Consider the following 115,343-nt stretch of genomic DNA (forward strand, 5'->3'; position numbering starts at 1 on the left):
GGCTCACCTTGGCCACTCCGGCCAGCAGGGCGAGGACGTGGGTGCCCGGTTCGCCCTGGCGCAGCAGGGTGGCGCCGATCGGGTGGCGGCGCTCGAACGCGTCCTCCAGCATGTCCGTCCAGACCGCGTGGCCCATGAGGTGGCGCAGGGTCCGGCCGGGCCGGTCCGGTGGGCGGCTGCCGTGATCTGTCATGCGGTGACCCTAGGGTCACCGCGCCCGGCACGCAGGGGAATCCGGGCCCCGGGGCCGGGTTCGGCAGGCCCGGCGGTGCGGCCTCGTCCGGGTGGTTGCCATGTGTCGGGTTGACCGGGTTGGCCGCCGTAGCACGAACTCCTCGGGAGGTGGCTGGACTTGGCGAGGAAACCCTTCACATGAGCGAATCCGGAGCGGGTCGGCGGCGCGCGGGCGCCGGGGCGAGAAGCCTGGTGGATGGGCGCTGGCCGGTCCGGTTGCGACTGGCGTGCGAGATGTCGGGGTTGTCCGGCACGTTGCCACAAGTCGGTTGCGGGACGGTATTTTTGACTTTGGGTCAGGATGTCCTGAACTTGGCTATGCTGCACCACCAAGCCACCGGAGCCGGTCACCGCCCGTCCCCCGTACTGTTCCGATCGTCTGAGGATGCTGAATGCTTCGAGCTGGATCGTCACCCGCCAGACGGCGCCGCGCGCCACTGCTCGGCTGGCTGCTGCCGACGGCCGTGATGGCCTCGGCCGTGGCGGTCGCCGCGGTGGTGGTGTCCGCCGGGGCCAGGGCCGGGGTGCTGTGGTGCGGGGCGACGGGCACCGTGCTGGTGGCCGTGGTGGCCGCCGAGTCGGCCCGCCGGGGGCGGGTGCTGAGTGAGTCACGCGACCGGCACTCCCGGCAGCTGGAGGAGTTGCAGCGCCGCCTGGCCGGCCAGGAGGACGAGCTGGACCGGCTCGGCCGGGGCGAGCTGGGCAGGATCGTCGCCGGGGCCCGGTACGGGTACTCGTTCGACGTCCTGACCCGCCCGCTGGAGACCGGCGACGCGCCAGTCTCGCCGCGCTTCCGCCGCTCCCTGGTGAACCTCGCCGAGGGCGTCGCCAAAGCCGTCGACGACGAGGCCAGCCGGCGCGACTCGGCCGAGCGCGCCTTCGTCAACATCGCCCGCCGGGTGCAGGCCATCATCCACCGGCAGGCCAAGGACCTGCGGGAGATGGAGGACCGGCACGGCAACGACCCCGCCGTCTTCGACGACCTGCTGCGCCTGGACCACGGCAACGCGCTGACCGGCCGGCTGGCCGACAGCATCGCCGTGCTGTCCGGCGCCCGCCCCGGCCGCCAGTGGACCCGTCCGATCGCGCTCTACAGCGTGCTGCGCGGCGGCATGTCCCGGATCCTGGAGTACCAGCGGGTGGACCTCCACCCGGTGGCGCAGATCTCGGTCACGGGACCGGCCGTCGAGCCCCTGATCCACGCCGTCTCCGAACTGCTCGACAACGCCACCCGCTACTCCCCGCCGCACACCCACGTGCACCTGAGCGCCTCCGAGGTGCAGAGCGGCATGGCGATCGAGATCGAGGACGGCGGCCTCGGCCTGACCGACGAGGCCAGGCTCCGCGCCGAGCGGGCGATGCGCGAGGCGATGGTCTCCAAGGACTTCGACGACCTCACCGAGTCACCCCGGCTGGGCTTCGCCATCGTCGGCCGGCTCTGCCAGGCGTACGGCTTCCAGGTCTCGCTGCGCCGCTCCGCGTACGGCGGCGTGCGGGCGGTGCTGGTCGTGCCGCAGGAGCTGCTCACCACCGCGCCGCCGACCGGGCGTGCGCACGGCATCGGCGCCTTCTCCGGCCCGCGACCGCTTCCGCCGAACCCGCCGCGGCACGCGGCCCCCGGCCGCCCCTGGGGCGCCCGGACGACCTCGGCGGGCGTCGGGCCCTCGTACGGCTCGACCAACCCGTGGGGGCCCTCCGTCTCGGCCTCCGGGGACGATGAGGTGATCGTGACCGAGTGGACGCCCAACGGCCTGCCGCAGCGCCGGCGGAGCCGCCCTTCGGTGCCCAGGGGCGGGTTCGCCGCCAGGCCCGCGGGGCCGCCGGCCCAGGCGCCGCGCCATGCCTCCGCCCCGGCCCCGACTCCGGTCCCCGCCAAGGAACCGAAGCAGCCGGGCCTGTGGCTGGAGGCGTTCATGGACGGCATCAAGGGCACCGGCCCCGCACCGTCCGGGCGCACCCCGGACGCCGGGCGCGGCACCGACGGCGGGCAGACCGGTGCCGGACAGCCAGGCCCCGGACAGCCTGGCCCCGGACAGCCGGATGCCGGGCACATCAGCGCCGCACAGACCACTGAAGAGACGGCAGGGAAAGGCGAGCAGTGATTCCGCACCGCAGCAACATGGACTGGATCCTCAACGACCTCGCGCACAGCGTCCCGTGCGTACGCCACATCATCGTGCTGTCCGCCGACGGCCTGCGGATCGCCCAGTACGGCACCGACCCGGACACCGCCGACCGCCTCGCCGCCGCCTGCGCCGGGCTGCAGAGCCTGGCCGGCGCGATCGGGCACGAGTTCCCGCACGGCGACGGCTCGATGCGGCTGGTGGTGATCGAGGTGGACGGCGGCTACTTCTACCTGATGGCGGCCGGTGACCGGGCCTACCTCGCGGTCCTCGCCGACGAGGGCGTGGACGCCGGGCTGGTGAGCCACCAGATGCGCGACCTGGTCGCGAGGATCGGCGAGCACCTGTCCACGCCGCCGCGCAACCCCGAGGTGGTCGCGTGAACCGGCGCCCGGCACGGCCCGCCGCCACGGGCTTCGGCGGCGGGGCGGGCACATGAACGAGCACAGCGGGACGGGTACATGAACGAGCACAGAGAGGCGGTGGCATGACGGCCGAGCAGGGCGGCTGGGAGGGCCCCGAGCCCGACCGGCTGTACGTGATCACCCGGGGCCGCAGCAGCCCCGCGGGGCCGGGGGTCTTCGACCTGGTCACCCTGATCGTCTCCCGCGCGGAGCCGACCCTCGCCCACCAGCCGGAGCACGCCGCCATCCTGCGGCTGTGCCGCTCCCCGCTCTCGGTCGCGGAGGTCTCCGCCTACCTGGAGCTGCCCGCCAGCGTGGTCACCGTCCTGCTGGCGGACCTGCTCGACGACGGGCTGATCGAGGCCCGCTCCGCCGCCGTGCCCGCGGCGGAACTCCCCGACCGTGCCCTGTTGGAGGCGGTGATCCATGGACTTCAGCGGCTCTGACACGGTGGCCGGTCCGGCCGGCGCGGACCTGCTGCCCGACACCGTCACCACCGCCGTCAAGGTGGTGATCGTCGGCGGCTTCGGCGTCGGCAAGACGACGCTGGTCAGCGCGGTCAGCGAGATCCGTCCGCTGACCACCGAGGAGACCATGACCCAGGCCGGCGTCGGCGTGGACGACCCGACCGGCGTCGAGCAGAAGACCTCCACCACCGTGGCCATGGACTTCGGCCGGATCAGCATCAGCGACCGGCTCGTCCTGTACGTCTTCGGCACCCCCGGCCAGGAGCGGTTCTGGTTCCTCTGGAACGGCCTGTTCGAGGGCGCCCTGGGCGCGGTGGTGCTGGTGGACACCCGCCGGCTGGAGGTCAGCTTCGAGGTGATCGGGCGGCTGGAGGAGCGCGGCGTGCCCTTCGTGGTGGCCGTCAACAGCTTCCCGGAGTCGCCCTCCGTCCCGCTCGACGAGCTGCGGAACGCGCTGGACCTGCCGGCCGAGGTGCCGATCGTCGCCTGCGACGCGCGCAGCCGGGAGTCCAGCCGGGACACCCTGATGACCCTGATGCACTACCTGTACGAGCTGGCCGCCCCGCGCACCGGCTGATCCGACGGCCCGTCCGTCCGACGCCCGTGCCAGACCCCCGCGACCGACCCCCGCGACCGACCCCCGCGACCGGAGACTCCGTGACCACCCCCTTCCCCGAACCCTTCGTCCCCACGTACACCGCTGCCGCCCCGCCGCCCGGGTGTCCGGCCCACGCGGGCGGCGTCGGCCCGACCGGCCCCGGCGGCCTGCGCCGGCTGTACGGCCCCGAGGCCGAGACCGACCCGGCCGGCCTGTACGAGAAGCTGCGCGCCGAGCACGGCGAGGTGGCCCCGGTGCTGCTGCACGGCGACCACCGGGCCTGGCTGGTGCTCGGCCACGGCGCCAACATCACCGTGATGCGCACCCCCTCGCTGTTCTCCCGGGACTCCCGGCTGTGGAGCGCCTTCCGCAACGCCGAGGTGCCGGCGGACTCCCCGCTGCTGCCGGTGGTCGCCTGGCAGCCGATCTGCGTGTTCGCGGACGGCGAGGAGCACCGCCGGCTGCGCGGGGCGCTGCTGGACGGCCTGAACGGCTTCGACCGGCGCGGCATCCGCCGCCACGTCCGCCGCTTCACCACCGACCTCGTCCAGGTGGTCGGGCCGACCGGCGAGGCCGAGCTGATCTCCCAGTTCGCCGAGCACCTGCCGATGCTGGTGATGACCAAGCTGCTCGGCATGCCCGACGAGTACGGTCCGCAGCTGGTGACCGCCGCCCGGGACCTGATGAAGGGCACCGAGACGGCGATCGCCAGCAACGAGTACGTGGTCGCCGGTCTGCGCCGGACCATCGCCATCCGGCGCGACAGCCCCGGGGACGACCTGACCAGCCGGCTCCTGGCGCACCCCGCCGGGCTGACCGAGGACGAGGTGATGGAGCACCTGCGGGTGGTGCTGCTGGCGGCGAACGAGACGACCGTCAACCTGATCGCCGACTCGCTGAAGATGGTGCTGACCGACCCGCGCTTCCGCGCCCACCTCTCCGGCGGGCAGATGACCCTGGGCGAGGCGCTGGACCAGGTGCTCTGGGACTCCCCGCCGATGTCCCTGGTGGCGGGCCGCTGGGCGACCGCCGACACCGAGCTGGGCGGTCAGCTGATCCAGGCCGGGGACCTGCTGCTGCTCGGGCTCGCGGCGGGCAACGTCGACCCGGTGGTCCGGCCCGACCTGGCCGCCCCGCTGTACGGCAACCGCTCCCACCTGTCCTTCGGCGCCGGGCCGCACGAGTGCCCGGGCCAGGACATCGGGCGGCACGTCGCCGAGGCCGGGATCGACATCCTGCTGACCCTGCTGCCCGACGTGCGGCTCGCGGTGCCGGAGGAGGAGCTGAGCTGGAGCTCGGCCTGGATCTCCCGGCACCTGACGGCACTGCCGGTGGAGTTCACCGCCCGCGACATCGAGCCCGACCCGGTCTCGGTGGCCGAGGCGGAGCGGGCGGCGAACGAGGCCGCGGAGCGGGAGTCCGGGGCCCCGGCCGTCCCGGCGACCCGGAGCGCCGAGGCCGGCGGAACGCCGGAGCCGGTCGCCCCGGCCGTCCCGGCGCAGCGCCGCGGTTGGTGGGACGTGCTCACGGGCCTGTTCCGGCGCTGACGGGGGCCACCCCGACAGCGATCGGACCCGTCAGCCCCGCCCGTCGGTCCGGCTTCGGTACAGCGTGAAGGTGTCCACCGGGCTGAGGTCGCCGTGCGGACCGTCGAAGGTGTAGTAGGTGACCCGCATGGTGGTGGTGCCGCCGCGCCGGTCGCCGGGGTCGACGTCGAAGGCGGCGAACCCGTGGGTGTGGGTGCGGTCCTGGTGGGCGGCCCACGGCGCTTCCTCGGTGAGCCAGACCGACTCCCGGTACGGCGCCGGCGGACGCGGCGAGTCCTCCAGGGCGACCACCACCCGGCCCCTGGGCTCGGGGAACAGGTCGTCCTGGGTGGTGGCGGCGTTGCCCCCGGTGCCGATGACCATGTGGACGGTGCCGCGCCCGGTGTCGATCAGGTCGGTCCTGGTGTCGACCGGCACCGGGGTGCGGGTGTCGTTGGGCAGGGTGCCGCGGACGGCGTGCGAGCGCTCGTAGTAGTGCTCGTGGCCGCAGACCACCAGGTCGACCCCGTAGGCGTCGAACAGCGGCCCCCAGGCCTCGCGGACCCCGAGGTCGCCGCCGGCGCCGTGCCGCGAGCTGGACATCATCGGGTGGTGCATGCACACCACGATCCAGTCGATCGACCTGTTGCCCCGTGCTGCCCGCAACTCCCGCTCCAGCCAGCGCTGTTGGGCGCCCCCGGAGTAGCCGCGCAGGTAGCTGTCGCCGGAGTCCTGGACGGCCACGTCGTCGTTGGCCAGGCTGACGAAGCGCACCGAGCCGACCGTGAAGGCGTACCACATGCCCCTGGTCTCCTCGTCGGCGGAGGCCGTGGGGTCGGGCAGCGAGAAGTAGGTCTGGTAGCCGAGGGCGCCGATCGGCCCGTTGCCGCCCTCGTTCTCGCCGTTGCCCGCGCAGGGCATCCAGGGGCGCAGCCGGGCCGAGCGGCTGTTGTTGATGAACCAGTCGGCCCAGGTGGCGGTGCGGCCCTGGCCGTGCCGGCCGCTGTAGGAGGCGTAGCAGAGGTCGCCGTTGACCAGGTTGAACAGCGGGCCGACGCGTTCCACGGCGGCGACGATGTCGGCGGAGTGCGCGGTGCCGACCTGGCTGCTGGTGAACACCGGGTACTTGCCGAGCGGCGAGGGCACGCCGTCCGGGAAGACCACCCGGCGGCGGAGGTTGGGGGTGGCCTGGTCGCCGAAGCTGGTGAAGGTGAAGGGTGCCCGGCCGCGCGGGGCGGTGGTGAAGCCGCCCGTCTCGGGGTTGGCGCCGTCGTGGCCGGCGCTGTAGAGGTACGTGGTGCCGGGGCGCAGGCCGGTGAGGCGGGCGTGGTGGACGTACACCTCGGCCTGGTCGACGGCGTCCCGGTAGGTGCGGGTCTCGGCGTCGACGGAGCGGCCGAGGCCGCCGTCCGGCGAGCCGTAGCGGACCCGCGGGCGGCGTACGGACTGCGGGGTGAGCCAGGAGACGGTCATCTCGGTGGCGGGGTCGGTGCCGAACTGGAGGTGGAGCCCGGTCACGCTGGGCGCCCCGGTGCGGTGCGGGGTGCTCAGCAGCAGCGGGCCGGCGGGCGCACCGCCGTCCGGCGCGTCCTCGGCGGGCCGGGCGGCGGCGTTCGGTGCGGCCCCGGCGCCGGCCGCCACCAGGGCGGCGCCGGCCACCGAGGTGCCCCTGAGGAGGGATCTGCGCGGGATCGTCATGGTGTTCAGGCCTTGCGGCCGACTCCGCCGTACGCCGAGACCTTGTGTTCCGTCACGGCCGCGTCGGCGTCCGGGTGCCAGTGGTTGACCGGGACCACGCCCGGCTCGTCCAGTTCCAGCCCGGCGAAGAAGCGTTCGACGCGTTCGCGCGTGCGGAAGTGCAGGGTGATCCCGGCCTCCGCGTAGCGGCGGGTGGCCTTGTCCATGCGCTCCGGCGCGATGTCGGCGGTCCCGGCGGTGAGGGCCAGGAAGCTGCCGGCGGGCAGGGCGTCGAGGATCTTGCGGACGGGCGGGTGCGCGGCCTCGTCGGAGAGGAAGTGGACGATGTTGATCAGGGTCAGCGCGACCGGCTGGGAGAGGTCCAGGGTGGCGGCCACCCCCGGGTCGGCGAGGAACCGCTCGGGTTCCTGGAGGTCGCCGTGGACGTAGGCGGTGCGGCCCTCGGTGGTGCTGGTGAGCAGCGCGCGCGAGTGGGCGAGCACGATCGGGTCGTTGTCGACGTAGACGACGCGGCAGGCCGGGTCGACGGCCTGGGCGATCTCGTGCAGGTTGGGCGCGGTGGGGATGCCGGTGCCGATGTCCAGGAACTGGCGGACGCCGTGCACTTCGGCGAGCCGGCGGACCATCCGGTGCATCACCGCGCGGGCGGCGGTGGTGTCGGCGCGCGCGCCGGGCAGGTCGGCCATCACGCGGTCGCCGACCTCGCGGTCGGCGGGGAAGTTGGTCTTCCCGCCGAGCAGGTAGTCGTAGACCCGGGCGGAGTGCGCCCTGTCGATGCGCAGGTCCACCTGCGGCGGTGTCTCGAAGCCGGGCTCGGTCAGCCAGCTGTCCGACACGAACGTGTCCTGTGCGTCGGTGTCCTCCGTGCTGCGGTGCGGTGCGTTGGTGTCCGGTGTGTCCGTACCCGATGCGCTGGTGTCCACGCTCGCCCTCCCCGATCGGCGTTGTGTTGACCACTCAACCACATGGGATGACTGTCCGTCAGGCGGTTCCAGGCGTCCGCTGAACCGTGCGTTCCGTATCCAGGACCGCCGCGGCGAAGGACGGCACCCGCATCGCCGTCAGCAGCCCGAGGGCCGGGCCCGCCGCGCAGACGGTGACGTACCAGGGGATCACACCCAGCCAGTGCCGGTCCGACAGCCACTCGGCGAGCAGCGGGAAGGTTCCGCCGAACGCGGCGATGGTGGCCGCGTTGACCACGCCGAGGCCGACCGCCCGCACTTCGGTGGGGAACAGCAGCCCGGTGAAGACGTTGAGCGTGCCGAGCACCGTGGCCACCAGCATCCCCAGCAGCACGGCGACGATCTGGAACGGCAGCCAGCCCTGGCGCAGTCCGGCGAGCAGCACGCCGACCAGCGGGATCGGCAGGGCGAACCCGATCCGGGCGACCGGCAGCAGGCCGTAGCGGTCGGCGGCGGCGCCGGTGAGCAGCATGGTGGCCAGGACCGCGCCGAGCACCACGGTCATGAAGGAGGCCGCCTCCTCCTTGTCGATCACGTGGTAGGCGGCGGCGTACTGCGGCAGGTAGACCAGCGCGAAGTAGTAACCGACCGTCCCGCCCAGGGTGTTGAGGAAGACGGTGAGCACCGCCCAGCGGTGTTCGCGCAGCACCCGCAGGAACGGCGGGCGGGCGGTGTGCCGGGCGCGCTCGCGGGCGCGGTGGAACTCCGCGCTCTCCGGAGCCCGTCGCCGCACCCAGACGGCGGCCAGCCCGAGCAGCGCGGCGACCACGAAGCCCCAGCGCCAACCGCCGTTCTCCAGGCCGGACTTGCCGATGGTGTGGATCAGCAGGGTGAGCACCCCGAAGGAGAGCAGCGAGCCGAGGATGATGCCGCCGTAGGAGACCGAGCTGAACGCGAAGCGGTGCCGGGGCGGGGCGGTCTCGGTGACGTACGCGGCGACGCTCGGTGCCTCTCCGCCGAAGGCGAGCCCCTGCACCACCCGCGCGAGCACGGCCAGCACCGCCGCCCAGGCCCCGATGGCCTGCTGCCCCGGCACCGCGGCGATGCCCAGGCTCGCGACGGCGATCACCGCCATGCCGAGGCTCAGCGCGAAGCGCCGCCCCCTGGTGTCGCTGAGCCGCCCGATCAGGTAGGAGCCGACCGGCCGGGCGACGAAGCCCACCGCGAAGGTGACGTACGCGCCGAGCACGCCGCTGACGCCGTGCTTGCCGTGGCCGAAGAGGTCGGCCGCGAAGTAGGGCGCCAGGACGGCGTAGATGTTCCAGTCGAAGGACTCGACCACCGATCCGACCGTCGCCGCGGCCAACTCCCGCCGCCGCCCGCCCGCTTGCGCTTCGTCGCGGACCGGAGCGGCCGCGCTGCGATCTGTCATGACCTCAGCATGGCACCGTCCGGACCCGGACGGAATCACGCCCGGCCGCCGGGTGATCGGCGTCGTCAGGGCCGCTCCACAGAGGCTTCTGAGAATCCCATGTGACTGATGTGACAGTCAGGTGATATTTGTGTGCCGTGCATTCCATGATCACACGTACCCCGCGGCGCGTCCTGCCCGCCGCCGTCGCAGCCCTCGCCACCGCCGCCCTGCTGGCCGGCTGCACCAGCGGGAGCGGCACCACAGCCGCGCCCGCGACCACCACGACCGCCGCTGCCCCGGCACCGAGCGCCACCCCGACCCCGACGCCGACGGTCAAGCCCACCGGCGCCAACGACCCCGCGCTCAAGGCCTTCTACGGCCAGCAGCTCACCTGGGGCCCCTGCAAGAAGGACCCGGAGAACGAGGAGGACACCTCGGCACTCCAGTGCGCCACGCTCAAGGTGCCGCTCGACTACACCGCCCCGGCCACCGCCACCCTGGACGTCGCCGTGGTCCGCAACGCGGCCACCAAGCCCGACCAGAAGATCGGCTCGCTGCTGCTCAACCCCGGCGGCCCGGGCGGCTCCGGAGTCGAGATGGTCGCCTACGACCCCAAGCGCTTCGACGGACCGCTGCACGACCGCTACGACATCGTCGGCTTCGACCCGCGCGGCACCGCCGGAACCAGCCCGCTCAACTGCCTGGACGACCAGGCCCGGGACGGCTGGCTGAACACCGACCAGGCCGGCGCCGACCACGGCAAGCAGCTGGCCGACGCCTGCCAGGCCAAGTACGCCCAGATCCTGCCGTTCGTCAGCACCCGCAACAGCGCCCGGGACATGGACGTGCTGCGCGCCGTCCTCGGCGACCAGAAGCTCAGCTACCTCGGCCTGTCCTACGGCACCTACCTCGGCTCGCTCTACGCCGAGGAGTTCCCGGACAAGGTCGGCCGGGTCGTCCTGGACGGCGCCACCTCGGCCTCCACCTCGCTGGTCCAGCACAACATCGAGCAGCAGGCCGGCTTCGAGCGGGCCCTGAAGGCCTTCGCCGCGGACTGCGTCACCAAGGCCGCCTGCTCGCTCGGCAAGGACCCCGAGCAGGCGACGCAGAAGCTCGCCACGTTCCTCGACGGGCTCAAGGACAAGCCGCTGAAGACGGAGAGCGGCCGCGCCCTGACCTCCAGCATCGCCTGGACGGGCGTCATCAGCCGGCTCTACGGCGGCGAGAAGGCCTGGGAGGGTCTGCGCAACTCCATCGGCTGGGCGATGGTGCGCGGCAAGGGCGACTACCTGCTCGACCTCGCCGACGCCTACAACGGCCGCGACAAGGACGGCCACTACCGGCCCTCGGCGGACGCCTACACCGCCATCCACTGCGCCGACGGCGCCACCGACGCACCGGCCGGCGAGCAGTTGCAGGCCGCGCTGACCGACCTCGCCGCCAAGGCCCCGCTGATCAGCAAGCACGACCCGCAGTCCGCGCTGTTCGACCCGGACTGCCGGATCTGGCCGTTCCGCGCCACCGAGAAGCCGCACGTGATCAAGTCCGCCGCCGCCAACCCGATCGTGGTCGTCGGCACCACCGGCGACCCGGCCACCCCGTACGCCTGGGCCGAGAAGCTGACCGCCGAGCTCGGCAACGCCGTGCTGCTCAGCCGCGACGGCGAGGGCCACACCGGGTACGGCGCGAGCAAGTGCGTCCGCGCCTCGGTGGACACCTTCCTGCTGGACGGCACCGTCCCGGCCGCGGGCATCCACTGCCCGACGGACTGACCCCGGAGCGACCCGGACCGAAACGGAAGGCGGCGCCGGACCCTCGGGTCCGGCGCCGCCGCCGTTTCCCGGAGGTCCCGCTCAGTGCCCGGGGTGGTGGACGAAGCGGTAGGTGTCGCGGTCGAGTTCGGTGACCTGGACGCCGATCACGGCCGGCTCGGCCAGCCGGTCGCGCAGCGCCGCGAGCACCCGGTCGGTCAGTGCGGCGCGCTGCGCGGTGCTGCGGCCGGCCAGGATCTTCACCTCGACCAGCACCGCGGTCTCCCCGCTCGTCCCGTCCCCGACGTGGTGCAGATCGGCGGGGCGGAAGAGGGTCTTGCAGTCCGTGACCGGAGTGTCGATCACCTCGGTCATCGCCCGGTGGAGTTCGGCGGCCAGGCCCGCCCGGTCGAAGTCGAGTGCGGCCGAGTGGTCGACCAGGATCTGCGGCACGGGAACCTCCGGGCGTCGGTGACGGACGCCCCGACGCTACCGGAGCCGTCCGGGACCCCGGCGCGGGGTGCGGCGCCGGGGCCCCGGACGGGATGGGACCGGTGGAACGGGTGGAACGGAGGCCGGGTCGTCAGCAGCCGAAGTCGATCCTGCGGAAGGTCACGTAGTGGTCGGCGGTGTAGTAGTCCTCGTGGTACTGCGTGCCGGTGACGATGCGACGGGCGCCGCGGGTCGGCGAGCCCGGGGTGACCACGGTGTACTCGTGGTAGTAGCCGGTCGACCGCGAGGGCAGCACTCCCTCCCGGTTCTGGAAGACGATGCCGTCCTGGCTGTACGGGAACGGACCGCCGGAGGCGATCAGGTCGAGGGTGGTGTCGGCCTGGGAGGGCAGGACGGACAGGCACACCGAGCCGACCGCGGCGTGCGCCTCGGTGGCGACGGCGATCGGCGCGAGGGTGACCAGGGCGACGGTGGCGGTGGCGGCGACGCGAGTCTTCCATGCGCGTAGAGTTCGGGTCATGACAAACAGGATGGCGACCGCCCCGCGCCATCGGAAGCCCCGTTCCAAGTCTTCATCTCCGGTCAACACGACGTACCTTCCGGTGACGTGACCCGGTCAGCGGCCCGGCCGGACTCAGCCCCGCGACAGCACCAGCGACTGCACCGACGGGAGCTTGCGCCAGTCGCTGGACACGATGCTCGCGTGCGCCTTCGCCAACTGCTCGGTGCGGGCCCGCGCCTGGTCGGCGGTCGGGTCGGTGCCGCTGATCTCCGGGGCGACCAGGTGCGAGTCCGTCATCACCAGCAGGTAGTGGGCGTTGTCGTACCACGCGGTGTCGATGGTCCTGACGTAGGTGGAGGCGTCACCGTCGAAGACCGCGAACCAGGGCCGGATCGAGGTGTCCGCACCGGTGTACTGGCCGCGCGGGTCGCCGGTGGCGGCGCCGAGCACGGACGGGAACACCTGGGCCTGGCCGATCCGGCCGGCCGCCGCCAGGCCCCGCAGGTGCCGGCCCTGCTCGACGTCGGTGTGCAGGGTGTCGAAGGGGTTGCCCAGCTCGACGGTGCCCGGGATCGCGTACAGCAGCACCCGGCCGGCCAGCGCCGAGCGGCTCGGCCAGTTGCCGGCCCGCACCGCCTCGTCGAGGCTCGGGTACGAGCCGCCGCCGGGCTTGGCCAGCAGGTCGGCCGGGCGCAGCACGGCGGAGCCCAGGTGGGCGGCGATCAGCGTGTCCAGCTGGTCGGGGCCCATCCCGGTGTTGGCCGAGTAGCCGGGCTTGAGCTCCAGCTTGATCACCAGCGGGCCGGCGCCCGGGTGCGCGGCGAGCCAGACCCGGACGTCGTCCAGGCAGCTCTCCAGGTTCTGGTCGGTGCCGCCCGCGTACAGCTGCGCGGGGGTGCTCGCGGCGGTGCAGTTGTTGGAGTTGCCGAACGGGTTGGAGTGGCTGACCTGCCACTGCTTGGTCACGATGTTCGGCCAGAGGTCCAGCTCGATCATCCCGGTGCCGGTGTCCAGCCCCTGGGCGAGGTACGGGAAGGCGGCCGGGTCGTAGGTGTTGTGCAGGCCGACGGTGGTCGCGGAGCCGAACGGCAGGTCGCCCGGTCCGCCGGTGGTGGCGTCGGCCGGTGCGGTCGGGATCAGCGCGGCCGCGGCGGCGATCAGGCCGGCGGCCAGGAATCCGGTCAGGGTGCGGCGTACGGTCATCGGAACGGTCCCCCCAAGTCGTGGGATGCCGGCCGCCCTGCTCCCGGGCAGCCTGACGAAGCATCGCCCGCCCGGGCGTGCTCAGGATGAAGAAGGCACGACAATAGCGTGACGGCTGCACCGCTTCTCCCCGGCTCCCCTCCCCTTCCTCCACCTGACCCCCACTCGCCCCGGCCGCCACGCCCACGACGGTGACGGAACGTCGGGACACCACCGCCCCGGGTTAGCGTGACCCGGATGCGAGGGCGGCCGGTCCGCGACCGGGACGACACCCCGCCCCCGAGGCACCGAACGGCGGAGGAAGCCGATGTCCCTGGTCCGGGTCCACAACTTCTCGATCTCCCTGGACGGCTACGGCACCGGCGAGGGGCAGAGCCTCGACGCGCCGTTCGGCCACGCCGGCCACCGGCTGCACGACTGGTTCTTCGGCACCCGGACGTTCCGGCGGATGAGCGGCAAGGAGGGCGGCGGGACCGGCGTGGACGACGCGATGGCCCGCACCTGGGCCGACGGCATCGGCGCGGAGATCATGGGCCGCAACAAGTTCGGCCCGCAGCGCGGCCCCTGGCAGGACGAGGACTGGCGCGGCTGGTGGGGACCGAACCCGCCGTTCCACACCCCGGTCTTCGTGCTCACCCACCACCCGCGGCCCTCGCTGGAGATGGACGGCGGGACGGTCTTCCACTTCCTCGACGCCTCCCCCGAGGAGGCGCTGCGCCGGGCCAGGGAGGCGGCCGGCGGTCTGGACGTGCGGATCGGCGGCGGCCCGAGCACCGTCCGGGCCTTCCTGGCGGCCGATCTGATCGACCACCTGCACGTGGTCGTGGTGCCGTTGCTGCTCGGGCGGGGGGAGCGGCTCTGGGACGGGCTCGAAGGGCTGGAACAACGATTCCGCACCGAGGCGGTGGCCGGCCCGAGCGGCGTCACCCACCTGACCTTCACCCGGCCGTAGCGGGCGGCCCCCACCCGCACGAGCACGGCGGCGGGGGCCCCCCCCCCCCCGGGGGGGCGCCCCCCCCCCGCCCCCCCCCCCCCCCGCCCCCCCGGGGGGGGGGCGCGGGGGCGGGGGGGGGCGGGGGCGGGGGGGCCGGGGGGGCCCCGCGCGGGGGCGGCGGGGGGGGCCCCCCCCCCCCCCGCGCCGGGGGGGGCCCCCCCCCCCCCGGGGGGGCGCCCCCCGCCGCTGCGCCACGACCTGATCAGGACCGCCGGGTCGGAGCCGCCTGATCAGGGCTGCCCGATCAGCGCGTCGCCGGGATCAGACCCGGTCGGCCGCGATCAGCACGTACTGGAAGGAGCCGTCCTTGTAGGACTCGATGAACGCCTCCTCGATGCCGGTCACCAGCGAGGTCGTGTTCCGCAGCTCCCAGTAGGGCAGGGTGTCCGGGGTCAGGTCGATGACGGCCTGCGGCACCAGGCGGTTGTCGGCCATCGCCCGCAGGTACTCGCGGCGGGAGTGGATGTTGCACTCGAAGTGGGCGTTGATCTGCGAGACCCACTTCGACGGCTGGCCGTACCGCGGGTTCCAGCAGCCGGTGATGGTCACGTACCGGCCGCCGACGCTCAGCACCCGGGAGTGCTCGGCCATCAGGTCGTGCAGGTCGACGTACATGCTGGACTCGTTGTTCCAGGAGCCCGCGACCGTACCGGTCTCGACGGGCATGTTCAGCATGTTGGCGACCCGGGAGCGGACGAAGTCCCCGATGCCCAGCTCGGCGGCGCGCTTGTTGCCGAAGTCGGCCTGCTGGGTGGAGAGGGTCATGCCCTCGACCCGGCAGCCGAAGCGCTGGTGGGCCATCACCATCGAGCCGCCACGGCCGCAGCCGGCGTCGACCAGGGTGTGGTCGGCGCGGATGTCGCCGAGGTGGTCGAGCAGCACGTCGGCCTGGGCGGACTCCAGGCGGTGCAGCTCGGAGATCACCTTCTTCTCGCGCTCGCTGTCGGCCGGGTCGCCGATCGCGGCCTGGTCGATCGCACCGATGCCGTAGTGGTGGTGGTAGAGGCCGTCGACGTCACCCAGGCGAAGGTTGACCGGACGGGCCTCGTGGTCCCAGTAGCGTGCGATGTCGCCCTGGTACGGAGTCGCCGGGCCGGGGATGGTGTTGCCCGGGGTGGTGATGTCGTCGGTCACGGACATGGGTCAGCTCCTACGGGATGGTTGACGGATGCTCGCCGGGAATCGCTCACCGGTCGAGCGGTCACAGGAATCGGGTACCGGAGGACGGCTGCCGGACGGCGGTCACCGGAACGGGGACCGGTCGCCGGGAGCCGCTCCCGTCACCAGAAGTCGGGCAGGGTGTAGCGGTAGGTGTTGGTCTGGTGCCAGTAGTGGTTGCCGTCGACCCATGCGGCCACGCCGCGCAGGAACCGTAGGACCGTCGGCACCGGGCAGGCCACGGCCAGGGCCGCCGCCTCGGCCTCGAAGGCGCGCATCAGGTCGTTGTGGACCTCGACGGCCTTCAGGTAGCCCTCCTTGCGGGAGACGCCCTCGCGTTCGGAGATCACCACCGGCAGGTTCAGGTGCAGTCCGGGGCTGGCCAGCTCCTTCATGTACGAGTACAGGTCGTTGACGATGGTGGTCGCGTTGGAGGCCAGCGCGATCACCCGCTGCATGGCGGGCAGCGCGTGGAGTTCGGCGGGCAGCTCGTAGCCGCCGACGGTGTCCGTGATCGTCGGGCAGGGGCGGAAGTTGTTGAACTGGCGCATGGCCAGGTACTCCCACACCTCGGGGACGTGGTCCGCCTGGTCCCAGGCGGCCTCGGCCAGGTACCCGAGGTGCAGCCGCGCCATGTCGTGCCGGAAGCGGTCCGACTGGGAGGGCGTGGCGGCCCGGCCGAAGTACTCCATCGCCGAGTGGTACGAGCGCCTGGGCGCGTCCGAGGAGAGCGAGGCCTCCCAGTCCGGCTGGTACTCCGGCGTGGTGTGCAGCGGGTCGAGCGCCGTGTGCGCGAGCAGCAGGCGGCTGCCCAGGCCGATCGGCGAACCTCCGAGGTCCTCGCAGTAGCAGTCGTCCACCGCGTTCTCGGCCACCATCAGGCGGGCCGCGAGCATCAGGTGGTCGACGCTCGGCGCGTCCGGGTGGCAGGCCACCATGTAGCGCCCGGTGGAGAACCCGTCGAAGTCCTTCTCCCACTCCGGCGGGTAGAGCTCGATCTCCTCCATCGCCCAGATCTTGAGCTTGGCGCTGAGCGCCTCCACCCGTACCGGGTCCGGCTCGGCGACCGGATGGTAGTAGAGGCCGGGGATCGGGTCCCCGCTCTTGGGCTTGCCCCCGCTCGGCACCTCGGCGACCGTACCCTCGGCGGGCAGGGTGAGCCCGGCCGGGATCAGACCGGTCGGGGTCAGGCCCGCCAGGGCGGGGCCGGAGGGCGTCACGCCGGGCGGGATCAGGAGGGCCGACAGCCAGGCCTCGGGGGCCACGGCCTGCGGCGCCGTGGTCTCGGGCACGACGACGTCGGGCACCACGGCCTCGGCCACCGGAGCCTCGGGCACCGGGATCTCCGCAGCCGAGACCTCGGGTGCCGCAACCCCGGGTGTCACGACCTCCGGTGTCGCGACCTCCGGCGTCACAGCCTCGGACGCCGGGACCTGCGGCCGGAACTGCAGCCCCGAGGTGCCCAGTCCGCTGGGCCCGCGCAGGATCCGCTCGATCGCCGGGGAACTCATGAGCCCACCGCCGGGGCGGAGTCGGGCCCGGACGGTGTGTCCGGTCTGGCACGCAGGGGCATGGAGCCTCCTCTGAGAAGGGTCGCACTACATGACGGGTCGTCACCTCACCCGTCTCGAACAGGAACTCCGGCCGGAGGCCCCGTTCCGCTCGGTTCCCCACCGTAGGCGCGAAGGGGCGTTCCGCATCACAACGGACGATCTTCATCACCCGATAGGGTGAACGTTTGTGCTGACTGTGTTTGGGCGTGCCACAGTCGTGCATCGCCCCACCCCGCCTCTTCCGCGCCTCGGCCCCGAGCCGGCCGCCCGCCCGTCCCGCCTCGCGCGTCAACCCGGTGCACCACACCCGTGTCCTGACCCGGCCCGCCGCGTTGTGCCACTCGTGGCTGGGACTGTTCGAATGCGAAACGACTGACCGACGGTCGCCTGCCACGCATTGGTCACACATCCGAACTCCCGGAAGGAACCCGCAGTGGCAGCGATCTCGATGCCGGACTTCTACCTGCCGTGGCCGGCCCGCCTCAACCCCCATCTGGAGGCGGCCCGGGCGCAGAGCCTGCTCTGGGTCCGCGAGATGGACATGCTCGAACCCGTCTGGGACGAGGAACGGTTCACCGCGATGGACTTCGCGCTCTTCGCCGCGTGGACCCACCCCGACGCCTCACCCGACGAACTCTGCCTGATGAGCGACTGGTACGTCTGGGGCTGGTACGTCGACGACTACTTCCCCCAGGCGTACACCGAGGCCGAACAACTCGGTTCCGCCAGGGAATACCTGTTCCGCCTGCTGGACTTCATGCCCCTCGACGGCAGCGCGTCCGGCCTCACCCCGGAGAACCCGCTGGAACGCGGACTGGCCGACCTCTGGACCCGGACCGCGCCCGGCAAGTCGGAGCCCTGGCTGCGCCGTTACGTCGCGGTGATCCAGGACATGGCCGAGGAGGCGCTGCGCGAGCTGTTCAACCTCGCCCGGGACGGCAGCCGCGTCCTCGACCCGATCGAGTACCTGGAGATGCGGCGTTCCGTCGGCGGGATCCTCTGGTCGGCCCAACTGCTCGAACACGCCCTGGGCCTGGAGCTTCCGCCGCGCCTGCTCGACCAGCGCCCGCTGGAGCTGCTCAACGCGGCCTTCGCCGATTCCCAGGGGTTGCAGAACGACATCATCTCCTACGAGATCGACCTCGCCGAGGGGAAGGTGAACAACGGTGTGACGGTCGTGGAGCACTTCCTCGGGTGCGAGACCGGGCGGGCGGTGGAGGTCGTCAACGACCTGGTCACCGACCGGCTCCAGCAGTTCGACCACACCGCCGCCACCGAACTGCCCATCGTTTTCGAGCAACAGCTGCTCACCCCCGACGAGCGGGCCGACGTCCTGCGTTACGTCCAGGGGCTCAAGGACTGGATGGCCGGCAACCTGGAGTGGGCCCTGCGCCCCGGCGGCCGCTACCTGCCCGCGGACTCGGAGCCCGCCGCCGCACCCTCGCCGTCCTTCCTCACCCCCTCCGGCCTCGGTACCGCCGCCGCCCGGCTCGGCCTCGGCCCGGCCCCGCTCGGCCTGCGGGCCCGCAGCTACCTCAACGCCCCGCGCCAGGAGCGCGAGCAGCTCGAACTGCCCGAGTTCTACATGCCCTTCGAGGCCAGGACCAACGGCGAGCTGGAGACGGCGCGCGAGCACGGCGAGGCGTACGTCCGTCGCACGGGCATCCTGGACGTTCCCGGGCTGGGGATCTGGGACGAGGCCAGTGTCCGGGCCGCCGACTTCGCGCTGTTCGGCGCTCTGACCCACCCCGACGCGCCGCTGGAGCAGCTGGACCTGCTCAACGACTGGTACACCTGGGGCTTCCTCCAGGACGACTACCTGCTCGAAGTGTTCAAGCGCCGCCGCGACCTGGCCGGCGCCAAGGCCTACCTCGACCGGCTGGAGCTCTTCGTCCCGGCCGAGCCGGTCGCCGTGCTGCCGACGCCGACCAACCCGTCCGAGCAGGGGCTCGCCGATCTCTGGTGCCGCACCGCCCCGGCCGTCGGCGACGAGCTGCGGCGCAAGCTCTCGGCCAGCACGGTCGTCCACCTCCGCTCCGGGGTGTGGGAGGTGTTCAACGCCCTCCAGAACCGCACGCCCGAGCTGATCGACTACACCGAGATGCGCCGCCAGACCCTCGGCGCCGGGGTCTGCGCGGACCTGATCCACCACGCCGCAGGCGTGGCCGTCCCCGACGCCGTGATGACCAGCCGGCCGATGCGCCGGCTGGTCACGGCGGTCGGCGACTGGGCGGGCTGGTTCAACGACGTGGCCTCGTACCAGGTGGAGATCGAGTACGAGGACGACGTGCACAACGGCGTCTACGCACTGCGCCGCTTCACCGGTGGGACGCTCCCGGACACGGTCGCGGCGGTGAACGACCTCCTCACCGCCCGGATGAAGGAGTTCGAGCACCTCACCGACTCCGAACTGCCCGTGCTCTACGACGAACTGGAGCTGGGCGAACAGGAGCGGGCCGGAATGGCGGACTACGTCAGGCAGCTCCAGGAGTGGCTGGCCGGGTTCCACGCCTGGCACCTGCGGACGGGCCGGTACACGGACTTCCCGGTCCGCACCACCCTGCCCGCCCGGCTGCTGCCCTCCCCCACCGGGCTCGGCACCTCGGCCGCCAGGATCGGCTGAGCGCCTGACCCGACCGGCACGGGAGGTCGGCCTGACCCGACCTCCCGTGCCGACCCGCCCGTCCGGCCGGCACGATGCGCAGCTCCGCCGGCCGGGGCCCGAGCCCCAGGTGCCACCGGAGTTCCGCCTCCTCCGCCGACAGATCGTCCACCAGGTCCAGCGTGATCGAGATCTCGTAGAGGTCGCCCATGGCGGCAAGCTAGCGCGGGACTCCGACAGCACCGGCGCCGGGGCGGCCCGCGCAGCCCGGCACCGGCACCGTTTTGCGGGGACGGGGGCGGTGTGGTGCGCTGGTAGGGACACCGGAACGGCCGACACGCCCCGGTACCGCCCCCGCCGAACACGGGACCCGCCACGGTCCGTGAGCGCCGGTGCCCGGGCGGCCACCGGTGAACGAGGTGATGACCGATGGCCGAGTTCGACCGGGGGCCGACGGACGCCTTCGCGGAGCTGTTCGCGCGGGTACCGGATCCGCCCGATGAACAGGCGTTCTGGTTCGACTGGGGGCCGGTGTTCTACCGGGGGCGGCTGGACGGCTCGGCCAGGGTACTGGTCGTCGCCTCCGACCCGGGGCCGACCGAGCGGATCGCCGGGCGCACCCTGGTCGGCAACGCCGGGCAGCGGGTGCAGGGGTTCCTCGCCAAGCTGGGGCTGACCCGGTCCTACGTCTGCCTCAACGCGTGGGCGTACGCCGTCCACCCGTCGCGCGCCGAGGCGATGAAGGAGCGGCTCGACGAACCCGCGCAGGCGCACTGGCGCAACGAGGTCCTCGGCACGGCGGTCGGTCCGGGGCTGCGGGCCGTCGTCGCGATGGGGTTCATGGCCCAGGAGGCGGTGCGGCTGTGGGACGCCCGGCCGCAGCAGGCCGTGCTGGTGAAGGCGCCCCACCCGTCGAGCCACGACCCGGTGGCGCTGCTGGACGGCTGGCGCGCCGCGATCACCGCGCTGCGCCCGGTCGTCGAGCCGGACGAGGACGGTGACGCCACCGGCCCGAACTACGGCGACACGTTCCTGGAGAGCGACTACCGACCGATCCCGCGCCGCGACCTGCCCTTCGGCGCACCGGCGTTCCTGGGGGACGACGCCTGGGTGCGGGCCGCGGGCGACCAGACGCAGAACTCCGTCGGCCGCCCGACCCCGGACGACGGCCACACCCTGGTCTGGAAGGCGCCGAGCTGATGGCCCTCGTGCTGCGCGGCACCGTCGTCACCTTCGACGGCGAGCACCGGATCCTCGACCCGGGCGCGGTGTACGTCGGCGACGACGGCCGGCTCGGCGCGGTGCTGCCGGCCGGGCAGGCTGCGCCGGCCGGGTTCGGCGCCGCCCCGGTCGTCGACCTCCTCGGCACGGGCGCGCTGGTCCTGCCCGGCCTGGTCGACCTCCACAGCCACCTCCAGTACAACACCCTGCCGCTCTGGGAGGCGGTCGGTGTCCCGTACCTGCACCACGACCGCTGGGTGGACGAGACGCGCGCACCGGACTACTCGACGTCGGTCACCTGGCCCGCCAAGGTGCTCGGCACCGCCGCGCCCACGGCGCTGCTCGCGTACGCCCCGGTCCGGTTCTCGCTGCCGACGACCCGGGCCGCGCTCGCCCTGGTCCGCGCCGATCCGGCCCTGCGCCGGTGGACGGACTCGATCCACGACGCCGTGGAGACCGGCGAACCGTACTCGCAGGCGTTCCCGCTCACCGACCCCGAGGCGGTCACCGCGGGGCTGCCGCACTACACGGGGCCGAAGGTCCTGATCGTCGACGCGCTGACGTACTCGGCCGCCGACGTCTTCGCCGCCGGATTCGCGGACAACGGAGCGGACAGCGGAGCGGCGGACGGAGGGGCGGACGGAGAGGCGGACGGCCGCCCCGGCCCGGTGCTCGGGACGGCCGCGAGCACCGGCGCCGGCGGCGCCAACGTCTGGACGTACGAGCTGCTGGGCGTCTGGCTGCCCGAGCTGCTGCCGGCCCTGCCGCGCGGGGCCGGCTTCCGCATCGCCCTGCGCCGTGCCACCCGGGCCGGGGCGAGCATCGGCGTCCCGCTGGAGGACTTCGGTGTGGCGGCCGGCCGGCTGCACCGGCCGACCAGGCGCGACGTCCTCGGCCACAACGAGGACCTGCTGGCGGCCGCCGCCGCGCTGCTGCGCCGGGACTCCTGACGGGCGCGGCAGACCCCGTGGGGGCCCCGGCCGGTGCGGGGCCGGGACCGGTGCGGGGCAAGCGGCACGTGCGACGGGTGACCGGTGATGCGGCAGGAGCTCAATTCGGCTGTGGGCGACGACTTTCGGCCACCTCTCGCGTGGGGCAGCCCCACTCGCGCCCCCCGACCGGAACGGCCGGTGCCGGCCCCGGGCCGGGGAACCCGCTGAGCAGACCCGAGATCGCCGAAAGTAAGGGTCGCCTTACCCGTGCCCGCGCGCGATCCGCACGCGTTGTCCGCTTAGCGACACCGACCGGATCGCACGACGTTCGGACTTCTTGACAGGAATAAGAACGTCCAGTGAACTCATCGAAGTTCGCTGAATCCGCGGCGATCCTCTGTTCCCGCCGGCCCCGCGAATCCCCCCGGGCAGCGGGCTTTCCCAGCGGGAAAGCATGACCCGATATCCGGACCACCGCCGAATCCGCGGTTCCGGCCACTGTCGAATTCCACCACCCCCCTCCCACACACTCCTGCCCGTCGCAGCCGTACCACCGCACGGAAGGAACCGCCATGTCGCAGAAGACCTGGGACAAGGAACCCCACCCCGCCAGACTGGAAGAGCGGCTGGAGGACGACATCGTCCGATGTCATCTCAGCCCCCGGAACTGCCGGATACGCCCCGGCCAGCACGGATTCTGCCGGGTCCGGGCCAACCGGGACGGCCGCCTGGTGACGCTGAACTACGGGCGCTCCGTCCACGCCACCGAGGAGACCATCGAGACGGAGGCCGTGTTCCACTACGCGCCCGGCGCCCGGATCCTGTCGATGGGCAACGTCGGCTGCATGCTCAACTGCGACTACTGCCACAACTGGAAGACCTCGCAGGCGCGTTACGTGGAGGACAAGGACGTCTACCACTACACGCCCGAGGAGGTCGTGGACATCGCCGTCCGGCACGGCATCAAGGTCATTTCCTGGACCTACAACGACCCGGTGGTGTGGCACGAGTTCGTCGTGGAGACCGCGGCCCTGGCCAAGGCGGCGGGAATCGTCAACCTCTACAAGTCCGCATTCTTCATCAGCGGCGAGGCCATCGAGGAACTGATCCCGGTCATCGACATCTTCTCGGTGTCGATCAAGTCCCTCGACCCGAAGTACTACCGGCGGATCACCAAGGGCTGGCTCGAACCGGTCCTGGAGGGCACGGAGCAGGTCTACCGGGCCGGCAAGCACGTCGAGGTGTCCACGCTGATGGTCACCGACCTCAGCGACGACGAGAAGACGGCCCGGGACATGGCGGCCTTCGTCGGTGAACGGCTCGACCCCGACGTGCCGACGCACTTCGTGCGCTTCCACCCGGACTACAAGATGACCGACACCATCCGCACCCCCGTCGACCGGCTGGAACGGGCCCGCAAGGTCGCCAAGGACCTGGGGCTGAACCACGTCTACCTGGGGAACGTGTACGACACCGAGTCGACCAACACCTGGTGCCGGAGCTGCGGCCTGCTCCAGATCACCCGGTACGGCCTCAACGCCGACCTGCTCGGCGTGGACGCGAAGGGCGCCTGCACCGGGTGCGGCACCCCCGCCGGGGTCGTGCTGCTGCCCGACGCCCGGCAACGGACCCGGGTGCCGGAACTCCCCACCGGACAGGGCCTGGACCTGGCGCGCTTCGACTGGCACGGGGACGTCCGCGCCCTGCACGTCCAGGTGCGCAACACCTCCGACGCACCGGTGCGGGCCTACCACCGCCGCTACGGCGACCCGGCCGCGGACCAGGGGTGGCAGATCGTCGACCTGGCCCCGCAGGAGAGCTTCCGGTTCATCGCGGCGAAGAGCACCGCGGGCGAGGCCGGCGTCCAGGTGGCCGTCCCGCCGCAGTGCACGTCCAGCCTCCACCAGGTCTTCGACCGCGCCCACTTCCCGACCGTCGAGGCCTCCGCCGGGACGCTGAACGAGGACGTCTCGCCGCTGCCGCTCTTCCAGCCCGGCCCCCGGTCGTGAACGGCCCCGCCGGCACGGGGACGCTGAGGCACGGCACGGACTACCGGGTCCTGCCGTTCAGCGCCGACACCTCCGCCGTCCTCATCACCGGGAGCCACCGGCTGCTGCTCGCCCCGTCGGACACCGCCGAACGGCTGGCGTCCGGGGTCGACCACCTGCACCCCGACGAGCGGCAGGCCTGGGAGCAGCTGCTGGCCGGCGCCGCGGCCGGCCAGGAGTCCAACCGGGTCCGGCTGCGGGAGGGCGCGCTGTCCGACGGCGCCGACTTCGCGGTCAACGTCAACCTGACGAACGTCTGCAACCTCGCCTGCACCTACTGCTTCGCCGAGGGCGGCGACTACGGCCGGATCACCGAGGCCATGGGCGAGCACTCGATCGCCTGGATCTTCGACTTCGTCGACCGCTACGCCGCGGCCGGGCAGCGGGTCCGCTTCGAGTTCTTCGGCGGCGAGCCGCTGGCCAACTTCGAGGTGATCCGCCGGATCTGCGAACGCGCCCGCGCGCTCGCCGAGAGCTCGGGCACCGAGTTCGTGCACCGGATCTCGACCAACCTGACCCTGATGCCCCAGGGCATCGAGGAGCTCTTCCGGGACCACCGCTTCATCGTCTCGGTCTCGCTCGACGGCGGCCGCGAGGTCCAGGACGCCAACCGGCCTTCCAAGAACGGGAAGGGGTCCTACGACCGGATCATCCGCAACCTGGTCCGGCTGCGCGAGGCGTGCGGTGACGAGGTCACCCTGGTCGCCCGGATGACGATCGCGACGGCGCAGCCCCGCCTCACCGACAACGTGCTCGACCTGTGGGAGCTGGACCTCTTCGACTACTTCCAGATCTACCCGGGCGTCTACCCGGTGGAGCAGGGCACGACGGTGCCCATCGCCCTCACCCTGGGCGACCGCAAGCTCTCCGAGCCCAAGGGCATCCGGTACATCAACCACTTCCTCCAGCCCGGCATCGTCGAGCAGTTCAAGGAGTTCCTGGTCCACTACCCGCGGCTGTTCGCGCCCGGCAACCGGTTCAAGGGCGTCCTGGAGTACGAGCGCGCCGTGCAGATGATCGCCGAGGGGGCCGCCGCGCTGGCGTTCTGCTCGGGCGGCCGGACGTACTACACCCACTCCCCGGACGGCAGTGTCAGCCCGTGCCACCGCCTGGTCGGGGACGAGTCCTTCGACGTGGGCACCGGCTCCGAGGGGCTCACCCGGGAGCACCCCGAGTGGCAGCGCACGGTCGACGAGCACCCGGTGTGCGGCGGCTGCTGGGCCCGCTACCTGTGCGGCGGCGGCTGCCGGCAGGAGAACCACGTGGCGACCGGTGACGTGAACGAGCTCAACTCCGAGTCGTGCCAGTACCAGTTGATGCTGGCCGAGGAGGTCGTCAAGATGCTCGCCAGGTCCGCCGTCGACTACCGGGAACGGTCCCGGGCGCGCTACGACGACCTGTTCGTCTCCTGCGGGCGCCCGGTGGTCCCCAACGACAGGCCGGCCCTCGACCCGGCCGCCGACGTCCACCCCTTCCAGGTCCTCTGCTGACGGCCTCCCCCTCCGATCCGTCCACCAGCACGCCGGGCCGGCCCCGATGAAGGAGCGACAGCAGATGGCCGAGAAGATCGTCCGCCGGAACATCCACACCTATCCGTTCAAGTACCGCCACCACGAGTACGACGAGTACTTCCGCCTCGAGAACGCGGTGCTCTACCTGCACGTGCCGTTCTGCCTCACCAAGTGCGGATTCTGCGACTACACCGTCTACATCAACCGCAACGAGCAGCACTTCGCGCAGTACGTCGACGCGCTCGAACGCGAGATCCGGGCCTTCGCCGCCAACCGCTCCTTCCCCGGGTTCCGGGTCGACGCGGTGTACTTCGGCGGCGGTACGCCGGGCATCCTCACCGGCGACCAGACGGCGCGGCTGCTGGACGTCTGCCGGGAGTCGTTCGAGTTCAACGAGGGCGCGGAGATCGGCCTGGAGTTCGACCCCTCCACGGTCGACGAGGCCAAGATCGCCCGGATGCGGGAGGCGGGCTTCACCCGGCTCAGCGTCGGCGTGCAGGCGTTCGACGACCGGCTGCTGGAGATCTGCAACCGCTCGCACGACCGCGCCACCGCCGAGCGGGCCTTCCGCACCGTCGTCGACGGCGGCTTCACCCACACCAACATCGACCTGATCTTCCCGCTCCCCGACCAGTCCGTGGACGACTGGAAGCGCAGCGTCGACCGCGCCATCGAACTCGAACCGGCCTGCGTCACGGCCTACGGCCTGGAGATCTGGCCGAAGACGGCTTTCCACTCGCTCATCACCTCGGGGAAGATGGCGCTCCCCACGGCCGCGGACGAGCGCCGGATGTACGAGTACGCCATCGACGCGCTGGAGGCCGCCGGCTTCGTCCGGCGCAGTTCCACGGGCTACTTCCACCCCGACCGCTGCGCCGACTACTCGCGCTTCCTGGAGTACTACTGGCGGACCTGGCCGATGATCGGATTCGGCGTCTCCTCGAAGAGCGTCATCCACGACCGGCTCTTCGTGAACGTCAAACCGCTGAAGAAGTACTACGAGATGGTGGAAAGCGGCCGAATCCCGCTGGATTTCGCCACCTATCTCACCAAGGACCAGGAGATGCGCCGCGTCATGATCCGCGGCCTCAAGATGTGCGAGGTCAGCCGGCCCGATTTCCAGGACCGGTTCGGCGTCACCATGGAGGCGGTATTCGGGCCGGAGATCGAACAGCTCGTCGAGAAGGGATGGCTGGAGCCGCGGGGATCGGACGTGTACGCCCTGACCAGGCTCGGGCAGCTCTTGTCGACCAATGTGTACGAGCTGTTCTACGCGCCCGAAGATCTCAGTCCGGCTCAGGGCGATGAGGTACGGTTCGGCATATCGGAGCTCGTCGAGTGATCTGATCGACGAGCGTTGTCGAACTGTCACGAGGGGCTGACCGGTTTGTCGCGCACGTGCTCGCACCAGGCCTTTTTCCTGAGCCGAAAGGCCGCGCCGGCCGTGCGGGGAGAACGGTGAACGTCCTCCCCGCGTGGTTCGCGGGACTCAGCCTCGGATTCCTGGTGGCCCTGCCCCTCGGCCCGATCGGCCTGCTCTGCGTGCGCAGCGTCCTGCGCGACGGTTTCCCGACCGGCTGGGCGATCGGCCTGGGCGCGGCGCTGGTGGACGTCGCCTACGCCGGACTCGGCCTGGCCGGTGTCGGCAAACTGCTGGACATCGCGGTGCTGCGGACGGTCCTCGGCCTGGCCGGGGCCGTGGTGCTGGTGTACATCGGCGCGCGCTCCCTGCGGGCCGCCTTCCGGGTGAAGGCCGCGGGCGAGGAGCAGCCGGAACACGAGCCCGTCCGCCCGGCGAAGGCCTTCCGTACGGCGCTGGCGGCCACCGCCTCCAATCCGGCGACGATCGGCTACTGGGCCGCCGCGTTCGCCGCGGCCACGGCGGCGAACGTCACCGGGACGCTGCCCGCCTCGGTCTCGATGCTGGTCGGCGTCGGCTGCGGCACGCTCCTGTGGTTCACCCTGCTGAGCACCGGCGTCCTGGTGTTCCGCCGACGGCTCAGCGCCCGCCTGTTGCAGGGTGTCGACCTGATCGCCGGTGTCGGGGTCATCCTGTTCGGCGGCTTCCTCGCCTACCAGTCGTTCGCCTGAGCCGTACCCCCTCTCCTCGGTGCGGCGTGCCGGACGCCGTCCCCGTGGAGGATCCCCATGAACGCGCACCGTCCCTCCGGCGGTGGTCCGAACCGACACCCCCTGCGGCCGGCCGAGCTGGCCCCCAGGGGGCTGGTCTACCTGATGGGCTGTCTGGTCTTCTCGCTGGGTGCCCACTGCTTCATCCGGTCCGACCTGGGCACCGACCCGCTCGACGTCTTCTCCCTCGGCGTGCTCAGGCACCTGCCGCTCACCATCGGCATCTGCCAGGCGGTCGTCGCGATCGTCTGCATCGCCGTCTGGTCCGCGTGGAACGGGAAGCGTCCGGTCGTCTCACCGTTCGTCACCTTCTTCCTGTGCGGCAGCCTGATCGACCTCTTCCAGTGGCTGCGCCCGGCCGACTGGCTGGGTCTGCGGAACTACCCGCTGATGCTGCTCGGCGCGCTGCTGTGTGCCTACGCCTCGGCGCTGATCATCATGAGCGGCTTCGGCATCCGCGCCATCGACCTGCTGGCGATCACCATGCGGCACCGCTGGACCTGGCCGTTCTGGTGCGCGAAGGGCCTGGTCGAAGGGGTGTTGCTGGTCTGCGGGTGGCTGCTGGGCGGTCCGGTGGGCATCGGCACGGTGGCCTTCCTGGTCTTCGTCGACCTGCTCATCGAGCCCTTCGTCCGGTTCAACCGGCGCTTCCTCGACATCCCCGACCACGGCTTCGCCGTCACCCTGGCCGTGTCCTGAACCGCTACCGGCGCGGCCCGTAGGTCCAGTAGTGGTCCGGGTAGTCACCGCACGGGTACTGCATCAGGGGCGCCTGCGGGGCGACGCTGCCGTAGGAGACGGCGAGGCACTGCCCGCTGTTGCCGTTGACGAAGCGGTTGCCGTGCGGCCACTGCTCGATCCGCCAGGTCTGTCCTGGATCCCTGCCGCAGGCCGACTGGACGACCGGGGCGGCGGCGTCGGTGCTGTGGTCCCGGACGGAGAGGCACAGCGAGCTGTTGTAGCTGACGATCCGGTAGTAGGTGTCGCCCCCCGCGTCCGTGGAGGTCTTCCGGGCTTCCCAGAAGTGGTCGGGGTAGTCGCCGCAGGGGTACTGCTGCACGGTCTGGCCCTCGTCCCGGCTGCCGCCGGGCGTGGCCACGCACTGCCGGCTGTTGCCGTTCCTGATCACCACCGGTCCCGTCGGCGGGACCAGCGGGGTGCCGCCGAGCCGGGTGGGTGTGGGGTTCGTGGGCGGCGAGGACGGCGGGGGTTCGCCGGGCCAGGTCGAAGCGGACGGAACGGTCGGAGCGGCTGGTGCCGAGGGGGTGTCGGCACCGGCGGACCGGGGTGCCGCCTCGGCCTGCCGGGGAGGCACGGTCACCGCTCCCGTGGCGGGAGAGGGCCTACCGCTCGGTGCGGACGCGGCCGACGGCCCGGCCGGTGTCCCGCTCGGGGCCGGTGCCGACGGGCCGCCGGCCGGCGGGCTGTCCACTGCCGGGCTGTCCGCCCCCGGTGCGAAGGGCGCCGGGGCCGCACCTGCCTCCGCTCCGAGTCGGGCGCCGGCGGCCTGCGCGCCCGGGCCCACGAGGGAGGGCGCCGGCGTGCCCACCCGCAGGCCCACCAGGACCCCGGCCAGTGCCACGGCCGCGACCAGGACCGCTCCCGCCGCCCCCATGGCCATGCCGGTCCGGGAGGCCCGGCGCCGGCGGGCGCCCGCGGACCCGCCGCGGGGAAGGCCGGAGTCCGCCGGGCGGGAAGCGGGCGGAGCGGACCGGTGGTTCCGTGCGTCAACTCCCGTACGAACCGGGCCAGGGCGTTCGCCTGCTCGGTCTCCCCCTTGAGCCGCCCCTGCGGGCGTCCCGCACTCCCCATCCCGCGCCCCCTGTCCTGTCCGCGGCCGACCCGGATTGTCCGCCGCTCACCTGGGCCTTTCGACTCTCTTGTTGATGGACAATCAGAACAGCCCGCACGGTGGAGTCGCCACCGGGTCCCCGACCGGCCCGGCAGCAGCGCGACGGTACGAACGGGCATGACCAGCGTCCTTTCCGGAGGATCCGTCACGCCCGGTCACCGGCCTCGACCGATCCTGCACCCGGGCTCCGTCGCGGCTCCACCGACAGCCGGGGAAGCGGGCGGACGGTCTCCCGGGGCCGGCCCCCCGGCGCGCCCCACCCACCGAGCGAGCGAAGGAGGAAGCACCATGCCCGAGACGGAGGACGCCGACCGACCGGCGGGGCCCGAGAGCGGCGGTCGCCCCGCCCACGGGCGGCGCCGTCGGGTCCTGACCGCCGTCGCCCTGCTCACCGCGGCCGTGGGCGCCACCGCCGCGGCGGCCTACGGAGTCCTTCAGCCCGCCCGGGGCGCGAGCGATCCGGCCGGGGCGGCACCACTGGCCGCACCGACCACCCAGGGCAGCCTCGACCTGCGCGACCTGACGCCGGCCGAGGAGGACCTGCTGCACTCCGCCGAGCAGCTCCTGCTGCGCGACTGCATGCGGGCCAAGGGCTTCGTCTACCAGCCGGTCACCCGTCGACCGGTGCCGGAGGCCAGGGAGTTCCCGTACGTCATCGACGACGTCGGGTGGGCCGCCCGGCACGGCTACGGCAGGGACATCGAACGCCGGCTGGAGGAGGTCCGGACGGAGGACCCCAACCAGCACTACTTCGAGAGCCTCCCAGCCGACCGGAAGGCCCCCGCGATCGCCGCCGCCAACGGCCCGCGGGCCGAGGGGCTCACCGCCCGCACCCCGGACGGAATGCCGATCACCCGCAGTCCCGAAGGGTGCACGTCACAGGGCCAGCGCACGCTGTACCTGGACCTGGCGGCCTGGTTCCAGGCCCGGGTGACGATGGACTCCCTGGCCTCGCTCCGCGGCGAGAAGGTGACCGCCGACCAGGAGCTCGCCGGGCCCACCCGCGGCTGGGCGGCCTGCATGCGTGCGGCGGGCCACGACTACGCCGACCCGGCGGCGCTGCGCGCGGCCCAGCCGCCCCGGAGCCAGGCCTGGCCGCGTGAGCAGGAGACCGCCCTGGCCGTCGCCGAGGCCGAGTGCGCGGAGAGCTCCGGCCTGGCCGTGACCGCCGGGCGCCTGGACCGCAAGTACGACGCGGAACTGCGGCAGCAGTACCGGTCGGACGCCGAGACCTGGCAGCGGCTGCGGCTCGCGGCACTGCCCCGGGCCCGCTCGGTCGTCGCGGCCGACCCGGGCCACTGACCCACCCACCGGACCAGCCGGCCGCCGTCGACACGGAGGCCGGCCGGCACCCGCAACCAACCCACCGGAGAGGACATCCCATGAAGTCCCTGCGAACCCTGCTCGCCGGCGCGGCCGTCGCCGCGGCCCTGGCCGTGACCGTCGCCCCGCACGCCGCCCAGGCCACCGAGGCCGCGCCGAGCGGACCGGCCTCGGCCCCCGCCCTGGCGGCGGACGGCCGGCTGCACGCCTACTACAACACCGGGTACCAGAACGAGTGCGAGTCCTGGTCGGTCGACGCGAACTGGTCCTGGTGCAAGAACACCGCGGAGTCCCTGTGGAACATGCGCTACCCCGGGAACCTGGACGACGTCTGGGTGTACTACAACAGCAACTTCAGCGGAGCCGGCCGGGGCGTCTACAACGGGGCGGGCCTGCCCAACCTCAAGGACTGGCAGTTCGGGTCCGGCGGGAACGGCGCGGGTGAGTGGCTCTGGCACAACATCGCCTCCCACCGGTTCGTCAACCTGCCCTGATCCCGCGGCAGCGCTGAAAGTCCGGGGCGTGTGTCCGGCCACGGCCGGGCGCACGCCCCTCCCCCGTGCGCGCCCTACGTCCGGAGTCCCGTCCCACGGGGGACCCCGGGCCGAGGCGCGAGGCCGCGCCGGGCCGCAGGATGGACAGGTTGCCCTCCCCCGGCCGGGCCCGGTGCCCGGCCACGCGCATAAGGGGGACGAGAATGGGCGGGGCGCCGTGGACCAGCGGGGCCAGGAAGGAACAGCGCATGGAGAGCCAGGCCCGCAGCCGCACCGCCCTCGTCGAGGCGCTCATGGAACGCTATCCGGACGTGCCCAGGGAGGCGGTGATCAAGGAGGACCTGCTGCGCGGCGGCATGGCCTTCGACGAGTCCGCGCTCAGCGGCAGCACGGGCGCCGACGGGGGCGGCGAGGTCAAGCCCAAGTCGTACTTCATCTTCTCCTTCGACCACCGGACCCTGCCCGAGCTGGGCGCCGCCGCGCTCAACCGGCCGCCGGAGGAGGTGGTGCTGACCGGCGGACCGTACGGGCTGCGCCGCACCGTGGTGTCGGTCCGGGTCAACCCGGACTCGCCGTACCGGGTCGGCGCGGGCGAGGACGGCACGCTCGGCCTCTACCTGGACGGCGCGCGGATCGCCGACGTCGGCCTGCCGCCGATGCCGGACTACTACCGGCACACCCTGGCCAACGGGAAGTCGGTGATGGAGGTCGCCCCGACCATCCAGTGGGGTTACCTGATCTACCTCACGGTGTTCCGGGTCTGCCAGTACTTCGGCGCCAAGGAGGAGTGCCAGTACTGCGACATCAACCACAACTGGCGCCAGCACAAGGCCGCGGGCCGCCCGTACACCGGCGTCAAGCCGGTCGAGGAGGTGCTGGAGGCGCTGGCCCTGATCGACGAGCACGACACCGCCCGTGCCTCCCAGGCGTACACCCTCACCGGCGGGGCGATCACCTCACAGGTCGGCGGGCGGGACGAGGCCGACTTCTACGGGCAGTACGCCAAGGCCATCGAGGAGCGCTTCCCCGGCCGCTGGATCGGCAAGGTGGTCGCCCAGGCGCTGCCCCGCGACGACGTGCAGCGCTTCCACGACTACGGCGTGAAGATCTACCACCCCAACTTCGAGGTGTGGGACAAGCGGCTGTTCGAACTCTACTGCCCGGGCAAGGAGCGCTACGTCGGCCGGGACGAGTGGCACCGCCGGATCCTCGACTCCACCGAGGTCTTCGGCGCCGAGAACGTGATCCCCAACTTCGTCGCGGGCGTGGAGATGGCCGAGCCCTTCGGCTTCACCACGGTGGACGAGGCGATCGCCTCCACCGAGGAGGGCCTGCGCTTCTTCATGTCCCACGGCGTGGTCCCGCGCTTCACCACCTGGTGCCCCGAGCCGACCACCCCGCTGGGCAAGGCCAACCCGCAGGGTGCGCCGCTGGAGTACCACATCCGGCTGTTGCGGACCTACCGGGCCACCCTGGAGGAGTTCGGCCTCTCCTCTCCGCCCGGCTACGGCCCGGCCGGTCCCGGCAACGCGGTCTTCTCGGTGAGTTCCTTCATGGACTCGCTCTCCGGCTGAGCGCACGAGCCTGCGGTGCGGCCGGCCGGCCGCACCGCAGGCGCCGTCAACTCCCGTTCATGGGGCGGACGGTGAGGATCTGCTCGGCCCGGCCGAGCGGGCCGTGGACGTCGTGCAGCACGGTGCTGGTGATGCCGTGCCCGGCCGGGCCGAAGCTGACGCTGACGTCCAGGCCGGTCCACGGGCCCTCGGGGCGGCGGTGGAAGTGGATCGTCAGATCGGTGTTGGGGAACATCCACTCGGTGGGACTCTGCCGCACGGCGATGCCGTTGGCGGTGTCCACCAGCCTGACGAAAGAGGCGTGCGGGCCGCTGGGCTCCCCCGCGACCAGCTCGACCGGGCCGGCGAGCCAGGCGGCGGCGCGGCCCGGGCCGGTCTCCCGGCGGCGGACCTCGATCGAGGAGATGTAGCCACCGCCCCACACCCCGGCCATCGTCCAGGGCTCGAACGCCTCGGGCGCGGGCAGCGGCTCGTCGTGGGTCCCGGCGACGGCGGTGGTGTCCAGCTCGGCGAGGAACCAGGCGCGGGCCCGGACCACGGCGCGCCCGCCGATCGTCACGGTCGCCTCGATCAGCTCGATGGTGCGCCCGGGCCGGACGGTCTCCACCGTGATCTCGGACTCCTCCAGGGCGATCAGGCCGAGTATGTCGAAGCTGATCCGGGCCAGCGCCAGGCCGCCGGAGGGGCGGCCGGCCCTCTGGCGATCGGCCCGGTACCTGTCGATGGCGTGCACGATCAGGCCGCCGAGCGGGCTGAAGTGCTGCTCGTCGGGGTGCCAGGCGCCCTGCGCGTGGACGGTGGGCTTGTAGGTGTTCTCGCCGGTGCGCTGGTAGTAGCTGTCGGGCGCGGCGTTGGGGGTGGTCACGTGCGCTTCTCCTCGGGCCGGATCGCTGGCTGCCGGGCGGGCGCCGCCGGGGTACGACGGCGCCCGACCTCGGCGTTCAGGATCGTAAGGGGCCGAACGGCCCGCCGGGCGGGACGGTGACGCATCCCACACCCGGCGCGCCGCCCGAGGGCCCGCCCCGCGTCAGCGCGCGACCAGCGGGTAGTGGTCGGAGAGGTCGGTGTAGGTGTAGCTGTTGCCCCAACTGCTGACCGTCCAGGGCGCGCTGTGCACCCGGACCACCTGGTTGGTGTACTGCTGCGGGCGGGCGTGGTCGGCCCGGTAGAGGACGTAGTCGAGGTCCTCCCTGGGCTCGCCCGGGTAGCGGTAGGCGGCGATCGAGTTGTCGACGGTGTCGAAGGAGTACGGCCAGCCGGTGCGCGCGGAGGCCGGGGCGAGGTTGCCGTTGGTCAGCAGCGCCTGGTACTCGGAGCCGTGCGAGTCGACGTTGAGGTCCCCCGCGACCAGCACCGGCTCGTCGGCCGGGATCCGCTTGGCGTCCAGGAAGCCCCGCATCGCGGTGAGCTGCCTGGCCCGGATGTCGGCCGCCTGGCCGCTCGCGCAGCCCGAGTCGGTGGACTGGAGGTGGGTGCCGACCACGTGGGTGCGGCGGCCGTCGACGTCCAGCACCGCGTAGACGAAGCCCTTGTTGGAGAACCAGTCCGAGCCGCAGGCGTCCTTGAAGACGTACTGCTCCTTGCGCAGGATCGGCCACTTGCTGAGCAGGGTGACGCCGCCGTCCTCGGGGGTGGTGGAGCTGTAGCTGCCGGAGGTGGCGTCCCAGCCGCCGGTGGAGCGGCCGACCACCGGCGTGTGGTACGGGTAGGCGGCCGAGGCCTTGGCGGTCAGCGCGTCGGAGGCCGCGTTGTCGAAGGCCTCCTCCAGCACGACCACGTCGTGGCCCTGGAAGAAGTCCGCCGAGGCGATCGCCTGCGCCCGGTACTGCTGGCCCCAGTTGGGGTAGAGCGAGGTGCTCATCAGGAACGTGTTGTAGGTCAGCACGTCGAGCGGCGGCGCGGTCGCCGGGGCGCTCTCGGCCGAGGCCGGGACGGCGCCGAGGACGGCGAGGACGGTGGCGGCGGCTCCGGCGGCGAGGGCGCGGCGGACGGACGACAGGGGCATCGGGGCTCCGTGGGGGCGATGTCGTGGACCCGTCGGGTCGAGGGATGTTGTGTATCCAACTCAGCCCTCGGCACGGTCCGCAAGACATCGGGCGAGCATTCGGTGAACTCGTCGGTAACACCGGCGTCGCCGCCCTGACGGACGGTCACCGGCCGGCCCTGCCGGCCGTCGGAGGTTGCTGTCAGCGCGGCGCTCGCCGTGCTGTGGGGCCTGCTCACCCTGGCCTCGGCACACCGCACCCTGCGGGAGGCGGGCCGCCCGCAGGGTGCGCCGGCCGGTCAGAAGAGCGGCAGGTAGCGCGCCAGGACGTCGGCGCGGGTGCCGTCCAGGGCGCCGTACAGCAGGGTGGTGCCGAGCGCGTCCACGGCGGGCGCGGCGGTCGGGCCGGTGGCCTCGGCGACCCGCTCGATCCGGCCGCTCCGCAGGTCCCGGCGGAACACGTCGGTGGCACCGTTGGTGTCGCCGGGCACCAGGCCGGCGTCGTCCGAGGCGAAGTAGACCCAGCGGTCGTCCGCCGTCATCACGGCCGGCTGGGTGCCGGCGGCGGCCACCTCGGTGACGGTGCCGGTGCGGAGGTCGCGGGCGTAGAGCGCCACCCTGGTGGCGCCGCCCTGGTCCGGCTGGAACACCCGGAACAGCGCGTACCGCCCGTCGGGGCTCAGCCGCGCCTGGCGCGCCGTGTCGCGCAGGGTGCCGCCCGGGTCGACGCTCGCGCCCTCGGTCCGGCCGGTCCGGGTGTCGTGGACGTAGAGCGGGAACAGCTGCCGGGTAGGCGGCGGCTTCACGGCCGCCGGGGCGGGCGGCAGCAGGTTGGCGGCCTTCGAGCGGAAGGCGACGGTCCTGCCGTCGGCGCTGAGCGAGGGCTCCACCGAGCCGCCGTCGGCGGGGGCGCCGCCCTGCCCCGTGCTGACCAGCCTGGTGGTACCGGCCCCGCGGTCGGTCAGGTAGACGTTGGAGGTGCCGGCCCGGGCCCCGGGGGCGAGGTCGGCGCGGTCCGAGGAGTAGGCGACGAAGCGGCCGTCGGCGCTGATCGCGGGGCTGAGCGAGTTCCCGGCGCCGGCGCCCGCGGTGACCAGCTCGGTGTGGCCGGTGCGGCGGTCCCGGACGTAGACGTCGGTACGGCCGCCGCCGTTCCCGGGGACGGCGTCGACGGCGTCGCTGACGAAGGCGACGTACCGGCCGTCGGCGCTGATCGCCGCCTGGCTGCTGGAGCCGTCCAGTTGCGCGCCGTCGTCGGCGAGGCTGACCCGCTCGGTGTGCCGCGTCCACAGGTCGCGGACGAAGACGTCGTAGAGGCGGTTGGTGTCGCCGGGCACCAGGTTCGAGGCCAGCGAGGTGAACAGGGCGTAGCGGCCGTCGGCACTCAGTCCGAGCGGCTCCGACCAGTCGTCGGCGGGCGTGCCGTCGGGGCTCACGTTCACCCGTACGGTGGGTCCGTCCATCAGCGCGGCCGTGGAGGCGGTCGCGGACCCGGCCGCGGACGCGGGCGCGGGCCGGGCGTGCGCCGCCGGTGCTCCGGCGCCCGCCAGCAGTGCGGCCGCCAGGGCACCTGCCACCCCTACCGTCGTCGTCCTCATGGGCTCCCCTCCCCTTGGATTCCCGCTCGCTCCGGCCGAGCCAACCGTCCGGTCGTGGCCACGGTCAACCCGGCCGCCCCGCGATGGACACGATTTCGCCAACTCCCGCACACGAAAGGCACGAACCGACCACGGGGGACGGGCCGGGGAGGCCCGGCAGCAGGCACCCGTAGGCCTCGGAACAGCCTTTTACGAGTCCTTTGCCGTGCTGACGCTCCACCGGCGTGCCGATCCTGTCGCGGAGTTCGGCCGGACGCCCGCGAACTGCCGCACGGGGCCGCCGCACTACCCCCTCCCCGCGCGGCTCCGCCTGGTAGCAGATGCCCTGAACCGGCGGTATCCGCTCTAAACACGGACCAACGCGGGCATCTCACCCGTGCCTGCCTCGCACCGAGGCAGCGCCCGTGCCGCCGGGCGCGTGACCGTCAACCGGACGCGGCCCGGCGGCAGTCGAGCGAAAGGCAGAAGCGATGAGCCTGATCCAGACCGGCAAGCTCCAGTTGAACTCCACCAGTGCCACCGAACTCACCGGCGGGGCCACGACGACCTTCACCCAGGTCACCTTCCCCACGCCGTTCCCCGGCAACACGACGGTGATCGTCGTGCCGTTCGTCCAGACGTTCAACGGCCCCGACACCCCGGGCGTGCGGATCGCCGACGTCACCACCACCGGCTTCAAGATCCGCTTCAACGAGCTCGTGGGCAGCGGCAGGGCGCTGTCCGACGGGCCGCACACCTCCGAGACCGTCGGGTGGATCGCGAGCACCGTGTGACCCCGGGGCCCCTGTGGTCCCCGGTCGACTCAGGAACCACAGGGGCCTTGCCGGTTCGGCAAAACTCCGTGGACAGCGGCGGTCGCCGGTGCGAAGGTCCGGGAATGGCCGTTGACGAACCCTTCGCCCTGTCCGTTCCGCTGCCCGGTGGTCTGCTGCTGCGCGAGTCCAGGCCCGGCGACCTGGAGCAGATCGGCGCCCTGCTCGCCGAGCGCGGTGTCCCGGAGGACGCGCTCGACCACCGCCTGGTGGTCGAGGACGCGGACGCCGGCTGGTCGGCCTGCGCGGTGGTGGTCGACGGCGACCGGGTGGTCTCCACGGCCACCCTGCTGGACGAGGAACTGCGCCTCGGCGGCGTCCGGTTGCCCGCCGGGCAGATCGAACTCGTCGCCACCGACGAGGAGTACGAGGGCCGCGGCCTGGTCCGGGCGCTGGTGCAGTGGGCGCACGCCCGCTCCGCCGCACGCGGGCACGTCGTCCAGGTGATGATCGGAATCCCGTACTTCTACCGGCTGTTCGGCTACGAGTACACCATCGACATCCCGGTCTCGCGCCCGGTACACGACCTCCGGTCCGTCGACGGCGCCACCGCGCTGCGCACCGCCCGGGCCGCCGACCTGCCCGCCCTGGCCGCGCTCCAGGAGCAGGCGCAGCGGGGCTTCGACGTCGCGATGGGCCACTCCCCCTGCCGCTGGCGCTGGCTGCTGGCGCACGACGCGACCACGCTGCGGGTCGTCGAGCGCGCGGGCCTGGTGGTGGCGACGGCACGCACCACCCCGGTGGACGACGGCGAGTTCCACCTCGCCGAGGCGGCCGCCGTCGACGAGCGGGCCGCGAGTGAACTCCTGGCCGGGGTGGCCGCGTTGGCGCCCGAGGCGCAGCTCCACGTGGTGCACAGGCCCGGCACCCTGCCCGCCACCGTCTGGCACGGGCTGCTGGACCACACACCGCGCCCCGAGGCGGAGCAGTACTACGTCCGCGTCCCCGACCCGGCCGCGCTGCTCGACCGGCTGCGCCCGCTGCTGTGGCAGCGCCTCACCGCCGCCGGCCCGGACCTCACCGGCCGCGAGCTGCTGATCTCCACCTACCGCGCCCACTACCGCATCCCGGTCGGCGAGCGGGGCCTGGGCGAGGTGGTCACGGGCGGCACGATGCAGCGCCCGGGCCCGGACGGCGGAGTGGGTGTGGCACCCGACCAGCTGGCGCCACTGCTCTTCGGGCCGCGCGGGATCGAGGGGCTGAGCAGCATCCGACCGGACGTCTACGTCCGCGGGGACGAGGAGCCGTACCGGGCGCTGTTCCCGCCGCTGACGGCCGACCTGCTGACGTACTACCTGCCCTGACGGGGCGACGGCCGCGAACCCGACCCCCCTTCGGGGCCGGGTTCGCGGGGGCGTAGTGTGCGCCGCGTGAACGAACTGATCTTCCGGGGGAAAGACATGTTCCGCCCCTCCTGGTCCAATCTCGCGCCGCTGATCCTCCTTGTGGTGACCCAGCTCGTCCTCGGTTACCTGAAGCTCGGCGCCGTCGCCACCATCCTGCTCGTCGCCGGGACCCTGGCACTGGTCATCCCTGGCTTCGCCATCTCCCTGCGCTCCTGGAGCCGGGTCGGCGCCGACGGGATCACCATCTGCTGGGGGCTCGGCCGCGGCCGTACCTACTCCTGGCAGGAGATCCGCTGGATCGACGTGCGGGAGACCAAGGGCAACGGCACGAGCTCGTCCGCGGCCCGGTTCCACGCGACGGACGGGAGGCGGCGCTCGCTGCCGGGCCTCCAGACCAGCACCTACTACCCGTTGAGCGACTTCGAGGTGAACTTCCAGCGGGTCGTCAACTGGTGGGAGTACAGCACCGATCCGACGCAGCGCGTCCGGCCGGAGAAGCAGTTCAGGGACCGGCTGACACCCACGGTGATCGCGGTGCTGGCCACGATCGTCATCAGTGCCGTCGGCGTCGGCGTCGTCATGATGCAGCAGCGCTAGCCACCCGTACACCCCGGCCCGTACCCCGGCCCGGCTCCCCCGACGGGAGCCGGGCCGACCCGTGTCCGGGAGCATCACCTGCCCTACGAGGCCTCTTCCTCCCGGCCCTCGGGCACGAGCTGCCGCAGCTCGGTGCCGTGGAACATCCACACCCGGAAGTACTGCTCGTCCTGGTCCATCACGAACAGCTGGACGAACCGCGGTTCCTCCCAGGTGATCCGCTCGACCCGCGCCACCAGCCCGGACAGGTCCGCGTGGTTGAGCGCGCCGGCGTAGACGTCGCACTCCGGGTACTTGCCGCCGCCCCAGCGGGTGTCGCTGCCGGTGGTCTCGTTGAGGTAGCCGACCCATCCGACCTCGCCGGGGCCGTAGCCCTGCCGCGGGGCGGCGGTCCGCAGCCACCCGCTGAGCTCCTCGACGCCCGGACGGTCGACGAAGTTCACGGAGATCATGACGTTGGCAACGTGGCTCATGCCGGAATTCAACAGAACCGCAGGTCACCCTGTCCACCGGGTTCTCGCCACGCGGTGAGGCCGGGACCGGCTGATCCCCCTCCTGGGCAGCGCCCTGGCCTGAGGCCCCTCCGAACGGTTCCCGCAGGGCCGGTGGCCTCCGTTCCTCGGTGTCCGGACTAGTGTCGTGGTCACGTCGGCGCCGGCGGTCGCCGCCCGAGCGGGCGGCGCGGCCCGGCTCCGGCGCGGTCGTGAGCTCTGAGGGACTGAAGCAATGAAGATGACGTTCGGGCTGTTGGGCCCCCTGACGGTCGCCGTGGACGGCGTGCCGCAGCCGCTGCCGAGGGCCACCGTGCTGCGGGGGCTGCTGGGCGCCCTGCTGCTCGCCGAGGGGGAACGGCTGCCCGTCGGCCGGCTGGTGGACCTCGTGTGGGCCGGGCAGGCGGACCGGATCGGCCGGGGCGCCGTGCACACCGGGATGTCGCGGCTGCGCACCTGGCTCGGCGGCTTCGGGGACGAGACGGTGGCCCTGGACTCCGACGCCCAGGGGTACCGGCTGGTGACCGGGCCGGACGCGGTGGACCTGGCGCGGTTCCGCGCGCTCGCCGCCGACGGGGACCCAGCGGCGGCGGCCGCCCTGCGCCGCGGCCCGGTCCTGGCCGGGCTGGAGCGGGTGAACCGCGAGGACCCGCTGGTGGCGTCCGTGGAGGGCGCGGTGCGCGCCACCGTCCTGGCCCAGGCCCGGGCCGCCCTGGCGACCGGCGGGTGCCGGACCGCCCTGGCCACCGTGACGGCGCTCGCCGAGGAGCACCCGTTCGACGAGCCCGTGCACACCGCCCTGCTGGAGCTGCTGGCGGCGGACGGCCGGGCCGCCGAGGCCCTGCGCCGCTTCCAGACGCTGCGCCGCCGGCTCTCCGGGGAACTCGGCATCGAACCGGGCGAGCAGGTGCAGAAGGTCTTCCTCGCGCTGCTCGCCCAGGACCGCGAGGGCACCCCCGCGGACCCCCGCCAGGCCCGGGTGCCCTCCCAACTCCCCCGGGACATCACCGACTTCACCGGCCGCGACGACCAGGTCCGGCTCGTCCTGGACACCCTGGCGGCCGGCCGGGTACCGGTGATCGCCGGCATGGGCGGCATCGGCAAGACGGCACTGGCCGTCCACACCGCCCACCGCGCCGCCGTCGACTACCCGGACGGCCGGCTGTACGCGGACCTGCGCGGCGCCGACGAGTCGCCCGCCGACCCGGCCAACGTCCTGGCCGCCTTCCTGCGCGCCCTCGGCGCCGACCCCAGGGAGATCCCGGCCTCCCTGGAGGAGCGCTCCGCGCTGTACCGCACCCTGCTCGCCGACCGCCGCACGCTCGTCCTGCTGGACAACGCCGCCGACGAGCAGCAGATCGGCCCGCTGCTCCCCGGCACACCGGCGCACCCGGCCGGCACCCCGAACGACATCCCGAACGACGGCCGGGACGGCCGGAACAGCCGGCCCGGCCACGGAGGCCGCCCCGCCGTCCTGGTGACCAGCCGCGCCGCGCTCACGGCCCTGCCCGGTGCCCGGCTCGTCGACCTCCACGAACTCGACGCCACCCACGCCCGGACGCTGCTGCGCCGCATCCTCGGGGACCACCGGGTCGCCGCCGAGCCGGTGGCCGCCGCCCAGATCGTCGACCTGTGCGGCGGCATGCCGCTGGCGGTCCGCATCGCCGGGGCCCGGCTGGCCGCCCGGCCGCGCTGGACCCTGGCCCGGCTCGCCCACCTGCTGCGCGACGAACGGCGCCGGCTCGACGAACTGTCGGCCGGGAACCTGGCCGTCCGGGCCGGCTTCGCCGTCGGCTACGCCCGCCTGTCGGAACCGACCCGCCGGATGTTCCGCCTGCTCGGCCTGCTCGACGCACCCGACTTCGCGCCGTGGGCCGCGGCGGCGATGGCCGGCATCCCGCTGGAACGGGCCGAGCGGCAGCTGGAGGAGCTGATCGACGCCCAGCTCCTCCAGGAGGCCGGGACGGAGCCGCACCTGCGCTACCGCTTCCACGACCTCGTCCGGCTGTACGCCCGGGAGCACGCCGAGGCCGCGGACGAACCGGCCGCGCGCGCCGCCGCGCTCGAACGGGCCTTCGGCGCCTGGCTCTGGCTCGCCGAGCAGGCGGCCGACCAGGTGCCGGGGCCCTGCTTCGCTCCGCTCCACGGCGAGGCGCCCCGCCACCCGATGCCGTCCGCCGTCGCGGCGGCGCTGCTGGACGACCCGATGGCCTGGTTCGACGCGGAGCAGCAGGCCCTGAACGCGAGCGCCCGGCAGGCCGCCACGCTGCGCATGGTGCCGATGGCCTGGGACCTCGCCGCCTGCCAGGAGAAGTACTGCGACGTCCGCGGCCTGTACGACGACTGGCGCACCACGCACCTGACCGTCCTCCAGGTCTGCCGGACGGCCGGCGACGGCCTGGGCGCGGCCGTGCTCACCCGGGGCCTCATCGAGGTGACGACCTGGACCACCCCGGCCGAGGACGCCGGCACGACGGTCGGGGTCGAGGACGGCACCCAGACGATGGTCGCCCTGGAGGACCACGCGCGGCGCCTGCGGCAGCTGTTCGAGCAGGTGGGGGAACCGCGCGGGACCGCCGACGCCCTCGTCCTGGCCGCCTGGAGCCTGGTGGCCCAGGGCCGCGAACAGGAGGCCCTGGACGCGGGCCGCCGCGCCCTGAACCTCGCGACCGCCCACGACCACCCGGGCGGCCAGGCCCGGGCGCACCAGATCATCGCCATCGCCTACGGGGAGACGGACCTCGACCGGACGATCGAGCACCTGACGGAGACGCTGCGGCTGGCCCGGCTGATCGGCAACACCCGCTTCGAGGCGACGGCGATCCAGTTCCTGGGAGCCGCCCACGGCCGGGCCGGCCAGGTGGAGCGCGGGGTCGAGCTGCTGCTGTGTTCGCTCGCCATGGCCCGCTCCCTCGACGACCGCTACGTGGAGGCGTTCTCGCTGCTCTACCTCGCCACGCTCTACGCGGCCACCGACGACGGCCGCGCCCGGGGCACGGCCGAGGCGGCGCTGGCCATCGCCCGGCGGTTCGACCTGGGGCACCACCTCGCCCAGGCCCTCGGCATCCTCGGCGAGCTGGACCTGGCGGAGGGCCACCACGCCTCGGCCGTCGCGCACCTGGAGGAGTCGGTCCTCGTGTGGCGGGCCCGCGGCTGGCGCTCCTTCCTCGCCGGGGCGCTGCGCGCGCTCGGCCGGGCCTACCGGGCTGCCGGGCTGTCCGAGTCGGCCGCGCGCGTGCTCGACGAGGCCCGCGAGCTGGAAGACGCCCCCGCGGCGGGCCCCGACGACCGTACGGGGAACGGCACTCCGGCCGGGTCCGTCCCCTGCGCGGACCCGACCGGCGGCCCCTGAGGGGCGGGACGGGACCTGTCGACCGGGTCCTGGAACCGGGCGCGTCCCCCGTCCTGTGCCGTCGGACCCGACCTTAGGCAAGGCCTCTTACCGATCGCTTACCGATGGTCGGTAACCAGTACGACTTCCGTACGGGCGTCCGATCCGGGCGGTTCGGATGCCGGGCGGTTCGGATGCCGGATGGTTCGGTCGTCGCCTAAAGACCCGGTTAAAAATTCGTGTGACCCCTTGCCGATAATGTGATCACATGTGCAAACGCTGTGACGTTGCGCGTCACAGGGGAGGGACCGGTCCGCTCTGCCGAGCAGACCCGATCAACAGGAGTCGCACCATCAACACCGCCATCCGCAAGGCCGCCCGCGGCGCGATGCCCGTCGCCGTCACCGCCTCGGTGCTCGCCACCGGTCTCGCCGCCTGCGGCACCGTCGAGCAGCTCACCGCCGCCCAGAAGGTGTCCAAGGCCTTCGACAAGGTCGGCAACGCCAAGTCGGCCGGGTTCACCCTCTCCATCGACGCCACCCCCGAGCAGGTCGCCGCGTTCGCCAACTCCGGTGAGCACGACGGCAGCCGCGGCCTGGTCGACGCCGCCCGCGGCCGCGGCGGCGAGATGGACGAGAAGACCGCCAAGGCGATCTCCGGGCTCTCCCTCTCCGTCGCGGTCTCCGCCGACAAGCCGCTCAAGGACATCGAGGCCTTCAGGAACGCCGGCAAGGACGGCAAGAACACCGACCTGACGCTCGACAAGTCCGTGCGCGTCTCCTACGTGTTCGCCGACCGGAGCGGCACCGCGCTGCTGGAGTACCGCCAGGTCGACGCCAAGGGGTACCTGCACGCCGACGCCAAGGGCCTGCTGAAGCTGGTCGGCGAGGACCCGTCCACCGTGGACGAGCTCCGCCGCAGCCTGCCCGAGAAGCTGAAGCCGGTCGGCGACGTGCTGGACGGCAAGTGGCTCTCCTTCGACCTCCAGGCACTCGCCGACAAGGCGAAGGAGTCCGACGGTCGGAAGGCCGCCCCGAGCGCCGCGCCCGGCGCCGACCAGGAGTTCGGCCGGCAGATCCTCAACTCGCTCAAGGACGTGCTCGGCCGCACCGTCACGTACGAGGACAAGGGCAAGAAGGACGGCGCCGAGCACCTCTGGGTGAGCGCCCCGGCCCGGCAGCTGGTCGACGAGATGTACAAGGCCGTCAAGCCGCTGTCCGGCAAGTTCCCGAAGCAGCTCGGGGACTTCCCCGACCAGGCCCCGAGCGACGTGCCGGACCGCACCATCGGCCTCGACCTCTACCTGAAGAACGGCGCCTTCTCCTCGGCCACCTTCGACTTCGCCCAGCTGGCCGACAAGGTCGAACCGGGCGTCAACTTCCCGGTGAAGCTCGCCTTCAACCAGGCGGCCCCGAACGTCCAGGCCCCGGCCGACGCGGTCACGGTGAGCGACGACCAGCTGCTGGACGCGGTGCTGGGCATGGCCACCGCGCGCGCCGGGGAGGACCTCGCCGACGAGGACGCCCCGAGCGGCCTCCCGATCGCGCCGCCGCTGACCGACGCCCAGCTCAAGGAGCTCGCCGGGCTCGGCATCACCGAGACCGAGGCGCGCGCCTTCAACCGGGCCGGCCTGACCTACCAGGACATCAAGGGGATCGCCCAGAAGGGCTCCCCCTCCCCGGCGTAAGCCCGGCCCGTGACCGGCCGACCGCACCCCACGGACGGCCGGTCACGCGTTCCCGGCCCGCCGTTCAGGCGTGGCCCGGGGTGCTCAGGCGTGGGCGGCGGCGCACTCCGGGTGCCCCCAGGAGCCGCCCACCTTGGTGATCTTGTCGCCCTTGGCGTACGGGCGGCTGCACGGGCAGGTGCCGGGGAAGCGGGCGTTCAGGGTGCGCGAGCCCCCGCTCCGCTTGGCCCCTCCGCCGGTACCGGTACCGGTGCCGCCGGAGGACGCGGAGGCGGTACGGGCGCCGCGCGCCTTGGGCGCCTTCGTGGCGGCGGCCGGGTCGGGGGCCGGCAGGTCGGCGGCCGTGCCGGAGGCGTCCTGCTGGGTGCGGGCGGCGTCACTGGCGGCCTTGTCGGCGATCGCGTTCAGCGGGTCGCCGTCCACCTGGTGGGCCGGCACGTAGACGAAGGTGACGTCCCGGCCCTCCAGCAGGGCGTCGATCGCCTGGATCAGCTCCTGGTTGGCGACCGGCTTGCCGGCCGCCGTCTTCCAGCCGTTGCGCTTCCAGCCCTTCAGCCACTTGGTCACCGAGTCACGGGTGTAGGTGCTGTCCAGCCGCACCTCCAGCGGCGCCGCCGGGTCCGTCGCGGCCAGCAGCTGCCGCAGCGCCGTCAGCTCGCCCACGTTGTTGGTGCTGTGACCGAGCGCGCCGGCCTGCCAGCGCTGGGGCACCCCGGCGGCGTCCGCCACCACGTAGGCCCAGCCCGCCGGACCGGGGTTGCCCTTGGCTGCTCCGTCACACGCTGCAATGACTCGTTCGACCATGCCCCGATCATGCCTGGTCGGAGGGCCCGGAGCCAAAGCCGCTCGACAACGCCTCCAGGCCCGTTCCACCATGCCCCGATCACGCCTGGCCGGCGGGCCGGAGCCGAAGCCGCCGGGCAGCGCCTCCGGGCCCGCCTCCGGCCCCCGCCGTCGAGCCGGGGCCGCTCAGCCGCGCAGCAGCGGCAGCAGCAGTGCCGCCGACCAGCTGAAGTTGGCCGAACTGCGCCCCTCCCCGGTCAGCGGGTCGTAGTTCTCCCGCACCGGGCCGTCCCCGGTCAACCCGGCGGCGGTGGCCAGCAGCCGCTCGACCGTCCGCCGGGCGTCCTGCTCCCAGCCGTAGCGGCGCAGCCCCTCGACGGCGAAGTAGGTCTGGTCGAGCCAGGCCAGGCCGCGCCAGTAGCCGGCCGGGTCGAAGGACGGCGAGCTGCGGGCCACCGTCGGGAAGGGCATCGCGGTGCCGAACTCCGCCGGGTCGAGCAGCAGCCGGCGCACGGTGCGGGCCTGGGCGGCGGTGGCGGTGCCGGACCACAGCGGGATCGCGCCCTCGATGCCGCGGCCCCTGGCGGTGAGCCGGGCGCCGGTGGCGAGCGCGGTGTCGTGGAACCAGCCGGTGGCCGGGTCGTACATGGTGTCCCGCACGGCGGCGTCGATCCGTTCCGCCCGGGTGCGCAGCCGCTGGGCTCCGGCCCGGTCGCCGAGTTCGGCGGCGATCAGCGCCAGGTGGCGGTGGTCGGCGGCCAGATAGGCGTTGAGGTCGACCGAGCGCTGGTCGAGCGACCAGCCGAGCAGCGTCCCGTCCGCGCCCCGGTTGGGGACCACGGTGGCGGCGTCGAAGCGCGGGGCGTTGTCCATGCCGGACTCCCAGGCCGCCGCCTCCACGCAGGCCTCGGCCGTGTCGTTGGCCGGGTCCACGGTGGCGCCGTACTCGCACAAGCCCTCGCCGAGGTGGTCCCTGGTGCGGTACCACCAGTCCTGGTAGGCGGTCAGCTTGGGCAGCAGCTCGCGCAGGAAGGCGCGGTCGCCGCTGCGCCGGTAGACCTCCCAGACCGCCCAGGAGGCCAGTGGGGGCTTGGAGTTGCGCTCGTTCCAGTTGCCGCCGCCGGTGCCGGGGTCGTTGTAGAAGACGCAGTCGGGGACCATGCCGGCGTCCTGCGGGCGCCCGGCCGCGCCCGCAGGGACCTGGTGGTCGAACACCGCCCGAATCTGGTCGGCGGCCAGGCCGGGCGCGAAGGCCGCGGTGCCGGCGGCCTGTTTCCAGGTGTCCCAGGCCCACACCCCGCTGAACCACTTGTAGGACAGGGTGGGGGTGACGGCGTCGTGCCGGATCCGCCCGGCCGGGCTGCGCCAGTTGGTGACCAGGGTCTGTACGCACTTGACGGCGGTGCGGCGGCGGGCGGCCGGGACGCCCTCGGTGGCCCGGGTGACGTACCCCTGCCAGCGGGCGGTGCCCTCCGCCGCGACCCGCTCCGGGGCGCGCAGCGCGGTCTCGGCCTCCGCCGCGGCCCGGGCGTACTCGGCCTCGGTGAAGGTGTAGCTCTCGGTCCAGTCCAGGCTGCGGGTCTCCCCCGACGCCAGCCGTACCGGCTCGGCGAGTTCGGTGCGGTGGTCGTCGCCGTCGACGCTCAGCACGACCCGGACGGGCCGGGCGTGGCGGACGGCGAAGCGCTCGGTGCCGTCGGTGAGGTAGTCCCAGGTCTGCCGGACCTTCGCGAAGCGCACCTCCACGCCGCGTTCGGCGGCGGCCAGCGTCGGCGCCTCGCGCTGCGGTCCGCCGGCGGGGCGCAGCAGCCGGCCGGTCCAGGCGGCGGTCAGGGTCCGGACGGCCGGGCCGGTGTTGGCGAGCCGGGCCCGGAGCAGGGCGGTGCGGGGGCCGGCGAAGCGCAGGTCCAGGGTGAGGGTGAGGCCGGCGCCGAGGTCGTGGGTGAGCCGTAACAGGCCGGGCAGCGAGGTGCCGCGTACGGGTGCGCCGGCGGTGAGGTCGAGGGGCCGGCCCTGTTCGGTGAGCTGGAGGCGGGTCAGGCCGTCGCTGAGCCACCAGGGGTACTCCTGCGCGAGGTACAGCGGGCCGGTGAAGCCACCCTGGGGATCGGCCGGGCGGGGCAGGGCGTAGGCGTGCCAGGCGCCGAGGTCGGCGAAGACGGTGATCGGGTTGTTGCCGCGGGCGTCGCCGGGGTAGGCCTGGGCGGGGGTGCCGTGCAGGTCGAGGACGTCGGCGTAGCGCTCGTCGGGCCGTGCGGCCTCGTCCGGGGCGTCCGTGTGGGCGTCCGCGTGGGCGTCCGGGGCGGCGGCGAGGGTGCCGGCCGTGGCGAGGGCGGCGGAGCCGGCCAGGAAGTGGCGGCGGGACAGCGGGTTCATGCGCGCTCCTGGGCGGCAGCGGGGAGTCGGAGGACGGCGGCGCCGAGCGGTGCGAGGGTGACGGCGTCGGCCGCTTCGGCGCCGGTGAGCAGGTCGGTGCCGGGCGTGCGGAGCGGGACGCGGTGTTCGTCCGGGCCGTGGTTGAGCAGGAAGAGGTAGCCGGTGCCGTCGACGGCGTGCCGGCGGGTGGCCTCGACGCCGTCGGGCAGGCCGGGCAGTTCGGGGCCCACTCCGGCTTCGGCGAGCGCCAGGTCGAGCACCGGGCCGACGTCGGCGCCGAGGTGGCAGCTCAGGTACCAGGCGCTGCCGGCGCCGAGCCGGTTGCGGGTGACGGCCGGACGGCCGGCCAGCGTGCCGGAGTGGTAGCGGGCGACGGTCTCGGCGCGCTCGGTCTCGATCCACTCGCTCCAGCGTTCGGCGCGCAGGTCCGTACCGTTCAGGCGCACGGCGGTGGTCGCGCCGTCGGGGATCGGCCAGTGCTCGTCCACCACGATCCCGAGCAGTTCGCGCAGCGGGCCCGGGTGGCCGCCGGGGTGGATGTGGTCGTGCCGGTCGGTGATGCCGCTGAACGGGCCGCAGACCAGCCGGCCGCCGTCCCGTACGTAGGCGGTGAGCCGGTCGGCGGTGGCGGTGTCGAGCAGGTAGAGGTTGGGGGCGAGCAGCAGCGGGTAGCCGTCGGGCTCGGCCGTGGGCGGGAGGAAGTCGACGGTGATGCCGCGCTCGTACAGCGCCGCGTACCAGGGGCGGAGCAGTTCGGGCCAGCGCATCCGGGCGGAGGGGTGGTCGTCCAGTTCGAGGGCCCACCAGCTGTCCCAGTCGAGCAGCACGGCGGCCTGTCCGCGCAGCCGGCTGCCGGCGACCTCGCCCAGCCGGCCCAGTTCGGCGCCGAGGCCGACGGTCTCCTGCCAGCCGCGCGAGGCGGTGCCGCGGTGCGGGAGCATCGCGCTGTGGAACTTCTCGGCTCCGGCGACCGAGGCGCGCCACTGGAAGTGCAGCACCCCGTCGGCGCCGCGGGCCAGGGCCTGGAGTGACCAGAGCCGGTAGAGGCCGGGGGGCTTGGGCAGGTTGACCGGACGCCAGCTGACGGCGGAGGGGGCCTGTTCCATCAGCAGCCAGGGGCGGCCGCCCTTGAGCGAGCGCATCAGGTCGTAGTTCATCGCGGCGTTGACGTGGGCGCGCGGGTCTGCCGGGTCGGGGTAGGCGTCGTCGGAGACGAGGTCCTCGTGCCGGCTCCACTCCCAGTAGTCGAGGGCCTTGAGCATCGACATGAAGTTGGTGGTCACCGGGACGCCGGGTGAGACCTCGTCCAGGACGGCCTTCTCGGCGCGGTGCAGGGCGAGCAGCGCGTCCGAGCAGAACCGGCGCCAGTCCAGCAGCTGGGTCGGGTTGACCGGTCCCGGTGCGGTGCGCGGCGGTTCGATCTGCGCGAAGGAGTCGTAGTGCTGGGACCAGAAGGCGGTGCCCCAGGAGCGGTTCAACTCCTCGATGGTGCCGTGCCGTTCGCGCAGCCAGCGGCGGAAGTCGGCGGCCGAGGCGGGGCAGAAGCACTCCTCGACGTGGTCGGCGTACTCGTTGTGGATGTGCCACAGGGCGAGCGCGGGGTGGTGGCGGTAGCGCTCGGCGAGGGTCCGGGTGAGCCGGACGGCGGCCTGCCGGTAGGCGGGTGAGGAGGGGCAGTAGTGCTGGCGCGAGCCGAACTCCAGGCGTACGCCGTCGGCGGTGACGGGCAGCGACTCGGGGTGGGCGCGGACCAGCCAGGCGGGCGGGGAGGCGGTGGCGGTGGCCAGGTCGACGGCGATGCCGTGCCGGTGGACCAGGTCGAGCAGGCGGTCCAGCCAGCAGAAGTCCCAGTTGTCGGGGCCGGGTTGGAGGCGGGCCCAGGAGAAGATGCCGACGGTGACCAGGTTGACCCCGGCCTCGGCCATCAGCTTCACGTCCTCGGCCCACACCTGCTCGGGCCACTGCTCGGGGTTCCAGTCCCCGCCGTACAGCAGTCCCGGCACCCGGGTGAGGCGGTCCATGGTCATCCTTTCAGCGCCCCGCCCAGCAGACCGGCCACGAACTGCCGCTGGAAGACCAGGAAGAGCACCATCAGCGGGAGCGTGGCCAGGAAGGAGCCGAGCATCAGGCCGGAGTAGTCGACGTGGGTCAGCCCGGTCAGCGTGTTGAGCGCGACCGGCACGGTGTACTTGTCCTCGGTGTTGAGCATCAGCAGCGGCCAGATGAAGCTGTTCCACTGCCCCATGAAGGTGAAGATCACCAGTGCGCCCAGCTGTGGCCGTACGCACGGCAGGACGACCTGGTAGAAGGTGCGCAGTTCGCCGGAGCCGTCGATCCTGGCGGACTCCAGCAGTTCGTCGGGGAAGTCCAGGAAGCCCTGGCGCATCAGCAGGATGCCGAAGGAGTTGGCCAGGAAGGGCACGATGACGGCCTGGTAGCTGTCGATCCAGCCGAGGCCGGCCATCATCTGGAACAGCGGGACCAGCAGCACCTGGAGGGGGATCATCATGGTGGCCAGCACCAGGCCGAGCAGCAGTCCGCGGCCGCGGAAGCGGTACTTGGCGAGCCCGTAGCCGCACATCGCGGACAGCAGCGCGCTGAGCGCGGTGTGGACGACGGCGATCCCGAGGCTGTTGAGCAGCACCCGGCCGAAGCCGATGGTCTCCTGGAGGTGGACCAGGTTGCGCAGCAGGTTCCCGCCGGGCAGGAACGGCGGCGGCGAGTGGAACAGTTCGGAGCTGCTGTGGGTGCCGGCGATCACCATCCAGGCGAAGGGCAGCAGGCTGAGGACGGCGCCGAGGGTGAGGACGGCGAGGACGGCGGTGCGGCCGGCCCTGGCGAGCGCTGGTGGACGGCTCATCGGCGCCGGTCCCTTCCGTAGAGCCGGAACTGGAGCAGGGAGACGGCCGCGATGATCAGCACGACGACCCAGGCGATGGCGGCGGCGTAGCCGAAGTCGAGCTGCTGGAAGCCGACCTTGTAGAGGTAGACCACCGGGGTGAGCGTCGCGTCGCCGGGGCCGCCGCGGGTCAGGACGTAGTTCTCGTCGAAGAGTTGCAGGGTGCCGATGGTGGAGGTGATGACGCAGAACAGCACCACCGGGCGCAGCTGGGGCAGGATCACGCTGGTGTAGGTGCGGACGGTGCCGGCGCCGTCGAGGGCGGCGGCCTCGTACTGGTCGCGGCCGATGGCGTGGAGTCCGGCGAGCAGGATGACGGCGTTGTAGCCGGTCCACCGCCAGGTGACCGAGCCGATCAGTGAGATGCGGGCCCAGGTGGGCGAGTTGAGCCAGTCGACCGGGCCGAGGCCGAGGGCCTGGAGGAACTGGTTGGCGAGGCCGCCGTCGGTGCGCAGCAGGACCTGGAAGACCACCGCGTAGGCCACCAGGGTGGTGATCGCGGGCAGGAAGAAGACCGCCCGCCAGCCGGCCCGGAGGCGCAGCCAGGACTGGTTGAGCAGGACGGCGAGCACCAGGGCGAGGCCGATCATCACCGGGACCTGGACGGCGAGGATCAGGCCGGTGTTGACGAGGGAGTGCAGGAAGGCCGGGTCGTGCAGCATGCGCCGGTACTGGTCGAGGCCGACCCAGACGTCGACGCCGTCGCGGCGGGCGGTGAAGCTCTGGTAGAGGCTGGCGCCGAGGGGGTAGGCGAAGAAGGCGACGAAGAGCGCGGTCGTGGGACCGGCGAACAGCCAGGCCGCGGCCGCGGTGCGTGGGGAGCGCCGGCGGCGGGCGGGGGCGGCCGGGGCCTGGGCCGGGGCCGCCGGTTTGCGCGGGGAGGCCGGAGGACTGGTCATCGGGCCCGCCCCTACGCGACCGGCCGGCGGCCGGTCGCGGTGGCGATCTGGCGGGCGGCGGAGCGCAGTACGGTGCCGGGGTCGGCTCCGTTGTGCAGCACCTGGTTGACGGCGGTGGTGACGATGTCGCCGGCCTTGGAGTCGTCGGCGGTGTACTCGACGGTGGGGATGGCGCGGGCGAGTCCGGCGAACAGCTGCATGGCCGGCTGGCCGCCGTAGTAGGGGGCGGGCTGCTGGAAGTACGGGTCGTCCAGGGCGGGGAGGTAGGCGGGGAAGAGCCCTTCGTGCTGCATCATCGAGGCCTGGTTGGCCTTGTCGGCGAGCAGGAAGGAGAGGAAGGCCCAGGCGGTCTCGGGGTTCCTGCTCTGCGCGGGGACGCACAGGGTGGAGCCGCCGCTGTTGGAGGTGCGGGTGCCGCCGGGGGTGAAGGCGGGCAGCGGGACGACGCCGAACTTGCCGCTGAGGTCGGTCATTTCGGCGGTGAGGGTGCCGTCCCACCAGGCGGCGGTGGGGATGGTGGCGGCCTTGCCGTCGTGGGTGGCGGAGACGAGTCCGTCCCAGCCGTTCTCGAAGTCCACCAGGTCGCGGTCGACGAGCTGTTTGAGCAGGGTGAGCGCGCGTTCGGCGGCGGGGGTGGCGACGGCGGCCTTGCCGTCGGTGAACCAGCGCTGGCCCTGCTGCTGGAGGAGCATCGCGAAGAGGCTGTCCTCCTTGGCGTCCAGGGTGAGCAGTTTCCTTCCGGTGGCGGCCTTGAGGGTGGTGCCGGCGGTGAGGTAGTCGTCCCAGGTGTTCAGGCCGGCCGGGTCGACGCCGGCCTGCCGGAACAGGTCGCGCCGGTAGAACAGGGCGCACGGCCCGCTGTCCCAGGGCAGGGCGAAGACCCGGCCCCTGGCGTCCGTCACGGTGCGCCAGGAGGCTTCCGGGTACTGGGACTTGAGGGTCCCGGCGCGGCCGGTGAGGTCGACCAGGGCGTTCGGGAAGTTGCCGATGTAGGTGGGGAGTTTGTGGCCCTCGATGGTGAGGATGTCGGGCAGTCCGCTGCCGGCGCCGAGCCCGACGGTGATCTTGTCGTAGGCGTTGTCGTAGCCGATGTCCACCACGTCGACGGTGGTGCCGGGGTGGGCCTGTTCGAAGACCTTGCCGAGCCGCTGCATGGCCTTGGCGGCGACGTCCCAGGACCAGATGGTGACCTTGCCGGCGAGGGTGGCGCCCGGGCTGCCCGCGAGCTGCTTGGCGCTGGCGCCGCCGGTTCCGCCGGTCGCGCAGCCGGTGGCACCGGTCAACAGCAGTGCGCCGCCGGCGAGTCCGGCACGGAGGAGTCGGCGACGCCCTGGATCTTCCGCCGATTCTCCCTGGCCAAGGGCGAGTTGGGAATGTTTTCTGTGCCGGGTTTCTGCGGACATCTTGCCTCCCGACTGGTGAATGCCGAATGCTGTATACAGAACTCAGCATTCACAACCCCGTCAAGGCTTGTGACTGAAATCGCGGAAGGTGCCAGGATGAGCACACGCGTCCCCCGAACCCACCCGTACATCCCCAACTCCGCCCCGGAGGTGAGGAATTCGATGCTCGCGGCGGTCGGCGCCCGGGACGTCGAGGAGTTCTACGCCGACATCCCCGCCGCCCTCCGGCTGGACCGCCCGCTGCGGCTGCCCGCGGCGCTCGGCTCCGAGGCCCGGCTGGCCGCCCACCTGGAGGAACTGCTCTCCCGCAACACCGCCGTCCCGCCCGGCCGCAGCTTCCTCGGCGCCGGCTGCTACCGCCACCACGTGCCCGCCGTCGTGGACGAGATCGTCAACCGCAGCGAGTTCCTCACCGCCTACGCGGGCGAGCCGTACGAGGACCACGGCCGCTTCCAGGCACTGTGGGAGTACCAGTCGCTGATGGCCGAGCTGCTCGCCGTCGACGTCGTCAACGTGCCGACGTACGACGGGTTCCAGGCCGCCGCGACCGCGCTGCGGATGGCCGGACGGGCCACCGGCCGGCGCCGGCTGGTGCTGGTCGGCGCGATCGACCCGGACCGGATCTCCCGGATCCGCGACTACGTCCGGGGCGTCCACGACCTCGTCCTCGTCCCGGCCGAGCCCGCCGCCGTCCGCGCCGCGCTCGCCGAGGGCGACGCGGCCGCCGTCTACGCCCAACTCACCGACCACCGAGGCCGGGTGGACCAGGAGCTGCCGCAGTACGTCGAACTCGCCCACCGGGCCGGGGCGCTGGCCGTCGTCCACGCCAACCCGCTCAGCCTCGGCGTGCTCACCCCGCCCGCCGACCTCGGCGCCGACCTCACCTGCGGCGAACTCCAGCCGCTCGGCATCCACCCGAGCTTCGGCGGCGGCAACGCCGGCTTCATCGGCAGCCCCGACGACGAGCGCCTCGTCGCCGAGTACCCGAGCCGGCTGTTCGGCCTCGTCCCCACCGACGTCCCCGGCGAGTACGGCTTCGGCGACGTCGCGTACGAGCGCACCTCCTTCGCGCTGCGCGAGGAGGGCAAGGAGTGGGTCGGCACCGCCGCCGCCCTGCACGGCATCGCCGCCGGGGTCTACCTCGCACTGATGGGCCCGCACGGCATGCGCGAGATCGGCACCACGATCCTCGCCAACACCGCCTACGCCCGGCAGCGCCTCGCCGCCGTCCCCGGCGTCGAACCGGCCGACCCCGAGGCCGTGCACTTCGCCGACTTCACCGTCCGCTACACCGGCGATCGCACCGCCGCCGAGATCGCCGACGCCCTGCTCGCCCTCGGCCTGCACGGCGGCACCCCGGCCGCGGCCGACGAGGGCCGCTACTGCGTGACCGAGCTGCACACCAAAGCCGACATCGACCGCCTCGCCGACGCGCTTGAGGAGACCGTGAAGTGACGAATCATCAGGCAAACGGCTCCGTAGATCCGCGAGTCGCCCCCAAGCCCGCCCTGCGCCGCTTCCACCAGGCCCGCTGGGACGAGAAGCTGATCTTCGAACTGGGCACCCCCGGCGAGCGCGGCGTCCTGCCCCCGCTGCCCGAACCCGCCGTCACCGCCGCCGTCGGCGACCCCGCCGAACGGCTGCCCGCCGCGCTGCGCCGCGCGACACCGCCCGCCCTGCCCGAACTCGGCCAGCAGCAGGTGCTCCGGCACTACCTGCGGCTCTCCCAGGAGAACCTCGGCGCCGACCTCAACGTGGACGTCGGCCAGGGCACCTGCACCATGAAGTACAGCCCCAAGGTCAACGACACCTTCGTCCGCGACCCCCGGATCGCCGCCCTGCACCCGGCCCAGGACGCCTCCACCGTCCAGGGCGTCCTCGAACTCGTCCACCGTCTGGAGCAGTTGCTCAGGGAGATCTCCGGCATGGACCGGGTCTGCCTCCAGCCCGGCGCGGGCTCGGCGGCGATCTGGACCAACGTCTCGGTGATCCGCGCCCACCACGCCGCCCGCGGCGAGGCGCAGCAGCGCGACGAGGTCATCACCACCGCCTTCTCCCACCCCTCCAACGCCGCCTGCGCCAAGACCGCCGGCTTCCGGGTGATCACCCTGCACCCGGACGCCGACGGCTACCCCGACATCGAGGCGCTGCGCGCCGCCGTCGGCCCGCGCACCGCCGCCCTCCTCATCACCAACCCCGAGGACACCGGCATCTACAACCCCCGGATCGCCGAGTTCGTCCGGATCATCCACGAGGCCGGCGGCCTGTGCGCCTACGACCAGGCCAACGCCAACGGCATCCTCGGCATCACCCGGGCCCGCGAAGCCGGCTTCGACCTCTGCCACTTCAACCTGCACAAGACCTTCTCCACCCCGCACGCCTGCGGCGGCCCGGCGGCCGGTGCCTGCGGCGTCACCGCGGAGCTGGCGCCCTACCTGCCGAGCCCCACCGTCGAGTTCGACGGCGAGCGGTACGTCCTGGACGACGACCGGCCGGACTCGGTCGGCAAGATCCGCCCCTACCTGGGCGTCGTGCCGAACCTGGTGCGCGCCTACGCCTGGATCACGGCCCTGGGCGCCGAGGGGCTGCGCGAGGTCGCCGAGACCGCCGTGCTCAACAACAACTACCTGCTGCACCGGGTCCGGCAGATCCGCGGCGTCTCCGTCCCGTACGCCGAGGGGCGCCCCCGGGTCGAACAGGTCCGCTACAGCTGGCAGCAGCTCGCCGAGGACACCGGCCTGCACAGCGAGGACCTCGGCTACCGCGCCGCCGACTTCGGCACCCACTACTGGACCAGCCACCACCCGTACGTCGTCCCCGAGCCGATGACGCTGGAGCCCACCGAGTCCTACTCCCGCGCCGACCTGGACGAGTACGCGGCGATCCTGGCCGAGGTCGCCCGCGAGGCGTACGAGGACCCGGACACCGTCCGCACCGCCCCGCACCGCTCCACCGTGCACCGGATCCGGCACGAGCCGCTGGACGACCCGGCGGTCTGGGCGGTCAGCTGGCGCGCCTACCGCCGCAAGGTCCTGGGCGAGCAGCCGTGACGTCTCCCCCGGCCGGGCCCCGGACCGGACCCGGGGCCGAGCAGGACCCGCCCCGCAACGGGCCCGGGGCCGAGCAGGGCCGGCCCCGGATCGGGCTCGTGGTCAACCCGGTCGCCGGGATCGGCGGCCGGGTCGGCCTCAAGGGCAGCGACGGCGCCGAGATCCAGCGGCGCGCGCTGGACCTCGGCGCCCGCCCCGAGGCGCTCGAACGGGCCGTGCTGACGCTGCGCCACCTCCCGCCGGACGTGGAGCTGATCACCGCCGACGGCCCGATGGGCGCCGAGGCCGCCCTGGCGGCCGGCCGGCCCGCCCGGATCGTGCACCGGCCCACCACGGCGGACACCACCGCCACCGACACCCGCGCCGCGGTGCGCACCCTGGTCGCGGCCGGCGCCGGACTGCTGCTCTTCTGCGGCGGCGACGGCACCGCCCGCGACGTGCTGGACGCGCTCGGCCCCGAACCCCGACTGCCGGTGCTCGGCATCCCCGCCGGGGTCAAGATGCACTCCGCCGTGTTCGCCGTCCACCCCAGGGCCGCCGCCGAGGTGGCGGCGGCCTGGGCGGCCGGCCGGGGAGTGCGCCTGGAACCCGCCGAGGTGGTGGACCGCGACGAGGCCGCACTGCGGGCCGGCCGGGTCTCCGCCCGGCTGTACGGCCGGCTCACCGTCCCGGTCCTGCCCGCCCGGGTGCAGCAGCGCAAGACCGGCAGCTCCGGGCCCGCCCCGGGAACGCCGGCCGGCATCGCCGCCGAGGTCGCCGAACGGGTCGGCCCCGGCGGGCTGCTGCTCCTCGGCCCCGGCAGCACCACCTACGCGGTGGCCACCGCACTCGGCGCCCCCTGCACCAGCCTCACCGGGGTCGACCTGCTGCGGCTCGGCCCCGAGGGCGCCCTCGGCCCCGGCCACGCCGACGGCCTCGCCACCGCCGCCCGCCTGCTGATCCGCGACGCCCGGGCCGACCAGCTGCACGCCCTGCCCACAACGCCGTTCATCGCCCTCTCCCCCATCGGCGGCCAGGGCTTCCTGCTCGGCCGCGGAAACCAGCAGCTCACCCCCGAACTGCTGCGCGCCACGGGCCGGGAACGGCTGCTGGTCCTCGCCACCGAGGCCAAGCTCGCCGCCCTGGCCGGCCGCCCCCTCCTGCTCGACACCGGCGACCCCGACCTGGACGACGCCCTCTCCGGCCACGTCCGGGTGATCACCGGCCGCCGCTCCGGCGCCGTCTACCGCCTCTCCGCCTGACCCCTGCAGAGGAGTTACCCCCATGATCGACCTGCACGGCAAGCGCGCCATCGTCACCGGCGCCGCCTCCGGCATCGGCCGCGCCACCGCCGGCCTCCTCGCCGAACTCGGCGCGGCCGTCGTCCTCCTCGACCTCGACACCGAACGCGGCGAACAGGCCGCCAAGGACATCGGCGGCACCTTCGTCCGCTGCGACGTCTCACAGCGCGCCGACTGCGACCACGCCGTGCGCAGCACCGTCGCGCGACACGGCGGCGTGGACGTGCTGTTCAACAACGCGGGCATCATCCGCCGCTCCACCGTCACCGAGATCAGCGACGAGGACTGGGACCTGGTGATGGCCCTCAACGTCCGCTCGATCATGCTGCTCAGCGGACTGGTCGTCCCGCTGATGGCCGCGAACGGCGGCGGCAGCATCGTCAACACCGGCTCCGGCTGGGGCATCAGGGGCGGCGGCCGGGCCATCTCCTACTGCGCCTCCAAGGGCGCCGTGGTCAACATGACCAGGGCCATGGCCATCGACCACGGCCCCGACAACATCCGGGTCAACTGCGTCTGCCCCGGCGACACCGACACCGGCATGCTCGCCGACGAAGCCCGCCAGCTCGGCGCGAACCCGGACGCCTTCTACACCGACGCCGCCGACCGCCCGCTCGGCCGGATCGGCCGGCCCCGGGACATCGCCCAGACCGTCGCCTTCCTGGCCAGCGACGCCGCCGCCTTCGTCAGCGGCGCCGTCATCGCCGTGGACGGTGCCGGCACCGCCTGAGCCGCCCCCTCGTACCCGGCCCCGGGCGCCCGAGCACAACTGCCGGTCGCCCGGCCGGTACGCTACCGACCGAGAACGAAAGGAAGCCCGATGGCGATCGAGCGGCGTCCGCTGCGCGAGCAGGTGAAGGACGAACTCCTGGAGCAGCTCGGCCGCGGCCGGTTCACCCCCGGCGAGTCGATCAACGAGGTCCAGCTCGCCGAGGAACTGGGCGTCAGCCGAACGCCCCTGCGCGAGGCCCTGATCAGCCTGGAACGCGAGGGCATCATCACCAGCGAACGCGGCAAGGGCTTCCGCTTCGCCCCCACCGGCAAACAGGAGTTCCTCGACCTCACCGCGATCGTGATCGCCCTGGAGTCGCTGGCCCTGCGCACCTCCGACCCGGCCCACCTCGCCGAGATCGCCCCCCGACTGCTCGCCGAGGCCCACGCCTTCTCCGCCCCCCAGGCCCCGCACGGCACGATAGAGCGCTACGACGACGCCTGGCACGCCCTGCTGCTCTCCGGCTGCGCCAACACCCGGCTGCGCGACATGATCGAGTCGCTGAAGCTCACCCTGCACCGCTACGAGCGGGTGGTGGTCGGCGACCACGAGATCCTGGAACGCGCCGCCGAGGAGCACGAGCGGATCGCCCAGTGCCTGCTGGACGGCGACATCGACCAGGCCGTCACCGCGCTGGAGGCCAACTGGACCAGCGGCATGGAACGCATCCTGGACCGCCTGCCCCCGGTCGTCACGCTCTGACGCGCTCTGACACACAGGGCCCCCACGCGCGGCGCTCGACAGCGCGATCACGGCCTCGGCCGACGAGCCCGTAGCGGCCTGCACGACGAATGTGGCCGGCACTCGCTCTCCACCGCGCTGACGAGGCTGGCCGACACGGGTGTCGAGACCGTGGTCGTGATCGGCGTGCGCCTCGCGGCCTCCGGCCCGGCCCAGTCCTGGCTGCGGCGGATCGCCGCGCACTGGTGGCGCGAGCGCGCGGGCCACCGCCCCGACATCCTCGTCGCGACCCGCCTCGCCGACTCGCCGGACGCCGTCGCCCCGGTCGCCGCGGTGACGAAGGCCGTCACCGGCACGGAGCCCGGTCTCACCTCCGCCGCCTGGGAGGAGGTCCCCGGCCACCGGCACCAGGTCCTGGTGTGCCGCGGCCCGCGGTGCGCGGCCAGGGGAGCGGAGGAGGGACTGCGCGCCCTGGTCAGCGAACTGACCGCACAGCGCCTCGGCGACGACGACGTGCTCGTCACCCAGACGGGGTGCCTGTTCCCCTGCAACCAGGCCCCCGTCGCCGTCGTGCAGCCGGACGACGTCTGGTACGGGAGGATCGACCCGGGTGTCGCGAGCCGCATCGTCACCGAGCACCTCGCCGGCGGACGACCGGTCGGGTCCCACCGACTCCCCCGCCACAGGAAGGAGCGGGCAGAGCACCACGACGACTGATCACGCCCACCGGCCCGGGGCCGAGCCGATCGTCACCACCGGCATCGCCGCCGGCGCCCGGGGCCAGGGCCTGGCTCAGCGGTGGTCGCGGGCGGGCAGGAGCGATGCCAGCGGGCCACTGGGGGCGCCGGGGCGGCCGGTACGAGCGTCGTCGAGCGTACGGAGCTCGGCGGTGGCGTCGCGGCGCCGCGGGTTGTTGAGCTCGGTGAGGGAGCGCTCCGCGGCCAGCAGCTGCGCGCGGGCCTCGTCGTGTCGGCCCAGGCACCGCAGCGTGATCCCGAGGTCGAGGCGCACGGGTTCGCTCCAGGCGAGCATGCCGGCGCCCTCGAACGCTACGAGGGACTCGCCCAGCAACGGCTCCGCCTCGCCCCAACGCCCCAGCGCTGCCAGGTCGTTGCCCAGATGCTGGAGGGTGACGGCCCGCAACACGGCGACCAGGTCCGGCGAGCACCCGGCAAGCCGCTCACGGTAGATGACCTCGCCGTGCCGGTGGATCGTCAGCGCCTCCTCGACCCGGCCGAGATCACGCAGGTGCGCCCCCAGAGTGTTGAGGGCGGTCAGTTCGGCGATCCGCCCCTCGGGGGCGGGGTTCGCGCGGTGACACGCGGCGCAGTCCGTGAGCCAGGCCAGCGCCTCCTCGACCCGGCCCAGGTGCTTCAGCGCACTGGCGCCGTAGCCCAGCGCCCACCCCACCTGGAGCCGGTCGCCGCACCGGTGGGCGATGGCGAGCGCGGCGGTGGCGGCCTCCAGAGCCCGGCGGTGGTCGTGGACGCACCGGTTGTAGGCCCAGGCGAGGAAGTTGAGGTGGACGGCTTCCTCCCGCCGGCTCCCCAGCGCGCGGGCGGCATCGGCGGAGCACCGGAACACCTCCACCCACTGCTCCCAGTGCTCCGTCCGGTCGGAGAACCAGTGCATCGCCTGCGCCGTGTCGACGACCTCCCGGTGCCACCCGGCGGCGAGCGCCCGCCGGAGCGCCCACAGCCACTGCGACCGCTCGCCCTCCAGCCAGGCGTGCGCCCGCTGCCGGCCGACGGGCGCGGTGACGGGATCGGGATCGGGACCGGTGGCGGGATCCCCCGCGGACACCCGGTCCTGCTCCGCGTGGAAGTGCAGAGCGGCCCCCCGCGCCCGGGCGAGCATCCAGCGGGCGGTGCGGTCGAGAGCGGCTTCCAGGACCACGGCCCCGTCGTCGGTATCGGCCTGCTCGGCGGCGAACAGCCGCAGCAGGTCGTGGAAACGGTAGCGTTCGAGCACCGGATGGGGTTCCAGCAACCCGTGGTCGGCCAACTCCCGCGCGCACAGCCGTGCCTCGCGCACACCGACACCGGACAGCAGCGCCGCGCTCTCGGGACTGAAGTCGGCCCCGGCCGCGAGCGCGCCGCGCCGCAGCAGGGTCCGGGCGGGCGGGGTGAGCTGCCGGTAGGACAGCGCGAACGCGGCGCGCACGCGCAGGCTGCCGGCCTGGAGGGCGTCCAGGCGGCGCTCCTCGCCGGTGAGTTCGGCGACGAGCTTGCTCAGGTGCTCCTGCGGCCGGGCGGCCAGGCGCTGCCCGCAGATCCGCACCGCCAACGGCAGGTACCCGCACAGCCGCGCGAGGTCGTCGGCCGCCTGCCGCTCCCGCTCGACGCGTGCCGGCCCGATGATGCGGGCCAGCAGCTCGGCCGACTCCCCGGCATCCAGCAGGGCCAGGTCGATCCGCTCTGCCGCCTCCAGCCCGGTGAGGGCGTGCCGGCTGGTGACGATGGTCAGTGAGGCGCCGCCGCCGGGCAGCAGGGGGCGGATCTGCTCCTCGGCGGCGGCGTTGTCCAGGAGCAGGAGCAGCCGGCGTTGGGCGGCGATCGAGCGGAAGAGGCCCGAGCGGTCCTGGGTGCCGTGGGGGACGGCGCTGTCGGCCACCCCCACCGCGCGCAGGAGGCGGGCCAGTGCGTCGCGGGGCGCGAGCGGCTGTTCGTCCATGCCGCGCAGGTCGAGGGCGAGCCGGCCGTCCGGGTAGTGCGGGGCCAGGACGTGGGCGGCGCGGGTGGCGAACGCGGTCTTGCCCAGGCCCGGCTGACCGGTCACCAGCGCCAGCGGTGGGCAGGCGGCGCCGGTGGCCTCGGCGAGGGCCCGGATGCGGGCGAGCGCCGCGCCGCGGGCGGTGAAGTCGTCGAGGTCGCGGGGCAGCGGCAGGGTGCCCGCGGGCACCGTGGCGGCGGGCCGGGGCCGGGGGCGTCCCGGACTCGCGGCACCTTCCAGCGCCTCGGTGTCGCCGCTTCCCAGGTCCAGGGCCCGGGCCAGGGCCTGGACGGTGCGGCGCTGCGGTCCGCGGGTGCGGCCGCGTTCCAGGTCGGCCAGCGCGCGCACGCTCACCCCGGCGGCGTGGGCCAGCTGTTCCTGGCTGAGGCGGGCACGGGTGCGCAGGCCGCGCAGGAGGCCGCCGAAGGAGTCGGCGCGGGGTGTGGGGTTGGAGGTGCTCATCGTCCGGGTCCTGTGTGGGGCGTGCCGTGGTGACGCCGCGGCATGTCCGGCAGAAGTATGCCGGGTGCCAGTTCTGCCGGTACGACTGCCTGGCGCCGGGCGCCCGGCGGTGGTGGACTCGGAGCGGCCGCGCACACCCCGCGCGGCCGGGGCCGGGACGGTGCACGCCGGCCGCCCACACCCCCCTTTGCCGAATCGAACCCCGCTCACAGATCGACCGGACCACCCCTCGGCCCGTCGGGAGCAGTCGCCCCGGCGGGCCGCACGCGTGCGGTCACCCCATCCCCGAACCCCAGGGAGCCTCCCTTGCCATGTGATCGTCCACGATCACCCGCCCTGCGCCGGATCCCCGCGATCGGCTGCGTGCTGTCCCTGCTCATCGGTCTGGTCTACGCCCTGACGGCGGCGGCACCTCCCGCACGGGCGTCGGTCAACGACCTCGGCTTCGCCACCTGGAACATGCAGGGAAGCGGAGGGAAATGGGCGGACTACATCAAGCCGTTCCTGCACGAGAACCCCCGGATCACCGTCCTGGCGCTCCAGGAGATGTCGAGCCCGCCGCCGAGTTTCTTCTCCCTGGGGGACCAGACGATCCCCGCGGCGTACAACACCGCGGCCGGCCCGGCAGCCGCGAACATCGTGGTCTCGCAGAGCTACTTCACGATCGGCGAGGAAACGTTCCTCCTGTTCTGGGCCATCACCGACACCAACGGAGACCCGGCTCGCCCCGGCCGGGTCAACGTCGGCCTCATCGTGCGCACCAGCGCCCTGCCGTTCAACGTGACACCCGAGCCGATGGTGGTGCAGCCCGATCCCCTCGGCAACAGCCTTCCCCGTCCGCTGATCGGGGTACGGCTCGGCAGCGACGTCTACTACAGCGCGCACGCCTGGTCCGGCGGCGGCAACGACCGGAACAACATCGTCGCGGGCGTGGCGCAGCGCGGCGGCACCGGCCCGAACGGGCAGTGGGCGGTGGCGGGGGACTTCAACTTCAACCTGCTGGACCCCAACCAGCCGCTCGGGTGGGTTCCGCCCGCAGGAGTACTGCGCCGCAGCGGCGAGCCCACCCGTTCGAGTGCGGACGGGCAGCGGCTCTCGGAGCTGGACTACGCGGTCACGAGCGTGCCGCCGAACCCGGGGACCAGGACGGCCAGGCGGGGGTTGCAGGGCTCCGACCACTTCCCGGTCCAGTTCAACGCCCCCATGCAGGCCGCGGCGGAGCCCGTCGCGTACCGGCTGATCGACCAGGCGCCGGCCGGCGGCGCACGGGTTCGGACCATCGGTCTGGGCCCGGACCGGCGCGGTGAGAACGGCACCCCGATCATCGCGCAGGAGGTCGCGCACGACCTCGGGCAGGTCCTGGAGAGCGTCGGTCCCACCGGGATCGGCGGCGTCGACTACTCCGGCCTGCGGGCCTGGGCGTCGGGCAAGTGCCTGGACGTCGAGGTGGCCGCGGCGGGCACGGCGGCCAGGGCGGTGGTGCAGAACGACTGCCAGGTGCCGGCGGCGAAGAGCCAGCTGTGGCGCCTGGACACCGGATACAACCAACTCGTCAACGCCGACGGCCTCGCGGTGACCCTCGGGGCGCCGGTCGGCACGGCTCTGACGGCCGGCGCGCCGAGCGTCCAGAGCGGCGCCTGGGGCCTGGACCCCGTCGACACGTGGCGGTGGAAGTGCGCCGTCGAGACGCCGGCGGCCGTCACCACCGCGGCCTTGGCGACCGCCTCCGACGGCCAGACGCCCTTCCCGCCACCGCAGGGCGGCGTCTGCGATCCCGCCGAGGGGGCGAAGGTCTCGATGGGCGACAGCTACATCTCCGGTGAGGCCGGGCGGTGGGCGGGCAACGCCAACAGCTATGCCGAAGGATCGGCGTGGGGGACCGACCGGGCGGCCGTGGACTGCAACGCCGACGAGAGCACCTGCCGGCACGACCTGAGCCTGGTCTACGGCGACACCTCGTACGCGGACAAGCCCGGCCAGGCGTGCGACCGTGCGGACTCCGCCGAGATCCACGGCGCGGAACTGACGGGCCGGCGCTACAACATCTCCTGCTCCGGCGCGACGACCGCCGCCGTGCTGTCCCAGTCGTTCAAGGGGCAGCGCCCGCAGATCGAGGAGCTGCACGACCTGGCGGCCACCCGCTACGTCTCCCTGGTCGTCCTGTCCATCGGGGGCAACGACCTGAGGTTCTCCGAGATCCTCGCGGACTGCGCCAAGGCCTACCTGTACCCGTCGGTCAACAACAACGGCTGCCGGGCGTCCCAGGAAGCGCAGTTCGCCGCCCAGCTCGACGCGGTGAAGGCCGACGTCGTCAAGACCCTGCAGGCGATCAGGAGCACCCTGCACGACAGCGGCCAGCCCGACGGCAGCTATGACATCGTGCTCCAGTCCTACCCCAACCCGCTGCCGAGCAGCGGCCGGTACCGCTACCCGCAGGACTCCGTCAACCCGTTCCAGAAGTACGGGCGTTACACGCAGGGCGGCTGCCCCTTCCTCGACCAGGACACCGACTGGGCGCACGACTCGGTGATCCCCCGCATCACGGCCCTGCTCGGCGACGCCGCGCGGCAGGCGGGCGTGTCCTTCCTGGACGTCCAGGACGCCTTCGCCGGCCACGAGCTGTGCGCGACCTCGGCCCAGCAGGCCACCTCGGCCAACACCCTCGGCGCCCCGGTGGACGCGGCGAAGGCCGAGTGGGTGCGGTGGGTGCCCTACCTCAGCGAGCAGACCAAGGACATCGGCTGGACGGCCCAGGGCCACCAGCAGGAGGCCGTCCACCCCAACTACTACGGCCAGCAGGCCCTGGCCGCCTGCCTGACCAAGATCACCGCAGGGCTCACCGGCCGCCCCGTCACCTCACGCTGCGCGGGTGCCCCCGGCACCTCGCCCGGCGGCCTGGACGACAGCAGCCAGCTGCTGGCCAAGGGCAACCGCCGGGGCCCCGTCGACGGACTGCCGGACTGGAGCAAGGCCGGCTACCGGGGCGGCGAGCGGCTACCGGGCGAGGCGCAACGCTCCAAGGACGCCAAGTGCCGCATCACGGCGCAGGACCTCGCCGCCACGTACGGGGTGCGGGCCGATGACGGCACGGACGACACGGACGGCATCCAGCGGGCCATCGACCACGTCCGCACCGACTGCACGCCCAACGCCTCCCCGAGCCGTCTGTCGTCGATCGAACTGCCCAGGGGCACGGTCAACGTCAGCAAGCAGCTCTCGGTGGACGCCTCCTACCTGGTGATCCGCGGGCAGGGCACCGGCAGCGCCGGCGGGACCCGCATCGTGTTCAGCCCGGACGCCGCGACCCGCTACGACACCCTCTACAAGGGCCCCAGCGACCCGGCGCCCTCGCGCTGGGACCAGGACGCGATGCGCTACGAGTGCCCGGGCAAGCTCGGCTCGATCATCGGCACCGGCGGCTGGATCTGGCCGGGACGGGGACTGTTCCGCGTGCAGACCCGGGAGGTGTCCGCCAAGCACCAGCGGATGTGCGGCGACATCTCCAAACTGCCGGAGAACCGCAGAGACCTGTTCGAGGGCTCGGTCAACCAGCACTGGGAGTCGGGCGTCGAGGTCGCCGGCACCGCCGCCGACACCGCGTACGCCGCGCGTCAGGGCGGACGCACCATCCAGCTCAAGCCCGACGCCGACATGTCGGCGTTCCGGCCCGGCGGCTACCTGTGGGTCGGCGCGGCGAACAGCCTGAAGTTCTACCAGAGCCAGCAGATCGACACGACCGCCGCGGCAAGCTACCTGGACAACCTGCACATGCGCCAGCAGGTCTTCCTGATCTCCTCCGTCGACGGCGGCGGCCGCACCGTCACCGTCGACGAGCCCCTGGAGTTCGACATGCCCGTGAACTCCGTCTCCGACGGCTCACCGCCGCTGCCGGCCGGCACCGTCTACGCCAGCAAGGTCACCCCGCTCAAGATGATCACGAACGTCGGGTTCGAGGACTTCACCTTCACCCAGCAGCTCGACGGGATGCCGGCCAACGACGGCAGCACCTACCACGTCGACCCCGCGTGCACGGTCATGGGCCCGAACTGCCCGGTCCACAACTACGGCAACCTCGCGCCCGAGTACGCCATGCACGGCATCGTCTTCAAGTGGGCGGCCGACTCCTGGGTACGGGGTGTCCGCGGTGAGATGACGGGATCGCACCCGATCGTCACCGAGGTCGCCAAGAACCTCCAGATCGAGAACAACTACTTCGACGGTGCCTGGAACAAGGGCAAGGGCGGAAACGGCTACCTGCGCGGCTCGCGCGTGTGGGACTCCCTGTACGCGTTCAACACCACCCGCAACCTGCGCCACTTCACCTTCCAGTGGTCCTCCTCGGGGAACGTCGCGTTCGCCAACGACTTCGACTCCGACCTGAACCTGCACGGCGGATGGGAGCGCCGCAACCTCTTCGACAACAACGTGGTCCACGTGCCCTTCGAGCACGCCTCCAAGAACTGCACCGTCAACTGCGGCGGTGAGGGGGGTGTCAGCGACAAGGGAACCTGGTGGCCGATCTACTGGAGCGCGGGCAACAAGGCCGTCAAGTGGTCCGGCTCCAGCGGCCCCCAGAACGTCTTCTTCAACAACGCCCTGACCAAGCAGACCACCGCCCGCGGCCCCTACCTGCCGTACCAGCCCTACTCGACGCGCCAGCGCGTCTACCAGTTCGGCTCCGACGCCACCGATCCGCGTCTCTTCAAGCACCTGACCTCCTCCGGCACCGCCATCCCGGACTGGGCCGACATGGAACGCCTGGACTACACCGGCGGAAACGGGGTGAACAACTCCTACGAGGACGACGGGAACTCCCTGTTCCTGAAGAGCTTCCGCTGACGGGACATGCCCGGAGGCCGTTCGGATCAGGCCTCGCACAGCACACCCGGGGGCGCCCCGGCCCGGACATCCCGATCCGGGCCGGGGCGCCCCGCGCCATGGGGCGCGGGGCGCCCGAGTACGGACGGGCGACGCGTTCGCGGTCCGATCCGGCCACGCACACGTCGGTGACGACGCCGTACACCAGCACTCGGCTCACTTTCCGGCCGCGCCCGTGACGCCGCCCCCGATCCCCCTCCCCCGCCTCGCGCCGCCCCCGGGGACCGGGGGCGTCCGCACTCGTCGAGACCAAGCCCAGGTAAAGTGACCGGCCGAACCACCGGGAGGGCGCAGATGCGGACACCGACAGGGATACGGAGACGGACCGGGATATTCCGGGCCCGGACGGGCACGGCGCTCGCGGCGCTCGTACTGCTCGGCAGCGCCGGAACGGCCGTCGCGGCCGACCCGAGCGCCGGGCCGAGCCCCGCGGCAGCGTCCACGGCGACCGCCACCGCCGCGCCGAGCGGTCAACCCGCCGGCGGCACAACCCAGGCCGAGCGCCTGGCCGAGGAACTGCGCAAGAACCCGGTCTACGTCTCGGCCGCCGAGCCGCGCCGGCTTCCGCGCTCGCTCGCCCCGGAGATCGCCGCCCTCGCCGAGCGCACCGGCGTCCCCACCTACGTGCTGGCGCTGCCGGACGGCGACGCCGCGCTGCTCGCCCTGGTGCACGACCGGCTCGGCGCGGACGGCCTCTACGTGGTGATCAGCGGCTACGGCCTCATCACCGCGACCGCGTTCGGCGTCGACGTTCCGGTGGACGAGGCCCGCCGGGTCTCCCTGTACGGCACCCCGTACAGGGCCGGGCCGCTCGCCGGGTTCGAGAACTTCGTCGACGCCGTCGCCTCCGGCAAGGACCGGGCCGCCGCCAAGGCCGAGGAAGTGTACGGCCGGTACCGCGACAGCGACCGGCCCAGCGCGTACATCAGCGCCACCGACCGGCAGAACCAGAACCTGCTGCTCGGGCTGGCCGTGGTGGTGATCCCCGGCCTGGTGCTGGCCCTCGGCCTTCGCCTCTCCCTCCGCCGGACCCGCTCCTCCGGCGCCGACCCCGCCCGGAAGACCGGCCGGAAGGCTGGACCCAAGACCGGCCTGAAGTCGGGCAGGAAGCCCGCCGTCAGCCTGGACAAGGGCCCGGAGGTGGTGCCCCCCGCTGCCCGGACCCCGGGCGCCGGGTGGCGCCTCCGCGGCCTGCTGCCGGTGACACTGCTGGCGACGGCCGCCGCCGTGTTCGGCGTGGTGCACTACGCGCCCACCGCCTTCCCCCAGGTCATCGACAGCCCCTACCTGAACGTCACCCAGGCGGACCTGAACGCCCGCGTCGACGAAATCGCCACCGGGCTCACGGCCGACCCGGTCTACCAGGACCCGTCCGGCCCCGACGCCCTGACCGCCGCCGACCTGCCCGCGATCCGGCAGCGGCTCACCGAACTCGCCCCCAAGGGCCCGGTGCACATCGTGGTCACCTCCGCCGACAGCGACGGCGAGACCCGCTCCGACCGCGACCTGCTGCTCGCCCTGATCCACGAACGCACCGGCCGCAACGGCGTCTACATCCTCGTCGACCAGCTGACCGGCGTGATCGGACTCGACAGCTACGGCACCGGCCAGGACACCCTGCACCGCTTCGCACGCGTACCGACGGACGTCAAGTACGCGCGCGGCGAAACCAAGGGTCTGAACGTGGCACCGCGGCTGAACCAGGTGCTGGACGCCGTCGCCGCCGCCGAGCCGAAGCCGGGCTACGATCCCGCGGAACGCGACACCACGCTGCCCCCACTGCACGACAACCGGCTGCCCGCCCTGTTCAGCAACGACTTCGGCGGCGGCATCGCGCTCGGCGTGATGCTGCTCGGCGTCCTGCTGTTGCTGGCCTGGGCTGCCCTCGCCACCGCCCGGGCCGTGCTCCGCTCCCGGCGCGCCCGCGCGGCCGGCTCCTCGCAGCAGCACGCCAAGCCCCGGCACACCGGCCCGCTGCCGTCCCTGCGGCACCTGCGTGCCCGGGCCGGCGAGGGCGTCCGCGAACTCGCCGCGCGACTGGCCGCCGCCGACCAGGACGCGCCCGGCCGCACCCGCGCCTGGGACTGCCTGGACGCCGCCGGACTCCTCGCCGACAGCAACGGGCAGCACCCCGACGGGTCGGCCGAGGCGGGCGACCTGGCCGCCGTCGTGGTACTCGCCGAGGCCGGGCTGGCCGCTCTCCGCGGCCACCTCCACCCCACCCTCTGCCGGCTCGACCCGCTGCACGGCGAGGCCACCGGCGGCCGGGTGCCGGCCTGGTTCGCCGAGCTCGGCATCGGCCCCCGGTCCGCGCAGTTGTGCCCCACCTGCCGGGACGCCCTCCGCAGCGGCGGGGCCGACCAGGCCGCCCGTGCGGGCCTGGCCCGCGACCGGCTGCTGCGCCTGCCCGGGGCGGACGACCGCACCCGGACCGCCTGGGACGAGGCCGGGCAGATCCTGCCGGCCGCCCGCGAAGGGCTCGAAGCACTCATCCTCAGGGCCAGGGAGTCCGCCAGTGTCCAGTGACCACCCGACCGTCCGCCACCCGTCCGCCGGCCCCGACCGGCGCCTGCTCGGAGGGCTGTTCGCCGCGCTGCTGATGGCTTGCGTGGCATTGCTCGGCACCGGCGCCCCCGCCCGCGCGGACAGCGCCGGCCCCGGACCGACCGCCACGACCATCGCCGAGGCGCTGGCCACCAGCCCGGTCTACGTCGACCCGTCCTTCGCGGCCGCCGTCACCGCCTCCCAACAGCGGGAACTCGCCGACCAGATCGCCGCGACCGGCCTGCCCATCAAGGTGGTGCTGGTGCCGCTGAAGAAGGGCGACGCGTTCGGCGGCAGCGCCAAGGGCCTGGCCGCGGTGCTCCAGGAACGCCTCGGCCAGCCGCAGTTGATCCTGCTCACCAACGACGAGTACGTGAGCTGGCTCAAGGGCACCGAGTGGCCGAACGACACCCACCAGACCCGCGACTCGGCCATGGCCGTGGGCATGCTCAAGGAACTCAAGGATGCCGGACTGGCCGCCCGCGTCGGCCGGGCCATCGAACTGATCAAGACCGGCCAGGGCACCGCGGTCTACAAGGCCGAGGCCGCCCGGGTCGACCGCGAGTACTCGGCCCGGCCCAAGGCGAAGGACCAGGCCGCCGACTCCTCCTCCGGTGGCCAGGGGACCCTGCTCGCGGTCGCCGCGGCGCTGGTCCTCGCCGTCGGCGGCGCCGCCTTCCTGGTGCTCCGCCGCCGCTCGCCCCGGCACACCGCCTTCACCTTCCCCGACGCCGTCTTCGCCGCCGATCAGGCCGCCGACGAGGCCGGGCTGCGCCGGCAGGCCGCCGCCGAGGTGCTCGCCCTCGGCGAGGCCGTGGACGGCGCCGACGGGGCCACCACCCCCGGCCTGGGCCGCGCCCTGGACGCCTACGACGCGGCCGGCCGGGTCCTGGACGCCGCCCGCGGCATCCCCGACCTGGCGGGCGTGCTCGCCCTGGCCGCCGAAGGACGCTCCGCGCTCGCGGCCGAACCGCGGCTTCCGCTGTGCTTCTTCGACCCCCGGCACGGCGCCGCCGTCCGCCGCACCACCTGGCGCCCGCTGGGGCGCCGGGAACGCGTCGACGTCGCCGTCTGCGAGGACTGCGCCCAGGCCCTGCGCGCCCGCCGCGCACCCCAGGTGCTCGCCGTCCGCGACCAGGGGCGCACCATCCCCTACTTCGAGATGCCCGCCGACCGCAGCCTCTGGGCCGCCACCGGCTACGGCTCGCTGCTCTCCGGCCCCGACGACACCCTCGCCGCCCGGGTCGGCACCGGCGAGTTCAGCCGGGCCCGGCAGCAGTCCGAGGACCGCGGCGCGGCCAAGGACTGAGCCCGGGAGGGTTTTCTGACGGAGCGCCGCTTCCCCGGGGGAACCGGCGCTCCGTCGTTCTGCCGTTCCCCTGTTCCGCCGGCCGTCCGACCGTCCGGGGAGGTGCAGCCGGTGGACGGGTCCGTCCGGGCCGGGTGGCGGCCCCCGCCGGACCGTGGCCCCGGCCAGTCCGCTCCGCTCCGCCACCCGGCCTCCCCCGCCGCGGGGCCGTCGCCTACAGTGAGAGGTTCTTGCGGACAGGACCGGGTGACGGCACGAGCGGGGAGGGGTCCGGAGTGGAGCGACGCGTACGCCGGACCGCGGCCGCCGCGCTGTCCTGCGCGTTCCTCGCGGTCTGGGCCGTCTGCCAGGTCCTCCTCGGCACGGCGACGGGCCCGGCGCAGCCGGTTCCTGACGCGGCGCCCGCCATCGCCGCCCCGGCCGCCCCCGCCCCGACCGCCCCCGCCGTACGGCTCGGCCCGGCGGGCGCGGAGGTCCGGCGCGCAGCGGACCACCCCGGCTTCGATGTCGCCCGGCGGCAGACGGCCACCGCCGAGCCCGGCGTCCGGCTGCCCGCGCTCCCGCCTGCCGCGCTCCCGGCCGCCCGGACGGACGTCCCCCGGCCCCGGCCCGGGGTGTACGCCCCGGGGCCGCGTCAGGAGCGGGCGCCGCCGTCCGGCCACTACGACCCCCGCCACACCCGCGGTCCTCCCGCCACCCGGTCCAGCTGACGTCTCACCGCGCCCGCCGACCCGGGTGCCGCGGCCTGTCCGCGGCCCGGACGGGGAGGACTCCGGCCACCGTGCCCGGAGCGTTCCCGGCGGCGCGCCGTCCCCTCGCGTCCGCCCGTCCCGGGTGCGGCGTCCCCCGCGGACGCCCGGCTCCCGCGGACCGCCCGTGGAGTACCCATGCCCACTCGCCGTGCCACGTTCTGGCGCGCGCTCGTCGCGCTCGCCGTCGTCGGTGTCTCGCTCTACGTCGCCCTGACCACCCCGCCCCGCCTCGGCCTCGACCTGCGCGGCGGCACCCGGATCGTCCTGGAGACCCAGGACTCGCCCACCGTCCGCGCCGACGCGGACGCCACCGACCGGGCGCTGGAGGTGCTGCGCCGCCGGGTCGACGGCCTCGGCGTCGCCGAACCCTCGCTCGCCCGCGCCGGGGAACAGCGCATCGTCGTCGAACTCCCCGGTGTCCAGGACCCCCGCGAGGCCGCCGGGGTCATCGGCCGCACCGCCCAGCTCACCTTCCACCCCGTCACCGCCGCCGCCGACGGCCCGGCCGGCCCCCCTGCGGCGGACGGCTCCCGGGTCCTCGCCGACCCGGGCCTGCCCGGCGGCCACCTGCGGCTGGGCCCGCCGGTGCTGACCGGTGACGGCGTCAAGGACGCCTCGGCCGTCCTCGACACCCGGACGGGCCTCGGCTGGAGCATCGACCTCTCCTTCCGCGGCTCGGCCGGCGACGCCTGGGCCCGGCTCACCGGGGAGGCGGCGTGCGCCGCCCCGGCCGACCCCGCCCGCCGGGTCGCCATCGTGCTCGACGACCGCGTCCTGTCCGCCCCCGGAGTCCAGGACAGCGTGCCCTGCGGGCAGGGGATCACCGGCGGTTCGACGCAGATCACCGGCGGCTTCTCGGCCGACGAGGCCCGCGACCTCGCGGCCCTGGTGAAGGGCGGCGCCCTGCCCGTCCCGGTGACGGTGATCGAGCAGAGCACCGTCGGCCCCACCCTCGGCGCCGAGGCGATCCGGGCCAGCGCCCTGGCCGCGGTCATCGGCCTGCTCTGCACCGGGGCCTTCATCATCGCGGTGTACCGCCTGCTCGGGGTGCTGGCCACCGTCGCGCTCGCCCTCTACGGACTGATCTCGTACGCCGCCGTGGTCTCGCTCGGCGCGACGCTCACCCTGCCCGGACTGGCCGGCTTCGTGCTCGCCATCGGCATGGCGGTGGACGCCAACGTGCTGGTCTTCGAACGGGCCAGGGAGGAGTACACCGCGCCCCGGGCGGCCGGCCCGGGCAAGGAGCGCGACCTGCGGCGCCCGCTCCGCGTCGGGTTCGCGAAGGCATGGAGCGCGGTGGCCGACTCCAACGTGACGACGCTGCTCGCCGCCGGACTACTCTTCGTGTTCGCCACCGGCCCGGTCAAGGGCTTCGGGGTGACGCTCTCGATCGGCGTGCTGGCCTCGATGTTCTCGGCCATGCTGATCACCCGGCTGCTCGCCGAGTGGGCGGTGCGACGGCCGGCCGGCGCCCGGCGGCCCACCCTGACCGGCATGGCCACCGTCGGCCGGCTCCGGACCCGGCTGACCCGGCGGCCGCCCCGGCTGATGCGCCACCGGCGGCGCTGGCTGGGCGCCGGCGCAGGGCTGCTGCTGCTCGCCCTGGCCGGGATCGGCGGGCGCGGCCTGGACTTCGGCGTCGAGTTCACCGGCGGCCGGGTGGCTCAGTACACCGCCGCGCAGCGGGTCGACGCGGACGCCGCCCGTGCGGCGGTGGTCGACGCCGGGTTCCCGCAGGCCGTGGTGCAGACGACCGGCGACACCGGCGTGTCCGTCCGCACCAAGGAGACCGGCGACGACCAGCAGCAGCGCATCCGGGAGGCACTCACCGACGTCACCGGCGAGTTGTCCGTGGAACGCGACGAGCTGATCGGGCCGAGCCTCGGCAGCGAACTGCGGGGCTACGCGCTGGCCGCGCTCGGGCTCGCGGTCGCCGCCCAGCTGCTCTACCTCACGATCCGCTTCCGGTGGACCTTCGCGGCCGCCGCGGTGATCGCGATGGCACAGGACCTGCTGCTCGTCCTCGGCCTCTTCGCCTGGCTGGGCAAGCCGGTGGACAGCGTCTTCCTGGCCGCACTGCTCACCATCGTCGGGTACTCGGTCAACGACACGGTGGTGGTCCTGGACCGGCTGCGCGAGCTGCGCCGGACCGGGACGAAGGCGAGCTGGGCGGACCTCGCGGACCGCGCCGTGGCGCAGACCCTGCCCCGGACGGTGAACACCGGCATGGGGGCGCTGTTCGTCCTGGTCGCCCTGGCGGTCCTCGGCGGCGACTCGCTCGCCGACTTCTCGGTGGCGCTGCTGGCCGGGGTCCTGGTGGGCACGACGTCGACGGTGTTCACCGCGATGCCGGTGGTCGTGCTGCTCCAGGGCCGGTTCCCGGACCGGCCGCGGGAGGCCCGGGCGCCGCACGCCACGGGCCCGGCACGGCCGCGCGACCACAACGGGGCGGTGGTCTGAGCACCGCTCGCTCCGCCCCCGGAGCCCCGCCGGGGAGCGGTGCCCCGGCCGCGCGGGACGAGCCGTCGGTTCCTGTGCGCGGTGCGCCTCGGAGCCCCCTGACGAGCCGTTCCCGGTAGGCAAGGGGACAAGAAAAGGTGAAGCATGGACCCCCTGGCCGACCGGCCAGGGGGTCCATGCCGTCGGCGAGCGATCCGCCCGCAGCGTGCCGGAACAATGCAGTTGAGGCCGGAGGATCAGCCCGGCACACTCGCCCGGTGAGCCACAACGAACAAGCGGGCAGATGGGACGACGTCTTCGTGGACCTCAACGACGGAACCCGCTGGAGTGCGACCATCATCACCCTCGCTGAGGTGGAGACCATCATGGAGCGGTGGGCGGCGACCGGGGAGGCCCTCGGCGGCGCCTACTTCTCGTGCTCGGACGGCCTCATCGTCCGCGACGCCGGCATCAGCAAAATGACCCAGGTCCTCGTCGGCCTGTTCAGCGAGAAACGACCTCAGCGCTGCTTGGCCTGAGCCTCCTTGGCGGACGCCTCCAGCCGGTTCCGGTAATCCTGGTACCAGGCCTCGTCGCCGCCATCCATGTTGCTGTTGTCCTCGCGCATACCGACCGTGCCGTCGATCAGCTCGCGGACGATGTCGGCCTGGCCGGCGTGCCGGTTCGTCTCGGCCGTCATGTGCAGCATGACCAGCTGAAGCGTCACGTCTCCGCTGTCTCCCCACCACGCGACGTGGCCCATCGCGTCGAGCGGCAGCGCCTCGATCGTCGCGTCCGCGTGCGCCCAGGCTCGGCGGTAGAGGCCGAGAACGTCCTCGCGCGACTCGTCGGCGGGTGCCCACATGTCCGAGTTGGGCTCGGCGCCCTCGTCGTACCAGGGGAGGGGTTCGTCGTGCGGACGGCCGAAGGTCGGGCCGAAGTACCCGAGTTCAATGCCGGCGAGGTGCTTGACGAGGCCGAGGAGGTTGGTGCCGGTCGGCGTCAGGGGGCGACGGATGTCGTACTCGGACAACCCGTCCAGCTTCCAGACAACGGCCTTGCGGGCTTCCTTGAGGTACCGGTGCAGGTTGTCCTTGGGATCATTGGACTTCATGGGACCGAGTCTCGCACCGTCTGCCGACAGTGATCGCGTGATTTCGCCGGCCGCCCAGGATGCGTCAGCCGGCGACCGGGCCGCCTGCACCACGGACCGACCGTCCAGGGAGCCTGGGTGCGGCAGGCATCCCGGCCGGTTCCAATGCCCGACTCCACCTTCAGCGATCTTCGGCGACGGCGTGGTCCGGCATTGCCAGGAGTTCCTCCACCGTCGCCGGGCCCAACCGCCCGAGAGCGAGTGGAGCGATTTCAACCAGCACGTCGACCGGCTGCGGGTCGAACTCGGCTCCTGCGGACCGCCCTACGCCCCCACGCACGTACCGGAAGAGGACCTGCTCGCCCGCCGCGAGCCCGCCCGAACCCTGCTGTTCGCAGCTCTGCGAACTCCGGTCCAGCCGGGTGCGGGCGGCCGCCTCCCACGCGAACCCACCCGTCGGCACGGCCCAGGTCGAGTCGAACATCGCCAGCGTGGTCAGCTCCACGATGCTCATCAACGCGCCCCCGATCACCACGGGCACGAGGCTGCGGTGTCCGATGCGCCGCATAGGCTGTCGCGACGGAACGGGGATCCTGGAGCTGGAGGCGGCATGTCCTTGACGTGGCTGGAGACGGAGGGCGGCCCCTTCATCGTGGTTCCACGCGATGCCCTGTCGCACTGGTCGGGCACGGAGGGCGACTACGACCGGGCCTGCGAGGTGGTGGAACTCGTTGGTGTCCTCGACCTTCCCGATGAAGCCGAGGCGCTCGTCCTCGGGGACGAACCGCTCTCCACCGCCTACCTTCCCGGGCACCGAGTCCTCGTCCGCTGGTGCTACGCGGAAAGCGAGGAAGGTGTCGCTGACATCGTCCTGGCCGGACTTCCCGGCGCCGAGTGGGATGAAGGACCTGTCCTGAAGACCTCGGGCGAGCTCGTCATGTTCGATGCCGCCTACGTCGGCACCGAAGTCGGGACTCTCGCTGACGGCACCGTTCTCGAACTCGGCGCCGGCCGCTACCGGGTGGACTCGGCGAGCATCGAGCCCGACCACCTGACGTCCTTTCGCGTCCACCGATTCGTCGAGCTGCCCTGACCTGAGGTCGGTGCAGGGAAGATCAAGCGGCGAGGTCGGAGTTCTCCTGCCACCCGCTCAGCCTTCGCCGCGTGCCCCTCACGTGCACGTGGAAACGGCGGTTCGGAAGGCGGGCCAGGGTGGTTACTGAGCTCAGCGTTTCAGGGTGACGAGTAGTCGGAGTCGAGGCCAGCCGCTGCGCCGTCTCGGCGCTCGCCGGGCCGGCCTCTCCCTCGGCTCAGCGCGTCGTTCCGACAGGCGGCGGCAGGCGGACCCGAAAAGGTCTGCGCCCGCCGCAGGATGTCACTAATCTGCTGTGCATGGAATGCTTCGCCTCCCGGCGCATGCGCTGCTGAGGGCTCACTCGCCGCCCGCCTTCGCCGCGAGCGAGCCCGTCGATGCCTGTCCCTCCGGTTGTCGACCCCTCAGCGAGAGGCGCATTTCGTGATCATCCGCAGCTTCGAGCCGCGTGACCTTCCGCGGCTGACCGAGCTCACCATCGAGACCTTCGGGCCGTTCTACGAGGACTCCTTCCGACCGCTGGTCGGCGAGGTCGTCTTCACCCGGCAGCACGGCCAGTGGCGCGAGGACTACCACACTCTCCTCACCACGCTGCACACCCCGGAGCACAACAAGCACGCCGCCGTCGCGGACCTCGACGGACAGATCGCGGGCTATGTGGGCTGGGAGATCGACCCCGCCCGCGAGCACGGAACCATCGGCATCCTCGCCGTCGACGCGCGCCACCGTCGTGACCACCTGGCAACCGAGCTGTGCGAGCACGCCTTCGGCCACATGCGTGCCCACGGAGCCGTTTACGCCGAAATCGGAACCGGCGGCGACGAGTTCCACGCCCCGGCCAGAGCACTGTACGAAAGCCTCGGGTGCATCAAGCTGCCCGTGGCCGTGTACTTCCGCGAACTGTAGCCCCGCGACCGGAACGCCGGCCGTGCCCTCAGGGCATGGCCGGCGCGTTGGTTGGTGAGTGCCGGCGGCGCCAGGCGGCTGATGGGCTTCCAGAGGTCGACGAGAAGTGGGAGCGCCCCCGGCGCCGGGAATGGTGGTGACGCCGACTTCGGGGGCGTACCCTGCGCCGGGTTCTGGCGGCGCGGTCCTGGTAGGGACTGTTCCACGGCACCATGACGTGCGATGCCGACCCCAGCGCCCCGAGCCGATCCTCCATGCCCTCGCAGGAGTGCTGCCCCAGCTGCCGGCTGGAGGGGATGGAGGCGGGGTGGAGGCGGGTGGAGGTTCCGCCGCCCTGCTCGCGCCGGGGGGACGCGCGGCGCTGGGCGGACGTGAGGTTCGGGCGCCGCTCCGGAGTGTGTCGGCTGAGGATCTCCCGCGACGGCGCCCGGTGGGCACACCCGAGGGTTCAGCCCTGGAGGGAGGCGAGCCAGTCGGTCAGCAGGCTGTTGACCTCCTCGGGACGCTCCTGCTGGATCCAGTGTCCGCAGCCGTCCAGGATGTTGCCGGAGGCCAGGCCGGGGAGGGTGGTCGGGTAGGCGTCGATCGCGTCGGCCATCCAGGTCGTGGAGGCGTCCAGGGCGCCGCCGATGAACAGGGACGGCTGCTTGATCGGGGCGCCGGCGTACGGGGCGAGGTCCTCCCAGTCGCGGTCCATGTTGCGGTAGCGGTTGAGGGCTCCGGTCATGCCGGTGCGCTCGAACTCCGCGGCGTAGACGTCGAGGTCGTCCTCGGTCAGCCAGGCGGGCAGCTTGCCGCTGGGGAAGCGGTCGCGCAGCCGGCCGCCGGTGCGGGCCACGAAGTGGGGGTCGGGCTCGCTCGGGGCGGGCATGGTGTCGGCGGACATGGCCGCGTAGAAGCCCGCGAGCCAGCCCCGGAGGTCGGGCTCCATCTCGGCTTCGGCCCGGCCGGGCTCCTGGAAGTAGGAGACGTAGAACTCCTGGTCGCCGCCCATCCGCGCCAAGACGTCGGTGGGGCGGGGGCCGCCGGGTGGTGCGTAGGGGACGCTCAGCAGTGCGACGGCGCGGAAGACCTCGGGGTGCAGCAGGGCGGAGGCCGCGGCGATGCTGGAGCCCCAGTCGTGCCCGACGATCACCGCCCTCTCCTCGCCCAGGGCGCGTACCAGGGCGACGTTGTCCGCCACCAGGTCGAGCATCCGGTAGGCGTCGGTCGCGGCCGGCTTGGAGGAACGGCCGTAGCCGCGCACGTCGAGCGCCGCGGCCCGGTACCCCGCCGCCGCGAGGGCCGGGAGCTGGCGGCGCCAGGAGTACCAGGACTCGGGGAAGCCGTGGACGAGCAGGACCAGCGGTCCGGTGCCCTGTTCGACGAGGTGCAGGCGCCCGGCGGGTGCCTCGATGGTGCGGTGGCGCAGGTCGGCGGACGGCATGGGCGGGTGCATGGCATCTCCTCGGTTCACGGGCGGCCGCGGTTACCCATTGATCTTGTGGTGGGGCGGCCTCCCGACGCGAGCACCGTTGCCATTCTGGCAAGCTGGCAGGGCAGGGCAGGGCAGGGCTGGGCGGTGGAGGCCGCACGGCTGGAGAGAGCGGGGCGACGGTGACGGACGACGGCACAGCCGACACGCTGGCGGCCATGGGCCCCCGGCTGCGGACCGCGCGCGAGCAGCGCGGCGCCACGCTCACCGACGTCAGCCGCACGACCGGCATCTCGCCGAGCACGCTGTCGCGGATCGAGACCGGTCGGCGCAAGCCGACCCTGGAGGTGCTGCTGCAGCTCGCGAAGGTGTACAGCGTCTCCCTGGACGAGTTGGCCGGCACCGCGCCCGTCACCGCACCCGGCACCGCGCCCGGACCACGCATCCGGACGCCGCAGGGTACCGGCGGCGACAAGGTGGTGCTGCCGTTGACCCGGTACGTGGGGGGCCTGCACGCCCACAAGCACGTCCTGCCCGCCGTCGACGCGCCGCCGTCGCGGCCGCGGCAGGTCTCCCACGACGGGTATGAATGGCTGTGCGTCCTGTACGGGCGGCTGTGGCTGGCGCTCGGCGAGCAGGACCTCGTCCTGAGCGCCGGGGAGACGGCTGAGTTCGACACCCGCACCGCCCACGGAGTCGCGAACGCCGAACCCGGCGGGCCGGTCGAATACCTGATCATGTTCGGGCCGCAGGGAGAGCGCCTACGACCGCGCACCCGCGCGTCCGGATCACGTCGCGGGCCCGGACCGCGCCGGTCCGGATAGAACCGGTGATTGGCACGACTCACGTATGAAGGCAACTCGAAGTAGGTCGTTGGCCGCCCCGGTCTGGGCGGGAATGGCGGCGCGGCCGGCCTCGCGCGGCTCCTGAAGGCCGGAATGGGGCATGGCCCCCCGTCCTGTCCGCGAGCCGGTGCGGGCACCACCGAGGCGGGGCAGCCCGCCGTCGGCCGGTGGACCGTTGCCTCCTCAGTTCGCGGGGCGGTGTCCGGAGGTGGCGACGACGGCGATGGGGAAGGAGAGGTGGCCGGGGTCATCGATCTCCTCCAGGCCGGCGTGCACGTCGGCCTCTCTGAGCAGTCCGGTGCTGACGAGTCGGGGGGCGACCGCCTGAATGGTCAGCCGGGAGAACTCGGCGATCGGTGATCCGGCGTGGAAGGCGGGAAGGTCCGCTTCGGACCGTACGTGCTCGTAGCCGGTGTCGCGCATGGCGGCCGCCACCCGCACACCCCAGGTGTCGTCCATTCCGAAGGATGTGGCGAGGGAAGCCCACCAGGCGTCGATGACCCGCCTGAGCGGGGAGGACGCGGGCAGTCCGTGCCGAGGGAAGTGGACGAGGTCCTCCACCAGGAGCACCCCGCCCGGGGCCAGCCATGGCAGCATCCGCTGGATGATCCGCTCGCGTTGAGGCAGGTGCATGAGCACGGCGCGCGCGTGGATCAACTGGAAGGCCCCCTCCGGGAAGGCGTCCTCCGTGACGTCGTGCACCAGCACCGCGAGGTTGGCCGGCACCGGTTCCCGGACCAATGCCACGTCCAGGTCGGTCGCGGTGACACTCCCCCGGTGACAACGCGCGGCCATCCAGTGGGCGACGGTGCCGGCGCCGATCTCCAGACAGGACCAGTCGGGCGCGATCTCGGCGGCTTCCAGCCGTCGCCGGGTCTGCGGGTCGAAGGCGCGGCTCAGGGCGTCGAGGCGGGCCCTCTCCTCGGGGCGCCGGTGCGTCAGCACGTCGGGGACCCGCTTCCTCGACCTGATGATCGCATGGGGTTTCGACGCACCCAACATCCACGCGCTGTTCGACGCGTTCGAACCGGATGCCGCCGACCGGATCACGGTGACCGCCTGGGCCGACGGCATCCGCGACTACTACACGCCCGGTCTGGCCGGCATCCCCGGCGACCGCCTGGTCTCGCTGCCGGTCTGACCCGGCCACCGCACGGGAGGGCGGACACGCGGCCCGCTCCGTCCGAAGCCGACTGCCGTCCAGCTGGCGGGACGATCTCCTGCCCCCCGGCGGACCCGGCTCCTGGAGATCCCGTCGCCTACCACGCCGCCACACAGCGAAGCGACGAACTCTCTGACGGGCAAGGCCGATCGGGCTGTTCTCCGGTCAACTGCCCGTACAGCGGCGCGACCACCGCGCTGGGGGAGGCCCGAGGCCGCCCCCGGGAAACGCGGTAGCGTCACCGGATCCGGCGGAGCCGCCATCCGTTTCTCCGCCTGACCGCCAGACGGGCCTCAGCCTCCCACTCCGGGTGGTGCGTGCACTCTGGCGGAGGGTTACGGGTGTTGGCGAGCACCGTGTCGAGTCGGTCGCGTGCCGCGGCGAGGTCGGTGATCCGTTCGCTGATCCGGGCGCGTTCGGCCTCCAGGTGGTCCAGGAGCCCCGGCGCCGCTGTCCCGGAGTCCACACAAGGCAGCACCTCGCGCCTACGACTCGCCTCCGACCCCGCTGAGCTGTCCGGCTCCACGACCCCCGGCCGGCCCCGAGGCCGGGTGCGCCAAGCACCGAGTCGGGGAGGTGTTCGCGGCGCCGGGCCGCCGGCACGAGCGCGCGAGGCGCGCCTCCGGTGGGGTCCGCCCCGTTGCGGCCTACGGTTCACAGTGGCTTTCCCTGATGTGCCGCAGCTCGGCCAGGCTGCGTGTGGCCTCGCGCAGCCTGGCCCGCCGCAGCTCGGTGGCGTCGGGAACCGGTGTGCCACGGAGCGTCTTGTTCTCGATGCCGGAGCCCAGTTGGCCCCACAGCTCGGCCACGATCGCCACCAGGACGTGAATCAGCTCCTCCGACTCCGCGACGCCTGCCTCGGCCAGCTGCTGGGCGTGCCTGGCCCGGTCGAGCGCCTGCTGCACCATCGACCGTTCCGCCGCCGGTGACGGGTACGCCGCAGCCGCCTGGACCGCCTGTTCGTGCAGGTGGCCGGCCTGGGTGAGCAGCTCCTTCCGGGCAGACGGGTCCTTCGTGAGGTCATGGACCAACTGCTGGAGCAGGTCCCAGGGAATGTCCTTCCCCGCGGAGCGGTACTCGCTCCACGTGGTCCTGCCCGCCGGATACCGCTGGGCGAGTTCACGGACGGTGAGTCCGGAGGTCAGCTGGCGCACGAACCGGGCCAGCGCGTCGGCCTGCTCGGTCTCTCCCTTGAGTCGCCCCTGGGGGCGGCCGGTGCTTCCCACTCTTCGCTCCCGTCTGTCCGCGGCCAAGTCGGGTTGTCCGCAGTTCACTTGGGACTCAGCCGTTTTTTGTAGACGGACAATTAAGCATGGGCAACTCTGGGATCTCCACCTGGTCTTCGGACAACTTGCCGGAGTTCTTCACGGAGAGCGCTGCACCCGCCGGCGAAGGGCCCGTCGAACCGCTCACAGGGGACCTCATCGCCGCGGTCGTCTCCACGCGTGCCCGCCTCGGTCCGGCGGGCACCTTCGCCATGGAATACGGCACCCGCCCGGGATGCGAGCCCGGCTGCCGGGGATGGCCCGCGACCGACCGGAACGTCCCTCCCGTTCGGCCGTCCGTTGTCAAAGGAAGGGTGTCGTGTGTCGCTGATCGAAGTGGCGGGCCTGGTCAAGGAGTTCCGGAGGCCCAAGAGGATCGACGGGCCGTTCGGCGGCCTGCGGACCCTGCTCACCCGCCAGTACACGAGCAAGCTCGCCGTCGACGGCATCGAATTCTCGATCGGTGAAGGGGAGTTGGTCGGGTACCTGGGGCCCAACGGCGCCGGCAAGTCGACGACCGTCAAGATGCTCGCCGGGATTCTGCGGCCCACCGCCGGGCACCTGGAGGTCGCCGGGGTCGTTCCCTGGCGCGAGCGCGAGCGGCACGCCCGCAACATCGGCGTCGTCTTCGGCCAGCGCAGCCAGCTGTGGTGGGACCTTCCGCTGCGGGACTCCCTGGAGACGGTGGGCAGGCTCTACGGAGTGGAGCGAACCCGCTACCGGCGGAACATCACCCACTTCACGGACATGCTGATGCTGGGCCCGTTCCTGGACACGCCGGTGCGTCAGCTGTCCCTCGGGCAGCGCATGCGCGGAGACCTCGCCGCCGCGATGTTGCCCGAGCCGCGGATCCTCTTCCTCGACGAACCCACCATCGGGCTGGACATCATCGCCAGGGAACGCATGCGCGAGTTCATCGCCACCCAGAACCGGGTGCACGGCACCAGCGTGGTCCTGACCACCCACGACCTCGGCGACGTCGAGCGGCTGTGCACTCGTATCATCCTCATCGACGGAGGCCGGGTGCTCTACGACGGCGCCGTCGACGAGCTCAAGACTCAGTTCGCGCCGCACCGGGAACTGGTGTTCCACCTCGCCGAAGGCACCACGTGGCAGGGCGTCGACCTGCCCGGCGTCGAGTGCGTGCGGTCCGGTGCCGCCGAACCCGGGGTCGTCTCACTCCGCTTCGCTCCGAAGGAAACCCAGAGCCCGGAGATCATCGCCGCCGTACTGGCCCGGCACCGCGTCACGGACCTGTCGATCACCGAGTCGGCCCTCGAGGGTGTCATCCACCGGATCTACTCCGGAAGCGAGGGCGGGTGATGAGGCCCTCGGCCCGGCTGGGACCGCGTCAGCGCCTGGCGGCGTACACCGCCCTGGCCCGTGTCCAGGCGCGCAGCCAGTACGCCTACCGGAGCGACGTCCTCTTCGGCCTGGCGGGCCTGTTGCTCCAGATCTACATGCTTCGTCTGGTGTGGACCGCCGTCTACCCCCGCTCGGGAAGCGCGACTGTGGAGGGGGGACACGAGATCACCCTCGCCACCCAGATCACCTACGTCGTCCTGGCCTCGGTGCAGTCCTGGCTCACGGATTCCGGGGGACTGTCGACGCTCCAACTACGGGTGCGGGAGGGCGTCGTGGCCCTGGATCTCGCCCGCCCCGTCCGCTTCACCTCCCAGATGATCGCCGCCAGGGCCGGCAGCACCCTCGCCATGGTTCCGTTCGTGGCCGTCGCGCTGGTCTTCTCCGTGCTGGCGGGCGGCGCGCAGGCCCCCGCCTCCGCCACGGCGATGCTCGCCTACGTCGTCAGCCTGGTTCCCGCCTACAGCAGCGCCCTCCTGCTGGGCGTGATCGTCGGCATGATCTCGTTCTGGACCCTGGAACTGGACGGGGTCTACTCCGTCTACCTGATGACGGCGCGCTTCTTCTCCGGGGCCCTGGTGCCGTTGTGGTTCATGCCCGACTGGCTGGCCGACGTGACCCGCCTGCTGCCCTTCCAGACCATGGTCTACATCCCCACTGCCCTGTACCTCGGCCAGATGCACGGGACCCGCGACATCCTGCAGGCACTGGCCGTCCAGTGCGCCTGGGCCATCGCGCTGTGGCTGGTCCTGAGACTGGTGTGGCTCAGGGCCCTGCGACGCGTCGTCGTGCAGGGGGGGTGACCATGACGCCCCCGGGAGACTCCGCGCCCTGTTCCGCCGCCCGTCCTGTCCCACGTCCGCTCGCGTTCCGGTTGCTGCTGCACGTGGCCCTGAAGGCCCAGCTCCAGTACCGCGGGAACCTCCTGGTCGGCTGCGTCGGCGGTGCCGCCTTCCAAGGAGTGGGTCTCGTTTTCATCTGGGTCGTCTCCACCCGTTTCGGGACGGTCGGCGGATGGTCCATGGCGGAGATCTGCCTGTTGTACGGCATGCGCCTGACATCGCACGGCCTCTGGGTGGTACCGGGCAACCAGCTCTTCTATCTCGACCTCACCATTCGCACCGGCGAGTTCGACCGCTACCTGGTCCGCCCCACCGGGGTCCTGCTGCAACTGCTCTGCCGACAGGCGCACCTGCCGGCGGTCGGTGACCTGCTGACCGGGGCCGCCATCCTCGCCGGCGCCGTCTGGAACCTCGACCCGCTGCACTCGGCGACGGCCCTCCTCTACCTCGTGCCGGCCCTGGTGGGTGGCGCGATGGTCGAGGGCGCCGTCCAGATCGGTATCAGCGCGCTGTCCTTCCGAACCCTTTCCAACCGCTCCCTGCGTTCGGTGGTCGACAACGTCATGAACACCTTCGGGGGCTACCCGCTCACGGTCTTCCCCGGGCCCACCCGCTTCGTACTCACCTTCCTCGTGCCTGTCGCCTTCGTGGCCTACCTGCCGGCGACCGCGTTGATCGGCAGGGCCGGTGACCTCCGTGTCCCGCTCTGGCTCGTCCTGGCCTCGCCGTGCGCCGGGCCGCTGCTGCTGTGGCTCGCGCTGGTGTTCTGGCGGTCGCAGGCCGCCTTGTACTCCAGTTCCGGGACATGAGGATCCTGCAAGTGCACGCCGCCCCGCGGGCGTTCCCGTGGGGCGGACGAAACGCGCCGTCCTTCCGGTCGGGGCGAATCCTCCGGAAACGGAAGAGAGGACCATCACGTGTCGATACCCCGGGTTTTCCACCAGGTCTGGATGGGCGGTCCGATGCCGGAGCGGTTCCGCGCCTACTCCCGCAGTTGGCAGCACCACCACCCCGACTGGGAGTACCGGCTGTGGACCGAGGACGACCTCGACCCCTCCCGTTCCGGCTTCCTCACCAATGGTGACGCGTTCGTCGCGCTGGACAGCTGGTCGGAGAAGTCCGACGTGGCACGGTACGAGATCCTGCTGCGCCACGGCGGCATCTACATCGACACCGACTTCGAGTGCCTGCGCCCCCTGGACCGTCTCCTCGGGGAACTGGATGTCTTCGCCGCCAGTGAGGACGGCGTACACGTGTCGACGGGCATCATGGGTGCGGTGCCCGACCACCCGTTCATGGCCGCCTGTGTGCAGGAACTGCCCCTCAGGGTCAAGGAGTTCGCCGATGCGAATGCGGCGTTGAAGACCGGTCCCGGACTGGCCACCACCGTCTACAAGCGGCTGTCGGAGGAGGCCGGCCGATCGGCGATCACGGTTTTCCCGAGCGAACTGTTCTATCCGTACGGATTCAACGAGAAACACCGGGCGGGCGAGGAGTTCCCCGACGCCTACGGCGTCCACCACTGGGCCGCCAGCTGGATGTAGCGAACCGGCGTGGCCCGAAGCCGGGGGACGGCCGAGGACCCCTCCGTGGGCATCTCCGCAGCCGGCGCCGCGCCATGGGAGACGTGGCCTGACCACGTGGCCTGACCCTGTGATCAGGCCACCGAGCCCGACGACGCCCAGGAGATCCGGGCGAACACCGCGCGAGGCACATCAGGTGCCGGCCGCCGCAAGGTACGCAGGACCGGCAGGGAGCGCCATTCCGAGCATGTGATGCTCCCCCGCCGGAGCTTGCGGCGGTAGCCGCCTCACCCGGCTACGGTTCGAGGCCTTCGAGCCAGGCGACCACGGTCAGGGACCGTTGCAGGTGCGGGTCGAAGGCCTTCGGGTTCGCGTCGGCCAGCATGCGGTAGTGGCGGACGGCTTCTTCGCTGGCGGCCAGGCCTTCGGCCCGCCGGCCCATCTCGCCCGGCGGCAGCGGATCCACAACCGTCCCATTCACTTTGAGTGTCGGATCGACTACGCTCCGCCCAGCGGATCTTCGGAGCGTCATGCAGGAGGAGGAGCACCGTGGGCGACGAGAACAAGGGCGGTCCGAACGACGGCAAGGGCGGCTCTCACGCCAAGCCCGGCGGCCCTCGGATCGGCCCGATGCCGAACCCGGACGGGCAGGGGCCGGCTCCCGATCCGAAGCACAAGTGATGGCCGCCGGCGTGCAGGCCCGGCTGATCGACCAGTTGGAGGCCTCGGGCGCGCTGACCCCGGACTGGCGGGAGGCCTTCCTCGCCGTCGGCCGCCACCTGTTCCTCCCGGACCTCTTCTGGGCGAGCACCAGTGACGGCTACGAGCGCTGCGACCGGGCTAAGACTCCCGAGCGGTGGTTCGAGCTCGCGTGCTCCGACGTGGCGATCGTGACGCAGTGGGATGACGGTGCGGACGGCGGGCCGCGGGAGCCGACGTCCTCGGTGTCCATGCCGACGATGGTGGCCTCCATGCTGCGCGACCTGGACGTCCACGAAGGCCACAAGGTCTGGGAGGGCGGGACGGGCCCGGGCTGGAACGCCGCACTGCTGGCCCGGCGCCAGGGTGCGCACAACGTGGTGACCGTGGAGCTGGACCCGGAGGTCGCCGCCCAGGCCGCGGCGAACTTCCGGGTTCTCGACGCCGTCCCGACCGCGGTGGTGGGCGACGCGGCGGACGGGTACCCGCCGGAGGCCCCGTACGACCGGGGGATCCTCACCTGCTCGGTGCGGGAGGTCCCCGCAGCCGTGATCGGACAGATCCGGCCGCAGGGCGTGCTGGTGCTGCCCTTCTCGCCGCTGTTCGGGGGCGGAGCGGTGGCCCGCCTGGCCGTGGCCGGCGACAGCGCCGAGGGCCCGTTCACCGGCTCCTCGGCGTTCATGCGGATGCGGCAGCAGCGCTACCAGGCTCCGCCCGTCGACGACTACCTGCCCGGTGACTGGCCCGGGGATGCGGTGCAGGAGTTCACCGATCTCAGCCCGCTGAGCGTCGTCGACGACTGGCTGGCGTCCTTCGTCGTGGGTTTGGGCGTGCCCGACGTGTACTACCGGCGCAGCGACGGCGACGGGATGACCACCCTGTGGTTGTTCGACACGGGCGTCACGTCGTGGGCGACGGTCGACTACGTGGACGGCGCGGAACGGTACGAGGTTCGGCAGTCGGGTCCTCGCCGGGTGTGGTCGGAGGTCGAGGACGTCGTCCGGTGGTGGGAGAAGGCGGGCCGGCCGGGCTTCGAACGGTTCGGGCTGACCGTGGACGGGGAGCACCGGGCGTGGCTGGACGAGCCGGCGAACCTGATTCCGGCCACACGGTGACCGTCTGATCTGGTGCCAGCTCCCTGACCCGCGGCTTCAGCTGCGGGCCAGGACGCACTCCCGCACGCACCGCTCGCATGGCGCTGCGGGCCGCCGGCCGGCCCGTGCCGGGCTGCGGGGTGGATCAGCTCGCGTCCGATGGCGTCGCGCTCACCGGCCGGCCCGTGCCTGTTCCCGGGGCCAGGGAACAGGCACGAGCGCGCGGTCGCGGGGGCGGGGTTGAAGCTGTCTCCGGGCGCACGGGCCGGCCCCGTCGTGACCTGCGAGGCTTCGGGCGTGACCCATTCCGCGGGGCAGGCGCGCTACCGGCGGCCGACGATCGCTTCGGCGGCCGTGTGGCGGGAGGACGGATCCTCGGGGCCGCCCGGCGTCCTGGTCACGATCGAGTCGGGGGTGAAGTTGCTGGTCCTCCGCGCGGCTGACCGGAACACACTCAGGAGGGACAGAAAGGGGCGGAACCCGCTTTCGCCTGCGCGGGCCGATCCAGGGACTCTACGGTGTCCACAGCTGCATGACCACAGGTCAGGCACTCAAGGAGTGGGTGAGGCAGAACCGCACCGGTCCTGGCCGTCGGCCGGTCGACCTGCCGCCTGTAGCGGGGCAAGCCTGCCCTCCACCGACCGTTCACCGCGCACCTGGCGGCCACCGATCATGAGGAGAACCGACGACATGACCATCGACAAGCCTGCCCTCGGCAACGCGGTGAAGGCGGTCATCGCCGCCGCGCACGCCGACGACCCGGCGGCTCTGTACCAGGCGGTCATGCCGCCGGGAGGCACGGATACACCTCCGGCCGAGGCCACGACCTGGTTCGGGTCGCTCCTCATCCGACTGGCGCTCGTCGCTGCGGCCTCTTCGGACCTGGATCGGGGCTGCCCCCGGGAGGCCGTCTCGGGGTGGGTCGGAGAGGTGTTGGGCCCGCCGCCCACCCCGGCGCTGCTGCGGGCCGCGGATCCCGGCCGCATCGACCACGTCGAAGCGGCGAACGCCGCGGCGGACTACTCCCGGAGCCGCGAGTACGCCGTCGACCTGATCCGGGTGGGCTTGACCGAGCCGGATCAGGACCGGGACGAACGAGGCGTCGAAGCCCACTGCGCGGTGACGAACGACAAGAACATCCGGATCATCGTGATGGCGCTACTCGGCCGACTCGCCACCGCTCCGGGCGGGCAGGGTTGACGGTGCCTGCCGTGCCGCTGGCGCGAAGACGGCCCGGTCCCTGTGCCCGCGGTGGATCCGCTACGTCGACTGCGAAGCCCAGCGGACGGAAGAGACCTGGCCGTTGTGCCCGTCCGACGCGTTCGTCTCCGTGAACGGAGCTGCCGGCGGCCGAACTTCGCCGAGACAGACCAGCGGGCCGGCGTCTCCTGGGGCGCCGGCGTTTGCCGCCTCGACAGTGCAGGCGGAAAACCGGGCCGCCGACACCTACCTCACATCCGGGTAGGGCAAGACCGCCTGCCCGTCGGGCCGGCTGTGCCTCTACAAGGACATCAACTACAACGGGGAGGCAGCGCTCCGATCCCGGTCACCCGCGCCAAGGTGTCCTCCCTGCAGTTCCTCTCGTAGGCTCCAATCCCCTGCCGCACCGGCCTCGCGGGGTCGGTGCGGCCGAAGTGCGCTGGGCGATGGACGAGTGCTTCCAGGCCGCCGCCCGCGGCTGCCAACGCCGGCTGCACACCATCGACGGACAGCCCGGTGAAGACCGCCCCTGATCCGGCACCAGCCCGCCACACCCACCACGCGCAGCCTCTGAGCAGGCAAAGCGTAGTACTGGACCCGGCCCCGGGATGCGGGGACAGTGCTTCCGCGCGGGATGGAAGCGGGTCAGCCCCAGAACTCCCGCAGGACGGCGTTGACGGCGGCGGGCTCCTGGGTGTGCGGGTAGTACCCGGGCACCCGCAGCAGGCGGCCCGCGAGGGAGTCGGTGAGGGACTCGGCCACGGCCATGAGGGGGAGCCCCACGTGCTCGCGGTACGCGGCCGGCGCGGGCTCCCAGGTTCCGCAGATCACCAGAACCGGCAGGGCGGCGCCCCGGATCACCTCCAGCGGGATTTCCGCCTCCCAGACGGGCCGTTCCCCCATGGAGGTGGCGACGGCACGGAGCCGGCGCGACGTGGGCTCCGGCATGTCCATCCCCAACCCCTCGGTGGACGCACGCAGATACTGCTCCGGCGTGACGCCGTCCAAGCTGCCCGGGGCACCGTCGCGGACCCGGTCGAGGAGGTCGGCGACGACCGGATGGTGCGCGGCGGCGGTGAAGGCGGAGGGCTGGATGAGGGCAAGGGAGCGGACGAGGTCGGGCCGGCGCGCGGCGGCGATGAGCGCGGCGACGGCGCCGTTCCCGTGCCCCACGAGATGGGCGCCGCCGAGCCCCTCGGCGCGGGCCCCGTCGCCGAGGACCTCCACCACGTCCGCGGCGTCGACGTCGAAGTCGCTGCGCGCGGTGTCCGGGCTGTCGCCGTAGCCCCGGCGATCCATCAGGAGGAGCCGTCGGCTGTCCGCGAGGGGCCGCTGCCCGGCGAACCCGTACGTGGAGTCGCTGCCCCAGCTGAAGATGTTGTGGACGAAGAGGGCGGGGGCGGCAGCGGTCGTCGGGACCACCGAAGCTGTCGGGTTCCGGCCTTCTCCGGCTCGATCGCGGTCATCCCACACGGTCACGTGCACGGCCATGGGTCATCCTCCCGAAGCCGAGAATCATCACCTCACGTGAGACTAACGGATCGTTGCGGAATGACGTGGTGCTGGACCACCTTCGGGGCCCTGACGGAGATCGGAGCGGTTCGCGAGCGGCACATGAGCGGCACATAGACGGCACACGAGCGGTTCGCGGACAACCCGAGCCGCTCGCGGCCGGCGGCCGTCCCCGGCCCGCGCCCGTACGAACCCGCCGACTTCCGCCCGAACGGTTCGGGCACCCCGCTTCGCCGGGCTCCCCGTCCGCCCGCCCGACGACCGGCCGCGGCACCCGCCCTGGCGGCAGCCGGGCCGCCACCGGCGGCAGCCACCCCGACCAGCGGCGGATACCTCGACCCGGCCTTCTCCGGCAGCGAGTCGCCGGCCGCCCACCGCACCCGCTTCGGCATCACGCCGGAGCGCCGTCCCCGTCCCCGGGCCGGGGAATCCCGGCGTCCGGATCATGGCCGGTTCTCCGCCAGGGGGCAGACGGGACGGTCCCGGCTCCCTACGCTGCCCGCTCATGCGCACACCCCACTCCGCGACAAGACGCGTCGGCGTCGTCGCCGTCCTCGCCCTCCTCGTCAGCCTGATGGGCTTCGCCCCGCAGGCGTCCGCCACGGCCTCCGCCCAGCCGCCGTACTTCACCTTCAGCGTCGACCACCCCACCGTGACGCCCGGCCAGACCGGCACGCTGACCGTCACGTTCACCAACCGCCAGGCCGTCGACGTGACCTTCCTCTACATCTGGCTGCCCATGGTCGAGGCGGGTCCACAACCCGCCCCCGGCACCCGGGCGGTGCTCACCGGGTGCTCCGGCCAGGTGAGCTGGTGCGACCTCGGGCGCTGGGAGCCCTTCGGACTCCGGGCCCTCATGAACCTGACGGCGCCCCTGGTGCCGATCGCGCCGGGCACCAGCCGGACCATCACGCTGACCTACCAGTACCCCGCCACCTCCGACTGCACGGTGCACCCCGTCGTCAGCTTCGCCGCGCACTACTTCCACTTCGAGTACGGCGACGGCACGCAGGCCTACGACGGCTCGGAGTTCCCCGACCCGCCCGTCACCAGCACCCTGGTGTGCCCGCCCACGCCGTAGGGGCCACCGCTCCCCCGCCGACCGCCGCGCCGCAGAGCCGCAGAGCCGTGCCGGAACGGCTCCCGGCGTACGAGTCCCGGCAGTGGCCGGACCGGGACCGCTCCAGGGACGTGCTCGGCCTACCGAGCCGGGAATCGCGCGACATCTCGCCGCAACGACGGTGAGAGATCAACCAGTTCCGAGACGATCAGACGAAGCTCGCGCCCGAGTTCGAGTGACCCGAACGGCCGTCCGACACCCCCCGGGGTACTCGAACTGCTTTCCCGGAAGGACTCGTCGATCGAGAACTGGTTGCCGCCTCCCGTGCGCGCCATGGTCGACCTCCACAACCCTCATACGGCTTGACGTGCTCTGCTGAACGGTTCCGGGGAGCCCGGGCCTGAGCGCGCCGCCCGGAGCGCTCAGGCGGTGAGCGGTGGGTCCGTCGGCCCGTTGCCGCCACCCCGGCCCCGTGGCAGGGCCCGCGGCCCCCTTCGCGGCATCAGCCGCTGAAAGGGGCCACAGGCGCGCGCGAGGGCCTATCCGGCGCTCAGGTCGCGGTGGGCCTCGACCAGGCGGGCGATGTCGGCCGCGGTGATGCTGCTGGTGAAGGCCGGGATGCGGCTGACCGGGAGGCCGGCGCCCATGGACATCAGCGGGCTGTCCTCGGCGATGCCGACGGAGGCGGCCATCTCCTGCATGGCGGCGCCGATGATCTGCGCGCCCAGCGGGTCGGCCAGCCACTCGCCGAGGGTGGAGTCCGCGGTGAGCGGCCGGCGGAAGCCGTCGCCGGGGCAGGTCACCGCCGTCCGCAGCCGGACGTCGCGCGAGGAGGCGCCGATCCGCAGGTCGAAGTCCCCGGTGTCGACGCGCCAGCGGTGGTCGAGCACCGACCAGTGGGCGAAGGAGCGCTCGTCGAGGGCGATGGTGATCCGGGTGCTCTCGCCGGGCTCCAGGAAGACCTTGGCGAAGCCCTTGAGCTCGTGCTCGGGGCGGCGCAGCCGGGGCGCCCGCTCGTGGACGTACAGCTGGGCGACCTCGGCGCCGGCCCGCGCACCGGTGTTGGTGACGGTGAGGGAGACGTCGAAGCGGTTGTCCCCGGTGACCGTCACCTCCGGGTCGCCGTACCCGAAGGTGGTGTAGCTCAGGCCGTGGCCGAAGGGGTGGGCGACGGGCAGGCCGAGGCTGTCGTAGTGGCGGTAGCCGACGTACAGCCCCTCGCCGTACTCGACCTGGCCGTCCCCGCCGGGGAAGTGCAGGTGGCTCGGGTTGTCCTCCAGCCGCAGCGGGATCGTCTCGGCGAGCCGGCCCGAGGGGTTGTCCAGGCCGAACAGCAGCCGGGCGAGTGCCGAGCCGCCGGCCTGGCCGAGCAGCCAGCCCTCCAGGACCGCGCCGACCCGGTCCTGCCAGGGGGTGAGTCGGACCGGCGCGCCGTTCGAAAGTACGACCGTGACGCGGGAGTTGACGGCGGCGACGGCGTCGATCAGGGCGAGCTGGTCGGCGGGCAGGCCGAGGTCGGTGCGGTCGAAGCCCTCGGACTCGGCCGACTCCGGCAGGCCGAGGAAGAGCAGGACGTGCCGGGCCGCGCCGGCCGCCGCCACCGCCTCGGCGACCAGCGCCGGGTCGGGCGCGCCGTCGAGGGTGAAGCCGGGCGCGAAGCCGATCCGCTCCGGGTCGGCGGCGAGGGCGCGCAGCGCGTCGAGGGCGCTGTCCAGCCGGGTGGGGACGACGTGCGAGCTGCCGCCGCCCTGGAACCGCGGGGTGCGGGCGAACTCGCCGATGACGGCGACGGTTTCGCCGCTCCCGGGGTCGAGCGGCAGCAGGCCGCCGTCGTTCTTGAGCAGGACGGCGCACTGGGCGGCGGCGGTGCGGGCGAGGTCGTGGTGCTCGTCCTGGTCGTAGCCGGCGCCCTCGACCCGCGCGGCGGCGGTGCGTTCCAGGAGGGTCAGCACCCGCCGGGCGGCGGTGTCCAGGGCGGCGGGGTCGAGGGTGCCGTCCTCGACGGCCGCTACCACCTCCGCCTCGCGTCCGGACGGCGGCATCTCCAGGTCGAGGCCGGCCGCGAGGGCGGCGACCCGGTCGCCGACCGCTCCCCAGTCGCTGACCACCACGCCGTCGAAGCCCCACTCCTCGCGCAGCAGTTCGGTGAGCAGCCGGGAGTTCCGGGAGGCCGGGACGCCGTTGACGGCGTTGTAGGCGCACATCACGGTGGTGGGGCGGGCGGTGGTGACGATGTGCTCGAAGGCGGGCAGGTAGATCTCGCGCAGGGTGCGCTCGTCCACGTTGGCGCTCACCCGCAGCCGGTCGGTCTCCTGGCTGTTGACGGCGAAGTGCTTGAGCGAGGTGCCGACGCCGTGGGACTGCACCCCGTGCACCACGGCGGCGCCGATCCGCGCGGTGAGCAGCGGGTCCTCGGAGAAGTACTCGAAGTTGCGACCGCCGAGCGGGGAGCGCTTGATGTTGACACCGGGGCCGAGGACGACGGAGACGTTCTTGGCGACGGCCTCCGCGCCGATGGCCCGGCCGATCCGCTCGGCCAGCTGCGGGTCCCAGGAGGAGCCGAGGGCGCAGGCGGGCGGGTAGCAGGTGGACGGTTCGCTGGCGCCGATGCCGAGGGCGTCGCCGTCCTCGGGCTGCTTGCGCAGGCCGTGCGGTCCGTCGGTGAGCGTGACGGCCTCGATGCCCGCTTCGGGCAGGGCCCTGGTGTGCCAGAAGTCTCCGCCCGAGGTGAGGGCGGCCTGCTGTGCGATCGTCAGGTTCTCGGAGGTCATGCGGGAGCTCCTCGGTCCGGGAAGGGGGGTCAGTTGGCGGCGGTGGGCAGGACGCGGCTGCGGCCGGCCGCGCCGAGCCAGGCGGCGGAGGGCTTGGGCGTACGGGCGAAGGTGTGGCGGTCGACCGCGATCAGGCCGAAGGTGGGGGCGAAGCTGCCCCACTCGTAGTTGTCCAGGGCGCTCCAGTGGAAGTAGCCGCGCACGTCGGCGCCGTCGGCCATCGCGGCGGCCATTGCCTGGAGCGCTCCGGCGGTGTAGGCGACCCGGCGGCTGTCGTCCGCGGTGGCGATGCCGTTCTCGGTGACGATCAGCGGGACGCCGGGGGCGGTGGCGGCCGCGTGCCGCAGCGCGTCGCCGAGCGCGCCGGGGTGGAACTCCCAGCCCTTCAGGGTGAGTTCGGCGTCGTCCCGCACCGGCAGCGGCCCGTCGGGGCCGATCAGGGTACGGGTGTAGGCCTGCACGCCGAGCCAGTCGTCGCCGCGGGCGGCCTCCAGGAAGACGTCCTCGCGCGGCCGGAGGTAGGCCTCGCGGGCCGCTTCGCCGCCGGGCAGCGCGTGGCTGACCTGGCTGGCGACGGACCAGCCGGTCCGGACGTGCGGCGCGCGGGACTTGACGCCCTCGACGGCCAGCCGGTGGGCCCGGACCAGGGCCTCGGTGGCCTCCTCCCCCGGCAGCGGCAGACCGGCGGTCGGAAAGGCGTGGTCGCCGGGCTCGGTCTTGCCGAGCATCAGGTCGAGCAGCGGGACCATGATGGCGATCATGTTGGGCTCGTTGATGGTGCAGACGTGGTCGACGCCCTCGGCGTAGACCGGCGCGGCGGCCTCGACGTAGCGGGCGAAGGCCTCCCCGGAGCCGGCGGCGGTCCAGCCGCCGCGCTCGGCGAACCAGCGGGGCGAGGTGAAGTGGTGCAGGGTCACCATCGGGCGCAGGCCCCGCTCGTGGGCGCCCTCCACCATGCGGCGGTAGTGGGCGATGGCGGCCTGCGAGAACTGTCCGGGGGCGGGCTCGATCCGGGCCCACTCGATGCTGAACCGGTAGTCGGTGAAGCCGAGTCCGGCCAGCAGGTCCATGTCCTCGCGCCAGCGGTGGTAGCTGTCGCAGGCGTCGCCGCTGACCTCCTGGATGTGGCCGCCGCCGGCGGCGGCGCCCTGCTCCATCGGCCACCAGTCACTGTTGGTGTTGCCGCCCTCGGTCTGGTGGGCGGAGGTGGAGGCTCCCCAGAGGAAACCCTCGGGCAGGGGGGTGTGGTGCGAGCCGGTCACGGTCTCTCCTTGGGTACGGGCGGAACGGTGGAACCGTGGTTCGGGGTGCGTCGGGGTGCGCCAGGGAGGAAGGGTGGGCGATCTGCCATGACGGCCCTCAGCCGCTTCGCACAGGGGGCTGGCCTCACCATAGGCACGAAAACATGACAGCACAACGGTTTCGCTGGTGAAAACCTGACGCCGATAGGTGTTCGTGCCCGGGAGCGCTAGACTCCCCGCCATGAGCAAGCCACGGGGGCCCTACGCCAAGACCTCGGCCAAACGGCAGGAGATCATCGACGCCGCGCTGGCGGCCTACGCCGAGGCCGGCAGCCGAGGCGTCTCGCTGCGCGACATCGCGGCCAGGGTCGGCATGACGTACGCCGGCGTCGTGCACCACTTCGGCAGCAAGGAAGCGCTGCTCACGGCCGTCCTGGAAGCCCGCGACGCGGCAGCGGCGGAGATGTTCGACCCGTTCGGGAACGGCGCCGGCCTACCGCACTCCGCCGTCCTCACCCACAACGCCTCCACCCCTGGGCTGGTCAAGCTCTTCGTGGACCTCGCCGCCGCGGCCGCCGAACCCGAACACCCGGCCCACGACTTCTTCGAGAACCGCTACGAGCGGTTCCGCACCCGCATCGCCGACCGCATCACCCGTGGCGTCGAGGACCCCACCGCCGTGGACCCCGAGTGGCTCGCCCGCATCCTCATCGCCGCCGCCGACGGCATCCAGCTCCAGTGGCTGCTCAACCCGGACATCGACATGGCCGCCGACATGGACCGCCTCGCCGACACCCTCCTCGGCCCCGCCCTCCGACCCTCCCCGCCGCCGCCGTCGGACGCCCCGTCGCCGTCGGACGCCCCGTAGGCACGGCCCCAGCCGCGCCGGCACCCCGGTGACCACCGGCCGGTGATCACGTCAGGGGCGGCCACACCCGGCCACCCGAGGCAACGCGGAGTCCACGGCGACCTCCCGGGATCGGATCGAAGCCGGCGGGCGCTCAGTGCCCGAACATGCGCCGGATCCGGCCGCCCGGTCGCGCCGCCGTCTCCCGGCCGCCCTGTTCGGCGGCCCGCTCCTCCGGCGGCATCCGCAGCTCGTCGGTGCCGCCCACGGCGCGGTCCTCGGAGGCGGCCCGCCGCACCGGTCGCGCGGTGCGCGAGGACCGCGCGGTGCGCCCGGCCCGCCGGGACAGCCGGGAGTGCCGGGACAGCCGCATCATCGCGAGACCGAGGCAGAACAGCAGCGCCAGCGCCACACCGGCGAGGAAGATGCTCAGGCTGTTCAGCGTCACCAGGTCGCTGCCCAGGATCGTCACCTGGTAGTCGGGCCCGCCGGAGAGGTTGTCCGCGACCAGCAGTCCGACGAACGCTCCGGACGCCGCCATCAACAGAAGTCCCAGCAGCAGCATGGGGATCGACCCCTTCCCTCGTGGTCTCGGTCATCCCCCTCGTCCGGTCGCGCCTACCCGGCCGGGGCTGCCCCTAACGGCCACGGCGAGCCCTCAGCGTCCGGCCGTGGCGACGAGGCGGCGCAGCGCGGCGTGGGCGGGCGGGCCCCAGGTGGGCTTGCCTCCGGGGCGGCCGTGGTCGCCGGCGTCCCCGATGAGGATGCACGAGAGGGAGCGGAGCACCGCCCAGCCGCGGGCGCGGCGCAGGGTCGCGGCGTCCTGGCCCGGCCGGTAGGCCGCGTGGAAGCGGTCGACGGCACCGTCCGGCAGCAGGACCCAGGGGGCGGCGAGGTCGCAGGCCGGATCACCGGCGAAGAGGTCTCCGAAGTCGATCACGCCGCAGAAGGTGCCGTCCGCGGTGAGGACGTTGGCCGGGTGCAGGTCACCGTGGAGCCAGAGGTCCCGGCCCGCCCAGTCAGGTGCGGCGACGGCGTCCTCCCAGACCGCGCGGACGGCGTCCGGGTCGGGGAGCAGGCCGAGCCCGGCGGCCCTGGCGAGGTACCTGGCGAACCCCTCGGCGTGGTCGGCCAGCGGCCCGCCGCGGCCGCGGCCGGCGGGTGCCCCGGCCGGGGCGGGGCGGTGCAGCGCCGTCAGGAAGGCGGCCAGCGAGTCGGCGGCTTCCTCGGCCCGGGTCGCGGGGGCCCGGTCGGCGGGCTCGCCCGGTACCCAGGTGGTGACGATCCAGGGCCGCGGGAACCGCCCGGAGGGCTCACCGAGGCGCTGCGGGACGGGAACCGGCAGCGGCAGGTGCGGGGCGAGGGCGGGCATCCAGGTGTGTTCCTTGCGCAGCAGCGCGTCGGCGGACTCCGTCGCCCAGGGCAGCCGGACGGCGAGGTCGTCACCGAGCCGCCACAGCTGGTTGTCCCAGCCGCGCGCACCGAGCCGCAGCGGCCGGTCGGCCAGGTCGGGGTGCTGGTCGCGCAGCAGGTCCCGGATCAGCTCGGCGGTGACTTCGGTCTCACTGTGGGTCATGCGCGGCAACGGTAGCCGGGCAGGGCGCGTGACACCCCGTAAAGGCGGCTACTCGGTCTGGACGGCGATCAGGCAGGTGTCGTCGTCGGTGTCGGCGGGGCTGAGTTCGAGCAGCCGGTCCAGGTACAGCTCCAGGTCGGGACCGGGGGCGCCCGCCGCGCGGAGCAGCTGCTCCACCGACTCCTCCACCGGCCGGTCCCTGCGCTCGACCAGCCCGTCGGTGTAGAGCAGCAGGACGTCGCCCGGGTCGAGCCTGGCGGTGTGCTCCTCGTACGCGGCGTCGTCCAGTGCGCCGAGCAGGACGCCGTGCGGCAGCGGCAGCACCTCGGCGCCGTCCGCGCCGAGCCGGATCGGCGGCAGGTGGCCGGCCCGGGCCCAGCGCAGCTCGCCGCTGGCCGGGTCGAGCAGCACGCAGACGGCGGTGGCGGTGATCTGGCCCGGTTCGCGCAGGGCGACGGTGTTGGCCCACGCCAGCAGCCGGCCGGGGCCGGCCCCGGTGACGGCGAGGCCGCGCAGGGCGTGCCGCAGCGCGACCATGCCGGTGGCCGCGCCGACGCCGTGCCCGGCCACGTCCCCGACCGCGAGCAGCACCCGCCGGTCGGGCAGCACCAGCACGTCGTACCAGTCGCCGCCGACCCGGTCGCGCTGGGCGGCGGGCCGGTAGCGCACGGCGGCGTGCAGGCCGGTGACGCCGAGCGGGGGCGGCGCGGCCGGCAGGATCGCCTGCTGGAGCCGGAGCGCCAGCTGCGCCCGCTCGGCCGACTCCTGCTCGCTGTCGGCCAGCCGCTCCCGGGTGGCGCCGAGCGCGACCTCCGTCCAGTGCTGGGCGGAGACGTCGTGGTAGGCGCCGCGGACGGCGACCAGCCTCCCCGTCTCGTCCACCACCGGTTCGGCGATCACCCGGGTGAAGCGGTGGGTGCCGTCCGGGCGGTCCAGCCGGACCACCGCTGAGGCGGTGCGGTGGTGGTGCCGGACGGTGTCCAGCAGGCGCCGGACCGCCGGCCGGTCGTCCGGGTGGGTGTGCCGTACGAGCCGGTCCAGCGGTACCGGCGGGGCGTCCGGCGGCAGCCCGTACAGCTCGTGCAGCCCGTCGCTCCAGCGGATCAGGCCCTCGGCGGGGCGTTCCTCGAACCCGGCCACCCTGGCCAGCCGCTGGGCCTGCCGCAGCAGGGCGGTGCGTTCGTCCTCCGCGTCCTGCTCGTCCTCCAGCTGCCAGCAGACCAGCAGCCGGCCGCCGAGCGGGACGACCGAGAGCAGGACGGCCGCGGGGACGGCGGGCCCGTCGCCCCGGAAGGCCAGCCGGATCGGCTCGGCGGTCGACGGCACGCCGGTCTCGTACGCGCGCAGCACCCGGTCGAGCAGTCCGGCGGCGCAGGCGACCGGGTAGGTCTCCAGCAGCGAGGCGCCCTCCAGTGCCTCCCGGGGGCGGCCGAGCGGGTCGCGGAACCGGGCGTTGACCCGCAGCAGCGTGAAGTCGGCGATCCGGTCGGCCCGGGAGACGGGCGCCAGCAGCATCGCGGGGGCGGGCAGCCCGTCCAGGAGGGCTGCGGCCTGCTCGGGGGCCACCGGCTCCGGGGGCGGGCCGAGCAGGGTCGCGCAGAGGTCGGCGAGGGCGTACAGCTCGCGGCGCTGGGCCCGGCCGAGCACCGGGGCGGGGACGGCGGGCGGCCAGAGCAGTTCCAGGGCGCCCCGGCGGCGGCCCCCGTCGAGCAGCGGGAGCACCGCCCGGTGGGCGCCGGTGCCCACCGAGGGCCCGTCCGTCCCCGGCTCGCCCGTCCCCGGCCCGCCCGGCCACAGCTCGGCTCCGCCGTCGACGACCAGCCGCGCCGGGGTGGGCACGCCGGGCGGCACCCGGGCCCAGTCGACCGCCTCCTCGACGGTGAGCCCGGCGTGCGCGGTGAGGGCGAGCGCGCCGCCCGGCAGCCGCTGCCAGACGGCGACGGCACGGACGCCGAGGGCCGCCGCGGCCTGGTCCAGCACGGCTCCGGCCGCGTGCTCCAGGTCGGGCGCGGCGGCGAGCGCGGGCACGACGGGCGGACCGGCCTCGGACGGCTCGACCGCCGGCGGTGCCACGGCCGACGGCTGCGGTTCCGGCTCCGACCGCGGCTCCGACTGCGGCTGCGGCTGGGGCTGCGGCTGGGGCTGGGGCAGCCCCGCGATGTCCGCCGCCAGCGCGAGCACCGGCACGCCCGCCTCCCGCGCCAGCCGCGCGAGGTGCACGGCCGCCTCGGCGACCGGCAGGCCGAGCCGCTCGGCCAGGATGCCGGTGGCCAGGTCGACGGCGGCCCGGGCCCGGGCCTCGGCGTGCGCCCGGGCGGCGGCCGCCCGGAGGCGCCGGACGGTCTCGGCCAGGGCCCTGGCGGTGCGCTCCACCGGGTCCTGCCCGGCGGTCACGGCAGCTCCCTACGCCGGGTCGCGGGGGCTGCGCGCCGAGCGCGGGTGCCCGCGGGGTGGGACGCGATGCGCCCCGGCCGGGGGACGGTCATGACGGATGCCCGCCCAACGGCAGGTACAGGGTGAACCGGCTGCCCTCCCCCGCCGTGGACCGGACCGTGAGGGTGCCCCCGAGCAGCCGGGCGAGCTCCCGGCTGATCGACAGCCCGAGGCCGGTGCCGCCGTAGCGCCGCGCGGTGGAGCCGTCGGCCTGCTGGAAGGCGTCGAAGATGGCGCCCAGGTGGGTCGCTTCGATGCCGATCCCGGTGTCGTCCACGTGGAAGGCCACCGCCGCGTGCGTCCCGCCGGACCCGGGCGGCAGCTGCGCCCCCTCGACGTGCTCGATCCGCAGTTCGACCCGCCCGGTGTCGGTGAACTTGACGGCGTTGGAGAGCAGGTTGCGCAGCACCTGGCGCAGCCGCGCCTGGTCGCTGACGATCCGCTCCGGCACGGCCGGGCCGACGGACACCTCGAAGGCGAGCCCCTTCTCGTCGGCCGGCGGCCGGAAACCGGACTCCACGTACTCCAGCAGCTCGCGCAGCTCGAAGGGTTCGATGACCAGCTCCATCTTCCCGGCCTCCACCTTGGACAGGTCGAGAATGTCGTTGATGAGCTGGAGCAGGTCGGTGCCGGCCGAGTGGATCACGCCCGCGTACTCGACCTGTTTGGGGGTGAGGTTGCCGCCGCTGTTCTCGGCGAGCAGCTGGGCGAGGATGAGCAGGCTGTTCAACGGGGTACGCAGCTCATGGCTCATGGTGGCCAGGAACTCCGACTTGTACAGCGAGGTGCGGGTCAACTCCTTCGCGCGTTCCTCCAGTTCCTGGCGGCCCTGCTCGATCTCCAGGTTCTTGGCCTCGATGTCCCGGTTGCGCTGGGCGAGCAGCGCGGCCTTCTCCTCCAACTCGGCGTTGGAGCGGCGCAGTTCCTCCTGGCCTTCCTGCAACTCCTCGGACTGGGCCTGGAGTTCCGCGGTGAGCCGCCGGGACTCGCTGAGCAGCTCGTCGGTGCGGGCGTTGGCCAGCAGGTTGCCGAGGTTGACCGCGCAGACCTCGGCGAACCGGCTCAGGAAGTCGCGGTGGACCTGGGTGAACGGGTGGACGGAGGCGAACTCCATCACGCCGATCAGCCACTCCTCCAGGGCGATCGGCAGGATGACCAGCGAGCGGGCGTCGGCGGCGCCCGCGCCGGAGGAGACGGTGGCGTAGCCGGGCGGCAGCTCGTCCACGGTGACCGTTCGCCGGGTCCTGGCGGCCTGGCCGACCAGGGACTCCCCCGGCCGCAGCCGCCGCCGCTCCCCGACCGGGCGGCCGTAGGCGCTGAGCAGCGCGAGTCCGGGGCCGTCCGGGCCCTCCTCGGCGAGGAAGAAGGCCCCGTACTGGGCGCCGACCAGCGGGGTCAGCTCGTCGGCTATCAGCCCGGCGACGGCGCGGATGTCCCGCCGGCCCTGGATGGCGGCGGAGAAGCGGGCCAGGTTGGTCTTGAGCCAGTCCTGCTCCTGGTTGGCCAGCGTGGTCTCGCGCAGCGACCCGACCATCGCGTTGATGTTGTCCTTGAGGTCGGCGACCTCCCCGGAGGCGTCGACGCTGATCGACCGGGTCAGGTCGCCGGCCGCGACGGCGCTGGTGACCTCGGCGATCGCCCGGACCTGCCGGGTCAGGTTGCCGGCCAGCTCGTTGACGTTCTCGGTGAGCCGCTTCCAGGTGCCGGAGACGCCCTCGACCCTGGCCTGCCCGCCGAGTCGGCCCTCGCTGCCGACCTCCCTCGCCACCCTGGTCACCTCGGCGGCGAACGAGGACAGCTGGTCGACCATCGTGTTGACGGTGGTCTTCAGCTCCAGGATCTCGCCGCGCGCATCCACGTCGATCTTGCGGGTGAGGTCGCCCTCGGCGACGGCGGTGGTGACCTGGGCGATGTTGCGCACCTGGCTGGTCAGGTTGTGCGCCATGAAGTTGACGTTCTCGGTGAGGTCCTTCCACGTCCCGGAGACACCCCGGACGGTGGCCTGACCGCCCAGGATGCCCTCGGTGCCGACCTCGCGGGCGACCCTGGTCACCTCGTCCGCGAACGAGGACAGGGTGTCCACCATGGTGTTGATCGCGTCGGCGAGGGCCGCGACCTCGCCCTTGGACTCGACGGTGATCTTCCGGGAGAGGTCGCCGCGCGCCACGGCGGTCGCCACCTCGGACATCGAGCGGACCTGGCCGGTCAGGTTGGAGGCCATCACGTTGACGTTGTCGGTGAGGTCCTTCCACGTCCCGGAGACACCCCGGACGTCCGCCTGGCCGCCGAGCCGGCCCTCGCTGCCGACCTCGCGGGCCACCCTGGTCACCTCGTCCGCGAACGAGGACAGCTGGTCGACCATCGTGTTGACGGTGTTCTTGAGTTCCAGGATCTCGCCGCACGCGTCCACCTCGATCTTCTGCGTGAGGTCGCCGCGCGCCACCGCCGTGGTGACCTGGGCGATGTTGCGCACCTGCCAGGTCAGGTTGCCCGCCATCGCGTTCACCGAGTCGGTCAGCTCCAGCCAGGTCCCGGTCGCGTCCGGCACCCGTGCCTGCCCGCCCAGCCGGCCGTCGGTGCCGACCTCCCTGGCCTCCCTGGTCACCTCCGAGGTCACCCGGGCGAGCCGGTCGGCCATGCCGTTGAAGACCTCGGCGATCTCCCCGAGCGCCCCTGGCCGGCCCGGGACGAGCCGGGTACGGAAGTCCCCGTCGCGCACGGCCGTCAGCCCGGCGAGCAGCTGCCGCAGCGCCTGCTCGGCCGGATCGTCGTCCGCCGGGGTTCCGCGTACCGGGTGCTCGTCCATCCGTCCACCGTCCGGATCGCTCGCACGGCCGGGGCACGCCGTCCGGGCACTCGGCCCCGAGGGCGGCGGGGCGCCGCCCTGCTCCCACTGTGCCACCGTGCGCCGGGGGGCGACACGCGAGGCGGGGCGGTGCTCCGGGCCGGAAGGCCGGCACGGGACTCCGGCCGGTACGGGACTCAGCCCGGCTCCGGTACGGTCTCGCGGATCGGGAAGGCGTCGGTGGCGCCGGTGAGTTCGAGCATCCGCAGGATCAGCGGCCGGGGCCTGGCCAGCTCGATCCGGCTGTCGTCCACGGCGGCCCTGGCCTTGGCCCGCAGCAGGACGTTGAGCCCGGTGGAGTCGCAGAACTCCAGCCCGGCGCAGTCCACCACGACCACGGTGGCCGGCGCGACGAGCGCCCGGTCGACGGCGGCCCGCAGCTCGGTGACCGAGTCCAGGTCCAGCTCGCCGAGCAGCACCAGGACGGTGCCCAGGGCCCACGGGCGGACCTCGACGGTGAGCCCCTCGGCCCGGTCGACGGCCGGGCTCGCGGGATTGCGCGGGTGCTGCGTCATGGCGGCGGGCTCCTCTCGCGCGGTCCGGCCCCGCGCCGGCCGACGGGCCGACGCCTCGCACCGGCCGCGGCCGGCGATCACACCCACGCGGCTGTCCGCTGTGGCGCGCCGGAAACCCCGGCGCGGACAGGGGCTCCGGTCAGCCCGGCCGCTCCGGCTCCCCGACCCGTCCCCCGTCCGCACCGGCCGCCGCCAGGGCCGGCGGGCGCGGCACCTCCAGCCAGACCAGCTTCCCGCCGTCCTCGGGCTGCGAACCCCAGGCGCGGGCGAGCCGGTCCACCACCCGCAGCCCGTGCCCGCCCGGCCGTCCCGCACCGGCGAACGGGCGCAGCCGCGGCGGGACGGGGCTGGCGTCCGCGACCTCCACCCGCAGCCGGGCGCCGTCCCAGTACAGCCGGAGTTCGCGCGGGCCGCCGGGGGCGTGCAGACAGGCGTTGGTGACCAGCTCCGAGACCATCAGCAGGACGTCCTCGGCCGCGGCCAGCCGCTCCTCGTCGACGGTCGGCAGCCAGTCCCAGGACACCAGCGCCCGCCGGCTGAACTCCCGGCTGCGCTGCACCGCGCCGACGCTGCCTGCCAGCGCCAGTCTCCTGGCCTGCTCCCGGCCTGGCGGCCCACCGTTCCCGGGGCGGTCCACGGCCTGCCTCCTCAGCTCGGTCCGGGCGGCGGGGCCGGCCCGGCGGCGCCCTCGCCGGAGGCCTCAAGGGCTGTCCGGAGGGCGGGGTGGACCGGCAGCGCGCCGTCGGCGCCGGTGACGGCGAACGGCCGCGCCACCACGGGGCGCGGACCGGTCGGTTCCGGCCACGGCCCGGCCACCCGGGTGTCCAGCCGGGCGCACTGCGGGATGTTCGGCCTGGTCGAGTCCCAGAAGCGCAGGCCGGCGAGGCCGGCGGGGTTGGCGGGGTTGGCGGGGTTGGCGGGGTTGGCGGGGTTGGCGGGGTTGGCCACGAGCCGCTCGATGCCGTCCGCAGACGGCGGGTGGGCGAGGGCGGCGCGCAGCCCCTCCGCGGTGTCGTGGTCCGGCTCCCCTGTCACGGCGACGATCCGTACCGGCCCCCGGTCGCCGGCCCCGATGCGCAGGTCGCCGGACTCGTGACCGCCGGTCGGTTCGCAGGGTTGCCCGGATGACCCCGGCTTGGCCCGCTCCCGGTCCGGTCGAGGCGGCGGGGCGCCGTCGGGACCATCGTCGCGCGCACCGTACCGGGCCGCGCGGACGGCCGTACCCGCGAGCACCCCGGGTACGGGCGGGAGCACCGTCCGCCGGTCGTCCATGCCCTGCGCCTGCCCCGGCCGCGCCGCGTCACACCATCAGGCCGGGGCCCGCCGGGCGGCACGCGCCGGATCGCCCCCGGGTCGTCCCCAGGCTCACGCCCCCTTGCCGCCACGCACGCCCCGGCTCACACCCCGGACGTTAGAGCCCGCCACGACGGGGAAGGCGCCGTGGTGGCGGGGCCGGGCGGGTGCTGCCCGCAGGCCGCCCGCCGCTCCGGCCCTCGGCCCCGTCCCGGCCGGAGCGCTCGACCACCTGGAGGACAAGGACAGGCCCGTGAGATTCCTCGACCGCAGCACCGCCGGACACCAGCTGGCCCGCAGGCTCGTCCCGCTGCTGGACGGGCGGACCGGCGCCGGGGTGGTGGTCCTCGGCCTCGCTCCCGGCGGGCTCCCGGTGGCCGCCGAGGTCGCCGAGGCCCTGGGCGCCCCGCTCGACGCCACGGTGGTCCGCGCGCTGGCCGTGCCCGGCCACGACCGCCCGGTGGGCGCGATCGCCGACGGCGATCCGCCGCTGTTCGACCGGTACACCCTGAAGAGCCTCGGCGTCACCTCGGCCGAGCTGGGCGCGAGCGTGAAACGGGAACGGGTCGAGGTCCGCCGCCGCGAGGCGCTCTACCGCCAGGGCCGGACCAGGCTCCCGCTGAACGGGCGCACCGCCGTCCTCGTCTCCGACGGCCTGACCGACGTCCTGACCACCCGGGCGGCCCTCCACGCCCTCGCCGCCGACCTCCCCGAGCACCTGATCCTCGCGGCACCGATCGGCGACGCCCGGGTCGCGGCCGACCTGCGCCGGGACGTGGACCAGGTGGTCTGCCTCCACCTGCCCCGCTACGCGCACGCCGCCGGCCCCTGGTACGGCGAGTTCCACGACGTCACCGACCGCGAGGCGGCCGTCCTGCTGCGCCGGCACTCCCCGGCCGACCCGACCCCGGCCGGCCACCCGGCGGGGCGGAGCTGACACGGCGGAGCTGACGCGGCCCGGGGCCCGGGGCCCGGGGCCCGGGGCCCGTCGGCAAAACCCGTTGCCCGGTGAGGGGTGTACGGACCATCCTCCCGTCATGGACCTTCCCCCGCACGCCATCGCCCTGGACGGACTGACCCTGCGCCGTTTCGCCGCCGAGTCGGACCTGCCCGAGTTCTTCGCCGTCATCGAGGAGTCGCTGGAGCACCTGCGGCCCTGGATGCCCTGGGTCGCCGAGCACAGTCACGCCAAGACCGCCGAGTTCCTCGGCCGCCGCGCCGAACTCTGGGCGAAGGGGCAGGACTTCACGTACGCGATCACGCGGGACGGCGCGATCGTCGGGGCCTGCGGGCTGTTCCGGCGCGAGGACACCCCGGACGACGTCCGGGAGATCGGCTACTGGCTGCACCCAGCCGCGACCGGGCACGGCCTCGCCACCAGGACGGCACGGGCCCTGGCCGACGAGGCCTTCCGGCTTCCCGGGGTGGCCTGGGTCGAGATCGTGCACGACCCGGCCAACCACGCCAGCGGCGCCGTCCCGGCCCGTCTCGGCTTCACCGAGCACCTGCGCCGCCCGGCCGAGGCGCTCGCCCCGGCCGAGACCGGCGAGGAGCTGGTGTGGCGGCTGGCCAGGGAGCACGCCCCGGCTGCGTGAGCCCGCCCTGGTGACCCCGGCGGTCCGCAGCCGTGGGGGAGGCGTGCGAACCGCCGGGTGCGCCGGCCGGACGGGACGATCCGGCGGCGCGGCGGGAGCGGGCGCGCCCGGAGCGCCTCGGGCTCCGGGCCCCGTCGTGGTCCCTCACCCACGACGTCGCGCGCTCACTCCCTCACCCAGGAGACCCTCCCCGTCCGCACCGATAACACTTTCTTTCGATTCCGCCGCCCATCGGGCACTTGACCATTCATCACTTCGATGGAGGCGTGCTGTGGCGGAGCGGGAAGTCGGGCTAGGATCACGACATGGTCACCGCCCGGTCGCCGTTGCGTACACGACGCGCCCACCCCCGAGGGGTGGCGGCGCGGCTGTTCTGGCTGGGCGCCCTGCTGATCGCCGTGTTCACGGCGCACGGGTTCGGCGCGGAGAACGGCGCCGGACACACCGATCCGATCCGGATCGTCTTCTCCGCCCAGACTCCGGCGGCGGGCGACACCACACCGCCCTCGCACCACCACGAGAACCACCCGGAGCACGGCCAGGAGCAGGACCAGGAGCACGACGAGGACGCCGACCACCCCGGCGGCGACTGCCTGTCCGGGAAGCCCGAGGACGGGCCGGGCGCCGAGACCGCCTGGTCGGCCGCCACCGTCCCGCCCGCTACCGGGGAAGCCGTGCCGGCGCCCGGCCCTGCGGGCCCGCCGGCCGGATCCGCCGAGGCCGGACCACCCGAACTCCCGCACCGGATCGCCAACCTGAGGGTCTAGACCGGCCCGGGCCGCGCCCTGCCACGCCCCGCCCACGCGGCGGTGCGTGCCGGCGACCGCCGCCCGCGTCCGCTCCTTCCGACCGTCACCGATCCGCTGCCGCCTCGTGCGGCCGCGCGGAGTCCCGTCATGCCCGTCAGGCTCCTGGCCGCGCTCCTGCTCGGCCTGTTCTCCCTGCTGCCCGTCGGCTGCGCACCGCAGCACCTCGGCGCCCATCAGCCCCACTCCCCCGCGGCGACCGCGCAAGCCACGACGTCCCCGTCCACGACCCCCTCCGATTCCGCGCCCACGTTCACGTTCGCGCCCGGGCCGGGCGGTGTCCCCGCCGACGCCTCGCAGCGCTCCTGCCCGGAGGAGGGGGACACCGCGCCCGCGCACCGGGCGCTGCGGTCCCCCGCCGTGCCCGTCCCCTCCGGCACCCTGCCTCCGGTCACCACCCCCGGCGTCGACCGGGCGCAGCCGCCGGCGGACCGCCCGGCGGCCCCCGTCGTGCGCGCCGCCCGTACCCCCGGGCCGAGAGGCCCCCTGCTGGTCACCGGTCGGTGGCGGATATAGCGGCTCGGCGTCCGCCCGAGCTGCCGAACGTTCCGCCAACCTCCCGACAGGAGACGAGACATGACGTCCCTCACCCATCGCACCGACGACCGCCCGGCCCTCGGCGGCCTGGTCGGCAACACCCCGGTCCTGCGGATCGGCGAGCCGCTGGCCCCGGCGGGCCGCGGCTTCTGGGCCAAGCTGGAGGGCTTCAACCCCGGCGGCCTCAAGGACCGCCCGGCCCTGCACATGGTCCAGCGGGCCCTGGACCGGGGCGAGCTGCGCCCGGGCGGCCGGATCGTGGAGTCCACCAGCGGCACGCTGGGCCTGGGGCTGGCGCTGGCCGGCATGGTGCACCGGCACCCGGTCACCCTGGTCACCGACCCGGGGCTGGAGCCGGCCATGACCAGGCTCCTCACCGCCTACGGCGCCGAGGTGGAGGCGGTCACCAGCCCGCACCCCCGGGGCGGCTGGCAGCAGGCCCGGCGTGACCGGGTCGCCGAACTGCTGGCCCGCCACCCCGGCTCGTGGTGCCCCGACCAGTACAACAACCCCGACAACACCACCGCCTACACCCCGCTGGCGCTCGAACTCGCCTCCCAGCTCGGCCACTTGGACGTGCTGGTGTGCAGCGTCGGCACCGGCGGGCACTCGGCGGGCACCTCCCGGGTGCTGCGCCAGCTCTACCCGGGCCTGCGGGTGGTCGGAGTGGACACCGTCGGTTCCACCATCTTCGGCCAGCCCGCCCGCGCCCGGCTGATGCGCGGCCTCGGCTCCAGCATCCACCCGCGCAACGTCGCCTACGGCGCCTTCGACGAGGTCCACTGGGTCGCCCCGGACGAGGCCGTCTGGACCTGCCGCCGACTGGCCTCCTCGCACTACGCCACCGGCGGCTGGAGCGTCGGCGCGGTCGCCCTGGTGGCCGGCTGGCTGGCCCGCACCCGGCCCGCGGGCACCCGGATCGCGGCGGTCTTCCCGGACGGGCCGCAGCGCTACCTCGGCACCGTCTACGACGACGAGTACTGCTCCGCGCACGGCCTGCTCGACCGTCCGCCGGCGGACGGCCCGGACGAACTCGCCCGGCCCGACGAGCGGGAGGTCACCCGCTGGACCCGCTGCGCCGAGGTGGTCGACCCGCTGACCCTCCCGAGCGCCGCGGGCGGTGCCGGGTGAGGGAGCTGACCGCCCAGTTCCGCGGCCACGAGCGCAGCGTCCGGCTGCTGATGGTCAACCAGTTCACCATCAACCTGGGCTTCTACATGCTGATGCCCTACCTGGCCGCGCACCTGTCCGGCGGCCTCGGCCTGGCCGGCTGGACGGTCGGGCTGGTGCTCGGGGTGCGCAACTTCACCCAGCAGGGCATGTTCCTGGTCGGCGGCACGCTGGCCGACCGGTTCGGCTACAAGCCGCTGATCGTCGCGGGCTGCCTGCTGCGCACCGCCGGCTTCGCCGCGCTCGGCCTCTCCGCCTCGCTGCCCGCCCTGATCGCGGCCTCGGCGGCGACCGGGCTGGCCGGGGCGCTGTTCAACCCGGCCGTCCGGGCGTACCTGGCGGTGGCCTCCGGCGCGGGCGAGCGGCGGGTGGCCGCGTTCGCGCTGTTCAACGTCTTCTACCAGGCGGGCATCCTGCTCGGCCCGCTGGTCGGCATGGCCCTGACCGCGGTGGACTTCCGCACCACCTGCCTGGTCGCGGCCGGGGTGTTCGCGGTGCTCAGCGCGGTCCAGATCCGCTCGCTGCCGGCCCGCAGGGGCGACGGCCCCGCCGAGGTCCCGGAGCGCACCGGGGTCCTCGCCCAGTGGCGCGGAGTGCTGGCCAACCGCCCGTTCCTGCTCTTCGCGGGCGCGATGACCGGCTCGTACGTGCTGTCCTTCCAGGTGTACCTGGCGCTGCCGCTGGAGGTCCGCCGGCTGGGCGGCGACGGAAGCGGCGGGACGGCGGCCACGGCGCTGCTGTTCGTGGTGTCCGGGCTGGGCACGATCCTGCTCCAGACCAGGGTCACCGCCTGGTGCCGGGCCCGGATCGCGCCGGGCACCGCGCTGGTCGCGGGGGTCGCCGTGATGGGCGCGGCCTTCCTGCCGCTGCTCGCCGCCTCGGCCCTGCCCGTCCCGGGCGCGGGCCCCTGGCGCTGGGCATCGGCCGTCGGACCGCCGGCCCTGGCCGCGTTCCTGCTGGCCCTGGGCACGATGCTGGCCTACCCCTTCGAGATGGACACCGTCGTCCGGCTCTCCGGGGACCGGCTGGTCGCCACCCACTACGGGCTCTACAACACCGTCTGCGGGGTCGGCATCACCCTCGGGAACCTGCTGACCGGCGCGGCCCTGGACGCCGCCCGCGCGGCCGGGCTCGCCGCGCTCCCCTGGCTCGCGCTGTGCGCCCTCGGAGTGATCTGCGCGCTGTCCCTGCACGCCCTCCACCGCGGCCGGCGACTGGCCGGGCCCGAGCCGGTGCCCGCCCGGTAGGGCCTCCGGCTCCGGCCGCCGGGAAGCCGCCGAACGGCGGATCCGCGGGCTCCCTCCCCGGCCCGCGGGTCCGCCGACACCCCCTCAGGAAGCTTGTACCGAACGGTCCGTTTCCTCATACTTCCGGTCAGTGTCTGTCAGGAGCAGATCATCCGCCGCGCTTCCGGAAAAGCCCCGGCCGGACTCCGCCCACCGCCTGACCGCGCTTCACGGCCCCGACCCCCAGGGCCGCTCACCCCCCAGGAGGAGATCGGTGAGGACCACGCGCAGGACCCCCCGCACCGGCACCACACGCCACTTCCGCCTGCTCGCCGCGGCCCTCGGCCTGCTGACCGCCACCGCGGTCGTCGCGCCGGGCGCCGCCGCCGCCCCCACCCGCACCGCACCGCCGGAGCAGTTGTCGGCGGTCAGCGAAGCCGTCCTGAACGCCGAGGTCGACGGCACCGCCTGGTACGTCGACGAGGCCGCGGGACGCGTCGTGGTGACCGCCGACAGCACCGTGTCCCCGGCGTCGATCGCCAAGCTGATGGGCGCCGCCGGGCCCGCCGCGTCCACCCTGGCCATCCACCGGGTCAGCGGCGTGTTCACCCCGCTGGTCGCCGCCGGCGACGCCATCTACGGCGGCCAGTACCGCTGCTCGCTCGGCTTCAACGTGGTGAGCGGCAGCACCCACTACTTCCTGACCGCCGGGCACTGCGGCAACGTGGCCTCCGACTGGTACACCGACGCCAACCACACCGCCAGGATCGGACCGACCGTCAGCACGACCTTCCCCGGCCACGACTACGCCCTGGTCCGCTACGACAACTCCGCACTCAGCCACCCCGGCGGCTTCACCTCCGCCCCGAACGCCTACGTCGGCGAGGCGGTGAAGCGCACCGGCTCGACCACCGGCACCCACGGCGGCTCCGTCACCGGGCTCAACGCCACCGTGCGCTACACCGGCGGCGGCACCGTCACCGGCCTGATCCAGACCAACGTCTGCGCCGAGCAGGGCGACTCGGGCGGCCCGCTGTACGACGGCGCCAAGGCGCTCGGCCTCACCTCGGGCGGCAGCGGCGACTGCACCGCGGGCGGGACGACCTTCTACCAGCCGGTGAACGCGGCACTCTCCGCGTACAACGTCAGCGTGTACTGACCCCCGGCCGTCCGAGCCGTGGGGCCCCCCCCCCCCGGGGGGGGGGCGCCCGGCCGGGGGGGGGGGGCGGGGGGGCCCCCCCCCCCCCCCCCCCCCAACCCCCCCCCCCCCCCCACCCCCCGGGGGCCCCCCCGCGCCCCCCGCGCCGCCCCGCCCCTCGCCGCCCCCACACACCGGGCGCCGCCCCCCCCCCCCCGCCCCGCCCCCGCGCCCCCCCCCCCGCGGGGGGGCGGCCCCCCCACGGCCGTGTCCGGGGCGACCGGTCAGCCCGCGTACACGTCCTCGACGTACCGCCCGGCCTCGATCAGGCCCTGGAGCCAGGCCTGCGCCCGCTGCTCGTCGGCCCCCGGCGTGCGCTCCCGGTACAGCGCCCGGAAGGCCGCCCTGACGCCCGGCGCCATCCTGGCCCCGTCGCCGCACACGTACACCTCGGCGCCCGCGTCCAGCAGCTCCCAGACCTCGGCCGCCTCGGCCGCGATCCGGTCCTGCACGAAGCGCCGCCCGTCCTGCGGACGCTCGCTGAAGGCCGGCCGCATCGAGACCGCGCCGGCCGCATCGGCGGCCTCCAGCTCGCCGCGGTGCAGGTAGTCCGCGTCCGCGTCGTCACAGCCGAAGTAGAGCAGCGCCGGGGCGAGTTCGGCCCCCTCCGCGAGCAGCGCCCGGCGGTCCGCGACGGCTCCCCGGAAGGGCGCCAGGCCGGTCCCGGCCGCGATCATGACCACCGGTGTGCGGTGGCCGATCCGGAACGCCTCCCGGCACGGCCGGATCCGCGCCAGCACGGTGTCGCCCACGGCCACCCGGTCGAGGTGGCCGGAGCCGGTGCCGCGGAAGGTGCCCCGGCCCGAGCGGGCCGGACCGCTGAGCACCGAGACCATCAGCTCCACCTCGTCCGGACGGCCGGTGGGCGAGGAGGAGACCGAGTAGTGCCGCGGCCGGATCGGGGGCAGCAGCTCCAGCAGCACCGGCCAGGTGAGCCGCTCCTGCACCGCGGGGTGGTCCTCGATCAGGTCCAGCAGGGTGCGCGGGTCGTCCTCGGGCAGCGCCTCCAGCGCGGCCCGCTCGGGCGGGCAGGGGTTGAGCGCGGCCAGCGCGGCGCGCTGCCCGGCGCTCGGTCGGTCCTGCAACTCGACGTGCCGGGTGAGCAGTTCGCGCACCGTCAGCGGCCGGTCGACGGCCGGTCCGGTGCGCCGGTGCGCCACGATGCCCAGCACCGTCTCCGGATCCGCGCCGAACAGCTTGGCGGCGCGCTCGACCAGCACCGGGTCGTTGGCCGGGAGCACGGTCAGGTGGTCGGCGGTCCGGTAGCGAGTGCCCTCCGGCAGCGCGAGGCGGACCAGCCGCTTCACCCGGTGGTAGGCGGGGTCGGTCAGGCTGCCGACGGCGGTGACGGTCAGCTCGGCCATGTCGTGCCGGGCGGCCAGCGCGGCCAGCGGGCCGCCGGTCACCTCGGTCACCGAGTACGCCGCCTCCGGCTCCGACGCGGCCGGGGCGTCGGCGTCCCCGTACCGCGCCAGCAGGGCCTCGCGCAGCTCCTCGGTGAACTGCCGTACGGCGCCCGCCAGGTCGCCCGAGGCGTCGGCCTCGGCGCGGGCCAGCAGCCGGGTGCCGCCGAGCGCGGCGAGCCGGTCGTCGATCAGGGCGGGGACGCGCTGGTAGGTCGCGGCGTAGGTGCGGTCGCCGATGCCGAGCACCGCGTACTCGACCCCGGCGGCCGGCCGACCCGCCTCGGCACCGCCGACCCCGTCGGTCCCATCGGTCCCCTGAGACTCCCGAGACTCCCGCGACTCCTGGAGCCGGCGGACGAAACGGGCCGCGTCGTCGGTCGGCTGCCCGTTGTACGAGGCGGCGGTGACCACCACCGGCCGGCCGGTGGGCAGCCCGTCCGCGTACGCGTCCAGCGGGGCGATCTCGGTCTCGCAGCCGAGGTCGGCGGCGGCCTCCGCGAGCTGCCGGCTGAACTCCCGGCAGGCCCCGTAGTTCGAGCCGTGCAGGAGCAGCAGTCCGGTCCCCCGGCGGACCCTCCCGGGGCGCTCGGCCGGCACGCCGACCCGCCGCTCCACGGCCCCCGCCGCGGCGGAGACCGGGAGGGGCGTGCGCCGGGCGAGGCCGAGGGAGAACCCGTCGGGCTTGATGGTGAGCGTCTGCTTGAGGCTCAGCCGGTAGTCGGCGTGGTCGATCAGCCGGTAGCGGTGGACCAGCATGCCCAGCAGCATGACGGCCTCGTGCAGCGCGAACTGCCGTCCGATGCAGGCGCGTTCGCCGGTGCCGAAGGGCTTGAAGGCGTGCGGGGAGCGGCCCTGCTCACGCTCGGGGTCGAACCGGGACGGGTCGAACAGCTCCGGGTTGTCGCCCCACGCCGGATCGCGGTGCAGCATCGGCGTGCTGACGAAGACCGTCTCCCCGGCGCGCAGCGGGATGCGGCCGCCGAGCAGGGTGTCCTCGCGCGCCTCCCGGCTGAACGCGGGCGCCGTCGGCCACAGCCGCAGCGCCTCGTTGAGCACCTGCCGGGTGTGGCGCAGCCGTCCGACGTCCTCGTAGCCGGGCTCGGGATCGGCCTGGTCGCCCCAGAGTCCGTCCACCTCCCGCTGCACCTGCCGCAGCACGGCCGGGTTCTTGACCAGGTAGTACAGCGCGAAGGAGAGCGCGCCGGAGGTGGTCTCGTGGCCGGCGATCAGGAAGGTGATCACCTGGTTGCGGATGTTCTCGGCGTCCAGCCGGCTGCCGTCCGAGGGACGCACCGCGCCGAGCATCAGGCCGAGCAGGTCCTCGGCCGGGCCCTGGACGCCCTCTCCGGCGCGGGCGGCGATCACCTCGTCCACCACGGCGGCCAGGTAGTCGGCGTCGGCCCGGAAGGCGGCGTCGCGCTCGCGGTGGTCCGCCTCCGGGTCGCGGGTGAGCCGGGTCATCGCCCAGTCCAGGCAGCGCACCATCGCCTCGACGAAGGGGTGCGGCTCGTCCCGCTCGAAGGAGCCGAAGTCGAAGCCGAAGCCGGCCAGCCCGATGGTGTCCAGGGTCATCCGGGTCATGTCGCCGGGCACGTCCACCGGCAGCCCGGCGCCCTCCCTGCGGTCCCAGGAGGCGACCAGCCTGCGGGCCACCCGCAGCATCACCGGGTGGTAGGTGCGCATCGAGCCGAGCGCGAAGGCGGGCATCAGGATGTCGTGCGCCCTGGCCCAGTTGGGCTCGTCGTTGTAGGCGGTGAACAGGCCGTCCCCGGTGAACTGGCGGACGTTCTCCAGGCCGGGCCCGATCGACTTGGTGAACCGGGTCTCGTCGGCCAGTTCCTCGACCAGTTCCAGCCCGCTGACGATCAGGGCGTCCCGGCCGTGCAGCCGCTGGCAGAAGACCGGGCCGTGCTCTCTGGCCAGGTCCATGGTGCGCAGCATCGGGACGGCGACCGGCGGCGCGGACGAGATGTCCACCAGGGGGACGGCGCCGCGCCCGGCCCCGGCCACGTGCTCGCCCTCGGTCGTGCTCTCCACGGTATCGGTCATCGGTGGACCCCTCCCACGGCAGGAAACGTATCGCTTCCTCCACTCTGCGCCCACCGGGCGGAACCGCGGACGGCAGTCACTACATGATTGTGTAGTGCCAGGGGTGCCCGCGGACTTGCCCACGGACCGTCAGCTCTGGTGCGCGCGGGCGCCACAGGGAGGAGAACCACACATGCGAACGAACGAGGGCTGCGCGCCCGTACCCGACGGCAGCCGGGACCCCGCGGTGATCTGGCGCAACCGGGCGCTGCGGCTGCTGGACCACGTGCCGCTGCCGATCGTGGTGTGCGAGTTCGGCGGTCGGATCCTGATCGTCAACCGTGCGATGGCGGCCGAATTCGGCCGGTTGCCGGGCGAGTTGCACAACCGTAGGATTCTGGAGTTCTTCACCCTGTGGGACAGCGCCACGCTCCAGGCGCTCACCGAGGCCGTCCGGATGCACCGCCGCTCGCGGTACCCGGCGCGGGTCTCCTGGACATCGGTCGGCGGACGCGAGCGGCACGGTGAGATGACCGTCGACCTGGTCGGCGACACCCCGGAGCAGACCCCGAACCTGCTGATCTCGCTGCGCGCCGCCGAGCCCGCGAGCGAGGCCACGCCCGGCCCGCGGGCCGAGGTCAGCCCGGTCGAGGCGCGGATCCTGGCCGCGGCGGCCCGGGGCGACACCACCGCGCAGATCGCCCGCGAGATCGGCGTCACCACGGACGGGGTCAACTACCACCTGGCGCGGCTCTCCCGCCGCTGGCGGGTCCCCAACCGCACCGCCCTGGTCGCGCGCGCCTACGCCACCGGCGTCCTGGCCGCCGGGACCTGGCCGCCCCAGCCGGCCCGACATGACGAATCGTCAGTTCGGTGACCGGGCAGGCAACTTCTTGATCCGGGGCGGGCAGGCCGCCGGCAGCGGTGTCAGCCGGTCGGGCGTCGCCGCGCCTCGATGAACGCCGTGGTGGCCGACGGGTCCGGAAGCGAGCGCCCGTGCTTCTCCCCGAGCCGCACCAGGGTGGTGACCTCCG

The 115,343-nt window shown here is 73.5% G+C and carries 94 protein-coding genes and 2 pseudogenes (2 of these 96 cut by a window edge); 57 read left to right on the forward strand and 39 right to left on the reverse strand.

What is annotated here, in order from left to right; genetic code table 11:
- Positions 1-193, reverse strand: the 5' portion of a protein-coding gene (locus ACIQOW_RS09425) for a Crp/Fnr family transcriptional regulator (protein ID WP_401081776.1). 500 nt of this gene lie to the left of the window's left edge; the window shows 193 of its 693 coding nt (coding positions 1-193); the start codon lies at positions 191-193; the stop codon falls past the left edge of the window.
- 433 nt (positions 194-626) lie between these two features.
- On the opposite strand from ACIQOW_RS09425, the gene ACIQOW_RS09430 reads away from it, so the two are divergent.
- The 5 genes from ACIQOW_RS09430 to ACIQOW_RS09450 all read left to right on the forward strand — a co-directional run bounded on the left by ACIQOW_RS09430 (position 627) and on the right by ACIQOW_RS09450 (position 5,373).
- The gene (locus ACIQOW_RS09430) at positions 627-2,336 is read left to right on the forward strand and encodes a sensor histidine kinase (RefSeq protein ID WP_401081778.1); all 1,710 of its coding nucleotides are present in this window, start codon (positions 627-629) and stop codon (positions 2,334-2,336) included.
- 17 nt (positions 2,337-2,353) lie between these two features.
- The gene (locus ACIQOW_RS09435; RefSeq protein WP_188296815.1) at positions 2,354-2,740 is read left to right on the forward strand and encodes a roadblock/LC7 domain-containing protein; all 387 of its coding nucleotides are present in this window, start codon (positions 2,354-2,356) and stop codon (positions 2,738-2,740) included.
- 104 nt (positions 2,741-2,844) lie between these two features.
- The gene (locus ACIQOW_RS09440; RefSeq protein ID WP_401081781.1) at positions 2,845-3,207 is read left to right on the forward strand and encodes a DUF742 domain-containing protein; all 363 of its coding nucleotides are present in this window, start codon (positions 2,845-2,847) and stop codon (positions 3,205-3,207) included.
- Complete coding sequence (locus tag ACIQOW_RS09445) at positions 3,188-3,805, forward strand: ATP/GTP-binding protein (RefSeq protein WP_188296817.1); 618 nt, start codon at positions 3,188-3,190, stop codon at positions 3,803-3,805. Before ACIQOW_RS09440 ends, ACIQOW_RS09445 begins: the two co-directional genes overlap by 20 nt.
- Positions 3,806-3,885: 80 nt before the next feature.
- Positions 3,886-5,373 carry a cytochrome P450 gene (locus ACIQOW_RS09450; protein ID WP_401081783.1) on the forward strand — a complete coding sequence of 496 codons (1,488 nt, stop codon included), beginning with the start codon at positions 3,886-3,888 and terminating at the stop codon, positions 5,371-5,373.
- 30 nt (positions 5,374-5,403) lie between these two features.
- Here the strand turns inward: ACIQOW_RS09450 and ACIQOW_RS09455 are convergent, their stop codons facing one another.
- The 3 genes from ACIQOW_RS09455 to ACIQOW_RS09465 all read right to left on the reverse strand — a co-directional run bounded on the left by ACIQOW_RS09455 (position 5,404) and on the right by ACIQOW_RS09465 (position 9,384).
- A complete protein-coding gene (locus ACIQOW_RS09455; RefSeq protein WP_401081786.1) occupies positions 5,404-7,050 on the reverse strand; it encodes a purple acid phosphatase family protein in 1,647 nt (548 codons plus the stop codon).
- Positions 7,051-7,055: 5 nt separating this feature from the next.
- The gene (locus tag ACIQOW_RS09460; protein WP_401082856.1) at positions 7,056-7,871 is read right to left on the reverse strand and encodes an SAM-dependent methyltransferase; all 816 of its coding nucleotides are present in this window, start codon (positions 7,869-7,871) and stop codon (positions 7,056-7,058) included.
- A 160-nt stretch (positions 7,872-8,031) separates the two neighbouring features.
- Positions 8,032-9,384, reverse strand: a complete 1,353-nt coding sequence (locus ACIQOW_RS09465; RefSeq protein ID WP_401081789.1) for an MFS transporter — start codon at positions 9,382-9,384, stop codon at positions 8,032-8,034.
- A 146-nt stretch (positions 9,385-9,530) separates the two neighbouring features.
- Here ACIQOW_RS09465 and ACIQOW_RS09470 point away from each other — a divergent pair, with 146 nt between their 5' ends.
- On the forward strand, positions 9,531-11,138 hold the full coding sequence (locus ACIQOW_RS09470) for an alpha/beta hydrolase (RefSeq protein WP_401081792.1): 1,608 nt from the start codon (positions 9,531-9,533) through the stop codon (positions 11,136-11,138).
- Between the two features lie 81 nt (positions 11,139-11,219).
- Here ACIQOW_RS09470 and ACIQOW_RS09475 read toward each other — a convergent pair whose 3' ends face one another.
- The 3 genes from ACIQOW_RS09475 to ACIQOW_RS09485 form a co-directional block, all read right to left on the reverse strand.
- Complete coding sequence (locus ACIQOW_RS09475; protein ID WP_401081795.1) at positions 11,220-11,570, reverse strand: 5-carboxymethyl-2-hydroxymuconate Delta-isomerase; 351 nt, start codon at positions 11,568-11,570, stop codon at positions 11,220-11,222.
- A 130-nt stretch (positions 11,571-11,700) separates the two neighbouring features.
- Positions 11,701-12,090 (reverse strand): ribonuclease domain-containing protein, encoded by a 390-nt coding sequence (locus ACIQOW_RS09480; protein WP_401081797.1) that lies wholly within the window; start codon positions 12,088-12,090, stop codon positions 11,701-11,703.
- Between the two features lie 114 nt (positions 12,091-12,204).
- Positions 12,205-13,275 (reverse strand): phosphatidylinositol-specific phospholipase C domain-containing protein, encoded by a 1,071-nt coding sequence (locus ACIQOW_RS09485; RefSeq protein ID WP_401081800.1) that lies wholly within the window; start codon positions 13,273-13,275, stop codon positions 12,205-12,207.
- Between the two features lie 307 nt (positions 13,276-13,582).
- Here ACIQOW_RS09485 and ACIQOW_RS09490 point away from each other — a divergent pair, with 307 nt between their 5' ends.
- Positions 13,583-14,227, forward strand: a complete 645-nt coding sequence (locus tag ACIQOW_RS09490; RefSeq protein ID WP_401081802.1) for a dihydrofolate reductase family protein — start codon at positions 13,583-13,585, stop codon at positions 14,225-14,227.
- Positions 14,228-14,530: 303 nt separating this feature from the next.
- On the opposite strand, the gene ACIQOW_RS09495 is transcribed toward ACIQOW_RS09490, so the two are convergent.
- Entirely contained in the window at positions 14,531-15,409 is an 879-nt protein-coding gene (locus ACIQOW_RS09495; RefSeq protein WP_401081805.1) for a geranyl diphosphate 2-C-methyltransferase, read from the reverse strand.
- Between the two features lie 140 nt (positions 15,410-15,549).
- Complete coding sequence (locus ACIQOW_RS09500; protein WP_401081807.1) at positions 15,550-16,938, reverse strand: family 2 encapsulin nanocompartment cargo protein terpene cyclase; 1,389 nt, start codon at positions 16,936-16,938, stop codon at positions 15,550-15,552.
- Between the two features lie 475 nt (positions 16,939-17,413).
- On the opposite strand from ACIQOW_RS09500, the gene ACIQOW_RS09505 reads away from it, so the two are divergent.
- From ACIQOW_RS09505 to ACIQOW_RS09540, 8 genes are all read left to right on the forward strand, one after another.
- On the forward strand, positions 17,414-19,603 hold the full coding sequence (locus tag ACIQOW_RS09505; RefSeq protein WP_401081810.1) for a germacradienol/geosmin synthase: 2,190 nt from the start codon (positions 17,414-17,416) through the stop codon (positions 19,601-19,603).
- A 408-nt stretch (positions 19,604-20,011) separates the two neighbouring features.
- A complete protein-coding gene (locus ACIQOW_RS09510) occupies positions 20,012-20,782 on the forward strand; it encodes a uracil-DNA glycosylase family protein (protein WP_401081812.1) in 771 nt (256 codons plus the stop codon).
- A complete protein-coding gene (locus ACIQOW_RS09515; protein WP_401081815.1) occupies positions 20,782-21,753 on the forward strand; it encodes a hypothetical protein in 972 nt (323 codons plus the stop codon). The genes ACIQOW_RS09510 and ACIQOW_RS09515 overlap by 1 nt, the downstream gene beginning before the upstream one ends.
- A gap of 554 nt (positions 21,754-22,307) precedes the next feature.
- Positions 22,308-23,744, forward strand: a complete 1,437-nt coding sequence (amrS, locus tag ACIQOW_RS09520; protein WP_401081818.1) for an AmmeMemoRadiSam system radical SAM enzyme — start codon at positions 22,308-22,310, stop codon at positions 23,742-23,744.
- Positions 23,741-25,273: a radical SAM protein gene (locus tag ACIQOW_RS09525; protein ID WP_401081820.1), complete on the forward strand. Its 1,533-nt coding sequence runs from the start codon at positions 23,741-23,743 to the stop codon at positions 25,271-25,273. The genes amrS and ACIQOW_RS09525 overlap by 4 nt, the downstream gene beginning before the upstream one ends.
- A gap of 64 nt (positions 25,274-25,337) precedes the next feature.
- Positions 25,338-26,636, forward strand: coding sequence for a coproporphyrinogen-III oxidase family protein (locus ACIQOW_RS09530; protein ID WP_401081822.1), 1,299 nt, complete (start codon positions 25,338-25,340; stop codon positions 26,634-26,636).
- Positions 26,637-26,752: 116 nt separating this feature from the next.
- Positions 26,753-27,385: a LysE family translocator gene (locus tag ACIQOW_RS09535; RefSeq protein WP_401081825.1), complete on the forward strand. Its 633-nt coding sequence runs from the start codon at positions 26,753-26,755 to the stop codon at positions 27,383-27,385.
- A 57-nt stretch (positions 27,386-27,442) separates the two neighbouring features.
- Positions 27,443-28,123, forward strand: coding sequence for a YitT family protein (locus ACIQOW_RS09540; protein ID WP_401081828.1), 681 nt, complete (start codon positions 27,443-27,445; stop codon positions 28,121-28,123).
- A gap of 4 nt (positions 28,124-28,127) precedes the next feature.
- Here ACIQOW_RS09540 and ACIQOW_RS09545 read toward each other — a convergent pair whose 3' ends face one another.
- The gene (locus ACIQOW_RS09545; RefSeq protein WP_401081831.1) at positions 28,128-28,739 is read right to left on the reverse strand and encodes an RICIN domain-containing protein; all 612 of its coding nucleotides are present in this window, start codon (positions 28,737-28,739) and stop codon (positions 28,128-28,130) included.
- Between the two features lie 825 nt (positions 28,740-29,564).
- Between ACIQOW_RS09545 and ACIQOW_RS09550 the strand changes: the two genes are divergently transcribed.
- The 3 genes from ACIQOW_RS09550 to ACIQOW_RS09560 all read left to right on the forward strand — a co-directional run bounded on the left by ACIQOW_RS09550 (position 29,565) and on the right by ACIQOW_RS09560 (position 32,667).
- On the forward strand, positions 29,565-30,578 hold the full coding sequence (locus ACIQOW_RS09550; protein WP_401081834.1) for a hypothetical protein: 1,014 nt from the start codon (positions 29,565-29,567) through the stop codon (positions 30,576-30,578).
- Between the two features lie 80 nt (positions 30,579-30,658).
- A complete protein-coding gene (locus ACIQOW_RS09555; protein ID WP_401081837.1) occupies positions 30,659-31,093 on the forward strand; it encodes a hypothetical protein in 435 nt (144 codons plus the stop codon).
- A 248-nt stretch (positions 31,094-31,341) separates the two neighbouring features.
- The gene (locus ACIQOW_RS09560; RefSeq protein WP_401081840.1) at positions 31,342-32,667 is read left to right on the forward strand and encodes a radical SAM protein; all 1,326 of its coding nucleotides are present in this window, start codon (positions 31,342-31,344) and stop codon (positions 32,665-32,667) included.
- A gap of 46 nt (positions 32,668-32,713) precedes the next feature.
- Here the strand turns inward: ACIQOW_RS09560 and ACIQOW_RS09565 are convergent, their stop codons facing one another.
- From ACIQOW_RS09565 to ACIQOW_RS09575, 3 genes are all read right to left on the reverse strand, one after another.
- Complete coding sequence (locus tag ACIQOW_RS09565) at positions 32,714-33,532, reverse strand: thioesterase family protein (RefSeq protein WP_401081843.1); 819 nt, start codon at positions 33,530-33,532, stop codon at positions 32,714-32,716.
- A 162-nt stretch (positions 33,533-33,694) separates the two neighbouring features.
- Positions 33,695-34,672 carry a sphingomyelin phosphodiesterase gene (sph, locus tag ACIQOW_RS09570; RefSeq protein ID WP_401081846.1) on the reverse strand — a complete coding sequence of 326 codons (978 nt, stop codon included), beginning with the start codon at positions 34,670-34,672 and terminating at the stop codon, positions 33,695-33,697.
- Between the two features lie 278 nt (positions 34,673-34,950).
- Positions 34,951-36,249 carry a TolB family protein gene (locus tag ACIQOW_RS09575; RefSeq protein ID WP_401081849.1) on the reverse strand — a complete coding sequence of 433 codons (1,299 nt, stop codon included), beginning with the start codon at positions 36,247-36,249 and terminating at the stop codon, positions 34,951-34,953.
- A 470-nt stretch (positions 36,250-36,719) separates the two neighbouring features.
- Between ACIQOW_RS09575 and ACIQOW_RS09580 the strand changes: the two genes are divergently transcribed.
- The 3 genes from ACIQOW_RS09580 (at position 36,720) to ACIQOW_RS09590 (ending at position 39,004) form a co-directional block, all read left to right on the forward strand.
- Complete coding sequence (locus ACIQOW_RS09580; RefSeq protein WP_401081851.1) at positions 36,720-37,022, forward strand: hypothetical protein; 303 nt, start codon at positions 36,720-36,722, stop codon at positions 37,020-37,022.
- A 104-nt stretch (positions 37,023-37,126) separates the two neighbouring features.
- Complete coding sequence (locus tag ACIQOW_RS09585) at positions 37,127-38,365, forward strand: GNAT family N-acetyltransferase (RefSeq protein WP_401081853.1); 1,239 nt, start codon at positions 37,127-37,129, stop codon at positions 38,363-38,365.
- 66 nt (positions 38,366-38,431) lie between these two features.
- On the forward strand, positions 38,432-39,004 hold the full coding sequence (locus ACIQOW_RS09590) for a hypothetical protein (protein ID WP_401081856.1): 573 nt from the start codon (positions 38,432-38,434) through the stop codon (positions 39,002-39,004).
- Between the two features lie 83 nt (positions 39,005-39,087).
- On the opposite strand, the gene ACIQOW_RS09595 is transcribed toward ACIQOW_RS09590, so the two are convergent.
- Positions 39,088-39,477 (reverse strand): squamosa promoter-binding protein 15, encoded by a 390-nt coding sequence (locus ACIQOW_RS09595; protein WP_401081859.1) that lies wholly within the window; start codon positions 39,475-39,477, stop codon positions 39,088-39,090.
- A 253-nt stretch (positions 39,478-39,730) separates the two neighbouring features.
- Between ACIQOW_RS09595 and ACIQOW_RS09600 the strand changes: the two genes are divergently transcribed.
- Both ACIQOW_RS09600 and ACIQOW_RS09605 read left to right on the forward strand, forming a co-directional pair.
- Positions 39,731-42,847: an ATP-binding protein gene (locus tag ACIQOW_RS09600; RefSeq protein WP_401081862.1), complete on the forward strand. Its 3,117-nt coding sequence runs from the start codon at positions 39,731-39,733 to the stop codon at positions 42,845-42,847.
- 367 nt (positions 42,848-43,214) lie between these two features.
- On the forward strand, positions 43,215-44,513 hold the full coding sequence (locus ACIQOW_RS09605; protein ID WP_401081865.1) for a hypothetical protein: 1,299 nt from the start codon (positions 43,215-43,217) through the stop codon (positions 44,511-44,513).
- Between the two features lie 84 nt (positions 44,514-44,597).
- Here ACIQOW_RS09605 and ACIQOW_RS09610 read toward each other — a convergent pair whose 3' ends face one another.
- The 6 genes from ACIQOW_RS09610 to ACIQOW_RS09635 form a co-directional block, all read right to left on the reverse strand.
- Entirely contained in the window at positions 44,598-45,317 is a 720-nt protein-coding gene (locus ACIQOW_RS09610) for a ribonuclease H (RefSeq protein ID WP_401081868.1), read from the reverse strand.
- Between the two features lie 165 nt (positions 45,318-45,482).
- Positions 45,483-47,672 carry an MGH1-like glycoside hydrolase domain-containing protein gene (locus tag ACIQOW_RS09615; RefSeq protein ID WP_401081871.1) on the reverse strand — a complete coding sequence of 730 codons (2,190 nt, stop codon included), beginning with the start codon at positions 47,670-47,672 and terminating at the stop codon, positions 45,483-45,485.
- Positions 47,669-49,693: a beta-galactosidase gene (locus ACIQOW_RS09620; RefSeq protein ID WP_401081874.1), complete on the reverse strand. Its 2,025-nt coding sequence runs from the start codon at positions 49,691-49,693 to the stop codon at positions 47,669-47,671. Before ACIQOW_RS09620 ends, ACIQOW_RS09615 begins: the two co-directional genes overlap by 4 nt.
- Positions 49,694-49,695: 2 nt before the next feature.
- On the reverse strand, positions 49,696-50,532 hold the full coding sequence (locus ACIQOW_RS09625; protein WP_401081877.1) for a carbohydrate ABC transporter permease: 837 nt from the start codon (positions 50,530-50,532) through the stop codon (positions 49,696-49,698).
- Complete coding sequence (locus ACIQOW_RS09630; protein WP_401081879.1) at positions 50,529-51,470, reverse strand: carbohydrate ABC transporter permease; 942 nt, start codon at positions 51,468-51,470, stop codon at positions 50,529-50,531. Before ACIQOW_RS09630 ends, ACIQOW_RS09625 begins: the two co-directional genes overlap by 4 nt.
- A gap of 11 nt (positions 51,471-51,481) precedes the next feature.
- Positions 51,482-52,753 carry an ABC transporter substrate-binding protein gene (locus ACIQOW_RS09635; RefSeq protein WP_401081882.1) on the reverse strand — a complete coding sequence of 424 codons (1,272 nt, stop codon included), beginning with the start codon at positions 52,751-52,753 and terminating at the stop codon, positions 51,482-51,484.
- Between the two features lie 216 nt (positions 52,754-52,969).
- Here ACIQOW_RS09635 and gcvPA point away from each other — a divergent pair, with 216 nt between their 5' ends.
- The 6 genes from gcvPA to ACIQOW_RS09665 all read left to right on the forward strand — a co-directional run bounded on the left by gcvPA (position 52,970) and on the right by ACIQOW_RS09665 (position 59,373).
- Positions 52,970-54,328: an aminomethyl-transferring glycine dehydrogenase subunit GcvPA gene (gene gcvPA / locus ACIQOW_RS09640; RefSeq protein ID WP_401081885.1), complete on the forward strand. Its 1,359-nt coding sequence runs from the start codon at positions 52,970-52,972 to the stop codon at positions 54,326-54,328.
- Positions 54,325-55,923, forward strand: coding sequence for an aminomethyl-transferring glycine dehydrogenase subunit GcvPB (gcvPB, locus tag ACIQOW_RS09645; RefSeq protein ID WP_401081887.1), 1,599 nt, complete (start codon positions 54,325-54,327; stop codon positions 55,921-55,923). Before gcvPA ends, gcvPB begins: the two co-directional genes overlap by 4 nt.
- Positions 55,920-57,164, forward strand: coding sequence for an ATP-NAD kinase family protein (locus ACIQOW_RS09650; RefSeq protein WP_401081890.1), 1,245 nt, complete (start codon positions 55,920-55,922; stop codon positions 57,162-57,164). The genes gcvPB and ACIQOW_RS09650 overlap by 4 nt, the downstream gene beginning before the upstream one ends.
- Before the next feature lie 22 nt (positions 57,165-57,186).
- Complete coding sequence (locus ACIQOW_RS09655; RefSeq protein WP_401081893.1) at positions 57,187-57,933, forward strand: SDR family NAD(P)-dependent oxidoreductase; 747 nt, start codon at positions 57,187-57,189, stop codon at positions 57,931-57,933.
- Between the two features lie 90 nt (positions 57,934-58,023).
- The gene (locus ACIQOW_RS09660) at positions 58,024-58,677 is read left to right on the forward strand and encodes a GntR family transcriptional regulator (protein ID WP_188301603.1); all 654 of its coding nucleotides are present in this window, start codon (positions 58,024-58,026) and stop codon (positions 58,675-58,677) included.
- 150 nt (positions 58,678-58,827) lie between these two features.
- A complete protein-coding gene (locus ACIQOW_RS09665; RefSeq protein WP_401081897.1) occupies positions 58,828-59,373 on the forward strand; it encodes a (2Fe-2S) ferredoxin domain-containing protein in 546 nt (181 codons plus the stop codon).
- 75 nt (positions 59,374-59,448) lie between these two features.
- Here ACIQOW_RS09665 and ACIQOW_RS09670 read toward each other — a convergent pair whose 3' ends face one another.
- Positions 59,449-61,830, reverse strand: coding sequence for a helix-turn-helix domain-containing protein (locus tag ACIQOW_RS09670; protein ID WP_401081900.1), 2,382 nt, complete (start codon positions 61,828-61,830; stop codon positions 59,449-59,451).
- Between the two features lie 306 nt (positions 61,831-62,136).
- On the opposite strand from ACIQOW_RS09670, the gene ACIQOW_RS09675 reads away from it, so the two are divergent.
- The 6 genes from ACIQOW_RS09675 to ACIQOW_RS09700 all read left to right on the forward strand — a co-directional run bounded on the left by ACIQOW_RS09675 (position 62,137) and on the right by ACIQOW_RS09700 (position 74,291).
- Positions 62,137-66,669 carry a GDSL-type esterase/lipase family protein gene (locus ACIQOW_RS09675; protein WP_401081903.1) on the forward strand — a complete coding sequence of 1,511 codons (4,533 nt, stop codon included), beginning with the start codon at positions 62,137-62,139 and terminating at the stop codon, positions 66,667-66,669.
- Positions 66,670-67,002: 333 nt separating this feature from the next.
- Positions 67,003-69,234, forward strand: a complete 2,232-nt coding sequence (locus tag ACIQOW_RS09680) for a hypothetical protein (RefSeq protein WP_401081906.1) — start codon at positions 67,003-67,005, stop codon at positions 69,232-69,234.
- The gene (locus tag ACIQOW_RS09685; RefSeq protein WP_401081909.1) at positions 69,224-70,561 is read left to right on the forward strand and encodes a hypothetical protein; all 1,338 of its coding nucleotides are present in this window, start codon (positions 69,224-69,226) and stop codon (positions 70,559-70,561) included. The genes ACIQOW_RS09680 and ACIQOW_RS09685 overlap by 11 nt, the downstream gene beginning before the upstream one ends.
- Positions 70,562-70,836: 275 nt before the next feature.
- Entirely contained in the window at positions 70,837-71,271 is a 435-nt protein-coding gene (locus ACIQOW_RS09690; RefSeq protein WP_401081912.1) for a hypothetical protein, read from the forward strand.
- A 177-nt stretch (positions 71,272-71,448) separates the two neighbouring features.
- The gene (gene secD / locus ACIQOW_RS09695; protein WP_401081915.1) at positions 71,449-73,773 is read left to right on the forward strand and encodes a protein translocase subunit SecD; all 2,325 of its coding nucleotides are present in this window, start codon (positions 71,449-71,451) and stop codon (positions 73,771-73,773) included.
- A 257-nt stretch (positions 73,774-74,030) separates the two neighbouring features.
- Positions 74,031-74,291, forward strand: a complete 261-nt coding sequence (locus ACIQOW_RS09700; protein WP_401081918.1) for a hypothetical protein — start codon at positions 74,031-74,033, stop codon at positions 74,289-74,291.
- On the opposite strand, the gene ACIQOW_RS09705 is transcribed toward ACIQOW_RS09700, so the two are convergent.
- Positions 74,273-74,866, reverse strand: coding sequence for a DinB family protein (locus tag ACIQOW_RS09705; protein WP_401081921.1), 594 nt, complete (start codon positions 74,864-74,866; stop codon positions 74,273-74,275). The genes ACIQOW_RS09700 and ACIQOW_RS09705 overlap by 19 nt on opposite strands.
- 160 nt (positions 74,867-75,026) lie before the next feature.
- Complete coding sequence (locus tag ACIQOW_RS09710) at positions 75,027-75,386, reverse strand: hypothetical protein (RefSeq protein ID WP_401081924.1); 360 nt, start codon at positions 75,384-75,386, stop codon at positions 75,027-75,029.
- Positions 75,387-75,455: 69 nt separating this feature from the next.
- Here ACIQOW_RS09710 and ACIQOW_RS09715 point away from each other — a divergent pair, with 69 nt between their 5' ends.
- A complete protein-coding gene (locus ACIQOW_RS09715) occupies positions 75,456-75,938 on the forward strand; it encodes an Imm21 family immunity protein (protein WP_401081927.1) in 483 nt (160 codons plus the stop codon).
- A gap of 423 nt (positions 75,939-76,361) precedes the next feature.
- On the forward strand, positions 76,362-76,844 hold the full coding sequence (locus tag ACIQOW_RS09720; protein ID WP_401081930.1) for a GNAT family N-acetyltransferase: 483 nt from the start codon (positions 76,362-76,364) through the stop codon (positions 76,842-76,844).
- 448 nt (positions 76,845-77,292) lie between these two features.
- Here the strand turns inward: ACIQOW_RS09720 and ACIQOW_RS09725 are convergent, their stop codons facing one another.
- Complete coding sequence (locus ACIQOW_RS09725; protein WP_401081933.1) at positions 77,293-78,282, reverse strand: alpha/beta fold hydrolase; 990 nt, start codon at positions 78,280-78,282, stop codon at positions 77,293-77,295.
- A 158-nt stretch (positions 78,283-78,440) separates the two neighbouring features.
- On the opposite strand from ACIQOW_RS09725, the gene ACIQOW_RS09730 reads away from it, so the two are divergent.
- Positions 78,441-79,082, forward strand: a complete 642-nt coding sequence (locus ACIQOW_RS09730; protein WP_401081936.1) for a helix-turn-helix domain-containing protein — start codon at positions 78,441-78,443, stop codon at positions 79,080-79,082.
- A 204-nt stretch (positions 79,083-79,286) separates the two neighbouring features.
- Here the strand turns inward: ACIQOW_RS09730 and ACIQOW_RS09735 are convergent, their stop codons facing one another.
- On the reverse strand, positions 79,287-80,048 hold the full coding sequence (locus ACIQOW_RS09735) for a class I SAM-dependent methyltransferase (protein ID WP_401081939.1): 762 nt from the start codon (positions 80,046-80,048) through the stop codon (positions 79,287-79,289).
- Positions 80,049-80,061: 13 nt separating this feature from the next.
- Here ACIQOW_RS09735 and ACIQOW_RS09740 point away from each other — a divergent pair.
- Positions 80,062-80,244: pseudogene (locus tag ACIQOW_RS09740) on the forward strand (calcium-binding protein); the annotation flags it as partial.
- A gap of 668 nt (positions 80,245-80,912) precedes the next feature.
- On the opposite strand, the gene ACIQOW_RS09745 reads toward ACIQOW_RS09740, so the two are convergent.
- On the reverse strand, positions 80,913-81,491 hold the full coding sequence (locus ACIQOW_RS09745) for a hypothetical protein (protein WP_401081942.1): 579 nt from the start codon (positions 81,489-81,491) through the stop codon (positions 80,913-80,915).
- 360 nt (positions 81,492-81,851) lie between these two features.
- On the opposite strand from ACIQOW_RS09745, the gene ACIQOW_RS09750 reads away from it, so the two are divergent.
- The 4 genes from ACIQOW_RS09750 (at position 81,852) to ACIQOW_RS09765 (ending at position 85,278) form a co-directional block, all read left to right on the forward strand.
- A complete protein-coding gene (locus tag ACIQOW_RS09750; protein WP_401081945.1) occupies positions 81,852-82,853 on the forward strand; it encodes an ATP-binding cassette domain-containing protein in 1,002 nt (333 codons plus the stop codon).
- Complete coding sequence (locus tag ACIQOW_RS09755; RefSeq protein ID WP_401081948.1) at positions 82,853-83,695, forward strand: ABC transporter permease; 843 nt, start codon at positions 82,853-82,855, stop codon at positions 83,693-83,695. The genes ACIQOW_RS09750 and ACIQOW_RS09755 overlap by 1 nt, the downstream gene beginning before the upstream one ends.
- Positions 83,696-83,766: 71 nt before the next feature.
- Complete coding sequence (locus ACIQOW_RS09760) at positions 83,767-84,543, forward strand: ABC transporter permease (RefSeq protein ID WP_401081951.1); 777 nt, start codon at positions 83,767-83,769, stop codon at positions 84,541-84,543.
- Positions 84,544-84,651: 108 nt separating this feature from the next.
- Positions 84,652-85,278, forward strand: a complete 627-nt coding sequence (locus ACIQOW_RS09765; protein ID WP_401081954.1) for a glycosyltransferase — start codon at positions 84,652-84,654, stop codon at positions 85,276-85,278.
- Between the two features lie 274 nt (positions 85,279-85,552).
- Here the strand turns inward: ACIQOW_RS09765 and ACIQOW_RS09770 are convergent, their stop codons facing one another.
- Positions 85,553-85,723 carry a hypothetical protein gene (locus tag ACIQOW_RS09770; RefSeq protein ID WP_401081957.1) on the reverse strand — a complete coding sequence of 57 codons (171 nt, stop codon included), beginning with the start codon at positions 85,721-85,723 and terminating at the stop codon, positions 85,553-85,555.
- A gap of 83 nt (positions 85,724-85,806) precedes the next feature.
- Here ACIQOW_RS09770 and ACIQOW_RS09775 point away from each other — a divergent pair, with 83 nt between their 5' ends.
- The 4 genes and pseudogenes from ACIQOW_RS09775 to ACIQOW_RS09790 form a co-directional block, all read left to right on the forward strand.
- Complete coding sequence (locus tag ACIQOW_RS09775) at positions 85,807-85,938, forward strand: hypothetical protein (RefSeq protein WP_401081960.1); 132 nt, start codon at positions 85,807-85,809, stop codon at positions 85,936-85,938.
- Complete coding sequence (locus ACIQOW_RS09780; RefSeq protein ID WP_401081963.1) at positions 85,938-87,071, forward strand: protein-L-isoaspartate(D-aspartate) O-methyltransferase; 1,134 nt, start codon at positions 85,938-85,940, stop codon at positions 87,069-87,071. Before ACIQOW_RS09775 ends, ACIQOW_RS09780 begins: the two co-directional genes overlap by 1 nt.
- A gap of 669 nt (positions 87,072-87,740) precedes the next feature.
- Positions 87,741-88,250: a hypothetical protein gene (locus ACIQOW_RS09785; protein ID WP_401081966.1), complete on the forward strand. Its 510-nt coding sequence runs from the start codon at positions 87,741-87,743 to the stop codon at positions 88,248-88,250.
- 274 nt (positions 88,251-88,524) lie between these two features.
- Positions 88,525-88,770 (forward strand): annotated as a pseudogene (locus tag ACIQOW_RS09790) (peptidase inhibitor family I36 protein); the annotation flags it as partial.
- A 125-nt stretch (positions 88,771-88,895) separates the two neighbouring features.
- Here the strand turns inward: ACIQOW_RS09790 and ACIQOW_RS09795 are convergent.
- Positions 88,896-89,741 (reverse strand): alpha/beta fold hydrolase, encoded by an 846-nt coding sequence (locus ACIQOW_RS09795; protein WP_401081969.1) that lies wholly within the window; start codon positions 89,739-89,741, stop codon positions 88,896-88,898.
- A 526-nt stretch (positions 89,742-90,267) separates the two neighbouring features.
- Here ACIQOW_RS09795 and ACIQOW_RS09800 point away from each other — a divergent pair.
- Positions 90,268-90,843, forward strand: a complete 576-nt coding sequence (locus tag ACIQOW_RS09800) for a hypothetical protein (protein ID WP_401081972.1) — start codon at positions 90,268-90,270, stop codon at positions 90,841-90,843.
- 518 nt (positions 90,844-91,361) lie between these two features.
- Here ACIQOW_RS09800 and ACIQOW_RS09805 read toward each other — a convergent pair.
- Positions 91,362-93,593 (reverse strand): glycoside hydrolase family 3 C-terminal domain-containing protein, encoded by a 2,232-nt coding sequence (locus ACIQOW_RS09805; RefSeq protein WP_401081975.1) that lies wholly within the window; start codon positions 93,591-93,593, stop codon positions 91,362-91,364.
- A 29-nt stretch (positions 93,594-93,622) separates the two neighbouring features.
- The gene (locus ACIQOW_RS09810; RefSeq protein WP_401081978.1) at positions 93,623-94,855 is read right to left on the reverse strand and encodes a glycoside hydrolase family 1 protein; all 1,233 of its coding nucleotides are present in this window, start codon (positions 94,853-94,855) and stop codon (positions 93,623-93,625) included.
- Between the two features lie 220 nt (positions 94,856-95,075).
- Here ACIQOW_RS09810 and ACIQOW_RS09815 point away from each other — a divergent pair, with 220 nt between their 5' ends.
- On the forward strand, positions 95,076-95,702 hold the full coding sequence (locus ACIQOW_RS09815) for a TetR/AcrR family transcriptional regulator (protein ID WP_401081981.1): 627 nt from the start codon (positions 95,076-95,078) through the stop codon (positions 95,700-95,702).
- A 133-nt stretch (positions 95,703-95,835) separates the two neighbouring features.
- Here the strand turns inward: ACIQOW_RS09815 and ACIQOW_RS09820 are convergent, their stop codons facing one another.
- The 7 genes from ACIQOW_RS09820 to ACIQOW_RS09850 all read right to left on the reverse strand — a co-directional run bounded on the left by ACIQOW_RS09820 (position 95,836) and on the right by ACIQOW_RS09850 (position 104,085).
- Entirely contained in the window at positions 95,836-96,246 is a 411-nt protein-coding gene (locus ACIQOW_RS09820; RefSeq protein ID WP_401081984.1) for a hypothetical protein, read from the reverse strand.
- A 93-nt stretch (positions 96,247-96,339) separates the two neighbouring features.
- A complete protein-coding gene (locus ACIQOW_RS09825) occupies positions 96,340-97,257 on the reverse strand; it encodes an aminoglycoside phosphotransferase family protein (RefSeq protein ID WP_401081986.1) in 918 nt (305 codons plus the stop codon).
- Positions 97,258-97,305: 48 nt separating this feature from the next.
- Positions 97,306-99,651, reverse strand: coding sequence for a SpoIIE family protein phosphatase (locus ACIQOW_RS09830; RefSeq protein WP_401081989.1), 2,346 nt, complete (start codon positions 99,649-99,651; stop codon positions 97,306-97,308).
- 88 nt (positions 99,652-99,739) lie between these two features.
- Entirely contained in the window at positions 99,740-102,496 is a 2,757-nt protein-coding gene (locus ACIQOW_RS09835) for a HAMP domain-containing protein (protein WP_401081992.1), read from the reverse strand.
- A gap of 176 nt (positions 102,497-102,672) precedes the next feature.
- On the reverse strand, positions 102,673-103,050 hold the full coding sequence (locus tag ACIQOW_RS09840; RefSeq protein ID WP_401081994.1) for an STAS domain-containing protein: 378 nt from the start codon (positions 103,048-103,050) through the stop codon (positions 102,673-102,675).
- Positions 103,051-103,189: 139 nt separating this feature from the next.
- Complete coding sequence (locus tag ACIQOW_RS09845; protein WP_401081997.1) at positions 103,190-103,687, reverse strand: ATP-binding protein; 498 nt, start codon at positions 103,685-103,687, stop codon at positions 103,190-103,192.
- Positions 103,688-103,698: 11 nt separating this feature from the next.
- Positions 103,699-104,085, reverse strand: a complete 387-nt coding sequence (locus tag ACIQOW_RS09850; RefSeq protein ID WP_401082000.1) for a hypothetical protein — start codon at positions 104,083-104,085, stop codon at positions 103,699-103,701.
- Between the two features lie 511 nt (positions 104,086-104,596).
- On the opposite strand from ACIQOW_RS09850, the gene ACIQOW_RS09855 reads away from it, so the two are divergent.
- The 7 genes from ACIQOW_RS09855 (at position 104,597) to ACIQOW_RS09885 (ending at position 110,836) form a co-directional block, all read left to right on the forward strand.
- Positions 104,597-105,280 carry a phosphoribosyltransferase gene (locus ACIQOW_RS09855; RefSeq protein WP_401082003.1) on the forward strand — a complete coding sequence of 228 codons (684 nt, stop codon included), beginning with the start codon at positions 104,597-104,599 and terminating at the stop codon, positions 105,278-105,280.
- Between the two features lie 100 nt (positions 105,281-105,380).
- On the forward strand, positions 105,381-105,938 hold the full coding sequence (locus ACIQOW_RS09860; protein ID WP_401082006.1) for a GNAT family N-acetyltransferase: 558 nt from the start codon (positions 105,381-105,383) through the stop codon (positions 105,936-105,938).
- A 305-nt stretch (positions 105,939-106,243) separates the two neighbouring features.
- Positions 106,244-106,705 carry a hypothetical protein gene (locus ACIQOW_RS09865; protein WP_401082009.1) on the forward strand — a complete coding sequence of 154 codons (462 nt, stop codon included), beginning with the start codon at positions 106,244-106,246 and terminating at the stop codon, positions 106,703-106,705.
- 129 nt (positions 106,706-106,834) lie between these two features.
- Entirely contained in the window at positions 106,835-107,260 is a 426-nt protein-coding gene (locus ACIQOW_RS09870) for a hypothetical protein (protein WP_401082012.1), read from the forward strand.
- Positions 107,261-107,320: 60 nt separating this feature from the next.
- Positions 107,321-108,412 carry a PLP-dependent cysteine synthase family protein gene (locus ACIQOW_RS09875; RefSeq protein ID WP_401082015.1) on the forward strand — a complete coding sequence of 364 codons (1,092 nt, stop codon included), beginning with the start codon at positions 107,321-107,323 and terminating at the stop codon, positions 108,410-108,412.
- A gap of 50 nt (positions 108,413-108,462) precedes the next feature.
- A complete protein-coding gene (locus tag ACIQOW_RS09880) occupies positions 108,463-109,698 on the forward strand; it encodes an MFS transporter (protein WP_401082859.1) in 1,236 nt (411 codons plus the stop codon).
- 253 nt (positions 109,699-109,951) lie between these two features.
- Positions 109,952-110,836, forward strand: coding sequence for a S1 family peptidase (locus ACIQOW_RS09885; RefSeq protein ID WP_401082018.1), 885 nt, complete (start codon positions 109,952-109,954; stop codon positions 110,834-110,836).
- A 263-nt stretch (positions 110,837-111,099) separates the two neighbouring features.
- Here ACIQOW_RS09885 and ACIQOW_RS09890 read toward each other — a convergent pair whose 3' ends face one another.
- The gene (locus ACIQOW_RS09890; protein ID WP_401082020.1) at positions 111,100-114,330 is read right to left on the reverse strand and encodes a cytochrome P450; all 3,231 of its coding nucleotides are present in this window, start codon (positions 114,328-114,330) and stop codon (positions 111,100-111,102) included.
- Between the two features lie 172 nt (positions 114,331-114,502).
- Between ACIQOW_RS09890 and ACIQOW_RS09895 the strand changes: the two genes are divergently transcribed.
- Entirely contained in the window at positions 114,503-115,186 is a 684-nt protein-coding gene (locus tag ACIQOW_RS09895; RefSeq protein WP_401082023.1) for a helix-turn-helix transcriptional regulator, read from the forward strand.
- Between the two features lie 50 nt (positions 115,187-115,236).
- Here the strand turns inward: ACIQOW_RS09895 and ACIQOW_RS09900 are convergent, their stop codons facing one another.
- Positions 115,237-115,343: the 3' portion of an SAM-dependent methyltransferase gene (locus ACIQOW_RS09900; RefSeq protein WP_401082026.1), read on the reverse strand. It continues 706 nt past the right edge of the window; the window shows 107 of its 813 coding nt (coding positions 707-813); the start codon falls outside the window, past its right edge; its stop codon occupies positions 115,237-115,239.

The organism is Kitasatospora sp. NPDC091335 (assembly GCF_044757205.1).
Taxonomy (GTDB): Bacteria; Actinomycetota; Actinomycetes; order Streptomycetales; family Streptomycetaceae; genus Kitasatospora.

Bases quoted from the DNA above. Each gene is read 5' to 3' on its own strand.
- ACIQOW_RS09430 (WP_401081778.1), top strand. From the start codon at position 627: ATGCTTCGAGCTGGATCGTCACCCGCCAGACGGCGCCGCGCGCCACTG.
- ACIQOW_RS09435 (WP_188296815.1), top strand. From the start codon at position 2,354: ATGGACTGGATCCTCAACGACCTCGCGCACAGCGTCCCGTGCGTACGC.
- ACIQOW_RS09440 (WP_401081781.1), top strand. From the start codon at position 2,845: ATGACGGCCGAGCAGGGCGGCTGGGAGGGCCCCGAGCCCGACCGGCTG.
- ACIQOW_RS09445 (WP_188296817.1), top strand. From the start codon at position 3,188: ATGGACTTCAGCGGCTCTGACACGGTGGCCGGTCCGGCCGGCGCGGAC.
- ACIQOW_RS09455 (WP_401081786.1), bottom strand. From the start codon at position 7,050: ATGACGATCCCGCGCAGATCCCTCCTCAGGGGCACCTCGGTGGCCGGC.
- ACIQOW_RS09465 (WP_401081789.1), bottom strand. From the start codon at position 9,384: ATGACAGATCGCAGCGCGGCCGCTCCGGTCCGCGACGAAGCGCAAGCG.
- ACIQOW_RS09470 (WP_401081792.1), top strand. From the start codon at position 9,531: ATGATCACACGTACCCCGCGGCGCGTCCTGCCCGCCGCCGTCGCAGCC.
- ACIQOW_RS09480 (WP_401081797.1), bottom strand. From the start codon at position 12,090: ATGACCCGAACTCTACGCGCATGGAAGACTCGCGTCGCCGCCACCGCC.
- ACIQOW_RS09485 (WP_401081800.1), bottom strand. From the start codon at position 13,275: ATGACCGTACGCCGCACCCTGACCGGATTCCTGGCCGCCGGCCTGATC.
- ACIQOW_RS09490 (WP_401081802.1), top strand. From the start codon at position 13,583: ATGTCCCTGGTCCGGGTCCACAACTTCTCGATCTCCCTGGACGGCTAC.
- ACIQOW_RS09495 (WP_401081805.1), bottom strand. From the start codon at position 15,409: ATGTCCGTGACCGACGACATCACCACCCCGGGCAACACCATCCCCGGC.
- ACIQOW_RS09500 (WP_401081807.1), bottom strand. From the start codon at position 16,938: ATGAGTTCCCCGGCGATCGAGCGGATCCTGCGCGGGCCCAGCGGACTG.
- ACIQOW_RS09510 (WP_401081812.1), top strand. From the start codon at position 20,012: ATGGCCGAGTTCGACCGGGGGCCGACGGACGCCTTCGCGGAGCTGTTC.
- ACIQOW_RS09515 (WP_401081815.1), top strand. From the start codon at position 20,782: ATGGCCCTCGTGCTGCGCGGCACCGTCGTCACCTTCGACGGCGAGCAC.
- amrS (WP_401081818.1), top strand. From the start codon at position 22,308: ATGTCGCAGAAGACCTGGGACAAGGAACCCCACCCCGCCAGACTGGAA.
- ACIQOW_RS09530 (WP_401081822.1), top strand. From the start codon at position 25,338: ATGGCCGAGAAGATCGTCCGCCGGAACATCCACACCTATCCGTTCAAG.
- ACIQOW_RS09540 (WP_401081828.1), top strand. From the start codon at position 27,443: ATGAACGCGCACCGTCCCTCCGGCGGTGGTCCGAACCGACACCCCCTG.
- ACIQOW_RS09550 (WP_401081834.1), top strand. From the start codon at position 29,565: ATGCCCGAGACGGAGGACGCCGACCGACCGGCGGGGCCCGAGAGCGGC.
- ACIQOW_RS09555 (WP_401081837.1), top strand. From the start codon at position 30,659: ATGAAGTCCCTGCGAACCCTGCTCGCCGGCGCGGCCGTCGCCGCGGCC.
- ACIQOW_RS09560 (WP_401081840.1), top strand. From the start codon at position 31,342: ATGGAGAGCCAGGCCCGCAGCCGCACCGCCCTCGTCGAGGCGCTCATG.
- sph (WP_401081846.1), bottom strand. From the start codon at position 34,672: ATGCCCCTGTCGTCCGTCCGCCGCGCCCTCGCCGCCGGAGCCGCCGCC.
- ACIQOW_RS09575 (WP_401081849.1), bottom strand. From the start codon at position 36,249: ATGAGGACGACGACGGTAGGGGTGGCAGGTGCCCTGGCGGCCGCACTG.
- ACIQOW_RS09580 (WP_401081851.1), top strand. From the start codon at position 36,720: ATGAGCCTGATCCAGACCGGCAAGCTCCAGTTGAACTCCACCAGTGCC.
- ACIQOW_RS09585 (WP_401081853.1), top strand. From the start codon at position 37,127: ATGGCCGTTGACGAACCCTTCGCCCTGTCCGTTCCGCTGCCCGGTGGT.
- ACIQOW_RS09595 (WP_401081859.1), bottom strand. From the start codon at position 39,477: ATGAGCCACGTTGCCAACGTCATGATCTCCGTGAACTTCGTCGACCGT.
- ACIQOW_RS09600 (WP_401081862.1), top strand. From the start codon at position 39,731: ATGAAGATGACGTTCGGGCTGTTGGGCCCCCTGACGGTCGCCGTGGAC.
- ACIQOW_RS09605 (WP_401081865.1), top strand. From the start codon at position 43,215: ATGCCCGTCGCCGTCACCGCCTCGGTGCTCGCCACCGGTCTCGCCGCC.
- ACIQOW_RS09610 (WP_401081868.1), bottom strand. From the start codon at position 45,317: ATGGTCGAACGAGTCATTGCAGCGTGTGACGGAGCAGCCAAGGGCAAC.
- ACIQOW_RS09615 (WP_401081871.1), bottom strand. From the start codon at position 47,672: ATGAACCCGCTGTCCCGCCGCCACTTCCTGGCCGGCTCCGCCGCCCTC.
- ACIQOW_RS09620 (WP_401081874.1), bottom strand. From the start codon at position 49,693: ATGGACCGCCTCACCCGGGTGCCGGGACTGCTGTACGGCGGGGACTGG.
- ACIQOW_RS09625 (WP_401081877.1), bottom strand. From the start codon at position 50,532: ATGAGCCGTCCACCAGCGCTCGCCAGGGCCGGCCGCACCGCCGTCCTC.
- ACIQOW_RS09630 (WP_401081879.1), bottom strand. From the start codon at position 51,470: ATGACCAGTCCTCCGGCCTCCCCGCGCAAACCGGCGGCCCCGGCCCAG.
- gcvPA (WP_401081885.1), top strand. From the start codon at position 52,970: ATGAGCACACGCGTCCCCCGAACCCACCCGTACATCCCCAACTCCGCC.
- ACIQOW_RS09655 (WP_401081893.1), top strand. From the start codon at position 57,187: ATGATCGACCTGCACGGCAAGCGCGCCATCGTCACCGGCGCCGCCTCC.
- ACIQOW_RS09660 (WP_188301603.1), top strand. From the start codon at position 58,024: ATGGCGATCGAGCGGCGTCCGCTGCGCGAGCAGGTGAAGGACGAACTC.
- ACIQOW_RS09670 (WP_401081900.1), bottom strand. From the start codon at position 61,830: ATGAGCACCTCCAACCCCACACCCCGCGCCGACTCCTTCGGCGGCCTC.
- ACIQOW_RS09680 (WP_401081906.1), top strand. From the start codon at position 67,003: ATGCGGACACCGACAGGGATACGGAGACGGACCGGGATATTCCGGGCC.
- secD (WP_401081915.1), top strand. From the start codon at position 71,449: ATGCCCACTCGCCGTGCCACGTTCTGGCGCGCGCTCGTCGCGCTCGCC.
- ACIQOW_RS09705 (WP_401081921.1), bottom strand. From the start codon at position 74,866: ATGAAGTCCAATGATCCCAAGGACAACCTGCACCGGTACCTCAAGGAA.
- ACIQOW_RS09715 (WP_401081927.1), top strand. From the start codon at position 75,456: ATGTCCTTGACGTGGCTGGAGACGGAGGGCGGCCCCTTCATCGTGGTT.
- ACIQOW_RS09725 (WP_401081933.1), bottom strand. From the start codon at position 78,282: ATGCACCCGCCCATGCCGTCCGCCGACCTGCGCCACCGCACCATCGAG.
- ACIQOW_RS09755 (WP_401081948.1), top strand. From the start codon at position 82,853: ATGAGGCCCTCGGCCCGGCTGGGACCGCGTCAGCGCCTGGCGGCGTAC.
- ACIQOW_RS09780 (WP_401081963.1), top strand. From the start codon at position 85,938: ATGGCCGCCGGCGTGCAGGCCCGGCTGATCGACCAGTTGGAGGCCTCG.
- ACIQOW_RS09785 (WP_401081966.1), top strand. From the start codon at position 87,741: ATGACCATCGACAAGCCTGCCCTCGGCAACGCGGTGAAGGCGGTCATC.
- ACIQOW_RS09795 (WP_401081969.1), bottom strand. From the start codon at position 89,741: ATGGCCGTGCACGTGACCGTGTGGGATGACCGCGATCGAGCCGGAGAA.
- ACIQOW_RS09800 (WP_401081972.1), top strand. From the start codon at position 90,268: ATGCGCACACCCCACTCCGCGACAAGACGCGTCGGCGTCGTCGCCGTC.
- ACIQOW_RS09805 (WP_401081975.1), bottom strand. From the start codon at position 93,593: ATGACCTCCGAGAACCTGACGATCGCACAGCAGGCCGCCCTCACCTCG.
- ACIQOW_RS09815 (WP_401081981.1), top strand. From the start codon at position 95,076: ATGAGCAAGCCACGGGGGCCCTACGCCAAGACCTCGGCCAAACGGCAG.
- ACIQOW_RS09820 (WP_401081984.1), bottom strand. From the start codon at position 96,246: ATGCTGCTGCTGGGACTTCTGTTGATGGCGGCGTCCGGAGCGTTCGTC.
- ACIQOW_RS09825 (WP_401081986.1), bottom strand. From the start codon at position 97,257: ATGACCCACAGTGAGACCGAAGTCACCGCCGAGCTGATCCGGGACCTG.
- ACIQOW_RS09835 (WP_401081992.1), bottom strand. From the start codon at position 102,496: ATGGACGAGCACCCGGTACGCGGAACCCCGGCGGACGACGATCCGGCC.
- ACIQOW_RS09840 (WP_401081994.1), bottom strand. From the start codon at position 103,050: ATGACGCAGCACCCGCGCAATCCCGCGAGCCCGGCCGTCGACCGGGCC.
- ACIQOW_RS09860 (WP_401082006.1), top strand. From the start codon at position 105,381: ATGGACCTTCCCCCGCACGCCATCGCCCTGGACGGACTGACCCTGCGC.
- ACIQOW_RS09865 (WP_401082009.1), top strand. From the start codon at position 106,244: ATGGTCACCGCCCGGTCGCCGTTGCGTACACGACGCGCCCACCCCCGA.
- ACIQOW_RS09870 (WP_401082012.1), top strand. From the start codon at position 106,835: ATGCCCGTCAGGCTCCTGGCCGCGCTCCTGCTCGGCCTGTTCTCCCTG.
- ACIQOW_RS09875 (WP_401082015.1), top strand. From the start codon at position 107,321: ATGACGTCCCTCACCCATCGCACCGACGACCGCCCGGCCCTCGGCGGC.
- ACIQOW_RS09880 (WP_401082859.1), top strand. From the start codon at position 108,463: ATGGTCAACCAGTTCACCATCAACCTGGGCTTCTACATGCTGATGCCC.
- ACIQOW_RS09890 (WP_401082020.1), bottom strand. From the start codon at position 114,330: ATGACCGATACCGTGGAGAGCACGACCGAGGGCGAGCACGTGGCCGGG.
- ACIQOW_RS09895 (WP_401082023.1), top strand. From the start codon at position 114,503: ATGCGAACGAACGAGGGCTGCGCGCCCGTACCCGACGGCAGCCGGGAC.